Annotated in this window: 113 protein-coding genes, 1 tRNA gene, 1 other RNA gene and 3 pseudogenes (1 of these 118 running past the window's edge); 20 read left to right on the plus strand and 98 right to left on the minus strand. The window is 45.2% G+C overall.

Annotation, left to right across the window (positions count from 1 at the left end):
• Positions 1-139: 139 nt before the first annotated feature.
• Complete coding sequence (locus HED67_RS08740) at positions 140-2,176, minus strand: molybdopterin-containing oxidoreductase family protein (protein ID WP_221718070.1); 2,037 nt, start codon at positions 2,174-2,176, stop codon at positions 140-142.
• Between the two features lie 27 nt (positions 2,177-2,203).
• On the minus strand, positions 2,204-2,677 hold the full coding sequence (locus tag HED67_RS08745; RefSeq protein ID WP_221718071.1) for a pyridoxamine 5'-phosphate oxidase family protein: 474 nt from the start codon (positions 2,675-2,677) through the stop codon (positions 2,204-2,206).
• A 175-nt stretch (positions 2,678-2,852) separates the two neighbouring features.
• Here HED67_RS08745 and HED67_RS08750 point away from each other — a divergent pair, with 175 nt between their 5' ends.
• Complete coding sequence (locus HED67_RS08750; RefSeq protein ID WP_221718072.1) at positions 2,853-4,211, plus strand: C-GCAxxG-C-C family (seleno)protein; 1,359 nt, start codon at positions 2,853-2,855, stop codon at positions 4,209-4,211.
• 125 nt (positions 4,212-4,336) lie between these two features.
• Positions 4,337-5,203 carry a hypothetical protein gene (locus HED67_RS08755; RefSeq protein ID WP_221718073.1) on the plus strand — a complete coding sequence of 289 codons (867 nt, stop codon included), beginning with the start codon at positions 4,337-4,339 and terminating at the stop codon, positions 5,201-5,203.
• A gap of 64 nt (positions 5,204-5,267) precedes the next feature.
• Here HED67_RS08755 and thiW read toward each other — a convergent pair whose 3' ends face one another.
• From thiW to HED67_RS08850, 19 genes are all read right to left on the minus strand, one after another.
• Positions 5,268-5,771, minus strand: a complete 504-nt coding sequence (thiW, locus tag HED67_RS08760; protein ID WP_221718074.1) for an energy coupling factor transporter S component ThiW — start codon at positions 5,769-5,771, stop codon at positions 5,268-5,270.
• Between the two features lie 269 nt (positions 5,772-6,040).
• Positions 6,041-6,535 carry a DUF3368 domain-containing protein gene (locus tag HED67_RS08765; protein ID WP_221718075.1) on the minus strand — a complete coding sequence of 165 codons (495 nt, stop codon included), beginning with the start codon at positions 6,533-6,535 and terminating at the stop codon, positions 6,041-6,043.
• Positions 6,532-6,822, minus strand: coding sequence for a UPF0175 family protein (locus HED67_RS08770; protein WP_221718076.1), 291 nt, complete (start codon positions 6,820-6,822; stop codon positions 6,532-6,534). Before HED67_RS08770 ends, HED67_RS08765 begins: the two co-directional genes overlap by 4 nt.
• 256 nt (positions 6,823-7,078) lie before the next feature.
• A tRNA-Thr gene (locus tag HED67_RS08775) sits at positions 7,079-7,151 on the minus strand.
• A 111-nt stretch (positions 7,152-7,262) separates the two neighbouring features.
• Positions 7,263-8,432 (minus strand): CapA family protein, encoded by a 1,170-nt coding sequence (locus HED67_RS08780; RefSeq protein WP_221718077.1) that lies wholly within the window; start codon positions 8,430-8,432, stop codon positions 7,263-7,265.
• A gap of 57 nt (positions 8,433-8,489) precedes the next feature.
• The gene (locus tag HED67_RS08785) at positions 8,490-9,032 is read right to left on the minus strand and encodes a hypothetical protein (RefSeq protein ID WP_221718078.1); all 543 of its coding nucleotides are present in this window, start codon (positions 9,030-9,032) and stop codon (positions 8,490-8,492) included.
• Between the two features lie 136 nt (positions 9,033-9,168).
• Entirely contained in the window at positions 9,169-10,245 is a 1,077-nt protein-coding gene (locus HED67_RS08790) for a transglutaminase domain-containing protein (RefSeq protein WP_221718079.1), read from the minus strand.
• 90 nt (positions 10,246-10,335) lie between these two features.
• On the minus strand, positions 10,336-11,154 hold the full coding sequence (locus HED67_RS08795; protein WP_221718080.1) for a hypothetical protein: 819 nt from the start codon (positions 11,152-11,154) through the stop codon (positions 10,336-10,338).
• Positions 11,155-11,246: 92 nt separating this feature from the next.
• A complete protein-coding gene (locus tag HED67_RS08800) occupies positions 11,247-11,528 on the minus strand; it encodes a hypothetical protein (RefSeq protein ID WP_221718081.1) in 282 nt (93 codons plus the stop codon).
• A gap of 35 nt (positions 11,529-11,563) precedes the next feature.
• Positions 11,564-11,839: a hypothetical protein gene (locus HED67_RS08805; RefSeq protein ID WP_221718082.1), complete on the minus strand. Its 276-nt coding sequence runs from the start codon at positions 11,837-11,839 to the stop codon at positions 11,564-11,566.
• 110 nt (positions 11,840-11,949) lie between these two features.
• Entirely contained in the window at positions 11,950-15,237 is a 3,288-nt protein-coding gene (locus HED67_RS08810) for an FtsK/SpoIIIE domain-containing protein (protein WP_221718083.1), read from the minus strand.
• Between the two features lie 111 nt (positions 15,238-15,348).
• On the minus strand, positions 15,349-15,525 hold the full coding sequence (locus HED67_RS08815) for a hypothetical protein (RefSeq protein ID WP_221718084.1): 177 nt from the start codon (positions 15,523-15,525) through the stop codon (positions 15,349-15,351).
• 119 nt (positions 15,526-15,644) lie between these two features.
• Positions 15,645-17,321 carry a recombinase family protein gene (locus tag HED67_RS08820; protein ID WP_002569190.1) on the minus strand — a complete coding sequence of 559 codons (1,677 nt, stop codon included), beginning with the start codon at positions 17,319-17,321 and terminating at the stop codon, positions 15,645-15,647.
• 100 nt (positions 17,322-17,421) lie between these two features.
• Positions 17,422-17,649 carry a transposon-encoded TnpW family protein gene (locus tag HED67_RS17235; protein WP_004613661.1) on the minus strand — a complete coding sequence of 76 codons (228 nt, stop codon included), beginning with the start codon at positions 17,647-17,649 and terminating at the stop codon, positions 17,422-17,424.
• 417 nt (positions 17,650-18,066) lie between these two features.
• The gene (locus HED67_RS08830) at positions 18,067-18,327 is read right to left on the minus strand and encodes a helix-turn-helix domain-containing protein (RefSeq protein WP_002569189.1); all 261 of its coding nucleotides are present in this window, start codon (positions 18,325-18,327) and stop codon (positions 18,067-18,069) included.
• The gene (locus tag HED67_RS08835; RefSeq protein ID WP_002569188.1) at positions 18,308-18,748 is read right to left on the minus strand and encodes an RNA polymerase sigma factor; all 441 of its coding nucleotides are present in this window, start codon (positions 18,746-18,748) and stop codon (positions 18,308-18,310) included. Before HED67_RS08835 ends, HED67_RS08830 begins: the two co-directional genes overlap by 20 nt.
• A 101-nt stretch (positions 18,749-18,849) precedes the next feature.
• Positions 18,850-19,035, minus strand: coding sequence for a hypothetical protein (locus HED67_RS08840; protein WP_009243795.1), 186 nt, complete (start codon positions 19,033-19,035; stop codon positions 18,850-18,852).
• A gap of 250 nt (positions 19,036-19,285) precedes the next feature.
• The gene (rlmN, locus tag HED67_RS08845) at positions 19,286-20,275 is read right to left on the minus strand and encodes a 23S rRNA (adenine(2503)-C(2))-methyltransferase RlmN (RefSeq protein ID WP_002569187.1); all 990 of its coding nucleotides are present in this window, start codon (positions 20,273-20,275) and stop codon (positions 19,286-19,288) included.
• Positions 20,276-20,298: 23 nt separating this feature from the next.
• On the minus strand, positions 20,299-20,478 hold the full coding sequence (locus tag HED67_RS08850; protein WP_002588768.1) for a cysteine-rich KTR domain-containing protein: 180 nt from the start codon (positions 20,476-20,478) through the stop codon (positions 20,299-20,301).
• Between the two features lie 384 nt (positions 20,479-20,862).
• On the opposite strand from HED67_RS08850, the gene HED67_RS08855 reads away from it, so the two are divergent.
• From HED67_RS08855 to HED67_RS08870, 4 genes are all read left to right on the plus strand, one after another.
• Positions 20,863-21,216, plus strand: a complete 354-nt coding sequence (locus HED67_RS08855; protein ID WP_002569186.1) for a helix-turn-helix transcriptional regulator — start codon at positions 20,863-20,865, stop codon at positions 21,214-21,216.
• 267 nt (positions 21,217-21,483) lie between these two features.
• Positions 21,484-21,813, plus strand: coding sequence for a plasmid mobilization protein (locus tag HED67_RS08860; RefSeq protein WP_002569185.1), 330 nt, complete (start codon positions 21,484-21,486; stop codon positions 21,811-21,813).
• Positions 21,774-23,120 carry a relaxase/mobilization nuclease domain-containing protein gene (locus tag HED67_RS08865; RefSeq protein WP_002569184.1) on the plus strand — a complete coding sequence of 449 codons (1,347 nt, stop codon included), beginning with the start codon at positions 21,774-21,776 and terminating at the stop codon, positions 23,118-23,120. Before HED67_RS08860 ends, HED67_RS08865 begins: the two co-directional genes overlap by 40 nt.
• Before the next feature lie 63 nt (positions 23,121-23,183).
• Positions 23,184-23,435, plus strand: a complete 252-nt coding sequence (locus HED67_RS08870; protein WP_002569183.1) for a helix-turn-helix domain-containing protein — start codon at positions 23,184-23,186, stop codon at positions 23,433-23,435.
• A 177-nt stretch (positions 23,436-23,612) separates the two neighbouring features.
• Here the strand turns inward: HED67_RS08870 and HED67_RS08875 are convergent, their stop codons facing one another.
• The 34 genes and pseudogenes from HED67_RS08875 to tadA form a co-directional block, all read right to left on the minus strand.
• Positions 23,613-23,978, minus strand: a complete 366-nt coding sequence (locus HED67_RS08875) for a cysteine-rich VLP domain-containing protein (RefSeq protein ID WP_002569182.1) — start codon at positions 23,976-23,978, stop codon at positions 23,613-23,615.
• Positions 23,975-24,187, minus strand: a complete 213-nt coding sequence (locus HED67_RS08880; RefSeq protein ID WP_004607965.1) for a transposon-transfer assisting family protein — start codon at positions 24,185-24,187, stop codon at positions 23,975-23,977. The genes HED67_RS08875 and HED67_RS08880 overlap by 4 nt, the downstream gene beginning before the upstream one ends.
• On the minus strand, positions 24,184-25,137 hold the full coding sequence (locus HED67_RS08885; RefSeq protein ID WP_002569180.1) for a hypothetical protein: 954 nt from the start codon (positions 25,135-25,137) through the stop codon (positions 24,184-24,186). The genes HED67_RS08880 and HED67_RS08885 overlap by 4 nt, the downstream gene beginning before the upstream one ends.
• 3 nt (positions 25,138-25,140) lie before the next feature.
• Complete coding sequence (locus HED67_RS08890) at positions 25,141-28,704, minus strand: YodL domain-containing protein (protein WP_002569179.1); 3,564 nt, start codon at positions 28,702-28,704, stop codon at positions 25,141-25,143.
• Positions 28,705-28,916: 212 nt separating this feature from the next.
• Positions 28,917-31,007 (minus strand): DNA topoisomerase 3, encoded by a 2,091-nt coding sequence (locus HED67_RS08895; RefSeq protein ID WP_002569178.1) that lies wholly within the window; start codon positions 31,005-31,007, stop codon positions 28,917-28,919.
• Between the two features lie 15 nt (positions 31,008-31,022).
• On the minus strand, positions 31,023-31,211 hold the full coding sequence (locus tag HED67_RS08900) for a hypothetical protein (protein ID WP_002569177.1): 189 nt from the start codon (positions 31,209-31,211) through the stop codon (positions 31,023-31,025).
• A complete protein-coding gene (locus HED67_RS08905; protein ID WP_002569176.1) occupies positions 31,208-31,909 on the minus strand; it encodes a DUF4366 domain-containing protein in 702 nt (233 codons plus the stop codon). The genes HED67_RS08900 and HED67_RS08905 overlap by 4 nt, the downstream gene beginning before the upstream one ends.
• Positions 31,902-32,180, minus strand: a complete 279-nt coding sequence (locus HED67_RS08910; RefSeq protein ID WP_002569175.1) for a DUF4315 family protein — start codon at positions 32,178-32,180, stop codon at positions 31,902-31,904. Before HED67_RS08910 ends, HED67_RS08905 begins: the two co-directional genes overlap by 8 nt.
• Positions 32,181-32,214: 34 nt before the next feature.
• The gene (locus HED67_RS08915) at positions 32,215-34,284 is read right to left on the minus strand and encodes a C40 family peptidase (protein WP_002569174.1); all 2,070 of its coding nucleotides are present in this window, start codon (positions 34,282-34,284) and stop codon (positions 32,215-32,217) included.
• 35 nt (positions 34,285-34,319) lie between these two features.
• Positions 34,320-35,279, minus strand: coding sequence for a DNA-methyltransferase (locus HED67_RS08920; RefSeq protein WP_002569173.1), 960 nt, complete (start codon positions 35,277-35,279; stop codon positions 34,320-34,322).
• Complete coding sequence (locus tag HED67_RS08925; protein WP_002569172.1) at positions 35,276-37,714, minus strand: VirB4-like conjugal transfer ATPase, CD1110 family; 2,439 nt, start codon at positions 37,712-37,714, stop codon at positions 35,276-35,278. The genes HED67_RS08920 and HED67_RS08925 overlap by 4 nt, the downstream gene beginning before the upstream one ends.
• Entirely contained in the window at positions 37,665-38,066 is a 402-nt protein-coding gene (locus HED67_RS08930; RefSeq protein WP_002569171.1) for a PrgI family protein, read from the minus strand. The genes HED67_RS08925 and HED67_RS08930 overlap by 50 nt, the downstream gene beginning before the upstream one ends.
• A gap of 177 nt (positions 38,067-38,243) precedes the next feature.
• Positions 38,244-39,113 (minus strand): VirB6/TrbL-like conjugal transfer protein, CD1112 family, encoded by an 870-nt coding sequence (locus HED67_RS08935; RefSeq protein ID WP_002595174.1) that lies wholly within the window; start codon positions 39,111-39,113, stop codon positions 38,244-38,246.
• 19 nt (positions 39,114-39,132) lie between these two features.
• On the minus strand, positions 39,133-39,348 hold the full coding sequence (locus HED67_RS08940; protein ID WP_002569168.1) for a Maff2 family mobile element protein: 216 nt from the start codon (positions 39,346-39,348) through the stop codon (positions 39,133-39,135).
• Positions 39,349-39,765: 417 nt separating this feature from the next.
• Entirely contained in the window at positions 39,766-39,936 is a 171-nt protein-coding gene (locus HED67_RS08945; protein WP_002569167.1) for a hypothetical protein, read from the minus strand.
• Positions 39,923-40,342, minus strand: a pseudogene (locus HED67_RS08950) (TraM recognition domain-containing protein); the annotation flags it as partial. The pseudogene HED67_RS08950 and the gene HED67_RS08945, both read right to left, overlap by 14 nt.
• A gap of 107 nt (positions 40,343-40,449) precedes the next feature.
• Entirely contained in the window at positions 40,450-42,267 is a 1,818-nt protein-coding gene (locus HED67_RS08955) for a reverse transcriptase/maturase family protein (protein ID WP_055057444.1), read from the minus strand.
• Positions 42,268-42,858: 591 nt separating this feature from the next.
• Positions 42,859-44,247: pseudogene (locus tag HED67_RS08960) on the minus strand (VirD4-like conjugal transfer protein, CD1115 family); the annotation flags it as partial.
• Complete coding sequence (locus HED67_RS08965) at positions 44,244-44,720, minus strand: PcfB family protein (RefSeq protein WP_002569165.1); 477 nt, start codon at positions 44,718-44,720, stop codon at positions 44,244-44,246. The gene HED67_RS08965 and the pseudogene HED67_RS08960, both read right to left, overlap by 4 nt.
• A gap of 41 nt (positions 44,721-44,761) precedes the next feature.
• Positions 44,762-44,983 carry a DUF5348 domain-containing protein gene (locus HED67_RS08970; RefSeq protein ID WP_002569164.1) on the minus strand — a complete coding sequence of 74 codons (222 nt, stop codon included), beginning with the start codon at positions 44,981-44,983 and terminating at the stop codon, positions 44,762-44,764.
• A gap of 23 nt (positions 44,984-45,006) precedes the next feature.
• On the minus strand, positions 45,007-45,990 hold the full coding sequence (locus tag HED67_RS08975; protein WP_002569163.1) for a DUF6017 domain-containing protein: 984 nt from the start codon (positions 45,988-45,990) through the stop codon (positions 45,007-45,009).
• Between the two features lie 359 nt (positions 45,991-46,349).
• Positions 46,350-47,546, minus strand: a complete 1,197-nt coding sequence (locus HED67_RS08980) for a PP2C family serine/threonine-protein phosphatase (RefSeq protein ID WP_221718085.1) — start codon at positions 47,544-47,546, stop codon at positions 46,350-46,352.
• Between the two features lie 17 nt (positions 47,547-47,563).
• Positions 47,564-48,385, minus strand: a complete 822-nt coding sequence (locus HED67_RS08985; RefSeq protein WP_221718086.1) for a vWA domain-containing protein — start codon at positions 48,383-48,385, stop codon at positions 47,564-47,566.
• Between the two features lie 83 nt (positions 48,386-48,468).
• Positions 48,469-49,776, minus strand: coding sequence for a serine/threonine protein kinase (locus tag HED67_RS08990; protein WP_215631917.1), 1,308 nt, complete (start codon positions 49,774-49,776; stop codon positions 48,469-48,471).
• Positions 49,777-50,086: 310 nt separating this feature from the next.
• Entirely contained in the window at positions 50,087-51,343 is a 1,257-nt protein-coding gene (locus HED67_RS08995; RefSeq protein WP_221718087.1) for a DUF4349 domain-containing protein, read from the minus strand.
• Positions 51,340-51,879, minus strand: a complete 540-nt coding sequence (locus HED67_RS09000) for an RNA polymerase sigma factor (protein ID WP_221718088.1) — start codon at positions 51,877-51,879, stop codon at positions 51,340-51,342. The genes HED67_RS08995 and HED67_RS09000 overlap by 4 nt, the downstream gene beginning before the upstream one ends.
• 250 nt (positions 51,880-52,129) lie before the next feature.
• Positions 52,130-52,393: signal recognition particle sRNA large type (ffs, locus tag HED67_RS09005), an RNA gene on the minus strand.
• A 1,256-nt stretch (positions 52,394-53,649) separates the two neighbouring features.
• On the minus strand, positions 53,650-53,817 hold the full coding sequence (locus HED67_RS09010) for a hypothetical protein (RefSeq protein ID WP_221718089.1): 168 nt from the start codon (positions 53,815-53,817) through the stop codon (positions 53,650-53,652).
• Positions 53,818-54,116: 299 nt separating this feature from the next.
• Positions 54,117-54,293, minus strand: coding sequence for a hypothetical protein (locus tag HED67_RS09015; protein ID WP_221718090.1), 177 nt, complete (start codon positions 54,291-54,293; stop codon positions 54,117-54,119).
• Between the two features lie 124 nt (positions 54,294-54,417).
• On the minus strand, positions 54,418-55,266 hold the full coding sequence (locus HED67_RS09020) for a DegV family protein (protein ID WP_221718091.1): 849 nt from the start codon (positions 55,264-55,266) through the stop codon (positions 54,418-54,420).
• A gap of 159 nt (positions 55,267-55,425) precedes the next feature.
• A complete protein-coding gene (locus HED67_RS09025; protein ID WP_221718092.1) occupies positions 55,426-56,205 on the minus strand; it encodes an inositol monophosphatase family protein in 780 nt (259 codons plus the stop codon).
• A gap of 207 nt (positions 56,206-56,412) precedes the next feature.
• Positions 56,413-57,636 (minus strand): LL-diaminopimelate aminotransferase, encoded by a 1,224-nt coding sequence (locus tag HED67_RS09030; RefSeq protein ID WP_221718093.1) that lies wholly within the window; start codon positions 57,634-57,636, stop codon positions 56,413-56,415.
• Between the two features lie 230 nt (positions 57,637-57,866).
• Positions 57,867-58,709, minus strand: coding sequence for a histidinol-phosphatase HisJ family protein (locus HED67_RS09035; protein ID WP_221718094.1), 843 nt, complete (start codon positions 58,707-58,709; stop codon positions 57,867-57,869).
• Positions 58,700-59,182 (minus strand): tRNA adenosine(34) deaminase TadA, encoded by a 483-nt coding sequence (tadA, locus tag HED67_RS09040; protein WP_221718095.1) that lies wholly within the window; start codon positions 59,180-59,182, stop codon positions 58,700-58,702. Before tadA ends, HED67_RS09035 begins: the two co-directional genes overlap by 10 nt.
• Positions 59,183-59,773: 591 nt before the next feature.
• On the opposite strand from tadA, the gene HED67_RS09045 reads away from it, so the two are divergent.
• Positions 59,774-60,358 carry a DJ-1/PfpI family protein gene (locus tag HED67_RS09045; RefSeq protein ID WP_178439997.1) on the plus strand — a complete coding sequence of 195 codons (585 nt, stop codon included), beginning with the start codon at positions 59,774-59,776 and terminating at the stop codon, positions 60,356-60,358.
• A gap of 121 nt (positions 60,359-60,479) precedes the next feature.
• Here HED67_RS09045 and HED67_RS09050 read toward each other — a convergent pair whose 3' ends face one another.
• The 3 genes from HED67_RS09050 to HED67_RS09060 form a co-directional block, all read right to left on the minus strand.
• Positions 60,480-60,836, minus strand: coding sequence for a hypothetical protein (locus tag HED67_RS09050; protein WP_178439994.1), 357 nt, complete (start codon positions 60,834-60,836; stop codon positions 60,480-60,482).
• Between the two features lie 160 nt (positions 60,837-60,996).
• A complete protein-coding gene (locus tag HED67_RS09055) occupies positions 60,997-61,140 on the minus strand; it encodes a hypothetical protein (RefSeq protein WP_215631929.1) in 144 nt (47 codons plus the stop codon).
• Between the two features lie 3 nt (positions 61,141-61,143).
• A complete protein-coding gene (locus HED67_RS09060) occupies positions 61,144-61,926 on the minus strand; it encodes an alpha/beta hydrolase (RefSeq protein WP_221718096.1) in 783 nt (260 codons plus the stop codon).
• Between the two features lie 226 nt (positions 61,927-62,152).
• On the opposite strand from HED67_RS09060, the gene HED67_RS09065 reads away from it, so the two are divergent.
• Positions 62,153-62,413, plus strand: a complete 261-nt coding sequence (locus HED67_RS09065; protein ID WP_015513142.1) for a hypothetical protein — start codon at positions 62,153-62,155, stop codon at positions 62,411-62,413.
• A 54-nt stretch (positions 62,414-62,467) separates the two neighbouring features.
• Here the strand turns inward: HED67_RS09065 and HED67_RS09070 are convergent, their stop codons facing one another.
• The 9 genes from HED67_RS09070 to HED67_RS09110 form a co-directional block, all read right to left on the minus strand.
• Positions 62,468-63,061 (minus strand): hypothetical protein, encoded by a 594-nt coding sequence (locus HED67_RS09070; RefSeq protein WP_178439986.1) that lies wholly within the window; start codon positions 63,059-63,061, stop codon positions 62,468-62,470.
• Positions 63,062-63,763: a hypothetical protein gene (locus tag HED67_RS09075; RefSeq protein ID WP_178439983.1), complete on the minus strand. Its 702-nt coding sequence runs from the start codon at positions 63,761-63,763 to the stop codon at positions 63,062-63,064.
• Between the two features lie 151 nt (positions 63,764-63,914).
• Positions 63,915-64,481: a hypothetical protein gene (locus HED67_RS09080; protein WP_221718097.1), complete on the minus strand. Its 567-nt coding sequence runs from the start codon at positions 64,479-64,481 to the stop codon at positions 63,915-63,917.
• Between the two features lie 14 nt (positions 64,482-64,495).
• A complete protein-coding gene (locus HED67_RS09085; protein WP_221718098.1) occupies positions 64,496-65,947 on the minus strand; it encodes a L,D-transpeptidase family protein in 1,452 nt (483 codons plus the stop codon).
• 174 nt (positions 65,948-66,121) lie between these two features.
• Positions 66,122-67,462, minus strand: a complete 1,341-nt coding sequence (locus HED67_RS09090; protein ID WP_246612169.1) for a sensor histidine kinase — start codon at positions 67,460-67,462, stop codon at positions 66,122-66,124.
• A gap of 6 nt (positions 67,463-67,468) precedes the next feature.
• On the minus strand, positions 67,469-68,152 hold the full coding sequence (locus HED67_RS09095) for a response regulator transcription factor (RefSeq protein WP_178439973.1): 684 nt from the start codon (positions 68,150-68,152) through the stop codon (positions 67,469-67,471).
• Between the two features lie 11 nt (positions 68,153-68,163).
• Complete coding sequence (locus HED67_RS09100) at positions 68,164-69,954, minus strand: Na/Pi cotransporter family protein (protein ID WP_221718099.1); 1,791 nt, start codon at positions 69,952-69,954, stop codon at positions 68,164-68,166.
• A 258-nt stretch (positions 69,955-70,212) separates the two neighbouring features.
• The gene (locus HED67_RS09105) at positions 70,213-70,869 is read right to left on the minus strand and encodes a CatA-like O-acetyltransferase (protein WP_221718100.1); all 657 of its coding nucleotides are present in this window, start codon (positions 70,867-70,869) and stop codon (positions 70,213-70,215) included.
• Between the two features lie 14 nt (positions 70,870-70,883).
• Entirely contained in the window at positions 70,884-71,864 is a 981-nt protein-coding gene (locus tag HED67_RS09110) for an alpha/beta fold hydrolase (protein ID WP_221718101.1), read from the minus strand.
• A 330-nt stretch (positions 71,865-72,194) separates the two neighbouring features.
• On the opposite strand from HED67_RS09110, the gene HED67_RS09115 reads away from it, so the two are divergent.
• Positions 72,195-74,312 (plus strand): PTS transporter subunit IIABC, encoded by a 2,118-nt coding sequence (locus HED67_RS09115; RefSeq protein WP_221718102.1) that lies wholly within the window; start codon positions 72,195-72,197, stop codon positions 74,310-74,312.
• 75 nt (positions 74,313-74,387) lie between these two features.
• Here the strand turns inward: HED67_RS09115 and larE are convergent.
• From larE to HED67_RS09130, 3 genes and pseudogenes are all read right to left on the minus strand, one after another.
• A pseudogene (gene larE / locus HED67_RS09120) lies at positions 74,388-74,798 on the minus strand (ATP-dependent sacrificial sulfur transferase LarE); the annotation flags it as partial.
• A gap of 18 nt (positions 74,799-74,816) precedes the next feature.
• Complete coding sequence (locus HED67_RS09125; RefSeq protein WP_221718103.1) at positions 74,817-76,685, minus strand: heavy metal translocating P-type ATPase; 1,869 nt, start codon at positions 76,683-76,685, stop codon at positions 74,817-74,819.
• Positions 76,686-76,866: 181 nt separating this feature from the next.
• Positions 76,867-77,085: a cation transporter gene (locus HED67_RS09130; protein WP_178440579.1), complete on the minus strand. Its 219-nt coding sequence runs from the start codon at positions 77,083-77,085 to the stop codon at positions 76,867-76,869.
• Positions 77,086-77,293: 208 nt separating this feature from the next.
• Between HED67_RS09130 and HED67_RS09135 the strand changes: the two genes are divergently transcribed.
• Positions 77,294-79,303, plus strand: coding sequence for a bifunctional metallophosphatase/5'-nucleotidase (locus HED67_RS09135; protein WP_221718104.1), 2,010 nt, complete (start codon positions 77,294-77,296; stop codon positions 79,301-79,303).
• A gap of 61 nt (positions 79,304-79,364) precedes the next feature.
• Here the strand turns inward: HED67_RS09135 and HED67_RS09140 are convergent, their stop codons facing one another.
• The 7 genes from HED67_RS09140 to HED67_RS09170 form a co-directional block, all read right to left on the minus strand.
• Positions 79,365-79,898 carry an NUDIX hydrolase gene (locus tag HED67_RS09140; RefSeq protein ID WP_221718105.1) on the minus strand — a complete coding sequence of 178 codons (534 nt, stop codon included), beginning with the start codon at positions 79,896-79,898 and terminating at the stop codon, positions 79,365-79,367.
• 235 nt (positions 79,899-80,133) lie between these two features.
• Positions 80,134-81,114 (minus strand): ABC transporter ATP-binding protein, encoded by a 981-nt coding sequence (locus tag HED67_RS09145; RefSeq protein ID WP_221718106.1) that lies wholly within the window; start codon positions 81,112-81,114, stop codon positions 80,134-80,136.
• Positions 81,098-82,141: an ABC transporter ATP-binding protein gene (locus tag HED67_RS09150; RefSeq protein ID WP_221718107.1), complete on the minus strand. Its 1,044-nt coding sequence runs from the start codon at positions 82,139-82,141 to the stop codon at positions 81,098-81,100. The genes HED67_RS09145 and HED67_RS09150 overlap by 17 nt, the downstream gene beginning before the upstream one ends.
• A gap of 11 nt (positions 82,142-82,152) precedes the next feature.
• Entirely contained in the window at positions 82,153-83,025 is an 873-nt protein-coding gene (locus HED67_RS09155; RefSeq protein ID WP_015514897.1) for an ABC transporter permease, read from the minus strand.
• A gap of 5 nt (positions 83,026-83,030) precedes the next feature.
• Positions 83,031-83,984, minus strand: a complete 954-nt coding sequence (locus HED67_RS09160) for an ABC transporter permease (RefSeq protein WP_117540547.1) — start codon at positions 83,982-83,984, stop codon at positions 83,031-83,033.
• A gap of 140 nt (positions 83,985-84,124) precedes the next feature.
• Positions 84,125-85,744 carry an ABC transporter substrate-binding protein gene (locus HED67_RS09165; RefSeq protein WP_221718108.1) on the minus strand — a complete coding sequence of 540 codons (1,620 nt, stop codon included), beginning with the start codon at positions 85,742-85,744 and terminating at the stop codon, positions 84,125-84,127.
• Between the two features lie 166 nt (positions 85,745-85,910).
• A complete protein-coding gene (locus HED67_RS09170; protein ID WP_221718128.1) occupies positions 85,911-87,191 on the minus strand; it encodes an L-cysteine desulfidase family protein in 1,281 nt (426 codons plus the stop codon).
• 152 nt (positions 87,192-87,343) lie between these two features.
• On the opposite strand from HED67_RS09170, the gene HED67_RS09175 reads away from it, so the two are divergent.
• Positions 87,344-87,973 carry a GntR family transcriptional regulator gene (locus HED67_RS09175; protein WP_221718109.1) on the plus strand — a complete coding sequence of 210 codons (630 nt, stop codon included), beginning with the start codon at positions 87,344-87,346 and terminating at the stop codon, positions 87,971-87,973.
• Positions 87,974-88,034: 61 nt separating this feature from the next.
• On the opposite strand, the gene HED67_RS09180 is transcribed toward HED67_RS09175, so the two are convergent.
• From HED67_RS09180 to HED67_RS09195, 4 genes are all read right to left on the minus strand, one after another.
• Positions 88,035-88,544, minus strand: a complete 510-nt coding sequence (locus HED67_RS09180; protein ID WP_215631946.1) for a hypothetical protein — start codon at positions 88,542-88,544, stop codon at positions 88,035-88,037.
• Positions 88,545-88,637: 93 nt separating this feature from the next.
• Entirely contained in the window at positions 88,638-89,375 is a 738-nt protein-coding gene (locus tag HED67_RS09185) for a YoaK family protein (RefSeq protein ID WP_246612171.1), read from the minus strand.
• Between the two features lie 251 nt (positions 89,376-89,626).
• Positions 89,627-90,406: an MBL fold metallo-hydrolase gene (locus HED67_RS09190; protein ID WP_221718110.1), complete on the minus strand. Its 780-nt coding sequence runs from the start codon at positions 90,404-90,406 to the stop codon at positions 89,627-89,629.
• 191 nt (positions 90,407-90,597) lie between these two features.
• Positions 90,598-94,116, minus strand: coding sequence for an ABC transporter ATP-binding protein/permease (locus HED67_RS09195; protein WP_221718111.1), 3,519 nt, complete (start codon positions 94,114-94,116; stop codon positions 90,598-90,600).
• A gap of 257 nt (positions 94,117-94,373) precedes the next feature.
• Here HED67_RS09195 and HED67_RS09200 point away from each other — a divergent pair, with 257 nt between their 5' ends.
• The gene (locus tag HED67_RS09200) at positions 94,374-94,847 is read left to right on the plus strand and encodes a sigma-70 family RNA polymerase sigma factor (RefSeq protein WP_117526453.1); all 474 of its coding nucleotides are present in this window, start codon (positions 94,374-94,376) and stop codon (positions 94,845-94,847) included.
• A complete protein-coding gene (locus tag HED67_RS09205; protein ID WP_221718112.1) occupies positions 94,844-96,046 on the plus strand; it encodes a DUF4179 domain-containing protein in 1,203 nt (400 codons plus the stop codon). Before HED67_RS09200 ends, HED67_RS09205 begins: the two co-directional genes overlap by 4 nt.
• A 99-nt stretch (positions 96,047-96,145) precedes the next feature.
• Here HED67_RS09205 and HED67_RS09210 read toward each other — a convergent pair whose 3' ends face one another.
• Together HED67_RS09210 and HED67_RS09215 are read right to left on the minus strand one after the other, a co-directional pair.
• Positions 96,146-97,396 carry a hypothetical protein gene (locus tag HED67_RS09210; RefSeq protein ID WP_221718113.1) on the minus strand — a complete coding sequence of 417 codons (1,251 nt, stop codon included), beginning with the start codon at positions 97,394-97,396 and terminating at the stop codon, positions 96,146-96,148.
• Complete coding sequence (locus tag HED67_RS09215) at positions 97,393-97,866, minus strand: RNA polymerase sigma factor (protein WP_178440619.1); 474 nt, start codon at positions 97,864-97,866, stop codon at positions 97,393-97,395. The genes HED67_RS09210 and HED67_RS09215 overlap by 4 nt, the downstream gene beginning before the upstream one ends.
• Positions 97,867-98,133: 267 nt before the next feature.
• On the opposite strand from HED67_RS09215, the gene HED67_RS09220 reads away from it, so the two are divergent.
• Positions 98,134-98,505 carry a metal-dependent transcriptional regulator gene (locus HED67_RS09220; protein WP_117526591.1) on the plus strand — a complete coding sequence of 124 codons (372 nt, stop codon included), beginning with the start codon at positions 98,134-98,136 and terminating at the stop codon, positions 98,503-98,505.
• A gap of 229 nt (positions 98,506-98,734) precedes the next feature.
• On the opposite strand, the gene HED67_RS09225 is transcribed toward HED67_RS09220, so the two are convergent.
• The 3 genes from HED67_RS09225 to HED67_RS09235 all read right to left on the minus strand — a co-directional run bounded on the left by HED67_RS09225 (position 98,735) and on the right by HED67_RS09235 (position 100,229).
• Positions 98,735-99,016 (minus strand): DUF2325 domain-containing protein, encoded by a 282-nt coding sequence (locus HED67_RS09225; protein WP_015514886.1) that lies wholly within the window; start codon positions 99,014-99,016, stop codon positions 98,735-98,737.
• Positions 99,017-99,134: 118 nt separating this feature from the next.
• The gene (locus HED67_RS09230; RefSeq protein WP_015514885.1) at positions 99,135-99,566 is read right to left on the minus strand and encodes a flavodoxin; all 432 of its coding nucleotides are present in this window, start codon (positions 99,564-99,566) and stop codon (positions 99,135-99,137) included.
• A 75-nt stretch (positions 99,567-99,641) separates the two neighbouring features.
• The gene (locus tag HED67_RS09235; protein ID WP_178440621.1) at positions 99,642-100,229 is read right to left on the minus strand and encodes a DUF3793 family protein; all 588 of its coding nucleotides are present in this window, start codon (positions 100,227-100,229) and stop codon (positions 99,642-99,644) included.
• Between the two features lie 215 nt (positions 100,230-100,444).
• Between HED67_RS09235 and HED67_RS09240 the strand changes: the two genes are divergently transcribed.
• From HED67_RS09240 to HED67_RS09250, 3 genes are all read left to right on the plus strand, one after another.
• Positions 100,445-101,929 carry a sigma-54 interaction domain-containing protein gene (locus HED67_RS09240; protein ID WP_221718114.1) on the plus strand — a complete coding sequence of 495 codons (1,485 nt, stop codon included), beginning with the start codon at positions 100,445-100,447 and terminating at the stop codon, positions 101,927-101,929.
• 239 nt (positions 101,930-102,168) lie between these two features.
• Positions 102,169-103,620: a 4-hydroxyphenylacetate 3-hydroxylase family protein gene (locus HED67_RS09245; RefSeq protein ID WP_178440625.1), complete on the plus strand. Its 1,452-nt coding sequence runs from the start codon at positions 102,169-102,171 to the stop codon at positions 103,618-103,620.
• A gap of 18 nt (positions 103,621-103,638) precedes the next feature.
• Positions 103,639-103,923: a NifU family protein gene (locus HED67_RS09250; RefSeq protein WP_227081353.1), complete on the plus strand. Its 285-nt coding sequence runs from the start codon at positions 103,639-103,641 to the stop codon at positions 103,921-103,923.
• Positions 103,924-104,016: 93 nt separating this feature from the next.
• Here HED67_RS09250 and HED67_RS09255 read toward each other — a convergent pair whose 3' ends face one another.
• From HED67_RS09255 to HED67_RS09275, 5 genes are all read right to left on the minus strand, one after another.
• The gene (locus tag HED67_RS09255; RefSeq protein ID WP_117526482.1) at positions 104,017-104,505 is read right to left on the minus strand and encodes a Fur family transcriptional regulator; all 489 of its coding nucleotides are present in this window, start codon (positions 104,503-104,505) and stop codon (positions 104,017-104,019) included.
• A complete protein-coding gene (locus HED67_RS17390; protein ID WP_117526484.1) occupies positions 104,435-104,584 on the minus strand; it encodes a FeoB-associated Cys-rich membrane protein in 150 nt (49 codons plus the stop codon). The genes HED67_RS09255 and HED67_RS17390 overlap by 71 nt, the downstream gene beginning before the upstream one ends.
• Positions 104,585-104,613: 29 nt before the next feature.
• Complete coding sequence (gene feoB / locus HED67_RS09265; protein ID WP_221718115.1) at positions 104,614-107,106, minus strand: ferrous iron transport protein B; 2,493 nt, start codon at positions 107,104-107,106, stop codon at positions 104,614-104,616.
• Between the two features lie 94 nt (positions 107,107-107,200).
• Positions 107,201-107,419 carry a FeoA family protein gene (locus HED67_RS09270; protein ID WP_015514881.1) on the minus strand — a complete coding sequence of 73 codons (219 nt, stop codon included), beginning with the start codon at positions 107,417-107,419 and terminating at the stop codon, positions 107,201-107,203.
• A gap of 57 nt (positions 107,420-107,476) precedes the next feature.
• Positions 107,477-107,695: a FeoA family protein gene (locus HED67_RS09275; protein ID WP_227081356.1), complete on the minus strand. Its 219-nt coding sequence runs from the start codon at positions 107,693-107,695 to the stop codon at positions 107,477-107,479.
• A 331-nt stretch (positions 107,696-108,026) separates the two neighbouring features.
• On the opposite strand from HED67_RS09275, the gene HED67_RS09280 reads away from it, so the two are divergent.
• A complete protein-coding gene (locus tag HED67_RS09280; protein ID WP_221718116.1) occupies positions 108,027-108,722 on the plus strand; it encodes a hypothetical protein in 696 nt (231 codons plus the stop codon).
• A 90-nt stretch (positions 108,723-108,812) separates the two neighbouring features.
• On the opposite strand, the gene HED67_RS09285 is transcribed toward HED67_RS09280, so the two are convergent.
• Positions 108,813-109,814 carry a DnaJ C-terminal domain-containing protein gene (locus HED67_RS09285; protein WP_221718117.1) on the minus strand — a complete coding sequence of 334 codons (1,002 nt, stop codon included), beginning with the start codon at positions 109,812-109,814 and terminating at the stop codon, positions 108,813-108,815.
• Between the two features lie 442 nt (positions 109,815-110,256).
• Entirely contained in the window at positions 110,257-110,817 is a 561-nt protein-coding gene (locus HED67_RS09290) for a class I SAM-dependent methyltransferase (RefSeq protein ID WP_246612172.1), read from the minus strand.
• Positions 110,818-111,080: 263 nt separating this feature from the next.
• Between HED67_RS09290 and HED67_RS09295 the strand changes: the two genes are divergently transcribed.
• Positions 111,081-111,221 (plus strand): hypothetical protein, encoded by a 141-nt coding sequence (locus HED67_RS09295; protein WP_178440639.1) that lies wholly within the window; start codon positions 111,081-111,083, stop codon positions 111,219-111,221.
• Between the two features lie 68 nt (positions 111,222-111,289).
• On the opposite strand, the gene HED67_RS09300 is transcribed toward HED67_RS09295, so the two are convergent.
• The 3 genes from HED67_RS09300 to HED67_RS09310 form a co-directional block, all read right to left on the minus strand.
• Entirely contained in the window at positions 111,290-111,700 is a 411-nt protein-coding gene (locus tag HED67_RS09300; RefSeq protein ID WP_221718118.1) for a peptide deformylase, read from the minus strand.
• Positions 111,693-112,046: an arsenate reductase family protein gene (locus tag HED67_RS09305; RefSeq protein WP_208728736.1), complete on the minus strand. Its 354-nt coding sequence runs from the start codon at positions 112,044-112,046 to the stop codon at positions 111,693-111,695. Before HED67_RS09305 ends, HED67_RS09300 begins: the two co-directional genes overlap by 8 nt.
• 126 nt (positions 112,047-112,172) lie before the next feature.
• On the minus strand, positions 112,173-112,373 hold the full coding sequence (locus HED67_RS09310; protein ID WP_221718119.1) for a ferredoxin thioredoxin reductase catalytic beta chain: 201 nt from the start codon (positions 112,371-112,373) through the stop codon (positions 112,173-112,175).
• Positions 112,374-112,898: 525 nt separating this feature from the next.
• On the opposite strand from HED67_RS09310, the gene HED67_RS09315 reads away from it, so the two are divergent.
• Complete coding sequence (locus HED67_RS09315; protein WP_178440645.1) at positions 112,899-113,039, plus strand: hypothetical protein; 141 nt, start codon at positions 112,899-112,901, stop codon at positions 113,037-113,039.
• Between the two features lie 75 nt (positions 113,040-113,114).
• On the opposite strand, the gene HED67_RS09320 is transcribed toward HED67_RS09315, so the two are convergent.
• Positions 113,115-115,163, minus strand: a complete 2,049-nt coding sequence (locus tag HED67_RS09320; RefSeq protein ID WP_221718120.1) for an oleate hydratase — start codon at positions 115,161-115,163, stop codon at positions 113,115-113,117.
• 169 nt (positions 115,164-115,332) lie between these two features.
• Positions 115,333-115,343, minus strand: the 3' end of a protein-coding gene (locus tag HED67_RS09325) for a TetR/AcrR family transcriptional regulator (RefSeq protein ID WP_178440690.1). 559 nt of this gene lie beyond the right edge of the window; the window shows 11 of its 570 coding nt (coding positions 560-570); its start codon lies beyond the right edge, outside the window; the stop codon is at positions 115,333-115,335.

Below are 115,343 nucleotides of genomic sequence, written 5' to 3' on the forward strand. Positions count from 1 at the left end.
TACATTTTTCTTCCAGACATAGAAATAACCCCTTTCATTAGACTTACATTTTTGTCTAACAAAAGGGGTTCACTTCAATCACCGGCTGCGGTGTTTTTCACTTTTATTCATATCGTATTGCTGTTTCAGGGCATATCATTTATCTGCTATCTTCAATTGACAACGGACGAATATCAATCCGATTATCGTTCATTGTCGTTGCCGCACCAATATCGGACAAACGCCCATGGGTCAATGTGTTAAATCCACAGCCATTTTGTGTCTGATGGCTGGCAAACACACCTTCCGACACAGCATTTCCGATAGCTACACGCTGATCTATACAAGCCGTAAACTGCACTTCCCCCAACTCATTAAATGCGATGACAGACATACCATCCTCAATCTTCCTTACTTTTGCATCTTCCGGATTCAGCCAGAGTGTCATGCCTTTCCTGGATGTCATCAGCTGTTCCCTGTCAAGGAAGGTTGAATTAAGACTCCACACACTTGGGGCAGCCACCAGATGCAGCGGATAGTCCTGACATTTTCCGCTGTAACCTGCGGTATAATGCGGCATCGGTTCTGCCAGTTTCTCATTGACAATCATCATTTTGCCGGTTTCAGTGCCAAAGCCCAAATGATCTGAAAATGGCAGCACAACAGAACCGCCCTGTCGGAGCGTTTCCTTCGCCTCATCGGAAGTCTCTGCAATCGCCCTGGTCGGATGACTCAGCAAAACCTCCAGCAGCTCATCCTCTGACCGGTCAAAATAATCATCCTCATACCCCATTCCTTTTGCCAGAAGGCAGAATGTATCCCAGTTGCTCCTGCATTCTCCCGGTGCATCCACCAGTTTACGGCCTGTACTCAGGGTACAATACCCATAAGCCCGATAAATATCCGTCTGTTCCACGGAAAATGTGGCCGGCAGTACAATATCCGCATATCTGGCAGTATCTGTCATAAAGCGTTCATGCACAACGGTAAATAAATCTTCCCGTTCAAGTCCTCGGATAATCAGCTGCTGATCACTGACTGTATTGGCAGGATTGCATCCATACACATAAAATCCCCTAACTGCCTCTTTTCCTTCCATGGCAAGGGCCTGCCCGATCTGATTGATATTGATCTTTCTTGCCGGCTTCTTTCGGAAGTCCGGACGGGTGATCAGCGATTTATTCACATAATCCGTATCAATCGGCGTACAGCCACATAACCCGCCGCCAGGATGCTGCCATGCCCCGGTCAGCGCGGATAAAATCGTAATCAGACGCACCGTCATACCGCCATTGCCATGGCGGGAATTACCGCTTCCCAGTATAATGGCCGGTGCCTTGGCCTGACCAAATTCTCTGGCCAGCTGCCGGATCACTTCTGCCGGAATACCGGTTTCACTCTCAGCCCATTCCGGGGTATAGACATCCAGTGTCTCTGCAAATGCCGGATATCCACTGGTATACTTCTCCACAAAAGATTTATCCACCAAATGTTCATTCTTAAGCACATGCATCATGGATAAAGCCAGTGCCCCGTCTGTTCCCGCCTTGATGGTGATCACCTGGTCACAGTACGCTGCCGTCGGATTCGGATACACATCGATCAATATTTTCTTCTTATGTCTGTTGACCGGTTTCTGCAGATCCACCAGAGTCTGAAGTCTTGTGGCTGCCATATTACAGCTCCAAATCAGATACAGATCACTGTCATTTAACTCTGTCGGCTCAAGACATCCTGTTTTCCCCACAACCGCATCATAGCCGGCACCTTTTGCCGATGAACACAGTGTTTTGACAAGCTCCGACGCACCCATACGGTTAAAAAAGGCATCCCCGCAGTTACGCTGAATATCGCTCATGACGCCAGAATAGACACAGGGTAAAATCGCCTCGGCACCCCATTTCGCTATGATTGCTTTAAACTGATCTGTAATCTCCCTTACTGCCTCGTCCCAACTGATCGGCTCAAACTTTGCTTCACCCTTTCTGCCCACACGACGCAGAGGTGTCCTCAGCCTGTCTGCTGAATAAATATCCTGCTCATAGTGCTGCATCTTGCGGCAAATGCCGTTCTTGGACACTGGATGTGTCTTATCATTCTTCACTTTGATCAATCTGCCGTCTTCAATCTCTGCCTCAAGTCCACAGGTGGAAGGGCAGTCATACGGGCAGGACATTTTATGAATTGTTGTCGCCATCTTATATCCGTCCTTTATCATCTATATCTATTTCTTAAAACGTCTCTTGCCGGTAAATTCTTCAACAGTAATCTTCAGAACTTCAACCGCCAGTGTATGCTTCACTTCCATCACAAAATCTTCCCCTGTCTGGTGCTTCATCAGCAGTTCCAAGGCTTTAATCTTCTCATCCACATCCGTAATGATCTCACAATGTCCCCGGCCCACAACACTTGCATACCGAAAATTGTAAGCACAGGCATACTTTGCCGGGATCATTTCATGATCATAATCCATTTCAAAGCAAACATGATCGTCCTTCCGAAGCAGATCCAGTTTCTTTCCTTCTTTGGCACTGTGAAGATAAATCACCAACTGACCATTTTCATAGCTGTATGCAAAATTCATAGCCACAATATACGGCCACTCGCCGTCCACCAACGCAATATGACACACTCTGCAGTGGTCGATAATATCGATCATCCCACCCACATCTGTTACTTCTCTGTCAGCTCTTCTCATCGCACATTTCCTCCGAATCCTTTTATATTTATTTAATCATACCATAACTGGCATTCTTCATTGCCCCTTATAAATTTAATAGTAGCACGAAGTCCTGTTAATTGCAAAACAATTAAAGACATTATGAAATGTCTATAGTATAATTAAATTATGCGAACACTCGAGGAGGTATTATATGCTACGTAAAATTGCAAATGATTTTTATATGAATCAGAATTATAACTGCGGGGAATGCATCCTGCGCGCTGCCAACAAGGCCTATGATCTCGGTCTTGATGAACGCGCATTAAAGCTGGCTTCCGGATTCGGCGCTGGTATGGGCTGCGGCAATACGTGCGGTGCGCTTTCAGCTGCCATGTCTGTGCTCAGCCTGCTTTTCTGCGGTGACAAGGCCCATGAAACAGAAGGCTTCAAGGAACTCTGTGCAGAATATGTTGACACTTTCAAGGCTTCCCTCGGCAGTGACAACTGTGAGGAATTGAAGGCGCGCTATCGTTATCCAGAGGGTGATGACCGTCGCTGCCTGATCACAGTTGAAAAGGCCGCTGATGTTCTGGAGGCATTTATTGCCTCCCATCAGAGTGAACCTGCTTCCGATGCACCGTCTGAGACACCTGTCAGTGCGGATGAGATTAAACGGCTGAAAGGCCTTGGCTTTTTAAATAATAAAGGAACAAACAGATTCAACGCCCGTGTCGTTACCGGCAACGGACGGATCACAACTGCCCAGGCGAGATGTATTGCCGATGCTGCAGCCCTTTACGGCAGCGGCCAGATCACGATGACAACCCGACTCTCACAAGAAGTCATCGGCGTCGAATACGACAAGATTCCTGATTTTATCGCTTATCTTGCCAAAGAAGGACTTGAAACCGGCGGTACAGGTGCCAAAATCCGTCCTGTAGTTTCCTGTAAAGGTACCACCTGTCAGTACGGACTGATTGATACATATGCTTTATCTGAGAAAATCCATCATCTTTTCTACAAAGGTTATCACGGATTAACACTTCCGCACAAGTTCAAGATTGCCGTTGGCGGATGTCCGAACAACTGTGTCAAGCCATCCCTGAACGACTTTGGTATCTACGGTCAGCGTGTTCCTCAGCCAAACACAGATCTCTGCAAGGGCTGTAAGAAATGTCAGATTGAAGCTGCCTGTCCGATCAGTCTGCCGAAAGTCGTTGACGGCAAGGTATTTATTGACCCTGACAAATGCAACCGCTGCGGACGCTGTCTCCATAAGTGTCCATTCCATGTGAATGAAGATTATATCGCCGGTTATTCCATCGTCATCGGCGGACGCTGGGGCAAGAAAGTAGCTATGGGCCAGCGGATTCCTAAGATTTTTACCACAGAGGAAGAAGTTCTGGCCACCCTTGAGAAGACCATCCTCTTCTTTGCAGAACAGGGCCAGAAAGGGGAACGTCTCTCCGATACCATCCATCGCATCGGTTTTGAGAAAGTGACCAAAGAGCTGCTCAGTGATGATATCCTCAGCAGAAAGGACGCCATTGTGGGCAATGCACTGAAATAAATCTCTACATCAGCCTTTCTGCTGTATATGAATAATGATTTGACAAGAACAAGAAAGACTCCTTTTCATATGATATATCAGGAAATGTGATTTTCCAGTACACTCATTTGAAAGGAGTCTTATTTATGCCTACTTTTTCCAATCAGGCACAACTTTCCTATAATGGCATCACAGCCAATTCCAATATCGCTTACGGTCAGATTCTGGAAGTGTTAGCTGCATCGAAAACAGCACTTTCTGACACTTATGCCTCCGGCGACCGTATCACTTATATTTTCAGTATTGTCAATTCCGGCACAACAGCCTTTAGCGATTTGACCGTCAATGACAATCTCGGTGCTTACAGCTTTACAACGGATACCCCGGAAACTATCACCCTGTACCCACTCACTTACATTCCGAATTCCATGCAGCTGCTTATTAACGGCACTTTGCAGCCTGCACCAACCGTCACCGCCGCAGATGGCATCACAATAACCGGTGTCTCTATTCCGTCCGGCGGCAATGCTGCATTTATCTACCAGGCTGATATCAATGATTATGCGCCCCTTGCTGCAGCGGGCAACGTGATAAACACTGTCCGTGTCACCGGCGCCCAACTGGCTGCACCGCTGACAGCCACACACACAATTTCAACAGCCACTGTGCCTAATCTGTCCATTGTCAAAGGCATCTGTCCTGCTCAAGTTGCTGAAAACGGCCGCATCACTTATACTTTTGGTATTCAGAATTATGGCAATACCGCCACCACCGATGATGATCTGGTTCAGATTACAGACACATTTACACCGATTCTTTCGGATATCTCCGTCACCTACAATGGAACAGTTCTGCCGACATCAAACTACAGCTACAATCAGGCAACCGGTGTTTTCTCCACCAACGCAGGTGTCATCAATATACCGGCCGCCACATATGTACAAAACCAGACAACCGGCGCCTATACACTGACCCCAGGCACAGCGACGGTAACTGTGACCGGAAATATTTAAAATACATCACTAACCCTTATTAATCTACAGATTCAGAGGCTGGGTCTTTCCCAGTCTCTGACATTTAGCTGTTGATCTGCTGCTGAATCCTGGCCAGCACCTTTGTTTGCTTCATTGTCATTGTGATCACAGTGGCCATGATCGTGCCGCCAACAGTACTGATCAGAAATGGTACAACAAAGGTGAATAAAGCTGCCGTCTGATTGCCCATCAGCACTGCGGCAATCGGATAAGACAGCATGCCGCCGATAATACCTGTACCGACCACTTCGCCGATATAAGCTGCCGGCAGCTTTTTCATCCACTTGTACAACAGACCGGATAATAGAGCTCCGCACATGCTTCCCGGAAAGGCCAGAAGTGTTCCAAGTCCCAGAATATTACGAATCAATGCTGCCAGAAAGGCTGCCGCCAGTCCATACCATGGGCCTAATAAAATGGCACACATTACATTCACCAGATGCTGAATCGGTGAACATCTCGACCCCAGAACAGGAAATGAAAATAAGCTGCCTGCAACAGCGATGGCCGCAAAAAAGGCAGTTAGTGTCAATTTTTTGATATTCATAACGCTTTTCCTCTCTTTTGCACACTAAAAATAGCTGTCCTGACATCCGTCGACAGCTATTTCTATAAAACAACCGGATTTCCTGTATATTATACCTTTGCCGCAATCGTTTGTAAATAAAGCAGCAAAATTTTCCCAGGTTCCAGATCAAAAAGCTATGTATCGATTATTCTCTACTTTTTGTCACAGATTGCTTCCATTGTCATTGCATATCTGTATCCATTTTCAAGTTTTTAATCAATCTCTTTCGGACTCCATCTGAGTCATACTTAATCTTGTAATCTATCCAAAAGCATTTGATAATGTCGCTGCCCTATATGACGTCCGGCACGCTGTAATCCATTAATACATGCTCGTACTTCATCTGATGTCAATTCATCCTCTTCATACGCAGCCATAAGAATTCCTATTGTCCCCATAATTTTAAGCCCCATCTGTGCAGACACACTTCTCTCTTTTGCTTCATCCATCAATAATAAATCTGCTTCTAGTTCATCTGTCCGAACAATCGCTTCACTCTCACCCTGGTCAAGCCCCGTTGCTCTTTTTAATACACTTGCGGACTCCTGATTATTAACAGGTTTAACTACAATAAATGATTTTTGTCGAATCTGATCTGCTTCCGTCCTAAAACGTTTATCAACTGTTAATTCATCAAATACTGCTGTAGGAATCATAACATCACCAAACAGTCTTTCCAACAGCTCTAACCTATTAATTTTGAGCAGTGATATCAATGGTGTTGTATCAGATACAACAATCATACCAATTCCTCCGCTTTTTTGAGCTGCCTAAAAGTTTCCAATTCCTCATCCAAATCATCCATTGTCATATCAAAATATGAATAGCCCAGTTTATCATACAAATCAATCAACTCTGCTTTTCTAATTCCAAGAATTTCTGCTGCTCGACCATGTGATATTGTCTGATTTAATATATACGGATACAGCAACAATGCATTTCTGGTAAGTTCTGTTTCCGGATTCCTAGTTACCAAATACTTTGACATACCAACCGGAACTTTAATTGTTACAGATTCTGTTGTCACCATAATATCCCATCCTTTCCTTAGAAACTCAACTCTACATAATCATTACCTATATCATTTAATATATGCATATTTTAAATATTGTCTGTTTCTTTTATTATATCTGTTATTAAAGGTTTTCACAACCCAATTTTTGTATCCCATTTCACGCGTAGTAGACAAATAGTAGACAAACCTCAAAAAAAGCCCCCTTTTTTACACATTTTTCAAAACGCAAAAAAAGCCGGAAACCCTCAATTCTCCAGAGTTTCCGGCTTGAAGCTAACAGCGGGAATCGAACCCGCGACCTACGCATTACGAGTGCGTCGCTCTACCGACTGAGCCATGTTAGCCTACCTGTTCCATTATATCATTTATTCTGAAAATGGCAACAGTTATTTTTTAATTGTTTCCATAATGTCCCCGCAATTATTCAGAACCGGATATAATTTTTGTATCATGTTTTACATCTGTTCCAAAATATATGCTTTGACAGCTTCCAACTTACACTCTTTCCATGCACCTTTGGCCTCTTCCTGGGCAATCGGATAGATAATCTGGAAATCCAGAGCCTCACCCGGTACACGGCCACTGCGCTTTTCTTCATAGAAATGGTCTTTCCACTGTGCTTCTGTAGCATTCTTGAATTTATCCGGATATAAGAACAGCTGCTGACGCTTTGTTGCAGCTAAGAACATTTTCGCTGCCAATGGTTCAAGCTTATTATAATCATCCTCCTGAATATCAGCAAAAATCTTCGGAAGCGGTGCCGTCTCTATATGTTCATTCTCACGGTTGATCTTCAGTCCCAGTGCTTCAAAGGAATATTTTGTCTCTGTAAAATGCAGTTTCAGCAGAATGCCTTTTTCAGTATTGAACTGTGCACGCTGATAATCTGTATCAAAGATAAAATTGCCCAATGAGTAAAAAATCATCTTATCTCCAACGGTTTCATAATTCATCGGCACATGAGGATGATGACAGACAACAAGATCTGCTCCCATCTCAAGATAAGCATGATACCGTTCCCTTGTATACGGAGATGGAATCGCTGTAAACTCTTCGCCGCCATGAGCTACCACCACACACCAGCGGCATTTGGCCTTGATTTCCTGAATGACGCTGCGAATGACCTCCATCTCACTCCAGCTGAGGCAGCCGCCTTTATCTTCTCCGGCCGGTTTGCAGCCGCGCTGATAGCCAACAGCAAAGATTCCGATACCTCCAGCTTCATCAAGAATTAATGGTTTCGCTGCATCCGTCATATTCATGCCGACACCGATGGGCTTCGCACCAAACTTCTCTGCCTCCTGAAGGGTCATGGCCAGACCGTCCTGTCCGGCATCCATGATATGATTGTTGCAGAGGTTCCAGATATCTGCATGAATATCCTTCAAAACTCTCTCAGCTGCCGGATTGATGGTGTGCATCAGGCGCATCTCGGCTGCCTGCATCAGTGTCGCCGTATTGTCCACCAACGGGCCTTCCACATTGGCCACTACATGGTCTGCACTGGTCAGAAATTCCAGAATTCCCGGTGCCAGAAGGGCATCATCCTCCCATTTTTTGTCCATATATTTATCAAAACCGATATCTCCTGTAAAGGCGATTGTTGTACTTTCTTTCAATTCCATTACCTCTGTTTGTTATCATTATCTAATATTCAAAAAACACCGCAGCCCTGCATACATTTATTCCAGTCCACAGGTATCGATCATCTTCCCAAGATTACCGACGCGGTGTGCATCTTCCGTATTCATATAACAAATTTTAAAATCACATTTTTTCTTCAGATCATTAAAACTTCTGGTCAGTATCTCCATAGACTGGCTATTGCCTTCCGGCGCATAATCGCTAATAATCACCAGTCTGTACATCTCGCTGTTCAGGCCTGCCGCCTCCATCTGCTCTTCCTCCCCGGGCATAAAATCGTTCAGCAGTTCGTAACAGCGAAGTAATGTCCCGCTGATGCTGTATGTGGTTGCAAACTCTTCCGGTGTTTCTCTGAATCCTTCTTCATAAACAGTAAAAGGACGGACAACGACCTCTCTGCTGCCATAAACAAAGGCCTGCCCAAACATCAGGGCCTCCATTTTCTCATAAAATGCCTGAGCATCCCACAATGCTTCCGTTACTTTCCGAAGCCGTTCAGTCTGGTGCTTGCCCGGATGCATTTCCCTCAACATACAGTAGCATACATATACGTTATCCGTCTCTGATTTTCCTATTTTCATGAAAGCCTCCTACTGAGTGAAATCTTCTCCTGTCTCTTTCTTTCACTCTGATCTGTGCTCATCTGCTTCTCTATTATCATCGTATATCCAAAAGCAAATGTCAATGCATTTTTATACGAAAAGACAAATAATAATATCACATTTTGTACAGATTCATTGTTCCCAGCCTTTCATTGAAATAATAACTGTATCGATAAAACAGCTTTCTATTCCTTTGAACCTCCTGCAGCGCATCCAATATCAGTTTTTTAGGATCTCCTGACAACAAGTACTTCTGTTTCAAACCTTTCAGGCCGGCTGCACGTTTCTGGCAATCAATACGAATTCGGATCCGGTCACTGTCAATCTGCTGATCAATAATACGCCGCATATCCTCATAGTCTTCTGCATATTTTCCTGTACGGTAAAAATAGTTGTCCTTATGTGCTGTGCAGGACGGAATCACATCTTTTGGCCGATGATCAACTGATATATCCGCTGTAGTCAGATTAAAGTAATCAAACTTAAAATGGCGTTCCTTATGTACTCCATCACTTCCTGTTAAATCCATCACATCCCATGTCGGATCCACATGATACCACTGACCGCAGACCTTCACAAGATTCCACGCATGAAGCGTATTTTCAGTAAACTCCCCCTTGTTATCCGCATATCCGACAACAACAATGCAGGGAAGCCCAACCGAATCGCAAAGTAGCTTAAATGCTTTGGCAATCCCCTCACAAACTGCTTTTTTATCAAGAAATGCGCCAACGATAGAATGTGCTCTATGATAATTTTTTATTTTTAAAGACTCATAATCATAAGCCACGCTTTTCACCACTGAATTGTGCAGAAACATTTCCATTTTAAATGGATCCTCCCGATACTCAAGAGCTTTATAAAGCACTTTATCCACTGTATTGTGCATCTCAGCAATCATTGTTTTTGCCTCATTCCCTGAATATAAATATTCAGGATAAAGTGTCCACTCACAATTTTGATGCGAATGACTTACATTGTATTGATTGACATAAAAAAATACAGGATGGTCATACAGCACTTTGTAATAAATATCAGATACACTTTTCATTCCCGGATAAAGCAAAACCCTAATGGCTGACTGGTGACAATGCAGACCATCACAGATGATTCTGTAGGCCAACTGCTCATTTTCATTCATTTGCTGATAATAATAGCTCTGTCTGTCCATTTTTTGTCTCGCTTTCTCCAAAACACCTCATTGATAGCTGCGGTTGATACCTTCATCCTCATCGTCCGTTTTAATACGCTCTCCGTACACCCTTTTCGAAATAACGATGTACTAGAAAATATCTTTCGGCGGTACATAGTTCGGATTGGCACCTCTGTAATGCATCGTCACTTCCGCATCATTATGAGACACCTCAATACGCATAGACTGTGCCGGATAAAGTTGCTTCATGCGCCGCAATGTCATTCTTGCCAGTGCAAAAGCCAGACCTTCACATTCTTCCGGAGAATGCAGGTCGCGAAATCTTTTTTTACTGAAATTGAAATCATCTATGGAATTGCTGTACCGACTGTCATGGTAAGTATAAGTAATCCCTGTATTTATCACGGTATAAACCAGATCCGCTTCCACAAAAGCCATATTGGAGCCATGATCAGCATGTGAAATCATTCGCTGAAACATCATCTCCTGATGATCAATCATCGGTGTGAAAAGATCCGCTTTTGCCATGGCACGGTCACAATACTTCCGAACCTCTGTATCATAAGCTGCTGCTTCTTTCTGAGTTTTCATATCCGCCTCTTTTTGGGCCTTTTTTTTATCTGCATTTCCTTTGGCCCGAATTTCCTTCATCCTTCTCTCAATATTTGCATTTGTATCATTTACTTTGCCGCATGCCGCTCCCCACATTCCAATCGGTATCAGAAAACCAACAACAAACCCAATCAACCCTCCTGTAAATGCACCAATTACCCATCCCAAAAGAACACCGCCAATGATGTATCCCGTTGCTTCCGGTTTTTTCTCTGGTTTCAGCGCATTGATTTCCCGCAAAACACGACTGTCAATCTCACTTGCTTTCCGATTTGCTTCTGCATTATTGTTCAAACGCATCTGCTCTTTCATCCTACTGTTATTAATTGGATCCATTGCCTGCTCCTTTGCGCAGGATGTTTAATCACATCCTGCGTCTTCCAAATGATATCTTCTCATGTAAATATTTCTGATATTTTGACTGCTGTTTACAGCCCCAGCGCCAAAAGCTCCGACACTTCGTCCGCCTGGCGCTCAATTTTTAAGGCCAGATAATTTAAGGCCTCTCTGCCTTTTTCCTGCTCTGCATTGACACTGTCAATGATTTCAATGATTTCATCTTCATATACTCCCAGTTCATCAGACACATCCGCCACTCTCTGTCTGAGAGCACGGCCTGCCTCCTCAAAATTATCATTGAAATGATGCAGATCAGAAGCCAGTTTCTGAAGGTTCTCTACCCCCTGCTGATTAATTCCGTATCCTGCCATGTGATTCTCCCCCTTTTCCCTTATTCGATACGGATTTAAAAAGATTCTCCTGACTCTTCAATTCTTCGTATCTTTGAAAGAATCTTTCCTCTCAATTCCTCTGCCTGAATAAGTACCTTTGATAAGGATACAATGCACTCTTCCACTTTGATAATGGCCTTTTGGCTATACACATCATGTGCCATGTTATCGCTGCAGTCAATAACCGCATCATGCATCTTCTCCAGATCATCATTGACTGCATTCATATACTCCGTCAAAGCTCTTGCCGCCGTACGCAGCGCATCTGTACTTACATTCCTGTCTGACATAAAATTTCCTCCCAAAAACTTAATCTATCTCCTTAACTTCATGCCTCTATTCTAACAAAATCTGCTTTTCCAACCTTTCCCGGTCTCAACAAAAATACGTCTTATCTGCCTCAGCCAAAAATATTGTGGTAAAAATGCGGCTTCATCATCCATGTATCTCTGCCATTGGTATACATAAAAGTATCCTTTGCCAGTTCCACCGCCTTTTTACTGCATCCAATCTCCGCCGCATCCGCTCTTGTCATATGGAATACCAGCTGATGATGAAAAACTTTCACATCCATTCGTGTATTCACGAAATCTTCTGCCTGTTCAAAACCGAATAAAAAATGGATATCATTCATTGAAATTCTTTTTAATACCCATTCCAAATCCTTCCTGACATCGCAAATACCTGCGTCATCCGACGAAGTTTTTCCCTTTTCGGAAACCGAAGCATTGTATTCCGCAATCAAACGTTTCTTCTCGTTGACATCCTGCGTATTTTTGATTTTTCTCAGAATATCTGCCTGCGATTCCTGCGGTTCTTTAAAACGGCCTGCTTTCAGGCTATCTGCATCGCCAAAAAGTGCCATCTCCTCTGCCATTCGCTCATAGCCCAATACAATGACCAGCTTTTTCTCCTTACCTTTATCCAGAATCTGCTGTTTTATTTTTTTGACGGATGCACAGACAGCCTCTGTTCCAAGGTGACACGGAAACCCTCTAAGCAGTGTTGTGCTGTACTTTTTATAAACCCGGCTGTCTGGATGTGCCCAAAACTCAACACCGCCTCCACAGCGTCTGTAGCTGTTAATCACCGATACAATGACACTCATTGCATATTCATATCCGCCGCCTGTCACCAACATATTTTCCGACGGACGATTTGTCAGGGCAAAAGGCCGTGCCAGCTGAAATCCTCTCGGTACGCCTGGATAAACCAGAACGTCCTCCGGATTAAGTTTCCCCGACACCTTAGCCTCAGTCTCATACCTTTTGTAAAAAGGTACCTGACTCTTAAAAGTCTGAAGTTTACTGCCGTCAATCATTACCGGATGTTTATCACGATAAAATCTGTCCGGACCTAAAGCACTGTTTTCTGCCGCCTGCATATGCTGATTCAGCATGTCAATCATATGCTCAACTTCATTCTCCCTTGTATACATATTTTTCAGATGTAAGACACGGATTTCACCACTGCTGTCTCTCCATTTAAACAGAGATTCAAAAACCGGCAATGAACAAATTTCATTCTGCAAAGCTTCCGTCATCATGGAGGAAGACAATCCCAGCGTCTCCTTGATCTCCTGCGGCGTATTATAGAGGGCAAAACGCTGCTGAATCTGCTTTCTGGCCGGTTCTGTCAGACCTTCAACACCGTCTGAATAGGTCTGACTGGCAAAAATAAATTTAAAGCCGAAAGCAGCACCTTCTCGGAGAAGATTTTCCAATTTTAATGTGTAATCCGCTTTATAGCCATCGCCCTTTGTCATCCTCAAAATCTGTGACATCTGTGCAAATTCATCAATTATAATAAAAATTGCAGGCATATCCACTTCCGGCGGTACATCTTCCAGTTTTTTCCACTGATTCTGTGAAAAAATACGCTTCCTTTCCTCAAGAATTTCCTGCAGGCGGTCAATGATATCAAATACCACTTCCTCTGACTTTTCAAGCAGCACATACTTTACATGAGGCGGTGTATGTGTCATATATCTGCTGAATTCCAGCATTTTGAAATCCAGCAGCCATAATTCCAATTCATCCGGATGATAATTCATAACCAGGCCGCTGATTATTGTATGAAGCAGTGTAGATTTACCGGAACGTGCAGCCCCCATCATATAAGCTGCAAACATTTCATTCTCAAAGCTGGCTCTGACCGGCTGATCCTCCTCATCCACCGCAAAGGCAATCTCAATCGGCTTTCTTTTTCCCTTTGAGCGCTTCGGCAATGTTACAGGAAAGCGATCAAAAAAAGCTGTTCCTTTTTCATTTGGCATCATATTTTTCTGAATTTCCGTTATAAAAGTATCCGGCAGATTTGCCGGTGCCTGCAGCCACCGAAACAATGTATTGCGCCCCTGTTCATCCTTCCAATAAAAACGGCCCATTGAATCACCGCGCACATACAGACAACGGCCGTCACTCCCCATTTCAGCTGATAAATCCTGTCTTCCAAAGGGATAACCGATTCCTTCCGCATCACTTTTCTTCACCAATTCAATGACAACAATTCCCAACCGCTCTGCATTATTCAGCAGATACATCCATTCCGATGATTGATATGTAGGATACTTCGCCGCCTCCCTGTTAATAACCAGCAGGCGATGCGGAATCTGATATGCCGGTTCGTGGGTCTGATTATACTGTTCCGCACTCTGTGCACCAAGCTTTGCCTCAGCCTTATGATAATATGCTGCAAGCATTTTCAGCTGCATTTCAATTTCTTTGCTGCTGCAGGGAACCGGATCAATCATCCCTTTTTTCACCCCCGCCAACTTCGACAGTTGTCCAAGCAGATAACCATTATAATAAATTGAATCCAACAGAGAGACCCTGATATTGGACACTGAAAAATGACGGATATAATTCAGCAAAATTGCCATTATTCCTGCTCTCAGCTCTTTTTCATTATAGTCTGTATACTCAACCAGCAGCCTCTCAGCTCCACTTACATGAAATCCAACCGGATAACAGATACAATTATTCTGCTCATCAAAATACCTTCCCAGACTGTTTTCTAATACCGGCTTTAAAACTCTCGGAATATCTGCTGCCTGTGCAGCAAATCCAAACAGAATTTTCTGCTGTCTATTTTTCTTCTCCTGCTGCCACTGCATAAAATACTGAGGTGTAATCTCATAATGTCTCTCAATGGCACTGAACTGCCGCATCATTTCCTGAAAATCATCACCCCGTAAATATTGTCCGCATCTGGCCAGTATCCGTTTTTTTGATTCATTGATTTGATTAGCTTCATATTCGAACTGCTGCTTCGCCTGCTGCAGTGCTTTGTTTTCTTCGCCTTCAATGACGCTCAGATATTGATCCACATAAGCGCAATAGGCACCTGCCATACAAATCACTTTCTCAGCCAACGGGTCATAGCGGCAACTGATATCCACTTGCTGTGCCATTCTGTTCAATGTCTCTATATCAGGTTTGACCGGCGTTCTTTTTTCACTCTGAAGCCCTGTATCCGAGCTTGTTCTAGCAATACGATAAAATGTCAGGATCTCTTCTCTCATATTCAGCCAGGATTCCTTTTCTGCCGCAAAACGCGCCTTAATTTGCTGCACATCGCCGGCATAAATCGTTTCCAGCTTCTGTCTCTTCTGGTCCATCCTGTCAAATTCTTCATGCCAGCGTTCAAACACATTATTTAACCGGCTAATCTGTTCCTGTACTGTCATTGCAGCTCCCTACTTTCCTTATTCATTCTGTATCATATTCATTTCTGTTTCCATGTTTTAAGTATATCAATTTCAGTGAGCTGCCATGATCCCAGAAAATCTAAAAACCAGCTATAATGAACACAACAGCAGTACTTCATCCGCCTGCTTATTTAAAAGTTCTGCCAGACGGACAATATCATCTCTTCCCGATTTCAGTCCCTGAACGTTCTTATCTACGATTTCCGTGATTTCATCTGAATAAATTCCCAAATCATTCTCCAACGAATGGATTTTCCTTTTCAGCATCTGATCCTGTTCAAGCATATCATTCGTACATTTTAATAAATCCCGGCCCAAATTTTGTTGAGGTAAGATAACGATACCTTTTTTGCAGAGGGTGTTATCTTACCTCTTTTTGATGTATGTTAGATAGCATAACTCTTTACGTCGGCTCCTATCTGTCTGAAATAGGAGATACTTTCGGTAGGCTTGTCACCTGTATCAACTCTGCCGACAAAGCTATAAAAGATTTCGATTTTGCGGGTGTTCGTTTCCTTATCCAGTTCGTGAATAAGAATACGGTCAATAAATTCATGGACGTTTTCGTAGGTCAGTTCTTCAATCGCTGTGTATCTGCGTACCAGTGCGACAAACCTTTTTACGTCCGCGCTGCGCTCGGTGGCGTTGTCGATTTCCTGTGACAGCTCCGCAATCCTCCGGGTCAGCGTCTTTTTTTCTTCATCATAGCCGGAAGTCAGAAAAGCAAATTGTTCATCTGAAAGTTTCCCTAAAGCGTTGTCCTCGTAGAGCTTGCGGAATAAGATGTTCAGCTCGTTAATACGGTTCTGCGCCTTGTCAAGCTCTTTCCGCTGCTGTGTCAGCGTCTTTTGTACTGCCTTTGCGCTGCACTCGTTGGCTGTTTCGATAAACTCCTGTTCATGCTCTTTCACATAAGACGTTACTCGCTGCAAGTCTGCAAGGACAAGTTCTTTCAATACGCTTTTGCGGATATAATGCGTAGTGCAGAGCATATCATTTCTTGCCCGGTTGCGGTAGTTGCCGCAAGTGTAGGCGTGTTTCCGTTCAAGCGTCCCGGCTCCGCGTACTGCATACATTTTGTAGCCGCAGTCCCCGCAAAAGAGCAGCCCGGAAAACAGGTCAATTTCATCAACCTTTGTCGGGCGTTGCCGGGTGGCAATCCGCTTCTGTGCAAGTTCAAAGGTTTCTTCATCAATCAAAGGTTCGTGAGTGTTGGGGAAGAAATACCTTTTTTCCTCCGGGTTCTTTTTCGTCTTTTTCGACTTATAAGATACCTTGTAGGTTTTCCCGGTTATGGTATGCCCTAAATATTCTTTCCTTGTCAGAATGTCGTACAGCGTCTTATCCGGCCAGTTGTACCATGCGTTGAGCTGTGGGCGGGGGTGGCGTTTGCTCCCTGTCCTGCGGTAGCGCAGTTCCCCGACGGTCAGTATTTCATTGTCCCGCAGCCAGTTCTGGATTTCACACATACGGTCGCCCCGTACATACATTGCAAAAATCTGTTTTACGACGTGCGCCGTTTCCGGGTCGGGTATCAGATGATTGCGGTTATCCGGGTCGATAAGGTAGCCGTAAGGAGCTTCGCCGTTGACGCGCTCGCCTTTCTGCGCCTTTGCCTGTTTGACAGCCCGGATTTTCTTTGAGGTGTCGCGGGCGTAAAACTCGTTGAACCAGTTCCGCAGAGGGGTAAACTCGTTATCTTCCCTTGCTGTGTCTACACCGTCGTTAATGGCAATGTAGCGCACTTCATATTCGGGAAAGACAATCTCTATCAGCTCCCCGGTTTTCAGATAATTACGTCCCAGACGGGAAAGGTCTTTTGTTATGACGGTCGCCACGTTCCCGGCTTCAACCTCATGCAGCATGGCTTGAAGCCCCTCACGCTCAAAGCTCACGCCGGAAAATCCGTCGTCTACGAAAAAGCGCGTGTTGAAAAAGTGGTGTTCGTCAGCATACTTTTGTAAAATCAGTTTTTGGTTCTGTATGCTCTCGCTTTCCCCGGCTTGCATATCTTCCTGGCTCAATCTGCAATATAAAGCGGTAATCTTGTCTGTCTGTAACATTTTGTCCTCCTTTCCGACGACAGACAAGCATGGTATTTGTACTGTCTATATTATACCACATACCGCTGCCTGTGTCATGTATAAAATGTGAAGAAACGCCCTATTTCCGGGCGTTTGCGGGGTTCAGTTCCATGTCTTTGCGAATGAGTTTTTTTATCTTTTTATCCAGTGTGTCCGTTGCGCGTTCACTTGCGGACGAACATACAAGGTAAGTAACTTTTCCTATTTTATGCTCCGTTGTGGTAACGGGCGTTTGGTTTTGCGTCAAAGAAAATCCCCCTTTCTTTCGCAAACATATAATATAGTCTATGAATAGCAGCAAGTCCACTATTCAATAAAACAAAGGCTTTAATCGGACGGTTATTAGCATAACCTCATGGGAATTTCACCCCGGCATGGTTCTCATGCCGCCCTACCCATTGCCTGCGACGCTCTTAACGCTCGGACTGTGGCTGTAAGGAAGTATCATTGTATATTCTGCGTGTCGTCGCCCGCAAGCCGCTACACTTGCTTTCCGGCGCGGTGTTGGTCGCTCGGCTGTCCGGGCGGGGATAACCTCACCCGGATAGCGTCATGGCGCACCCGCCGTATGGCTCGGCGCAAAAGGAACGTATCCGATTTGCCCTATGCTGCGCCGCCGTTATCTTGCGCCGCTTTCTTTGTCAAGGTTCAGAATGGCTTTGCTGCCGCGTCAGCAGCGGAACGGAAAAGGGGGAGAGAGAAAGCGTCCCGCCGCCGCTGCGGTTTATTCCTCTGCCTTAAAGGTGAGGACAGCCATCATCAGTTTTGCTTGCAGCCGTTCCCGAATGTCGTGGTCTACGCCAAAATAGACGTTCCCGCGCTCGTCGTACAGCTTCCGCATGGAGAGGCGGGCTATGTAGCCGCTGAAATGCTGCAAGACAATCTTCATGGCGTCCGGGTCGCCCTTTGTCGCTGCCACAATGACAGGATAAGGAACAAGGGCATTTTCCGGGTAGCCGGGTTCGTTACCATTCGTCCCATTCATCAGCATTTTCCTCCAGATATTTTCTTAATTTCTCAAAAGAGCTTGTCCGCCTGTACTGTATCGTGCTTCTCGACGTGTTGAACAGCTCCGCAATCTCGGTATCGTTCATTCCCTCGAAGTAATACAGCAATATGGCTTTGCGCTTTTCTTCCGGCAAAGTACGGATTGCTTCAAGAAGCAGCTTTGGCGTGATTTTCTTCCCGGCTTTCTCAAAGACGGTTTCGGCGGCTTCACGTTTGAAATATTCATCAAACGTATGAAGCTGCCGCGCTTCGTCTAAGGTCATGTCGGAAAAGGTCACTTCCTTTGCCTTGTGTCTGCGAAGTTCTCTATGGGTGTCGCAAGCTTCATTGTGCAATACCGTATTACAAAACTTCTGAAAAGCACACTGTTTGTAAAACTCCCTGCTATTAGGTTCCACATTCTCACCTCCTTTCTCGTTGGAAAGTTGGTGGTGCTTCCCCCCTTTTCGCGGGGCAATACGGCGTTTTTCAAAAACGCCGAAGATTTTTTGAAATTTCTTCAAAAATTTTTTGAACGTACAAAATGCGCCCGTCCGAAAAGCCCGGACGGGCGCATAGGCATTGTAAGCAGTATCCAGATGATTAGACAGTTCATATATATAAGCGTAGTTTCCCCCGGTGGTGGGCGGGCTTTTTTTGATAAGTCAATAACTGTCGGATTTTGTCGATATGCTTTTTGCTTCATGGCGGCTACCTCCTTTAGCCGCCGATTTCAACAGTGATACCGCGTCATTTCATTAGAAGATAAAAAGAAACGGCGGCTTTGATTTTTCAAAGCTGCTGCGGAAATCAAAGAACGACAAGCAACAGTTCTGATTTTGCTCCAATATGGTTATTAGGGGCACAAATTAAAATCAAAAAAGAGCCGATAACAGCAGTATTTCAAACTGCATATTATCGGCTCTGCGTCTGTGCGTCTGGCTCTTTTAATTAAATTATTTCTGTTGTTTTTTGGCTTTATTATATGTATTAGCTAACTGTCCACAAGCTGCTTTAATCTCTCTACCATGAGAAACTCTCATGGTAACTTCAAGTCCTGTTTGCTCTAATTGATGTTTGAACGCAACCATTTCTTGTTTTTGTGGTGCTCTAATTTTTGAATTACTCGTCGGGTTGTATTGCAGCACGTTAATCATAACATTTTTGCCCTTAAACCATTTTGCAAGTTGCCTTATATCTGAGGAACGGTCATTTATACCTGGTAAAAGCAAATACGCAAATACCACTTTTCGATTATGCCTTTGAGAATAGGACAATGCTTGCTTAACAACATCTTCAATAGCGTACATGTGCATATGAGGAATGATACAGTTTCTCGCAGCCTGTGTTGCTGCATGTAAAGATATTGTCAACTGAATTTTTAGATGTTCTTCGCGCAATTTTTTTAATTGATTAACTGGACCAACTGTTGATACGGTAATGCCGTCGGTTGGAAAGTTAAGTCCATTTCTATCTCGAAGAATATGGATTGCTGCAATCAAGTTGTCGTAATTGAATAAAGGTTCTCCCATTCCCATAAAAACGATACGATTTACTTTTTGACGTATCAATACAACCTGCTGCACAATTTCAGACGGTGTTAGATTACGAACAAAACCATTGCGTCCGGACTCACAAAAAATACAGCCAACAGAACAACCAACTTGCGTACTTACGCAAACAGTCCCACCATCTCGCCGTTTAATAAAAACCGTTTCAATATACCTGTTATCTTTCAATTCATAAACATACTTTTCAGTATCGCTACTTTTATAGACTTTTTTTGTTGATATTGATAGATTTTCTTTGTGAAATGGCTGTTTATACAATTCCGTATATAAGGCTCTTGCTTTATCCTCTCCAATTACTTCCGACATTTCTTTGTAAGTAAATCCGTATGGGTCATTCAATATTTCCGTAGGTGTACTTTTAGGTAAGTGTTTCATTTAAATATCCTTCCTTTTCAAAATTAAAAAGTTTGTTTTTCAGAGTTTTTGATTATGATTTCTAGTTTTTCAACATCAACGATATGCGTTAATTTACATTTAGGGCAGAAAAGAGGAAAATTTCTTAATACCGTATTATAAAATACTTGAACCCTCGTCTTTCCGTTACAAATTGGACATTTTATCCAATATTTTTCAAGCATAATATTTCTCCTTTTGCGCAAAAAAATGCAGGTCAATTCTCAACATGAGCATTGACCTGCATTTATACATATAATACTACAACAAAATTAAGGCATAGTTTTTATACTATGTCTATACGTCGTTAGTTTTGTTGTATAGCATACGCAAAATAAGCATGACAAAAAAGCCCATATTGAAAATGGGAAAAATCTTTTTTGATTTCAATGCTTATCGAATACGCATGCTATGTAACATAAACATTCCCCCCCTTTTATATAATATTATATACAAAAGCAGCTTGTTGTCAACATATATATATATGAATTATTTTGGCTAACTGATAGAACTACGTAGACATATCCAAGAAGAAAGGGGAACAGTAAAATGTAATAGGGTGAATAACTATGGCAAAAAGACCAGTACCACGATACGACTTTAAGGCTTTTGGGGCAGCGATAAAGGCAGCGCGTGAGGGATGCAAGGAGAGCCGCAAGAAAGTAGGCGACGAAATGTTTATCTCGCCGCGCTACCTTGCGAACATTGAGAACAAGGGGCAGCACCCAAGTTTACAGATATTCTTTGAGCTGATACAGCGTTACCATATATCCGTAGACCAATTCCTTTTAGAAACGCCGCCGGAGAAGAACACGCAGCGGCGGCAGCTTGACGCGCTTCTTGACGGTATGAGCGATACAGGCATACGGATTGTAACCGCAACGGCAAAGGAGATTTCCGAAGTCGAAAAAGAGGGCGAATAGGAATGTCCGACTTAAAACTGAACAGGATTTAGAAAGCGTTGTAATCTTTTTTGAGGTTGCAGCGTTTTTCTTTTGCGTAAGTTTGGCAAAATCGCTTTTTCTCCGTAGTAGGTGATAAGAGCCTAAAGGATAAAAACATTCGTAGCAAGCATAGGAAGCGGGTACCACTTCCGTATTTTCGCCCTCCCGCGCTGCGGCGCGTCGGTTGAAAATTGCTTGTTGGGAAGTGTCCCAAACCCTCGGAACGGAAAGGAAAGGAGCGAACACATGGACGGACGCAAAAGGACAGTGCAAATCAAATTCAGAGTGACGGAAGCGGAACGGGATTTAATACTGGAAAAAATGAAGCTCGTACCCACCCGGAACATGGCGGCGTATCTGCGGAAGATTGCCATTGACGGGTATATCATTCAGATAGACCACGCCGATATAAAGGCTATGACCGCAGAGATACAGAAAATCGGTGTCAACGTCAACCAGATAGCACGCCGCGTAAACGCGACGGGGAACGCATACCAAGAGGACATAGAGGAAATAAAGGGGGTGCTTGCGGAGATATGGCGGTTACAAAGATTAAGCCTATTAAAAGCACTCTAAGCAAAGCCCTTGACTATATCGAAAACCCGGACAAGACGGACGGGAAAATGCTTGTGTCCTCTTTCGGTTGCTCCTATGAAACGGCAGATATTGAGTTTGAATATACCCTGTCGCAAGCACTCCAAAAGGGGAACAATTTAGCCTTTCATCTGATACAGTCCTTTGAGCCGGGGGAAGTCGATTATCAGAAAGCCCATGAAATCGGAAAGCAGCTTGCCGACGCGGTAACAAAGGGGCAGCATGAGTATGTACTCACGACGCACATTGACAAAGGACACGTCCATAACCATATCATTTTTTGCGCGGTGAACTTTGTAGACCACCATAAATACAATTCCAACAAAAGGAGCTATTACGGCATACGGAACATGAGCGACAAGCTGTGCCGGGAAAATGGCTTGTCCGTTGTCGTCCCCGGCAAGGGCAGCAAGGGAAAGAGCTATGCGGAGTACCAGGCAGAAAAGACGGGTACAAGTTGGAAAGGCAAGCTGAAAACCACTGTTGACGCGCTTATCCCCCAAGTTTCCAGTTTTGAGGAATTGCTAACGCGGTTACAGGCGGCGGGCTATGAGATAAAGCCGGGGAAATATGTATCATGCCGCGCCCCCGGACAGGAACGCTTCACCCGCCTTAAAACCCTCGGCGCAGACTATACAGAGGAAGCCGTAAGGGAACGGATAGCGGGCAGACGGACAAAGGTGGCGAAAGCTCCCAGAGAGCAGCGCGGCGTGTCGCTGCTTATCGACATTGAGAACAGTATCAAGGCAGCGCAGAGTAAGGGCTATGAACAGTGGGCGAAAATCCACAATCTGAAACAGGCAGCTAAAACAATGAATTTCTTGACGGAACATAAGATTGAGCAGTACGCGGATTTAGTCAGCCGGATTGAGGAAATGGCAGCGGAAAGCGGACAGGCGGCAGACGCATTGAAGAACGCCGAAAAGCGGCTTGCGGAAATGGCGGTGCTTATCAAGAATGTTTCCACCTATCAAAAGACAAAGCCTGTCTATGACGCATACCGCAAGGCAAGGAACAGGGAGAAGTACCGCGCCGGACAGGAACAGGCAATTATCCTCCATGAAGCCGCCGTAAGGTCACTGAAAGCGGCGGGCATTGCGAAGCTCCCGAACCTCGCCGCGCTGCAATCGGAGTATGAAGCCCTCCAAGCGCAGAAAGAAGCCCTTTACGCCGACTATGGAAAATTGAAAAAGAAAGTCCGGGAATATGATATTATCAAGCAGAACATTGACAGCATTTTACAGGCAGACAGACAGCCGGAACGGGAAAAGGAAACAGAACGCGGATAAGGATAGCAAAATCCCCGCCGCTGTGCTATGATAGGGCTATCAAAAAGCAGAGGAGCGTTGAGCATGGAAAACCAGAAAATGCCGGAATATGAAACCATACGCGCCGCCGTTGCCGGGGAGAAATGGGCGGTGGAGAAAGTCGTGGATTGCTACAAGGACGAAATCGACAGGCTATCGACGGTAGCGGTCAGACAGCCAGACGGAAGCACGAAACAGGAAATCAACGAAGATATGCGCCAGTCTATCACAAAGAAGCTGATAGAAGCCCTCCCGCAGTTCCCGCTTGAAGAAATGGAAAAGGGAAATGTCAGATAGGCAAAAAAAGAACAGGGCGCGGAAGCCAGTATATGACTTCCGCGCCCTGTCTTTTTATGGGTGCTGTTTTCGTGAATGTTACGCAGTAGAACGCCATTTTCGGGGGTAAAGGTATAAAGTATCGCCTATCCGATTTTCACGCCCGGAAAGCCCTGTAAATCAAGGGATTTTCCGCACCTACTGCGTAACAGGGGTGCGTCTTTTCCTCATGCGCTCGGCAGCTTGTCTGCGGGTGATACGCTTCCGGCAGACGGGGCAGTATTTGACACTGTTAGAGGTTGACGCAAAGAACGCGCCGCACTCGGTACACTTCTTCTTGTCCCCTGTCTGGTAAAGCTCCGCATAGAGTAGCCTGTCGGCGGGAAGCACCGCAGCCCGGAACCACTTGCAGAGAAGCGAATAGGAAATGAGCTGCGGACAAACGCACTCGTCCCCGTCGTCCAGTAAGATACAGTTCCCGTTATCATAATTGCAGCACGTCCGGCGCACAAGGGCGTTGACTTTCCGGCTCTGGGGCGGCGTCAGCCGCTTAACCCCGTTCATACTTCATCAGCGGCGTAAATGGGAAGCTCTGCAAATTCCGCTTCGGTCAAAGCGTCCACTTTGGAAAGGGTGCGCTTTGCAAGCTCCCGCATATCCGCGTCCATGTAGGGCAGCGCGGCGTTGACATTCTCAATCAAAGCCCGCTTGCCGCCCTCGTTGTAAATGCTCAAAAGGTTTGTTTCTTCAACAGTCAGTCTAATCATGCTCATACCTCCATATCGTGATTTTTTGTTTTTGCCGCCGCCTTTTTCGGGGCGGTCTTTGCCTTGTCTGCTTTAAGCTGCGCCCGGATAGAGGGGCGGGGCTTCCTTATCTTCCTGTCCCGGTTCTCCCCCTTGTCAATCAGCGCATACGTCCCATGTCTGCCCTCGATTTTGGAAAAGGCAAGGGTCTTGTAGGGCAGCATGGAGAAAAGGCGGTCAGTGTCCTTTGTGGCTGCAAGCTGCATGAACGCCGGGGAAAGCTCTACCATGAAATGGGTCTTGTTGGGGCTGTTCGGCGTGTCGTGCCGCTTCATTTCCCGTACAATGCGCCGCGCTTCCGTTTCAATCAGCCCGTCCCGCAATGCGGCGATATGCGCCTTGAAATCCCCCGGCGGAAGCTGCTCCCGGCTGCGCCGTTCTTCCTGTAAGAGCGATTGCAGCGCGTCCGGGTCGTTGGGTACGGCTTCAAAGCGTTCAAACTTTCCAAGCTCATAATCGGGATTGCCGTTGAAAAACTGTCCGGCGGGTATCTCCCGTTCCCCATGCTCATAAATCAGCTTCACCGTATCGGCGGGCAGCTCCTTTTCCTTGACGCGCTCATAATGTTTAGCGTAGTCCAGTTCGTACAGATTGCCCTTGATTTTCCCGCGCTCCGTCCCCGTTAGCTCGATTGCATAGGCAAGGACGCGGTCGCTCGTCTGCTCCATGTAGAAACGCCATGTGTTGTGGGGCGCGGTGTCTTTGAGGAAAACGTCGCGCTCCCGGAAGCAATGCGTCCCGGACGGGCGGCAGAACCACAAAAGGGTCTTGTCCTCCTTGCGGGGGCTTGCCGCCGCCTTTGCGATAATCTCCTTGTCAATCTCCAAGTCGCTCTGGTAAAAGCCTGTGTTCTGCTTCATAACCGCATTGAGGGAAGCGAACAAATCCACGTTCTCAAATTTACTCTGTTTCGGCATGGGTCAGCTCCTTTCCAAATCCTGTAATTTCTGCTTTGCGTTTTTCTTCTGCGCCTTTTCCTTGTCAGCCCTAAGCTGCGCCCGGATAGAGGGCTTCTTTTCCGGCTTCGCTTCCTTGCCGCGCTCTTTGTCGGCTTTGACCGCGTTAGCCAGGTCAACAAGGGAAATTGTTTCTCCCGCCTTAACCTTTGCTTCCAGTTCGTCAACGGTAGGGGTGTTGTTGATGATACCGTCAAAGTTGTTGTCGTTCTGCTCTACGGTGTCCTCGATATGCTTCAAGGGGTTTGCCTTTTCCGGCTGCTCTGCGGCAACAGCAAACGCCCGCGTCCCGTTCCCCATAATCAGATACTTTCCGTCGTCCGACTGGTGGTGAAAGCCATATCCGGCGGCTTCTATCTGCTCCCGGCTCATGGCGGTCACATGGAAAGTCCCCCTCGGTGTCTGGATTGTTTCGCCCGTTGTCAGCTCGTCCGGGGTAAGCTGCTTCTGCTCCTGTAAAAACTCCGGCACTTGCCGGAAGCCTACGCTGTCAACGTAATGCGCGGTGTCCTGTCCGTTCTGATGAAGCACTACCACGTCCGAAACGGAAAGGCTGTGTCCCTTAAAATCTTTTGGGTGGTCGATATTGAAGCGGGTATAAATATCTTCAAGGGAAGTTTCCGGCGCAAGGGGCGCGGAATAGACAAGCTCATAGTTCGCTTTATCAACCACATTTCCCGCCGCCTGCAGGCGGTCGTAAGGCTCAAAGCGGAAGTCCCTTGTTTCGTCCCCGCCCTTTATCTGGTAAATGGAAAAGGTGTCCTTGTCCTGTCCGGTGGTCTGCGCCGTTTCCTGTGCCTTTGCGTAAAGCTGCTTTACGTCGCCCTCGGTCAGCTCGCCGCTTTTGAGCTGCCCCATAAGCTCGCGGCATTTCTCCGGCGTTCCCGTATAAAGCACGTCGCCCATTTTCGCCCGCCCGTTCTCCTGTGTCACATAGGCTTGCAAGAGGTGGCTGTTTTCCCGGCTGTCGCTGTAAGGGTTCCGGCGCACTCTGTAAATCGTTTCCGGGGTAAAGGCTTCTTTCGGGGCTGCTTCCGGCTTTTCTTTCCCGGCTGTATCTGCTTTTTTCGGGGCTTCCGGCTGTGGCGCGGCTTCTTGTCCCTCTCTGGTGGGCTGCTCCTGTCCGGCGGTCTGCTCCTTGTCCTGTGCCTTTTGCAGCTCCGCAAAATTCGCGTCTATGGAATTGATAATCTCGGCGGCTGCGCTGCGTATCGTTTCAAGGGAGCTTTTCAGCTCGGACAGCTCCCGCCCGCTGCTCCACCCGGCGACATAGCCGAAAGAATAGTCCGACGTGTCAAGCCCGTAATGTTGGCAGACGGTATAGGCGACGCTTTCCGCTTCGACTTCGCGGGTGCGGCGGTCAACGCGGGGTTGCTCGTCCTTTGGCGCGTTGAGGTCAATGTCGTGCAGCTTCGCATGGGCGATTTCGTGAATGGCGGTCTTTAAGGTCTGTAATTCGCTCATGCCCTCGTTGATAGCAATGCGCTTGTCCTCCAAGTGGTAGTAGCCATGAGAGCCGCCCTCGATATTCTCAAAGGCGATAGGAACGGGGGAAGTCTTTTCAAGGGCTGCGAAAAAGTCCTTATAGCGGTCAACGTCGCCTGTCAGTTCGTCAACGGCAATGTCCGGCAGTTCCTTTCCCTCGGTCTGGGAAACGTCAAAGACGGATACCACCTTGTAGGCGGGTATGGTGATTTCCTTTTCCTCGGTGACGGGCTTTCCGTCCTTGCCGATTATGGGCTTCTGCGTGTGCGGGTCGATTTTCTGCATTTCCTGTTTGATTTTATAGGGCGACGGGGCAATGATTTTAATTCCCTTTTGCCCTCTCATCACATTTCGCTCAAAGTTGTTCTTCCAAGCGGAAAAGCCCGCCAAAAGGGAAGCGTCCGGCTTCTGCATGGCGATAAGGACGGTGTTTCGGAAGCTGTAATTATGGAATTTTGACATGACTTTCAGATATTCCTTGTAACGCTCGCTGTCAAAGAGTTCCGTAATGCCCTGTTCCAGACGGTCGGTAATCTCTTTTAATTTCTCGGCGGGCTTCCCGGCTGTCAGCACGATAGGGATAACCGGGTGCGGCTCCTGTGGCTGCTCTGCGGCGGTTCGGGCGGTCTGCTCTGTGGCGGCTGCGTCCATAAAGGTCTTGTCCTGTCCGCCGCGTTCCGGCTGTGGGAAGCTCATAACGCGGTATTCTTTGGGTATCTCGTTTTCCGTTCCCCGATACCATTCGGTAAAGGTGTTCTGATTGTTATAGATATAGCCCTGTTCGGTAAACTGCCCCTTATCCTTGCTAACTGCGTCCCGCCCGTATTCTTCATACTTGAAATATTTCTTTGCTTCTTCGGGAAGCTCCAGCTCGTCCAGTTCGTCGATAAGATAATAACCGTAATCTTCTTCGCTGCGGACAGTGGGATAGAGCCAGTAACAGTCAAGGTTTTGTGCAAGGTTGATAAGGTCTTTCATGCTTCCGGCATACTCGCCATGTGTAACCGCCGCCGCAAATTTATCCTTGTCCCCGTCACTCTGCATTTCCAGAAGTTTTCCAAAATAATTCAGCTCGTCCATGCTTGCGCTTTGGATAACGGAAAGCGGCAAGTCAAAGGGGCAGTCCTCCGTAGAAGAATACCCGTTGATGAAAAAATCCTGCGGATTGTCTGCGGTAATGCCGACGCTTTCCATAGCCGCATGAAGCTGCTCTGTTGTGGTCGGCATGGGAAGCCACACGCCGCCCGGTTTGCCTGTTTCAAAGCGGCTGCGGCTGTCGATAAGAATTGAAAACTGCTCGTTTATGGTTTCACGCTCCTTTCTCTGTTCGGTGTCCTGTGGCGGCTCTGCTGTGGTGGGGGCTGCTTTTTCAGCGGTAGGCTGCGCCCGTTCCTCGCCCTCGATAGCATAGCCCGGTAAAAGCTGCCCGTTTACTTTGAAATGCTCTGCATACTCTGGCGGGATAGGCGGCGATACCTCGGTGAATAAATGCTGATAGGCTTTGATACGCCCATTCAGATATTTTTCCATAGCTGCCTTGTCTGCAAAGACTTTCCTTTCCTGTCCGGCGATTTTTGCCTGTCCGTAATTGTGGGGGCTGTTGGTGTAAATACTCCATGAAAGCGTCCACGAATAGGGAATGGATTTCTCTTTTTCCCTGTCATACCGGGTATTCTCGGATATGTGGTAGCGCATTTGGTAGACGCGGTTGCTGATGTGCTTCCCGTAGTCCGTAGCTTCCCACTGGTTCGCGGTATGCGTAGCTTCGGGTGTCCTCACATACTCAATGGCTTTGTCAATGGCAAGGGTCTTTCCCGCCTGTTCGTCCCATGCCGCCGCCTGTTCTTGCAAGGCTTCAAAAGCTGCCTGTTCAGCCGCCGCGTATTCTTCCCGCAATGCCTGTAACTGTTCTAAGGGCAGGGCGGTAAGCCCGGAAAGGTCAGCGGTCTGTTCCTCAAAATAAATATTTCGCTCTATCCGCATACTGTCAGCCGGGTCTAACTTGTCACGCTCAAACATGGAGTAACCTTTTTTCTTTTCCATTCATTCGCTCCTTTCTGAAATGGCGGCGCACCGCCGCGCTTTTGGGGTTCGCCCCGTACTACGGTGGGCTGTGCGTTATGCCAACAATTTTTTCATTTTTTTAGAGGGTTTGGGAAACTTCCCAACAAGCAAAATCCCCGTCCGGCGCGTCAGCGGCAGGACAGGGATTTACGGAAGTGGGTACCCGCTTCCTATGCTTGCTATTCAAGTTTTTAGTTCTTCTGTACTTCGATACGGTAGTTGACGTATTTCCCGCCAGTGTCAGCCAGAACGATAGTTCCGTCATAGGTCTTGCCTGTTTTCGGGGAATAGAGCTTCTTCACATTCACTTTGCCGGATTTAAGGAGCGCGGCGGCAATCTTCGCGGAAAAAGCGGTCTTGCGTTCCTCGAAAAAGCGGTCATTCTTCCACATGACAAAGGCACATTCTTTGTTGCTGCAATAATAGTTTTTCTTCCCCTCATGGACGGGGGAACCGCAACGGGGGCATTTGCCGACAGAGGGCTTTTCCTCCCGGAACAAATCCTTTTTCCCGTCCAGTGCTGCGGCGTGTGTCTGCACAAGCTCCCGCGCCATAGCTTCAATGCCGGACAGAAATTCGCCGGGGTCTGCGGCTCCCTTTGCTATCTGCGTCAGATTGTTTTCCCATTCTGCGGTAAGCTGCGGGGAAGTGAGCATATCCGGCAAGACTGATATAAGGGCGGCTCCGTTCTGCGTGGGGATAAGCTGCTTCCCCTTGCGCTCTGCAAAGCCGCCCTTTACCAGTTTTTCAATGACGGCGGCGCGGGTGGCGGGAGTGCCAAGCCCCCGGCGTTCCGCGTCCGGGTCGGTGTCCCCGTTCCCGGCTCGCTCCATAGCAGAGAGAAGCGACGCTTCGCTGTGGGGCTTCGGCGGCGTTGTGGTATGCTCCGTTACTTTTGCGGCGGGGTTAGGAAAGTTCTGTCCCTCGGAAAGCTCCGGCAGCGTCACGCCCTCATTTTCCCCGTCCTCTGCTTCGGGCTTATCTTTCAGCGTCGCCCGGTATCTGCGTTCAAGCTCTTTCCAACCCTCCGCAAGTACGGTCTTTCCCCTTGCGGTGAAGTCTGTCCCGGCGCATGAGAAAACCGCCGTAACCGCTTCATAAATATGCGGCTCGGCGGTGGCAAAAAGCAGACGCGCCCCCGCAAGGGTAAGGATATTCTTCTCGCTTTCCGGCAGCGCGTCCGGGTCAGCCTTTGCAAGCTCCATAGTGGGAATGATTGCGTGGTGGTCTGATACTTTCTTGCTGTCTAATACCTTTGCAATCTCCGGCGTGAAGTCCGCGCCCGCCATAAAGGGGAGCTTTTCGCAAAGCAGCGCGATAATGTCCGCTGCGGTGCCGCCCATGTCGTCAGTAAGAAAGCTGCTGTCCGTCCTCGGATAAGTAAGGAGCCGCTTTTCATAAAGGGATTGTGCAAGGTCAAGGGTCTGCTTTGCGGTGTAACCGAAAATGCGGTTCGTTTCCCGCTGCAAAGAGGTAAGGTCAAAGAGCTTTGGCGGGGCTGCGGTTTTCTTCTCTCTGGTAAGGGAAACGCATACCGCCTTTCCCGCTTCGCAAGCCCCTTTCAGCGCGTCGGCTTCTGCCTTGTCCGAAATCCTTTCGCTTGCCGCGTCCGCGCCGGATAAATCAAGGCGAACATGATAATATTTTTCTTTCTGGAAATGGGAGATAGCCGCGTCCCGGTCGGTGAGCATTTTTAAGGTCGGGGTCTGGACGCGCCCCACGTTCAAGGTCTTTCCATACAGGCAGGAGAAAAGCCGGGTGGCGTTAATGCCGATAAGCCAGTCAGCCTTTGCGCGGCAGAGGGCGGACGCAAAGAGCGCGCCATAGTCCCGCCCGTCTTTGAGGGAAGCAAAGCCCGCCTTAATCGCCCCGTCCTCCATTGAAGAAATCCACAAGCGGCGCATGGGCTTCTTGCAGCCCGCCACTTCGTAGACAAAGCGGAAAATCAATTCACCCTCGCGCCCCGCGTCACACGCATTTACCACTTCGGAAACGTCGGCGCGGTGCATAAGCTCTTTAATGGTTTTGAATTGCTTCCCCTTGTCCGGGTCAACGGCGTACTGCCATTCCTCCGGCAGAATGGGTAAGCTGTCAAAACTCCATTTTTTATATTGCTCCCCGTAGGCGGCAGCTTCCGCAAGCTGTACCAAATGCCCGACGCACCATGAAATGAGGTAGCCGCCGCCCTCGATATACCCGTCCTGTTTCCCCTTAATGCCAAGCGCGGCGGCGATAGTCTGCGCCACGCTCGGCTTTTCTGCAATCACAAGTCTAAATGCCATGAAAAAATCCTCCTTTCAGCGTTCCGGCGCGGTGTGCTTCTTCTCCTGTGCCTGTTTCAGACAATAGCCGATACAGGGGGATTGCGCCTTATAAGGGCAACGCATACACGCCGGGGATTTTGGAACGGGCGGCGCACTGTCACGCCGCCCGGTGGGTCTTTGTACCATCATTTTTTCTAAAGGGTTTTCGGTAAAAAGCGTCATGCTTCCTCGTCCTCCTGTTCTTCATCAGAAAGCCCGTCCCCCTCGTCCTCGTCGTAATCGTCAAAATCGAAATCTTCAAGGTCGGTGTCGCCCTTGACGTTCTGCTTTGGCTTCATAAACTTAAAATAATAGAACGCGCCCCCGCCGCCAAGAAGTGCCACGACAAGGAAAAGCACAAGCCCGCCTGTATTGCCTTTCTCTTTGGGCTGCTCTGTTGGTTTCTCGGTTTCCGGCTCCGCTTCCTTGCCGCTGCAAGCGGTCATGTTGTCCTTGCAGACAGGGCAGCTCACATTTACCTTTCCGGCTTCGCATTTATCGGTGCAACTGCAAACGGCGGGCGGGGCTGCTTCGGTGCTTCCGTCCTCCATGAGTGCCATAAGGTCGGCTTCGTCCACTTGATTAAGGAAATGTACGGTGTCCTCGCCCTCGTCGTCCCGGTCGATAAGGATATAAAAGTAATTGCCGTTTTTGGTCGTCACTGTGATAAGCTGCTTGTTGCCGCCGAAATCGTCTACAAGGGTCGCGTTCCCGTCCGGGGTAAGGGGTTCTTCCTTTTCGGGTTCCTCATAGACAACGCCGCTGTCGTCGGTCGCGTCCTGTCCCTCCGGGGTCTGTGCAAAGGCGGTGACGGAAAAGCCGCCCGTCAGCATGAGGGCGGCGCAGAGTGCGGTCAAGGTTCTAAGGATTTTCTTATTCATTCTCGGTGTCCTCCATTTCTTCGGTGTCGTGGTCTGCGGGTTCTGCGGGGTAGCCCGGCGCGGCTTCCATGCCCGGAATACCGCCGCCGGAAAGCATAGCGGAAAGCTCATGCGGGGAAAGGCGCATGGAGCGCACAAGCTGTACGATTTGCAGGTTTTCCGCTTCGGTTTTCTGCGCTTCAAGCCCCCTTAATCTGTTCTGGTACTCGGTGATTTTCTCGCGGGTCTTTGCAATCTCTTTGTCGATACGTTCAATTTTGTTCATAGCCATCAATAAATTTCTCCTTTCTTTGCTCAAAAATATGTTAATTCCAGTTCATCAGCCCATAGCCTTTGATACAGGAGTAATTGACGGGGTAGCTCTTTATCTTGCAGGCGTCGCCGGAATTGCCCTCGACGGTATAGACGCGCTCCCCGTCCGTTCCGATAACAAGCCCCACATGGTCTGCGCTCCCGTCCCCGTCCCAGTCGAAAAAGATAGCGTCGCCGGGGGCGATATTCTCATAGCCCCTCGCGCCCCATTGCCCGCGTGACTGGAACCAGGGTACGCCCTGTGACTGGCACCCGGCAAAGCGCGGCTCGCTCTTTCCGGCTTGATTGTAGCACCATGAAACGAAACAGGCGCACCATTCCACGCGGCTGTTAAATCCGTACCAGCTCCAAAAGGGTCGCCCGCCCACGTTGCCGACTTGCCGCTTCGCAAGGTCTACAACGGCGGTGTTGCCGGGGCGTGTGCCGTTTACAAGCTGTACGCCGCTTAAATCCTCGGACGCGCCCATATCGGGGGAGCCGCCGCCGAAAATCAGCGGTTTGTTTCCGCTTGTTTCCAGATAGACGCGGTACATTTCAAGCTGCTGTGGCGTTAGAAGTTCCTCCGCAATCTCGGAAATGGGCTTGTTCGTCAGCTTCACGTTGAGGATATGGTACTCGTAGGGTACTTCCTCGGTGGTCGTTTCCCCTGTTTCCGGGTCTGTGCTTGTTTCTGTGCGGTAGCGGATTTCCGTTTCTTCTGTCAGCGTCAAAGTGTACTGCATGGCAAAGACGCGATTTAGCTCTGCCTGTGCGCTCTGCGGGGTGTAGGTCTGTAAAAGGGCGGTGAGGTAGGACGCTAACTCATGGGGGTTATGCCCGATACTGTCAAGGTCATAGCGGTATTCGTCATAGCCGGGGTGGGTGCTTTCGATATTGTCAATCTGCTGCTGAAGCTCGTTTTCCTTTGCGGCGTAATTGTTCTCCGTCGCCACAAGGTCGCTGTCCTCCGACGTGTAGGAAGTCCCAAGTATGCCGTTCATCAAGCCGGAGAACATGGAACCGCAAGAGGAAAGCCCCGCCGATACCATGATGAATAAGAGTAGCGCGGCAACGGCGATACATACGCCCGCCGGGTGCCGCCCTACAAAAGCGATTGCCTTTTTTGTTTCCTCGGCGGTCTTTTTTGCCGCCTTGCGGGTGTTCTCTGCGGCTTTCTGCGCCGTTTTTGCGCCGCCTTTCCTTGCCGACTTTGCATACTGCCGCTTGATTTGCTGCTTCTGCATGAAGCGGGAAAGGGGATTGCCCGCAATCTGCGGATTGTCATGCAGGGCTTTATGGTACTGAAAATCCACATTCGCCTTGAACGCCGCTTTCTCTGCCTTTGCCGCCGCCCGGTAGGGTTTGAGCTTGTGGCTGTGGTAGCCCTCCTTGACTTTCCGCGCCCCGTACTTTGCGCCGCGCTCTGCCAGTTCTTCGGATTTGTGCGCCCCCTCAACGCCGGAATTGTCCTTTTCAACGGAATGTATCTTGTTGTGGACGAAAATACCCGCTTCCTGTGCGGGGCGGGATAGCGGGTTATTGTGGGGCTTATTCTTTCCTATGGGCTTTTCCTGTTCCTCAAAATGTAGGCGGGTCTTGCCTTTCCCGGTGGCTTCATCAAAGGTGCGCTCCCGTACAAGTTTCTTTTCTTTGGGGATAGCCGCCTTTGCCGCGTCCAGACGGTCGGCTGCTTTGTCCGATTTTCGGATATACCTTTCAAGCTCCGGCGTTGCCCGTTCCTCGTCGGTAAACTGCAAGCGGGAAGATTTTTCTTTTGCTGTGGCTTCTGCCTGTGCTTTCCTCGCCGCCTTTTTGCTCGCCTTTCTGGTACGCGCCCCGTCGATACGTTCCAAGACGCGCTCGGCTGCTGCGGTGTCCTGTTCCCGTTCTGCCCCCGGCGCATGGGGAAGCGGCGGCGTGTCGGTTAAGGGCGGGGAAGTTGCGCCGCCCGGTAGGGGCTGCGCTGCCTGTTCCGGCTGCGGTGGGGCTTCGGTCTTTGCAAAGTCCGCGTCCCTTATCCGCTTGCTGATACGTTTCTTTTTCCCGGTAGCGGCGTTTACCTCGACAGCCCCCTCGCGGGTCATTTTCTGCGTGACTTTTTCACGCGCCTTATATTGTTTTATGTGTCTGTCCCTCCAATCCGCGCCCTTGCAAGGGCGCAATACTCGGCGTTTATCTCAATGCCTATATAATGCCTGTCAAGCTGCTTTGCGGCTGCCCCCGTCGTGCCGCTGCCGAAAAAGGGGTCAAGCACAACGCCGCCTTTCGGACAGCCCGCCTTGATACAGGTTTCGGCAAGTTTTGGCGGGAACGCGGCGAAATGCCCGCCCTTGTAGGGAACGGTATTGATAAGCCACACGTCCCGCCTGTTCCGCATGGTCGGCATGAGGGCTTCGTCGTAGTAGCTGCCGCTTCGCGCCCGGTTAAGCCCCTGTACGTTCCCCTGTCCGGGTACTTCGTCCGCATATTTCTGTCCCGCGCTGCGCCCGGTGCGGTACCGCGCCGCCGTTGTGGGGGCTAACGGCTCGGCTATGGCGGCTGCGTCATAAAAATACTTCTTTGACTTCGTAAGCAGAAAGATATGTTCATAGCAGCGGGTAGGGCGGTCTTTCACGCTCTCCGGCATGGGGTTTTCTTTCTGCCAGATAATGTCGCTCCGTAAATACCACCCGTCAGCGCGTAGGGCAAAGGCTAAAAGCCAAGGGATACCGATTAAGTCCTTTTGTTTGCAGCCGGAAACGCGGTTGTTTCTTGCAATCTGCTGTCCGTTTCTGCCTTTCGGGTTCTTCGGGTCTGCATGGTAGCCTTTATTTCCTGTGCCGCAGTAGGTGTCCGCGATATTCAGCCAGAGCGTACCGTCAGAACGCAGTACCCGGCGCAGCTCGCGGAAAACCTCGGTCAGCCTGTCAATGTACTGCTCCGGCGTGTCCTCCCGCCCAATCTGCATATCAAGCCCGTAATCCCTAAGCGCATAGTAGGGCGGGCTTGTGACGCAACAGTGTACGCTTTCCTCTGGAAGCTCCCGCAAGGCATAGAGCGCGTCCCGGTTGATGATTGTGTCAGTTTTCAGCCCGTTCATGCTTCGCCCACTTCCTCCGGCTTCGTCGTCATTACCCGGTAAAGCTCGGTGTCTTTCGGGAAGCGGTCTACAAAGGGCAGCACCACGTTCCCGTAGAAGATAAGCCCCTCGCCCGCTTCGGTGTGGGTGACATACTTCATCTGCTGCGGGGAGATGTTGAGCTGCTTTGCAAGGATAGCCCGGTCGCCCGCCGCCTGATTGAGCATGAGGACAAAATCAGAGTTTTCAAAGATATTCTCCACTTCGCGGGAAGCAAGCAAATCTTTGACGTTCTGCGTGATTGCTGTGGGTATGCCGCCCCATTTTCTGAAACGCTTCCAGATTTCAACGGAATAGGCGGCGGTCTGTTCCTCTTTCAAGAGAAGATGAAATTCGTCCATAAAATACCGGGTGGATTTCCTTTCTGCCCGGTTGACGGTGACGCGGTTCCATACCTGGTCCTGCACAATGAGCATACCTAATTTTTTGAGCTGCTTCCCAAGCTGCTTGATGTCAAAGCAGACAAGGCGGTTTGAAAGCTCTACATTCGTCCTGTGGTTAAAGACGTTAAGGCTCCCGGAAACATAAAGCTCCAACGCCGCCGCGATACGCGCCGCTTCCGGCTCCGGCTGCTTCAAAAGCTCGTTGTAGAGGTCGCCCAAGATAGGCATTTTCTCCGGGTCGGGGTCTGCAAGGAAAGGGCGGTACACGTTCCTAACAGCGCGGTCAATGACGGTCTTATCGACGGGCTGCAAGCCCTCCTTGCCGCCTATGACAAGCTCGCAGAGGGAGAGGATAAAGTCGGATTTCAGCGCAAGGGGGCTGTCGTCCTCGCTGTAATTGAGGTTAATATCCATAGGGTTCACATACTGGGGCTTCCCGTCAATGCCCTTGCCCGTAGGCGATAACCGTATCACTTGCCCGTCAAGCCGCTGCACAAGGGAAAAATACTCTGCTTCCGGGTCGCAGATAATTATGTCGTCGTCGGTAATGAGGAAAGCGTTTGTCATTTCCCGTTTGGCGGCAAAGGATTTCCCGCTTCCCGGCGTACCCAAGATTAAGCCGTTGGGGTTCTTTAGCTGCTTGCGGTCGCAGAGTATCATGTTGTTAGACAGGGCGTTTAAGCCGTAATACAAAGCCGCGCCCGTCTGAAAAAGCTCCTGCGTGATAAAGGGGATAAAGATAGCGGTGCTTGACGTGGTAAGCCCTCTTTGAATGGGGATAAGGTTCTCCCCAAGCGGTACAGAGGACATAAGCCCCGCTTCCTGTTGGTAGTCAAGGCGGGTTAAGGCGCAGTTGTTCTTCTGTGCAATGCCCGCCGCCGCGAATACGTCATTTTCCAGTTTCCTTTTTGTGTCTGCCATGTTCACCACAAGGAACGTCAAGAGGAACATTCTTTCATTCCGGCTCTGCAAGTCCTGTAAGAGGTTCTTCGCTTCGCTGCCGAAAGTGGCAAGGTCGGACGGGATTATATCCATGTCGTAGCCGCTGCGTACCGCTTTTTTCTGTTCTTCGATTTTCATTTTGTCAAGGTCGGTGATTTTCCGCTTGATTGTCTTTATGGCTTCGGTCTGGTCGATACTGTGGATATGCAGATTGACGATAACGCCCGTTTCCAAGTCCAGAATGTCAGATAAGATACGGTCGTTTAATTCCGGCGCAAGGATTTCAAGGAATGAAACCGCGCCGATTTTGCGCCCCATGCGGAAATACCGCCCCTCGCCAAAACGGAAAGAGGACGGGGCGATAAAGTCCTTTGTGGAAAGCCCGGACGGGGCAAGCCATGAAAAATCAAAGGCAAACTGCCCGCCCTCCGGGTGGAAAATGCCATGCAGCATTTTAAGGCGTTCATAGCCTGTCATGGGGCGGGCAGACACGCCCAAGAGCTTAAAGTTGTTGAGTACGTCCGTTTCGATACGGGCAAGGCGGGATTTCGCCGCGCCCAGACTGTCGGCTTCAATGGCAAAGGTGATATATTTTGCTTTGACAAGCCCGTTGTTGCCCTTTGCAAGCTGGTTTTTCAGCATATCCCGGTATTCTGTGCGGATAGAATTGAAAGCGTCCTCCTGTGCCGGGATATTGACCGCCTTTTCCGCTTCGCCGCGCTGCGTCCCCTGATTGATGAAAGAGAGCTGCACCGAAACGGAAGCGTCAAAGTAGTTGAGGAAGTCGCACCAGTTCTCAAAAATGGCGGTCTTGTCGTCTGCCTGTGCAAGCTGATAGTTAATATCTTCAAAGGCGACGGTCTTTGAGTATTTCCGTCCCGTAACCTTGCAGATACCGTCCGGGTACATCTGGATATAAGGGATTGTCTGCTGCGCGGTGTGCGCTTTCCCGTCGCCCTTTGCCTGTCTGATGATTTCCGCAATCTGCTTTTTCTCGGCGCGGGTGAGCTTGCGGGGCGGGTTAGGCTTTGCGCTTCCCGCCGCGCTGTTTCTTCGTGTTTCCTTTTGCAATCGCTGATACCTCCTTTTCAAGTTTTCTCTGCCGTTCTAAGACGGAATAAAAGTTGTCTGTCCTGTATGGTCGTTCTTTGGGGGCTATGAATTTCGTCTGAATGATGTTCTTCACCACCACTTCAAGGGGCTGTCCATGCTTCTCATACATGGCAAAGAGGAAACAGGGCAGCATGACGGCAATCATAGCCATAGACGCAAGGCTTGTGCCTGTGCTGTCTTTGAGCAGAAAGAAAAGCGGCAAGCCGAACAGGAGAGCCGCCGCAAAACATACAATCTGCCGTTTGGTAAGGTTGAACGCTACTTTTGTCTTGACTTTGGATAAGTCTTTGGGTACGGGTACATACGCCAAGTGAAAACCTCCTTTCTCTGGGTTTGGTGTTGCTGTAACTTCCCATAAGGGTAATCAAGGCAAAGGTCAATCTATGCCCTTTGCCCGCCCGTATTATATGGGGGTTATCCGCGTCAAGGTCGGGTCGTATTTTCGCCGCTTCGCTCTGAAAATCTCCACCCTGCCCTTGACACGCCGCTAATGCGCGGAGAATATCGACTTCGCCAGTGCGCCGGATTTGAACAGGGAGAAACAGAGGATAACGGTATAGGCTGCAAGGGAGAATATCGCGCTGTGCAGATTGTCCGCTATTATCATGTTGTTTACCAGAACCGCGTAAATGCCGACGCATATCATAATGAGGAAGCCTTGAAAACCGATAGCGAACAGGGATTTGAGGTAGTTGTTTCCTATCTGCCCCCATTCCCGGTTCGTCATTGTTGCAAACGGGATAGGCGATACCGAACAGTAAAGGTAAATCTCTATCATGCGCCCGTAGAGGATAACGGTTATCAGTACGGACATGATTTTCATGCACAAGCTCACAAGGCTTGTTTCCATGACAAGTAAGAGCAGTTCGGGGATTTCCATAGCGTCAAGCCCGTCCTGCATGGAAGCAAGGGCGGCGGCAACATCAATCTCTGTGCTGCCGCCGATTACCCCCGCCGCGCCGGAAACAACGTGCTGCGCCATATCGAACACCGCCATAGTGATGTCAAAGGTGTGCGTCACAAGGTAGACTGCCACAAACGCCTTGAACACCCACTTGAAGAACATGGAAGTGTCAACGTCGTGCATATTGTTCTTTTCCGTTACCATGCTGATAAGCTCATAGCATAGGACGTAGGTAATGACAAGCCCCGCAATGGGTACGATTACATTCTCACTAAGGGTCTGTATCATGGAGAATATATTTGCGTTCCACCCTTGCGGGGTCTGCCCTACCTCTGCGGCGATAGTGCCGACTTTCTCGTTTACGTCCCCGAACATAGTTGACAGATTACCGTTTATGGCTCCTATGAGGATTTCCTTTATCCATTCGTTAATCGCGTCAAGTATGCTCTGCATAAGCCTTTACCCGCGCTTCTTAACCGAACAAGCCGGAAAGCAGCGGTACAAGGGTCATGCCGATAAGGGCAACGCCGCCGCCCGCCATAAGCTGCTTCATGCCCTGGCTCTTCGCGCCCGGATTGTCGTTGCCGTAGCCCTCCATGAGATTGATAACGCCCCAGATACCAAGCCCGGCTCCAAGTGCTACAACAAGGGTCTGCAAAACGTCTACTGCGCTATTGAAAAATGCCATAAATAAATCCTTTCTGCCGCGTCTGCGGCTGTCCGGCAAGCGGACAAAAGGCGGTCAGCGTATGCCGCCGCATAAAAAAACCGCCCTCTGGTAAAGGCGGCTGTCCCCGCGCTGCGTAAGTTCTGCGGCGCGGCGGTATTCAGTTGTAGGGGGGTGCGGCTCCTGCCGCTGTGTGCTGCGCCGGAAAGTAGGGGCGCGTATCATGTAGCCGATATTGATATATGTGATTGCTTCGATTCCTCCTTTCGGTGTCCCGCTGTGCTGCCGGACGGGTATTATTCAGACTTGCGGGAAGTGAATAGCTTGCATAGCAAGGTGTTCGCTTCCCGCAAGTTCACAAAGGGGTAGCTGCCGCAAGGCAGCGTAGGGGAAGTGTAGCTTCCCCTGTCCCCCCCTCCCCGGCGGTCTGCCATGCTGTCACTGTTGAGGGATAAGCCCCCGGCGCGTGACATACTCCGTTGCAAAACGGCGGTGTTCCGCTTCCTTTTCCCGCCAATACTCCCATAATGCAGCGTCGGCGGCTTCCGCAACATTCATTAAAAACCGTTCAAGCTGCTTTTGTTTTTCCTCTGCGCTACGTTTCCTCATGGTCTGCGTCCTCCTGTAAGTCTGCTGCGTCAATCTCGTAATAGTCAAAAACCTCGTCGGGCTTGACAATGGCGGGGCGGCGTTTAAGGTGCTTTTCCATGTCAAAGGCGTTCTTCGGGTCTGCGTCGGATAGGTACTTGTATTTCGGGTGTTTCGTTATGTCGAATTTGTCCGAAAAGAACGGGCGCACCCCGCGTAGCTGCAAGATACATTTCCCTCCGTCCATGACTGCGATTTCATCTTCCGTCATAAGCTGCTTTCCCAATTTCTGATAGTTCAGCCCATGCGAAAGCTCCCGCCCCCTTGTTTCGGAAGTGTTGAAGCTGTCTATCGTTTCCTTGCCTAAAATCTCCGATATTTCTTTGAGCGTGGTTTTTTCCTTGCCGCCCAAGAAAAGCGTGGTGTCATGAGGTAAGGTTCAGCTCATCCTTTGCAGGACTTGCGTCCCCTCCCTCCCAAACCGCACGTACACCTCTCGATGTATACGGCTTTCCGCTTATTATATTTACGGTATTAAGAATGAATCAGTTTATGACATTCAGGGCATACCACAAGAGTTTTCCGTCTCCTTTTGCGCATAAGGAGTACCCACTCCGCATTGCCCTTTAAGTCTTTTAGTTTCTTTACTTGATGGATTTCCAGATTTCTGCAATCCTTTCCACAAAGTTCACAGGTATGGCGTTCCACTCTCTGTTTCAGAGTGTTGGTTTTAGCGTATTTTGAGAACTGCGGAAGTTCGCTCACATTGTCAAACTTCGTAGCTGATTCTTTTCGCTTAAACCCGTCTCTGTAAAAGGTCGTGATTTTCCTTCCTGCTCTGGTATCGTATGCGATTGTAAACAGACCTCCAACACAATATCTGCGCTTGATTTCGTGAACATTTGTTTTATACTTACAGGCAAATGTCTTGTACATACTGTACTTCATAAGATTGGCAAATCTGCCTATCTTGAAGGAATCATTTGCTATGGCATAATAGTTGTAAAGTCCACGAACTTCCGCATTATATCTTGCCAGAATCTCTATATCGCTTTGATTTACCAGTTTTCCTCTGTGTAGGGCTACAAATCTTTCTTTTCCGTTTTCGTTAATCTTGATTTTGATTGCATGATATTCCAGTAACTTTCCCACCCATTTTTCTCTGGGTACAAGTAATTTCACCACTCCTGCATTGCTTCTGATTTTGTATCCTCCTGCGGATTTCTTTAAATCCTGACTTCTGGATACCGTAATGTCATAGCCTAAAAATCTGGCTCTGTCTCCTGTATGCGTAACTTTGGTTTTGGTTTCGGACATTTCCAAATCCAGTTCTTCCCTGAGAAATCTGCCGACGTCAGCTTTCATCTGTTCTGCGTCCGCTTTGCTCCCAATTACTCCAATGATGAAATCATCAGCGTATCGGGTGTACTGAATCCGTTTATACGTCTCATCCAAAGGTTCGGTCGGAGTTAGCTGTCGTGTTTGCTTTTCAAGCATTTTCAAATGTTTATTGCGTTCCCAGCGTTCTTCTGGAGATAAATCCGCCCACTTCTTTTTGCCCATACATCTATAATAGGATGCCTTTTTGACAACTTTCTTGTAGTCGGAGTTCATTTGTTTCTTCTTTCCTCGGTTATATTTCTGTGCATATTCCTCCATAAATTTATCTAATTCGTGAAGGTACACATTTGCAAGCACTGGACTGACACCTGAACCCTGCGGTACTCCGCTGTATGTCCGATTGTACGTCCATTGCTCCATATAGCCTGCTTTTAGAAATTTCCAGATGAGTTGTAGAAACATTTCATCATCAATACGTTTTCTCAGCAATCTGATGATTGTGTGGTGATTAAAACTGTCGAAGCAGGCGTGTATATCGCCCTCAACAAACCAGTTCGTTCCCGTAAAGGTTTTCTGTATCTGGTATAATGCTGTCTGACAGCTTTTGTTTGGTCTGAACCCATGAGATGTTTTCTTAAACACAGGCTCATAAATGCTTTCTAAAATCATCTTCACTACTTCCTGCACCAGTTTGTCATTGCCCGACTGGATTCCCAACGGACGCTTTTTATTACTGTTTTTCTTAGCAATATATTCCCTGCGTGCAGGTTTTGGCAGGTAACTTTTATCTCGCATGGATTCAATAATCCTTTGGATTCTTTCGTCACTCATGCCATCAATAGTAGTTCCATCTGCACCGGCAGTCATACTGCCTGTGTTTGCATATATGTTTTTATATGCAAGCCAATAGAACTCTGGATTGTACAGATTCCGATATAATCTTTGAAACCTGTAAGATTCATTCTTTGACTTTTCCGTCAAACTACTTAATACTTGGATTGGATTTCTCAATGCCTCTCGCACCGTCCTTTCATATCGTATTAGTAAATAAGCTGCTCCCCTTCGCCATGTGAACGTCATTAACGTCTCAGACTACTATGGGAGCTGTGTGACCATGCCCGTTACCAGGTTTAGGTCATCCCCAGTTAGTATTTATGGAATTAGCGTTTCGTGTTGTCGGCACCGACTTTCGCCATTTACCCGCTGTCTTGCGGTTGTCCTTCCATGAGTATCGCTTGCTTTCATAACTGCGAAATGAAACCAACATGGAATAGCATACGTTTCAATCCTTTTCGTATGCGGAGTGCGGATTCCCCCACTCTGGCTATCGTTCAGGCAGTTTAGCTTTGTACCTCATACACGAATTTTTATTCTTGAATTTTCAGATACACAGGATTAGTACCTTATCATTCAGGCTTTTATCCATTGACAAAAGCGACAACATGCTACACTCCCCTTCGGGTTTCCCCTCTCGGATAAGTTGTAGAATAATAGGCTGTGATTTTTCATCACTTGATACTTTTACCTACTGCTTGCTAAAGGCAGTATTCCATAAATACCACGCCGCCGAATTTATAATGCGCTGGCGACTTCTGGGCGCACGCAGTTGCCGACTATGGTATCGGCGTTGTCCTTGTAGATTGCCTTTAGCTGTGACTGGCTCTGCAAGATGATTGACGCGGAGATTTCCCGGCTCCGTATGGTTGCGATTAGTTTCTCAAATTTGGGGATTTGCCCGATATTCGCAAATTCATCAAGTAAGCACCGTACATGGACGGGAAGCCGCCCGCCGTATTCATCATCTGCTTTGTCGCACAAGAGGTTGAATAGCTGTGTGTAGAGAATACTCACGACAAAGTTAAAGGTGTCGTCGGTGTCGCTGATAATCACGAAAAGGGCGGTCTTTCTGTCACCTATGGTGTCAAGCTCCATTTCGTCGGTTTCCATAAGCTCCCGCAGCTCCTTAATGTCGAATGGGGCTAACCTCGCGCCGCATGAGATAAGTATGCTTTTTGCGGTCTTGCCCGCCGCCAGTTTGTATTTTTTGTACTGCTTGACTGCAAAATGTTCCGGGTCTTTTTCTTCCAGACGTTCAAACATGAGGTCAACCGGGTTCTGGAAATCCTCGTCGTCCTCGCGGGCTTCCGACGCATTTATCATTTCAAGCAGCGTCGTGAAGTTCTTCTCGTCCTCTGGGGCTTCATACCAGATATAGCCGATTAGTGCGGTGTAGTAGAGCTTTTCCGCTTTCACCCAGAAATCCTCGCCGGATTTTTCCCCGTCGCCTTTGGTGTTGGCGATAATGGTATTGACTAATTTCAAAATGTCCTTTTCGCTCCGCAGATAGGCAAAGGGATTGTATTTCATGGATTTTTTGAAGTTAATCGTATTTAGCACTTTGATACGGTATTTGTACCGCTGCAACATTTTCCCGGTTTCCAAAATCAGTGTTCCTTTCGGGTCAGTGACGATATACGACGTTGGAAAATCCTTTGACGTACATTGCATGAGCGACGGTTTCACAAAGAACCGGGTCTTGCCGCTGCCGGAACCGCCGATTACAAGAATATTTTTGTTTCTTGCGTATTTCGGCTGCTTCGGGCGGCTGTTCATGGTGAGCCGTTCCGTCTGCGTTAAGGGGATATTGTTCTCAAATACCGGGTCTGTGTACGGCTTTATGTCGTCAGCCCCGCCCCAACGCGCCGAACCGTATTCTGTCCCGCGGCGGTATTTCTTCGCGTTCTTGCCTTTGGTGTAGATAATCAGCCGGACAATGACCGCCCCCGCAATGCCGATAAGTAAGTCTGCCGGGTGGAAGCTCGGCGCGATACTGGAAAAGGCGGTGGTAAAACCGTCCCCAAGATGTAGCAGCTTTGCGCTTGCGTCCGCGCCGGGGGATAGACGGACAGCCGCGCCCACTTTATCAAAGAGCCAGACAAAGAGCAGATACGGGAGATTTAGGATAAGCAGCTTCTTGATTTCCGGCTTCATAGCGATACCTCCCTGTCCTTGTTCTTGACCTTTGCCCGTTCCGCGTTCTTGCCCTGTGCGGCTTCTTTGAGCGTAGAGAGCAGCTTTCGGATAGAGGGCTTTTTCTCCTGTGTCAGCTTCTTTGCGGAAAACTCCTTAAAGGCTGCGGTCAGCACGTCCGCGTCCCGCCCCTTGAAAAAAACCAGATAGCGGGGCGGGCTTTCCGTTGCGTCCTTTTTCAGCGCAAAGTCGATACCGTACTTTTTCGCCGTACTCTCAAAGGCTTTGATATTGCCCTCGGTAATCTCAATGTTGGAAACGCCCGCGTTCTGCTTCATAAGCTGCTTTAAGCTCTGCTTTCCCTGTGGCGGTTTTGCAAGCTGCTTTTTGCCCTTTGACAGTATGGCTTTCATTGCCTTTTGGAGCGTCTGGGCGGTCAGCTTCCCGGTCTTGATGTAAAGGGCTATGGTCTTTTCGTTTACTTCGTCCTGCAATTCCTCGCGTCCTCCTTTCGCGTTTCTTTATGGGGCGGCGGTCAGATACGCACCCGCAGCCCGTTCAAGTCCTCGGCTCTGATACCCACAAGATACCAGTTGTCGCCGTACTCAATCCGGGTCGGCTTCCACTTGCCCCGCACGAATACGTCAAAGCACTCACCGCAATGCAAGCCCCCGTAGTAGCTGTTTAAGTCAAAGCGAATGTCGTAACGGTCGGTGCGCTCGTCAAATACCAATGCTCCTGTCATTTTCTGTGCCATAATAAAATCCTCCTTTTGTTGTTTTACAGGCTTTCGCCCGGTTTGAATGAATAATAGTCCGGGTCGCCGTACTGCGGCTTCTTCGGTGACAGTGCGCCGCTTGCCATGTCATGGGCGACAAGGGAAGTGTAATAATTGCCGATAGTGGACGGGGCGTTGAAAAGGGCTGCTTTCAGATATTGCTTGATGTTGCGGATTTTCGTTGTGTTCTCCCGCATACAGTCAAGCACAAAGCGGATATGCTCGCCGTCCAGTTTCATAAACTTAGATTTCACAAGCTCTGCCGGGTAGTCGTCCCCCGCAATCCGTACCCGCTTTCTGGCGGTGCATACGGTTTCAAGCATGAGGTCTACAATCTCGTCCAGCCTGTCCCCGTCAAACTTCATGTCCTGTTTGAGAATGTGGTAGTCGATATTGTCCTTGATGATTTCCCGGTATATATCAACTGCGCTCTGTGCTGCCGCTTCCGTTCCTTTCCGTTCCGGCGGCGTAGCCGCTTCTCTGCAAGGAGAGGGGTTAGGGGAAAGGATAGGAATGGAATGGGTACTTGATAAATCTGTATTTGATTTTTCTTTTTTTGGTAAGTCAGTTCTTTGTATATCTTTATTTAATTGCGTTGGATTTTCCAACGTAGGTTTTTCCAATGTTGGTTTTTCCTGCGTTGGATTATCCAATGTTGGATTTTCCAATGTAGGTAAATCCGGCGTAGGCGGCTGCGGCTGCTCGAATATCACATAGTCCGCGCCCCGCAAGCGTCCTTTCTCGTCGCGCTCCCTTGACCGAACGATATACCCGGCGCGTTCAAGCTCCTTAATGGCTTCGCGGATAGCGTCTATCTTCTCCCGGTTGATAAGGGATAAGCCTTTCAAGGTGTAGTCCCAATCTTCGGGGAGTGACAGCATTTGCGACAACAGCCCTTTTGCCTTTAAGGAAAGCTCCTTGTTGCGTAGGTGGTGGTTGCTCATTACGGTGTAGCCCTTGTTCCGTTCCACTCTGAAAACTGCCATAGTAAATCACTCCTTTTGCTGTGGATTTGTTACGCAGTAGAAGCGCGGTTTCGGGGGATAAGGTATAAATCCCTTGCCGCGCCAGATACGCGCCCGCAAAATCGCTTGTAGCAAGGCTTTTTCTGCCCCTACTGCGTAACAAAGGGCATAAAAAAGCGGCGTTCCTGTTCTCCCATGTAGAGAGTAAGAAACGCCGCTTCTGCGTCGTATTCAGTTTTTAGTACAATACCCTGCTTGTCCGTCGCTCGAAAAACCTTGATTTTCCAGTGTTTTCAAAAGTATCGTTATCTAACGTCAGCTTTCTAAGTGCCTCTGCTCCTTTCGGCGTAATGTCATACCTCGCCATATTTGCCCTCCTTTTACAGGTAATAAGAAATAAAGCGTTCCAAATAATAGAAAAGATTCTTTTTCTCTCCATCAGCATCGTCCGGATTCACTTCGACAGCATTCAAAAGAATTCTGGCCCCACATTGGCAAAAGCGCTGTCCCGGCACCAGTTTAGCTCCGCACATACAGCAAAATCTCGGCTGCTGCCTGCTCTCATAATTTTCTTCTTTCCTGGTCTCTGCAGTCTCTATCTCTTCTTCTGCTTTTTTACCTTCTTCGGCCTCGTTTCCCTCTTCCGATTTCTCGTTCTCTATTGTCTCTTTCTCTTCTTCCGTCTTCTTGTTTTCTTCGGGTTCTTCTGCTTCTTCACCCTCCGCCTTAATTTTATCAACAACAGACTTCAATGCATCCATATCCATCCAGGCTGCAATGGAGACATCATCTGCACTGCCTTCCTTTGAAAGGCGCGGCAAATATGCCTTCAGTTCATCTACTGCCTGGGTATAATCCGAAATTGAGAAAGCATAAAGAATTGTTTTATAAAAATCATACATATCTTCTTCATTTTTAAATGAATCATCAATGCCATCTGACCCCATAAAAACAGCTGTCGGAATTTTCTCCGAATAGAAATGCCGAAAATCCCGAAGCGCATCTGAACCGCAAATTGACGTTGTTTTGTTCAGGAAACATTTTTCATCCCATGGAATAGGCTGCGTACAAATACCTGCCTCATCGAATGCTGCACATTTGCCATCCCCAATCTGAATACCAAACCAATAATCCCTTGTCACCGCCGCTGCAATGAGTGTCGCCCCATAAGCCCGTTCAATTCGATGTCCTGAACGGTAAGATGCACCGGCTTTCTCCGAGACGCAATCCAGTTCTTCCTCCGTAAAAGGATTCGCTTCATAATGGCTCCTGACAGACTCATTCCAGTCATTGATAATGGCCGCCTCCAATTGTATCAGCATCATATCCGGTTCCGCCAGAAACGCTTCAGGGCTGATATTTTCAAATAACCGACGAATATTTTTGACTGCCGCTTCACAGGCCATAGCTGAACCAATCTGGCTGCGGACATAATCGCAGCCGCCGTGGCCGTCGCTGACAACGGCCACTGTGCCACATTCGTCAGAAAAACTTGCGGAACTGTCCTGACAAACTCTGCCATCATGAAGATGGCCCTCTCCTCTTTCTGACATATGAAAAGCTTTAAAATTCATCATAGTGTTCTCCTTTATTTTTACCAGTCAATATAGTCACTTCCACCTGGACCCGGTCCCGGCTTCGGCGGCTCCGGTACTGGTTCCGGCTCCGGCTTCGGCGGATTCGGTACTGGTCCCGGCTTCGGTTTCGGTGTTGGCTGAGGCTTCGGGTACGCTCTTCTTTTTCTCTTACCGATTTCGTTTCTCGTCTCCTCATTTTTATTTTTATCGCTTGTACCTGTTGAGCTGCTGCCAATCTGCGATGACGTTACTGTCACAAACTGAATCCATTTCTTCAGCTCTTCCGGTGTATGTACTTCAATGACAGACTCATCCGAACCTGTAAATTCTGCCAGCATACTCTTATTTGCATCATTACCAATACCAATAGCCACTTTAATCGCTGCTTTGAACCAGTTGTTGCGCTTCAGCACTTCAATACCGCTTCTGTAATCATCTGTCGGCTCACCATCTGACATAAGGAACAGTACCGGCGCATAGGAACCGCTGACTTCCTTCATAAAGGTTTTTGTTGAAAGTGCTTCATTCAGCTCCCGGCATGCATCGCCAAGGGCTGTCGTACCGCCTGCTTCAACATATTCCCATCTGTATGCTTCATCTTCTACTGAAACCGGCGCTGCAGTCACCCATTTTGCCTTTGTAGCAAAATTAAGGACACACACCTTAATCTCAGCATCTGCATTCTCTCTGGAGATTTCCTTAATCTTCGGAAGAATACCTTCAATTGCTGTATTTACCTGCCCAATCTTGGCACCTCTCATAGAACCGGATGTGTCAATGATAAAAAATAATACCATTGTACGTCTTCCAACTTTTACTGTTTCGTCATATAATCCCATGTTCTTTTCCTCCTAAAACTTTCCTTAAGTGATTTTGTAATTACAGTATACACTTTTCTTCTCTGCCTTTCGTTCCCAGTCCTTTAAAAAATCGTCCCTTCACACGTGCCGCCAAAATTGATGCAAATTCCTCGTCCAATCTGCATACTCCGTCCATTCTCAATGATTCTTTCCGTGCCATTCGGCAACATCACTCGCCATGAACGTCCACTGATATTATGAAGCCCCCAGATAGATGGATTCTGCGGATTTCTTACCACATCAGCCGTAATGGTAAAACAGTCCGCATTATCTTCCATGGTATGGCAGGCATACAGTTTCTTGCCCGGTACAAGAACAACTTTGCTCTTTTTCAAATGTAAAAAATAAGGTCTGGAAAGTTTTTTGCCGCAATTCATACAGATACATTCTGCAGCATCCGGATCAATAAATGTCTCATCTCCGCAGCTGCATCGTGCCAGACAATCTCTTAATGCCACGAAGACTTCTCTCCACTCCTGTTCCGTCATTCTATGTCTGATATCTGTGCCTACCAGACGTGCCTGACTGAAGGCGTCCGCAAACGCTTTGTGTACAAATTCCGGATAATATGGCCACAGTTTTATCGCATTCGTATGGACTCCGCGCACAGGCCTGTTGCATGAGTCCATCGGATCCCATGTAAAAATCGGATGAATGCCATAACATTCGACTTCGTAGTCTTCACGCATACACGGATACTTGGAAACAGTTCTTTTCCCTTCCAATGGATGCTCAACAAAGAGCATTTTATACAGCACAACAGCCAGAGAGAAACGGTCTGTATGAATGCTCGGCTTTGCCTCATGCCGAACCACTTCCGGTGCCATATAACGGCATTTACCGGCAATGCCTGAGTTATCACCGTATTCCGACACATTATCATTGTCACAGATCAGCACATCACCCGTCTCCGGATGAATACTGAAATTGCCGTCATTCAGATCCTGATAACTGAATCCGGCATTATGCAGCTTTTCAAATCCATCAATCAACCCCAGCGCCGCATTAATCAGGGCTTTAATACCTGAGAAATGAACATCTGCCAACAGGTAATGTTTGAATTCTGCGTATCCGTCCGGAATTAAATCCATCAGATAACCAAATCCGCCGTCAATAGGCACTGTCAGTTCCACAGGCCACACAAAAGCCTTTGTCGGTGCACCCTTTTTGATGTTGTTCTGAAGATTACGGTAAAACTTGCCTTTATCTGCAATTTTATCCATCTTGTACCACTTCAGTGCCATGTCTTTTCCTTCATAGCGAACTTTATAAATATAACCCTGTCCACCTTCTCCAAGCTCCTTCAACACCCTGCATTCTTTGCCTGATGTCATCTTAATAACCTGTCCTTTTGTTAATCTCTCCATCATCTATACCCCTTTCATTCGTAAAATATTCCTTATGTCCTTTGGTAATATCAGAATACCATAGTAAGACTGATTGCTATTTCCCGGAAATCATAATTTTGGCCGTTAAGTACTAAATATCTCTTCCCCCCTGCTCGAAAACTGCCAAAAAATCGAAACGATAAACTTGATGCCCGCTTAAAAAGGGGAATTCTGTTTACAAAAGATAAAACAGCCGACAGGCACTTAAACTTTCATCGTTCAAATGTCTGCCGGCTGCTGCCGCTTCGGATCCATCATTTTTAGTTCTGGACTTTCTCACATATCACTTATTTTATTTCTTTTTGCGTATCTTCTTAATAATACTAACCACCACAAATATCACCGCAAACAGAATCACAAAGTACGGAATACTGGCCACAAACCAGATGCACAGATTCTTTGCACTCTCCGCAATGGCTCTCAGACTGTTTTCAAGACCATTCAGCATCTTCTGTCCGATAGAAAGCTCACCGGTCGGTGTCTCATTCTTCACTTCCTGAATGCTGATATTCACGGTGTCGTAATCCACCTGATTATCATAAACTTTCAGCTGAGACATATAGGATTCCAGCTCATAACGCACATCCGTCAAACGGGACTGGATACTCATGGTATCCTCCACTGTCTTCGCCTGCTCCATCAACTTCATCAGCTGCTCCTGCTCTGCCTGAAGTGCTTCCACATGACTCTTCAAATCTGTATAAGTCAGCGTTACATCCTCCGCATTCTCCGATTTACTTGTCACATTGGCCATTTCTCCAACCGTTCCGAGAAAATCATCAGTTTTATCCTTTGGAATCCGCAGTGTCAGAGAAGCATATCGACTGTTCTCTGTATAATAGCTATTGCCATTGACATAAGAACTCTCCACATATCCGCCAAGATTCTGTGTCTCCTGCTGCAGCTGTGTCACCAGATTGTCAAAATCTGTTGTCTCCGCGTCAAGATTAAATGTACGAATCAGCTTCCGGCTGCTTTGACCATTTTTTGTATCTGCACTGTTTGCCGTTTCTTTGCTATTTTCTGCCGTCCCCGCTTCATCCGCTGATGCTTCTGCAGCCTCAGTTCCTACCGCTGCAGAAGCCGCATTCTCACTCAATACGACAGCTCCGCCTGATGAATCGGCATCCGCTCCGGTACCCGCTGCAGCGGCCGCATAATTCATGCCGTTATAGTCAGCCGGTGCAGCTTCTGCACCATCGGCCTCTGCTGAATACTCCTCTGCCCCGCCTGCCGAATAGGCATCCATGGCGTAACTGCTTTTTGATGTTGCTGAAGCCGTCTCATAGGAGCTGCCTGCTCTGAACATGCCGCCTGCTCCCTGAGCTGTACCTAATACAATGATACAAACTGCACACACTGCTGCCGATGTCTTCCATGTACTGCCGCCGGAAAAGATCTTCCCAAGTTTTGCAAAAAAACCTGTCCTTACTTTCTTCTCAGTCCGCACTTCCTTCTCAGGAAGATTACTCTCAATCTTTGCCCACAGGTCCGGTGCATCGGATTCTGTCATTTTCTTGTAAGCTTTTTCAACTTCTTTCTCTGTCATACGCCGACCCTCCTTAACTTCTCCAGACTGTTTTGATACTTCCATGTGACTGTTCCCATCGGAATGCCTAAAACCTCCGCAATTTCCTTAAATGTCATCTGTCCTGCCAGCTTCATTGTCATAATCTGCCGCTCTGTCTCCGGCAGTTTTTCTACCGTCTCTCTGAAATTCATCCGACCGACCACTTCATTTTCCATAGAATCAGCTATTCCCGCGGCTGTATCAGCAGCTGATACCTCCGGTACTTCTTCTGTCAGCTGTTCCCGTCCGGCTTTTCTCATAAAGTCAATGGCCATATTTCTGGCAATCACAGTCATCCATGTCTTATGCCCACTCCCAACCTTATACTGATCTGCCATATTCCACAGCTTAATAAAAAATTCCGCTGTCAGGTCCTCAGCATTCTCCTTATTCTTCACAACACCCCTGATTACTGCATATATATACGAAATATACGCTTCGTAGATTTCTTTCAAACCCGTTTTGTCACCCTTTTGCATACGTCGCATACACCGGTCAAATTCCCGATTATTCACACGGCCACCTCACCTTCATAAATTCTATCTGGTTCATTCCATACTTTTAAGCCCGTCATATTCACTTTATTTCTTAATACTTTCTATAGGATATACGATCCTTTCCTGTTTTTTTATGGCGATTTTAAAAATTTTCTCCAGGAGAAATGATTTTATTGCCCAAAACTTCATTTTTCTGTAAAAAAACAAAAAGCTGCAAACAATTTAATGTCTGCAGCTTTCAACTGTCTTATCATATATAATTTTAAATCCGTGCGTTTAGCTTCGAATCCGACCCATAAACGTTACCGCTGCAGTTGGCTCAGCCCAGGCGCCCTCACGGCACACGGAAGGTCCAGCTTAGTGCTGCTCCATTCCTGACCTGACACGGTTCACTGGTTCCCGTTGCGCGAGACCCAGACGTCAACGCTACTTACAGCGGGCTGCTCTACAAATCAAAGACCCTCGGCTGAAACATCACCCCTGCTGTAGCGGATTGCAGGTACAGGGCACCGCTATCTCCCCGGCTGCACGGAAGCTTTATAACATATTTCAGCACATGGTCAGCCCATGTTTGTTCATTATACCCCGAAAAAGGGCTCTCTGTCAAGCGAAACCTTCCCTGTTTTCATCTGCTTGCATCGCCTGTTTCAACTGCCGTTTTCCATCCGGCTTCGTCTATCAGTTTTCATCCAGCAATGCCATCACTTCCTTCGACAATTGACCATAGGTACAGCGTCCATCCTTGTCCAGCAGATCAGTTGGTCTGTGGATCACCCGATAGTTTTTTCTTTTCCTCCCTTCCGGCGAGAATGGGCTCGGGCAAAGCCCGATAATGGGTCAAGGGACTGGTTCCTTGTAGGTTCTTAGGGCAACACCCTAAGCCCTCGGAGAGCTTATTGGAATTAATATCTGCAATTTTCAAGGTTCATCAGAGCCCTTTTCTTTGACTCTGTTTTTTCATAAATCATTTGACACTATCTCCATACTTTTCATGCGTTATTGCGTTAAAATATACTAGCTTCAGTATACCATACATACTAATAGCAGGTCATTTGTCTTTCTTTACGTATATTATCTGTTGTCAGATGGAATTTTCCTCATAAATTTCGTATAAAAACAAAAAAGAACCTTTCTCTTCCTCTTCGGACTTTCATTCGATGGATAAAAAATCTTCTTTCGAATGTTACTCCGAATTTACAGCTATCCTCGTTGTTCAGAATAGCAATGTCTACTAATTTAACGATTGATTGTATCGCACGCTTTTTCTCATCAGATGACATATTATCATTGATTCTAATAGATGGGCTAATCAACATTACACCCCTTTCATCTTCCATAAACTACATCGGTAATTAAATTACTGTTAATTTCTGAATAAGTCTTTTTACCGGATATCCTCTTTAACTTTCTCTGATAATGCCTGATGCTGCTATCATAACACATCTCTTTTTGATAGCTGTTACCACGGTGGCATATTTTTGCAATTAGTCCACATCATGTAAATTGTATAAATGCAATGCCTTACAAAAAAAGAAAAGCTCCAGTCATCACATATCCTATAAAACTGAAGCCTCTTTTGAATATCTCAATCACACCCACGATCCGGCCTTCGCCGTACATCCATGTCCTTCACCTATATTCTGCCACCAGGAAGATAAGTCTGAGCTTCGGGGAGCGACCCCTCACTTCTTACCCCGGCTTACGCCCAAGCCTGCACAGGAATGGCTACCTGCAAATTTCACCGTCCATTCAGATTTTTCTACGCCTATTTCTGCCATACGGCTACTTTCACCGGCTACTTCCGTTATAGGCGGATTTCTCCGCCGTCAAAGCAGAGTGCATTGTTGGCTTTACCTCTGTCATACTGGCTGCCACACCGATACCCCTTAGGCTTATTCCTGCACCGCAGGCGTCTATTGCTGCACCCGGAAGTTCCGTGCAATTAAGTGCGAACATCTCTGCGATATGCGTTTTCGTTGACGCTTTCCGTCTCCCCGGGATTCATCACTGAATTCCAGCGGCCTCCCTGAGCAGGTATCCTTGCTCAGATCAACCGGACATCCTCACCATTTCGGCTCTTGGAAATTACCGCACACCTCGAAGTACTGGCGTACTTTATTCATCGAGTTGATCGCAGGCATGATTCAAATATTCAAATCTCAAATATGAAGTTTTCATCAGGCTGAAGCTTCTGACCTTTTCGAATTAGTCTCTCCCGCCGACAAAGGTTATTATATAGGATGACTACGCATTTGTCATTCAACCAGCAGTTTAAAATAATAGTAACTGTTCAGAGCTAACATCCAAAATGCTACGCATTTCGTCGGTGTGGCGTATCCGCCGTACCACCGACAGGCTCTCTGTCCTCCTGATGCTGCTATCATAGCATACTCACTTTGTGAATCTGTTACCGTAATTGTAAATTTTATCATTTAGTTCACATTGTGTAAATAATATATGTTTAAAATTTCTTGCCTTGACTATCTCAAATCAACCATTAAAAAACGGACACGTGAATTTCTGAAGGATCACCTCAAATCTTCACGCATCCGTTTTTTATTCATACATATAAAGGATTCCCAATGTTCCCGGACCGCAATGACAGGAAATCGTTCCTCCTGCGCGGGTCACATAAATGTGCTCTACTCCCGGCTGCCACTGTCTGATCTTATCCTGAACCAGTTGGATAATGTCCTCATCAATACCTGAATGGGTAATAAATATCCGGTTCTGCCGGATGTTGTCTTTCCCTTTCAGCAGATCATCCGCGTAAGCCGCAAAACACTTTGCCGTCTTGCCACGATACTTCTTTGTAGACAGCATCTTGCCGTTCTGCACATCAATGCGCGGTTTCAATTTCAGAAGATTGGCTCCGATAGCCGCCACTGAACTGCATCTGCCGCCTTTCCAGAGATACTCGATCACATCCACCAGAAAGCTGGCCTGACATTTTGCAGAGTCTTCACGAACCCTTGCCGCGATTTCTTCTGCAGCAAAGCCCTGATCCCTGAGATCACAGGCTTCCAGTACAAGCAGACCGATTCCCGTTGACAGTGACCTGGAATCCACCGGATACACATGTCCCGTTTCTTCTGCGGCAAGCACCGCCTGATTATATGCCGTTGACATCTCTGAACTGATGGTAAAATGGACAATTTCATAGCCCTCATCCAGCCATGGCCGCCAAAACTGTTCATAATCATAGACATTCGGTGCTGATGTCGTGCACAATCTTCCCGTCCTCTCATAATGGGCGTAAATATCATCCGGTGTAATACTTACATTGTCCTGCAGCAACTCCCCATCCCTGACAATAGGATGCGGAAGAACTGCAATATCATACTGTATCAGCAATTCCTCTGACAAATCGCAGGTACTGTCACTTATAATCTTTACTTTACTCATGCTCTGATCCTTTCAGTTTTCTTGTAAACAATATCGGTCATCCAACTGCCTACGCTTCCACCTATTCATCCTACATTCAGCATTCAAAATTCAGCATCAACCACTAGATCCTAATGGCAAATTACTTAATTACTTCTATCTCCAAACTGCTCCGATTCTTTATGCCAACTCCATATGACCTTCCATTTCGAAGTAATCTTCCCATGCTGCGGGTCCGCCGGCCAGTACCGAACACCCCTTATCAAGGGAGATTCCCGTACCATCCATACGGCTGATACGGCCGCCGGCTTCCTGCACGATCAATGAACCGGCCGCATAATCCCAAGGCGACAGACGGCATTCAAAGAATAATTCACAGCGTCCACTGGCAATATCACACAGATCCAATGCTGCGGAACCGCTTCGTCTCACATCCAGACTTGCCTTATGCAGTGTTTTCACCAAATCAAAGGTCTGATCAATTAATTCCGCATAATAAGGAGATGTCCCGAAACATACAAGTCCTTCTTCCAGTCGGTTAGAAGATACATGCAGCGGTTGACCATTTAAAAAGGCTCCCTTTCCTCGCTGCGCATAAAACATCTCATTATTGTATGGGTTATAAACAACGCCGATTTCCATAGTTCCATGAAGTGCCAGTCCCACAGACACGCAGCTTCTGTGATAATTTTTGATAAAATTGGTTGTTCCATCGATAGGGTCCACAATAAATGCATAACCTTCACCAATTGCTTTGCTGTGTTCTCCTTCCTCACCGATAAATACCGCCTCCGGCAGAATTTTCAGCAATTCCTCCTCCAGATAAGCCTGAACCGCCACATCATACTTTGTCACAAAATTTGCCCGACCCTCTTTGGAACTGACATTCCGTTCGGTGCCGTCTGCAAACAATATAATATCGCCGCATTTTTTGACCACTGCCACTATTTCATCAAGCATCTTCTAATTCCCCTTTATATTCCCGCATTTCAAGACCTGCCTGAAACATCCGCCGGTATTTTCTTTCATCTTTATCAGCTAACACAGCGGTTTAGAGATAATCTCCAAACCGCTCTATAGTCATTCATATTCAAGACTCATCTGCGAGTCCCGGTACGAAATTTGGATCTGCTGTGCAGACATACTTTCTAACCGAATTTCTGCGTATTACTTCAATTTCTTAATACGTTCAACCGCTTCAAGTGTGTTCTCATAGGAACCGAAGGATGTCAGACGGAAATAACCTTCACCGCTTGGTCCGAAGCCTGAACCAGGTGTTCCCACAACGTTCGCTTTATCAAGCAGATAATCAAAGAATTCCCATGAGGTCATCTTATCCGGTGTCTTCAACCAAATATATGGCGCATTCACACCGCCTGAAGCAGAAAATCCTGCTGCTGCAAGGCCTTCTCTGATAATCTTCGCATTATTCATATAGTAAGCAATCTGTTCCTGTGTCTGAGCCTGACCTTCCGGTGTATAAACAGCTGCACCGGCCTGCTGAATGATGTAAGGTGCACCGTTGAACTTTGTGCCGTGGCGTCTTGCCCACAGGCTGTTCAATGTTACATCGCCGCACTTAAGTGCTTTAGGAATAACCGTGAAGCCAAGACGTGTGCCTGTAAAGCCTGCGTTCTTGGAAAAGCTTCGAAGCTCGATGGCACATCTGTCCGCACCATCACATTCATAAATCGTATGCGCTACATTATCTTCTGAAATATAGGCTTCATAAGCAGCATCATAGATGATCACTGCACCCTTTTCAAGAGCATAATCCACCCATTTCTGAAGCTCTGTCTTCGGAATTGTCGCACCTGTCGGATTATTCGGGAAACAAAGATAGATGATATCCGGTGTTTCTTCAGGTAATTCAGGAGCGAATCCATTCTCCTCTGTACAAGGCATGTAGATTACATTAGAAAATCTCTCTGTGGCCTGATTATAATCACCTGCTCTGCCTGCCATAACGTTGGTATCAACATAAACAGGATAAACCGGATCACATACCGCAATACGGTTATCAACTGAGAAAATATCTCCGATATTACCGGAATCGCTCTTGGCGCCATCACTGATAAAGATTTCATCAATGGCAATATCAACGCCGCGGGTCTTGTAATCATGCTGCGCAATTGCGCTTCTCAGGAATTCATAACCCAGGTCAGGCGCATAGCCCTTAAATGTCTCCTTAACAGCCATTTCATCAACTGCACTGTGCAGTCTTGAAATGACAGCCGGTGCCAATGGCAATGTCACATCGCCGATACCAAGACTGATGATCTGGTCTTTCTTCTCCGGATTAGCTTCCTTATATGCAGCTACTTTCTTCGCGATTGTTGAAAACAGGTAGCTGCCTGGTAATTTAAGATAATTATCATTGATTTTAAACATCTTCGTGTCCTCCTCATCTTATCCGCTCGCATTCTTAGTGTTTGCTAACGAACTTACGGTTCTGTTCACCATTGTAACTCATGAAAGCATTTCATGCAATAGTTTTCATTCGACTCTCTTTGCCTAATATTCGCGCCATCACTCCGGAACGCATTCAGAAATATACTGTAGTTTAATATTTCGGCATATCTGCCTATCCTATTCGGATTTTACGATCTTACAGCAGCGTCCTACAATTTTATAAACTCTGGCTTTCTGTGATCAAAAACTGTCAGATATCTGAACCCGGCCTCCTGAAGCATCTCATGGGCTTCCTTCTGATAAAAGCCGATATATTCTGCTTTGTGGGCGTCACTGCCGATAGTAATGATCTCACCGCTGCATTCCCGGTATAACTTCAAAATCGACATCGGCGGCATGGCATCCTGCATGGCCTTATAATATCCGGAGACATTAAGCTCAATACCCCTGCCCTTCTCCGTCAGATTCTTAAAAAGCTGACGGAATTTATCTTCATAAGGCTTCAGGTCAAGACGCAGATGATTGCGTTCAAACATATAGCGCAGCGGATAGGTCAGATGCCCCATTACATCAAAATCGCCCATTTCCGACAATTTCAGCAGCCAGTCCACATAATGCTCATACATTTTCGCCACATCAATCTTGGTAAAGTCATAGTAATAGACGTCCAGATCTTTTTCCATATTGTGGATAGATCCGATGACAAAATCCAGCACATCTCCATAATCTTTCATAAAAAGTTCTGCAGCCTCCGGATTAACCTGAGGCTGTCCAAGCTCCGCTCCAATCCGCACTTTCAATTGACCGGCATATTTTTCCTTCATATTGCAAAGTTCTTTGTAAAGTCCAACGGCATCCATATGATGCTGTTCACCGCCGGACACATCAAAATTCATCTGTTCATCGTAAGGCAGTCCCGTATAAATATCCATATGATCTGTAATCGCGATTTCTGACAGACCTCTCCGGATCGCCGTCTGACAGATTGTATCCAGTTCTTCCGAACCATCAAAAGAATATTTCGAATGCATATGATAATCTGCTAAATACATTTCTCTTTTTCCTTCTTTCTTCTCTCCCGCAGTTCACGGAAAAATCCACTGAGCATGGATGAACACTCATCATGGAGCACATCCTTCGTCATCTCCACCTGATGATTGAAACGTTTCTCCTGCAATACATTCAACACAGAGCCCGCACAACCTGCCTTTGCATTCATGCTGCCGATCACCACTCTGTCCACACGGGCCTGAACAATCGCTCCGGCACACATCGGACACGGCTCCAGTGTAATATACATAGTACACCCCTCCAGGCGCCAGTCTCCCAAGTATTTACTGGCTTTCCGGATGGCATTCATCTCTGCATGGGACAATGTATTCTTCTCCTTATTGCGCTTATTATATCCACGGGCAATAATCTTTCCCTCATAGACGATCACACAGCCAATCGGCACTTCATCAATCGCCGCTGCCTTCTTCGCCTGCACCAGTGCAGCCTTCATAAATTTCTCATCTTCTGTCATCCTGTATCACTTCCTCCAAATTTTTTAGATGTAATTTTCTAAAATCTCAGAAATACTTTATACTTTATTAATAATTATCTATTGTATTTTTAGAACTATAGTGTATAGTATTGGCATAAGGTTGAGAAAGCCTTATAGCCAGAAAACAATTAGAACATAACAATCCTCTCTCTTAAGAAAAAGGCATCCGAACGGCAGGATGTCTTTTTTTATTATACCATAAGTCACAAAAAATTTTTAATACCTTATTTCGTAAAATCCTAGAAATACTTTAGACTTTGTTAATAAACATCTATTGTATTTTTAGAACTATAGTGTATAGTATTGGCATAAGGTTGAGAAAGCCTTATAGCCAGAAAACAATATAGAACATAACAATCCTCTCTCTTAAGAAAAAGGCATCCGAACGGCAGGATGCCTTTTTCTTATATTCGCACAATATTTTTATAAATATTTAATCATTTATAATGCAATAATATGATATAATAAATTTCAGATACATAATTGTATGACATTTCAGTTTTTATCTCTGAACAGTTACAACATTTTATGTATAAACATAACTCAACAGATGTTGAAGGAGGTTTCTTTATGGCTAAGAAAATTTTAATGCTTTGTGGTGATTTTACAGAAGATTATGAGACAATGGTTCCTTTCCAGGCACTGTCTATGCTCGGCTATCAGGTTGATGCTGTTTGCCCGGACAAGAAAGCCGGAGAAGTTGTCAAGACAGCTGTTCACGATTTCCTTGGTGATCAGACTTACACCGAAAAGCCGGGACACAATTTTGCATTAACTGCTGATTTCGACGCAGTAAATACTGCTGACTATGTTGGTCTCTTTATCACAGGCGGACGTGCTCCTGAGTATATTCGTCTGAATCCAAGAGTGATCGAAATCGTTCAGGAATTTTTCGCAGCTAAGAAACCTGTTGCTTCCATTTGTCATGGTCCGCAGATCCTGACTGCTGCCGGTGTTCTTAAAGGTGTGAAAGCGACTGCTTATCCGGCTGTTGGTCCTGACATTACCCTTGCCGGCGGTACATATGTAGAAGTTCCTGCTGATCAGGCTGTTGTTGATGAGGCCGCACAGCTCGTTACAGCACCTGCTTGGCCTGGCGATACAGCTATCTTAGCTGAGTTCGTCAAACTGCTGGGAGCAAAAATTGAAATCTGATAACTCCTCATTCTAAACATGGGATGTCGGGTATTTTGCCCGGCATCCCATAATATATCCAACCAGATAGCAAAGGGGCTGTCGGGGGATTTCTGATATGCTCCCTTGAGTTTTTATCCTTCTATGCAGCATATTCTGCAAAGCAAGGATGTTCTTTTAATATCTCTATTTTATTGATTTCTACGCCTGCAGCATTCACTTCGCCCCAGACGCGCACCCAGCCTTCCGGCAGTTCCATCAAAATTGCCGGTGCAAGATACATAAATGCGTGCTTTCTTTTTGCTTTGCCTTTGGCAACACGAATCTGTATACTTTCTTCCGTGCATGCCTTACCGGCTTTTCTGCAGCGGGTAAAAAAACGTTCTACCGCATAAGCAATCGTGTCTCTTTCATAATCGCACAAACCGTGCTTAAGAAGCATGTAGTCAGGGTCAACTGAAACTTCACATACAAATGAACCATAATTTATTTTTTTCATAGAGCAATACCTCCAAAAAACATGTGTGCTATTCACTAACTGCTTACACTACTTATATCTTTTTGAAGATATGATTTTACTCGGTTTTTTGAAAAAAATTTTTGCACGTAATGTGACCTGCACATTACAGTGCCTGCATCCGCCGCTTGCGCCATCTACATTACAGCAGCATCACGAATATCGGAATCGTAATAATACATAGCAGCGTTGTAATAAATATAAATTTCGACGCCAGCACCACATCATTACCGTATTCTCCCGCAAAAATCGCACAGAAACCCGCCACCGTAAAAATTGCACTCATTCCTTATTCCATTCCATCTTCAAATACACCGTTCCACAGAAATGGCATATAGATTGCATTCTGTTTCTCCCAGTCGGCCTCACAATGGCCGCCAAAGGCCTGAAGATACGGATACGTCACGGCACCGCGTTCCACCAGCAGGTGACTGAATTCCAGATTCGTACAGGTATATTTGACAAGACCCGGCTTTCGTCCCGATTCTTTACTTCCCCAGCTCATATAAACCCTTGTATCCGGAAGCAACGGTCCTGCAGCCATCAGCTCTTCCCTCATGGCATCATAACAGAAGCCCACCGCACTTGAGAGGCAGGCCGCCTTTGAGAAAACGTCATTATGGGCCACAACAGTATAATAGGCCATCAGTCCGCCCATGGAACTGCCCCCGATACCGGTATACTCCCGCTCCGGCTTTGTCCTGAAATGAGAATCAATCAGCGGCTTCAGCTCATCTACCACCCACTGCATAAAAACCTTGCCTGTTCCATGAATCCTTTGTCCGTCAAAATCCCTGAAATCATAGGGTGAAAACTCCTCCAGGCGCTTGTTGCCCTCATGATTGCATTCAATACCAACAATGATCAGCTGGTTCTCCCACTGCCTCATAAATTCCTGCAGTCCCCAGGATTTACCGTAGGTAGCGTCCTCATTATAAAAAAGATTGTGCCCATCATACATATACATGACCGGGTACCGCGCTTCACTTTCCTCGTAATCATCCGGAAGGTAGATATGCAGCATCCTTTCCAAATGATATGGGGTAATATGTACCATTTCTTTAATAACCATTTTCATCCTCCGACTATATGCTCTGTTTTTATATCTAAAATCATCTGCTTTCAAACTACATTCTTCATCATACCATATAATATCTGTTATCGAAAGATTTTTCAAAAAAATACAAATATATCTTTCATTATCAGAATATTCATATTAAAATAGATATGTATATTGATAAACATTTAAAGTGCCATGCATTTTGAATATGGAATCTATAAAATAGGGGGATTACATAATGGATCTGATGAAAGATATTTATAAAAAAGAACTTCGTACACGTATTGCTGCATGGGAAGGCAAGAAAACAGACGATTTTCAGTATGAACCGGAACGCGCCGAATTAAAAGCCCAGATGAAAGACTGGCTGGCTGAGAAACTCGGCGTCGATGATGAGAAGAAGCTGCTTATCGCCAATCGTAAGTATTTCGCTACTTGCATGGCCGAGCTGGTTTATGAAGAAACTGTCCGTCCGAACATGAAAGATTTTATTCATTAAAAAAAGAAGGGGATGTGAAAAAACTCAATCGAGTTTTTTCACATCCCCTTCTTTTTATTTTATCATTAATCGTAAATTATTCACCTGCAATTCAACTTCTGCCAATTTGGCCTTATCCTGCAGAAGATTCATGATATAGGCTTTATTAACACTCATACTCTTCGCAATAAGAAATTGTGCTTTTTTATAATCCTGTGCCTTAATATAGGACTGTACGGATGCAAGATCCGTTGGGCCGCTGTAATCTTCACCCAAAAAAGCGGGAGCTGTGACTTCTGCGTAATAATATGGAAGAATATGGTCTGCCACATAACCGCAGTCATAGCCTGCAAATTCCACCGTCAGTGTCACTTCATCCACATCCCGTTTTCCTCCGCACTGAATATCAAAGTTCTTCAGCTGAATCGGGCCGGTAATCGGGGCTAACAGCTGCTCTATCTGCGGTTCAACTTTGCCCTTATTACTGTTTAAAGCCTGGGCCACCATTTCATTCTTCTTGCGTGCCGGAAGCATTTTAAGCATCTGCCCTGTAAAAGGAGGCAGTTTCACACCACCCATCTGTTCAGGATGCTGCTTCGCCATCTCCAACATGTTATTCAGCAATTTATCGTAATTAATGTGGCCAATGGCCAGTATCATCTTGATCATTTAACTCATCTCCAGTTTCAGCTCTGTTTTATCAAGACTGTCAACGCCTGTCACCGGTGCAATCTCTATTGCAGGAATCAGAGACTGTTCCGCTGCCGCTTCTTCAGAATCATTTTCTTTTTCTGCCTGAACCGGAGGATTCAGTTTAGAAGGGCTTGTCACATACCATACAACATCCACATCTTCCAGTTCAATGATAGCATCTGAAGCAGGTACTCTTGCCTGTGCACAGCCTTCCGCCGGATCACTGCAGTAAAATGTATCTGTCTCCTCATCATAATCCGTCAATGCAATGGCATGGGGCTTATTGGAATCGTAAGCAACAATGCCCTCCGGATGTTCCTTCAGTAATTTTTTCAAATCCTCCACAGAGGAAACATAATCATGTGTCATCGTCACACCATCATAAGTAAATGTCCAGGAAATTCCTACGCCTTCCCGCCAAGCCACACTGCCTACGCTGCTCTCCGTAATGTCTTCCCAGTCCTCATAACCTGCCAGCATCGCTGCTCTTCGCATAATCATGGCCGATGAAGCTAACGTACAGGTTCCTCTTCTTGACTGCTTGATAAATACATTCTCATCATTAAGTTCTTCAAAAGTAATATCTTTAGTGGCTGTTTTCTCTGCCGCCTGAGCCTGACCGCAATTTACAATGACGATCATCAGTACCAGACTCAGCAAAAGCATCCATTTCTTCATTCATTAAAACCCCCGCAAAATTATTTCAGATTTCTTTATGAATCTTGCCGTCTTTACACGGCGCTTCGTTAAGTGTAATATATCTGTAATAATTTCGCAATAGATTTTAGGGTTTTTTAAGATTTTTTAATAACATTTTATTAACATTTTTCTACATAATATTTCTGAAATTCAATTCATAACTGAAAATTCGGATAGAATTTTCCTTTTCTGCAGCCAACTTCAATGTTTCAGACAATGTTGTCACACACACAATGGCGTAAACCTTTCTGTCCGCTGCGTTCTTCTGAATACGCTTTCTCTGGACTGTCATGTCATCCAGAACCTGCAGATACAATTCTTCGTATTCCGGCCGCTGGACTGTTTCAATTACATAAATATTATCTTCACGATCCATGGCAATCAATTCACCATCATCAGCTTCTTCACATAAGGTCAGAGGCAAGCCAAAAATATTTTTCTTTTGTCGGAGATCATCTGCGATCATCTCTGTCAACGTAGGCCCTGAAAAATGACAATTCAAAGCACTACCCCCGCCTTTTCCCAAAGTCCGGTCCGTCTCTTTGACAGGTTCCGACTGTACAGCACCTGATTTTGCCGGTACAGTCTCCAAAATATCCGTCTGTTCATCCGCTTTCTTTTTTTCCTTTATATGGTCATAAAGCATATTGCCGTAAACAAGCACAACAATGACACCAAGACCAATTAAAAAATACATATCATTTCCTCCTGTTAATTGCTGCTGTATGAATACGCATTGGATACTTTTGCATTATTGGATGTCAGCTTCACATTGTCTCTGTAGTAAGCCACAACCGGCGTTCCAAGTTCTACATTCTTATAGATTGTATCCGCCGCATCGTATGGCAGATTAATGCATCCATGGGAACCGCTGTTCTTATAAATACTGCCGCCAAAATTACTTCTCCAGCTGGCATCATGAAGCCCCACATTGTACGCAAACGGCATAAAATATGTCACATCCGACTCATAATCTTCCCCCACCAATGTGGCCGGACTCTGTCTGCTGATAATCTTGAAGACACCATCCGGCGAACCATTGCCATTGTTGAGATTGCCGGAAACAAGATCCGAATCCATCAAAAGGGAACCATCTTTGTAATACCAGAGATGCTGGTTCGTATAATCAATTTCTATATATGTATTGCCGATATCATCCGCACCTTCCACAAAAGCCCTCTGCTCATACTCCGGCTCTCTTGTAACTGATTCGCCTTTTTCGATATCCTCAATAATCCGGGCTGCCTCACCCTTCTTGTCAATGACCCATCCGTAATCTCCGCCGCCGATCTTGATAGTATCACCATTTGTTGTCACAAATGAACGCGTCGCCGCATAGGTATTGTACTTGGATGCCAGCTGCTGTGCATAGGAAGCCGCCATATCCGGATCTACTGTCACAGACAAGTCATCATTGATGGTCAGCCAGGACAATATCGTCTGTCCATCCAACACCTGTTCTGAGCCCTCAATCTCATAAGTAATGGACATATTCTTGTATTTCTCTGTTACCTGAAGCTTTTCCTGAAGCTTTGGATCCTCTGAAGTCACTGCCGGCTGCATATAATCCGAGTCATTTAACTTAAGCACTGCCTGACGTTCCTCAATGACTGCCTTCACATCCAACATGATCTGCTCTTCCAGGGGTTGATTGCCCTTCTTCTCAGGTACAATCTCATAACCATTATCCGTATATTTCAGATAAGCATCCTCAGGCTTCTCAATGTTCTCTTCCTTGAAACAGTCCATCCCCTCTACCAGCTTCACCAGCTTCGACTCATCATATGTCAGCTTTACATTAACCGTATGCGAATGATCTTTACTGATGTATAATGGCCATAACATACTGTTCTGCTTATCCATCACTTTCTGAATGCTGCCATCAGACTCATAGTGATAATCAATATCTTTACCGCTGATATAAGTTACCCTGTCTTCTCTGTCATGAATTGCCAACAGATAATCTTCCGCATCTTCCTTAATCTTCTCTTCTGCTGTATCTGCTGTTCCCAGGGAAAAATTCGTCTCATTGATCACTGTCCCCGGGTAGAAGTGATCATGAAAATAATAACCAACACCTGCATAAGCTGCCGCCAGCAGCACAGCAACAGAGCTGATTCCGATAATCAGGCCCTTTTTCACTGACTTTTTATTCTTTGCCATATTTCTTCCTCCAAAATTTATATCAAATCACATATTAATAATTACGCATATATCACTTCCATATCATACCATATTTTCTTTAAAATAATCTGACTTTTTTATAAACAAATGTGAATTCTAGTCCTTTTTAATGAAACTGGCTTGTTTTTCTATAAAACCAGAAAAGGCCGCATACTATGCAGCCTTATCAAAGTAAATCTTTATTTCTGTTCCTTTGCCGACCTCGCTGGTCAGCTCCATCCGTGCACCGTTTCTGGCCACGATATGCTTGACAATAGCAAGTCCCAACCCGGTTCCACCGGTGGACTTGGAACGGCTTTTATCTACACGATAGAAACGTTCAAAAATGCGTTCCTGATGCTCTTTGGAAATGCCAATACCGGTATCTTTGACCGACAGTACAATCTGATTGTCCACCGGCATGACAGAAATGGTCACGCTTCCGCCCTTATTATTATAACGAATGGCATTGTCACACAGATTATAAATAACTTCATCTGCCATTCCCTTTTCTGTCCGGATCTTGCATGGAACACCTTCCAATTTCAGTGTCACATCATGTTTCTGAGCACTTATCTCCAGCGTATCCATACAGTTCTCTGCAGCCTGATACAAGTCCACTGTCTCCAAAACCACATCCTGTGTTGTGGCATCCAGCTCCGAAAGTCGAATGGTATCATTGATCAGTGTCAGCAGACGATCCGCACTTTTATGAATTTCCCCGCCAAAACGGGCAATATCCTTTTCTGATACCATTCCATTCTCTATCAATTCAGAATAACCGGATATTGCAGCCAAGGGGGTCTTCAGTTCATGAGATACATTGGCTGTAAAGTCCTGACGCATACTGGCATTTTTCAGGATATCTTCATGCTGTCTTCGAATGGTGTCAATAAAAGGTTCCATTTCCTGATAAACGGAAATTTCATTGACATAATCCATGTTTTTGGCCATCTGCTCAATCGGTCTCAGAAGACTGTCTGTCAGTAAACGCCCAAGAAATGTACAGATGACAAACAGAATGATCACCATCACTGCAACGATCGGCAGCATTCCCTGCACGATACTGAGGACACTGCCTGTCTCTGTAGCCACACGCAGCACATTGCCGTCATTCATGCGCACAGCATAATAAAATGTAGATTTTGCCACTGTTTTAGATTGACGAACAGCCTGCCCTTCGCCTGTTTCAAATGCCGCCTTGATTTCCTCACGGTTGCTGTGGTTTTCCATGCCACCGATATCCGCATTGGTATCCAAAAGGACTTTGCCTTCTTTGTCGATAATCGTGACACGAAGGTTATCCAACTGATGCACTTCCTGAATCAGCGTTGCTTCATCATATGTATCCACACTGGTCAAAACATAGGCGTATGTTCTCACATCACTAAAAACCTGTGCTTTAAAACGCTGATAAAACAGTGCCGTCACAATGGTTGTTGTGACAAGAATGGCCAGAGCTGCAATCAAACAAAACTGCAGATATATTTTGTGCTTCATCTTTTTTCCGCGCATGGCCTTTTAATTCTCCTTATCCGACATAATATAGCCGACATTTCGAACCGTCTTGATCATAGAACCGGCCTCACCGAGTTTTTTACGTAAGGTCTTGATATGCATATCCAAAGTTCTGGATTCACCTTCGAAATCAATGCCCCAGATACGCTCCATGATTGTATCTCTTGCTGTTACAATTCCCGCATTGCTCATCAATAATTTTAAAAGTTCATACTCTTTATATGTAAGCTCACAAACCTGATCATTCACATAAACCGCATGTTTCTCATCATCCATAAACACGCTTCCCAGTGTCAAAAACTTCTTTTCTTCCACATAGGCACTTCTTCGAAGCAGCGCCTTGACCCTGGAAATCAGCTCCATGATACCAAAAGGCTTTGTGATATAGTCATCTGCGCCGACATCCAGTCCTTTGACCTTATCAATCTCTGATGTTTTGGCTGTCACAAGAATAATCGGCAGTTTCTTTGTCTCCGGCATGGACCGGAGCTTTCTCAGTACATCCAGTCCATCGGCATCCGGAAGCATAATATCAAGCAGAAGAAGACTCGGTACCCGCTCTGAAACTTTTTTGAAAAAGTCTCTGGCATTATCAAACCCTTCTGTCTGATATCCGCTGTTCTTCAGGGCATAAGCCTCTATTTCCTGAATATTCAGATCATCCTCAAGAATATATATTGTCGCCATCTTTATCCTCCTTATGACTGAGGCAATGCATAATCTGCCTTGTCTTTCTGATATGCTTCACGGAATGCTGCATCTTTATTTTCCTTCAAACCTTCCAGATATTCATGGACATCAAATACATTCTCATGGATCCTTAAAAGGTCAACCGCCAGGTTGGAACAATGGTCTGCCACTCTTTCATAATTGATCGTGATGTCTGACAAAACAAATCCCAGTTCCACAGAACATTCGCCGCTGCGAAGTCGTCTGACATGACGCTGCTTCAACTCATCATTCAGGTAGTCGATCACTTCCTCAAGCGGTTCCACCTGACGTGCCAGATGAATATCATCATTCTTAAATGCCTCAATAGACATATTCATAATATCTCTCACTGCTCTGGAATATACTTCCAGTTCCTGAGCACCTTTATCCGAAAATGTAAGCTGCTTCTCATTCATTTCCTGAGCTTTTTCCATAATATTCACCGCATGATCGGAAATTCGCTCTAAATCCCCGATGCAGTGCAGCAGCATAGACAGGCTCTTGCTGTCTTTTTCCGACAGATCCCGACTGCTGAGTCGAATCAGATACGTACCCAGACGGTCCTCATAATGATCAACTTTATTCTCCAGTTTCAGAACATTCTCTGCTTTTGTCTCATCATATTTCTGCAGAAGCTCCATGGCAATAAACAATGCCTGCCTAGAAAGCTCGGCCATATGAGATGTAACGGAATAACAATTCTCCATGGCAAAACCCGGTTTCTCAATAAAACGATCATCCAGCAGAAGCAGCATATCCTGTCCTTCCTCTTCAGGCTGTACAGACTGCTTCTCATCTTCATCAGATGTTCTGACAGTAAGAATTGCCAGTTTCTCAAGTCCTCTGTGGAAAGGCAGTAAAATAGCTGTTGCAAAAATATTAAACACACTGTGGATCACAGCAATACCTGCCGGATTTGCAATACTGTCAATAAAACTAAAATGCAGTACTGCATTCAGCACATAAAAGATGATCATAAAGATTGCTGTACCGATAATATTGAAATACAAATGGACAAATGCTGTACGCTTTGCATTCTTGGATGCACCGATACTGGACAACAGCGCTGTCACACATGTACCGATATTCTGTCCCATAATAATAGGGATAGCTGCACCATAGCTGACTGCCCCTGTCACACATAAGGACTGCAGAATACCGACCGACGCCGATGAACTCTGGATCACTGCCGTCAGAACAAGTCCTGCCAGCATACCCAGCAGCGGGTTCTTGAACATCAGCAGAATATTCGCAAATTCAGGCACATCCGCCAGTGGTTTCACCGCATCACTCATGGTTTCCATACCAAACATCAGCACGGTAAAACCAATCATAATGGTACCAATATCTTTTTTCTTCTCATTCTTGGAAAACATCAGAAATCCGACGCCGATTACGGCCAGAATCGGTGAAAAAGAGGACGGCTTCATCAATGTCAGAATAAAATTGTCCCCCTGAATACCTGTCAAACTCAAAAGCCATGATGTCACAGTTGTACCGATATTGGCACCCATAATAACACCCACAGCCTGAGACAGCTTCATAATACCGGAATTAACAAAGCCAACAACCATGACCGTTGTGGCTGAGGATGACTGAATAACTGCTGTTACACCGGCGCCTAACAGTACAGCCTTGAAAATATTGTCTGTCATCTTCTCCAGAATACGTTCCATACGTCCGCCGGACGCCTTTGACAGACCATTGCCCATAACTTCCATACCATACAGGAAGAGGGCAAGGCCGCCAATCATCGTTAAAATATCAAATACACTCATAAATTTCTCCTTTACGTTTCTTCATAACATCCATCTGTTCATGAATAGTTTCCCTATTCATTCCAGATTATACGATGACTATGTAAAGGATAAAGGCATTTCATGTAAAATCAATGTAAAATTTCATTTACATTCGGGTGTATTTTGGACTTTTTTAGCTTTATTTAGGTAAATTCTGTGTAAACCCATAATCTTGCCCGCATTTCCGCACAGCACCTGACAGATGAGGGACAATTCCCATCTGCCAGTTCTTCTCTATTATTTCTTCAGCCACTTCTTGCAATGACTGCACTGCTCCTGTATGTCATGGATCAGCATAGACGTATGATAACCATCCGCAGCGGCATGATTAACCATGATACTGAAAGGCAGCATCCATCGGTCATGTACTTTATGATAACGCCCGAACACAATGATCGGAAAATACATCTGCCGCGGTCCCGGTGTGTCATGTCCCACAGCTGTGAAAGAAACCCACGGTACACAGGATACCGGTGTAAAGGCATCCGGACGATCCGGCTTGGCTTTAATTCCCTTAATATCCTCGTACTGCTTCATATCCCTGCAGACATCTTTGTAAAATACAGCAAAATCCTCATTCCACTCTGTCCAGATATCCGAAAATGTCTCATCATCTTTGTGAAAAATCGTATAAGACGGATGGCATACATCATATACGCCCAGCTTACCATCTTCGTCCACAGCCATTCTGAAATTCTCATGATGGTTGATCTCATACATAATGGCATACATCATCGCCGGATAAAAATGAATCCCCTTTTTCCGGCAGCGTTTCCTCAACTTCGTCACATCCAACTCCACATTCATCTCATAACTGGTGCAAATCTGTTCGCTATAATATCGATAATGCTCCCGCCGCGGCCATTGTTCCATGTCTATACGTTCAAATGCCATTTCTGTTCCTCCTGTTAAACACCCAGCGCTTGAAGACGCCTCTCTATAAAGGAAAGTATGTCCATCTGTACCTGTTCATAATCAAGTTCATTGAGTATTTCATGTCTGTCGCCGGGATAAATCTTCATTTCGACAGTTTTCACGCCTGTTTCCCGGTATGTCCTGCAAATCTCCGGCACGTCCTTACCGAAATGTCCAACAGGATCTTCACTTCCTGCCACAAATAAAAGCGGCACTTCTTTCGGCAGTTTACCGATATGGGCCGGCTCCTGAATAAAACTCAGCACATCAAATAAAACTTTATAGCCGTTCAATGTAAACATAAAACCGCAATAAGGATCTGCAAGATACGTATCCACATTCGCTTCATTCCGGGACAGCCAGTCATACTCCGTCCTGACGGATGGATACTGTTTATTATATGAGCCAAATGCCATTTTCATCATCAGCTGACTTCGGTGATGTTCACCTCTGACAATACTCAGACTGTTGGCCGTTGTCTTTGCCGCACTCAGCAGTGCCGGAGGCTGTGAGCCGGTACCCATCAATATCGCGCCATCCAACTGCCTGCCATAAGTCATCAGGTATCGCCTTGCCATAAAAGAGCCCATACTGTGCCCTAAAAGGAAATACGGCAATCTCGGATACTGTGCCCGAATCGATGTCGTTACCTTATATAAATCATCCACCACCGTCTCCGAACCATTCACCCCAGGAAAATATCCCAGCTCATCTTCATCTCTGGCAGTCTCCCCATGTCCCAGATGATCATTGCCAATCACCATGATGCCATGCTGCGCCAGAAAAGTAGCCAGCCTGTCATATCGGTCCACATATTCACACATACCATGGGAGATTTGGACAATCGCCCTGATCTCATCCAACGGATGCCACGAAATCACATGAAGCTTATTCACCCCATTCGTTGAATTCAAATAAAACTCTTCCTTTTCTACCATACCTGCGCCCCCAGTTCGTTTCTCATCATACATCATCAATTCACATCCCGACTCCACCCTTCCCCACTTGAAGCCGATTATTTTATAACATCTATTATACCCGAATATCGCATAAAACACCAGAAATACACACAAACTGCCAACAACTTTTTATCCCTATTATCCAAATGTGTGTTATCATAAATATAGAAAAAATAATTTATCAAATATAACATCTACATTATCGCTATCACTCACGGATGTTTTTACATAAACTATTTTTACAAACAATACCTCTGACATTCACAGACAGGTGGGATAGAACATTCTGTCTATTCCCTTGGATTAAGCTGAATATTCAATCCCACCGTCCCGAAAGGATTTTTTATGAAAAAACACATCTTCAGTCTTTTGCAGCGTATCGGTCAGTCTTTTATGCTGCCCATCGCTCTTCTGCCTATCGCCGGTATTTTTCTCGGCATCGGCAGTTCTCTGACAAATACAAACATGCTGGCCGCCTATCACCTGAAAGGGCTCATGGGGCCCGGAACAGCTCCTTACATCCTATTTTCACTGCTTAACAGTGCCGGATCCATCATTTTTGACAATCTGCCGATTCTTTTTGCTGTCGGTGTTGCTATCGGTATGGCCCGGACCGAAAAAGCCACAGCCGCACTTTCAAGTATTGTTGCTTTCTTTGTTATGCACAGTACCATCGGAAGTCTGATAACTTATACGGGCCGAAGCCATTCTTTTCTCACCGGTGCAACCACCGAAATTGTTGGCATTACGTCCCTGCAGATGGGTGTTTTCGGCGGCATCATTGTCGGGCTTGGCGTTGCCGCATTGCATAACCGTTTTTACAAAATTGAACTGCCCAGGGTTTTTTCGTTTTTTGGCGGAACACATTTTATCCCGATCATCAGCGCAATCACTTATGTCGGCATCGGTATTCTTATGTTCTATATCTGGCCGCCGATCCAGATTCTGATCAACGATGCAGGCAAACTGGTGCTGATGTCCGGATACGGCGGCACTTTTGTCTACGGGCTTCTGGAACGCGCCCTGATTCCTTTTGGGCTCCACCATGTTTTCTATATGCCTTTCTGGCAAACCGCTGTCGGCGGTCGTGAACTTGTAAACGGCCAGCTCATTGAAGGTGCCCAGAATATCTTTTTTGCAGAACTTGCCAGCCCTGATACTTCACATTTCAGTGTCGCAGCCACACGTTTTATGAGCGGTAAATTTCCGTTGATGATGTTCGGTCTTCCCGGCGCTGCCCTGGCTATGTATACCTGTGCCCGCCCTGAAAATAAAAAAGCTGTAGGAAGCCTTTTGCTGTCCGCAGCCATCTCCTCCGCTGTCACTGGAATTACAGAGCCCCTGGAATTTGCCTTTTTATTCGTCGCTCCGCCGCTATATGTCATTCACTGTGCATTTGCCGGCCTCTCCTATATGCTCATGCATATGCTGAATGTTGGTATCGGCATGACATTTTCCGGCGGTTTCCTGGATTTCTTCCTGTTCGGCATTCTCCAGGGCAATACCAAAACCAGCTGGCTGCATGTCATTCCTGTAGGTATCCTTTATTTCATTGTCTATTTTACCATTTTCCGGGTAATGATTTTGAAATTTAACTATCAGACACCGGGACATGAAAAGGACAATGCCGCCCCTGTCAATAACGCTGACAACAAAAATCAACAGATTCTTGACGGTCTGGGCGGTCTTGAGAACATTTCCGATTTAAGCTGCTGTGCGACGCGCCTGCGTGTCACTTTACATCGGCCCTCAAAGCTCAACAAAGAAAAGCTTCTCGCCACAGGCGCTGCTGCTGTTGTGGCCAATGGTGACGGCGTCCAGGTTGTCTACGGCCCGGAAGTCACGGTTATCCATGCCCGTCTGCAGGATTATATCACTCAGATCATTCCTGCTTCATCATCGACAACGGATAATTCCGCCGCAGTTCCAACAACTTCAGCAGAAATCTCAAATCCTGCTGTTTCCGCAGAGGCAAAGGATTCTGACAATTTATCAGTTGCCGACACCATCATTGATATTGTCTATGCTCCTTGCAACGGTACGGTAATAACCCTTAAAGAAGTGGCTGACGGCGTTTTCTCTGAAGGCTATATCGGCGATGGATTCGCCATCGAACCTGTTGACGGCAGTTTCTATGCACCATTTGACTGCACGGTTGCCATGGTTTTTGACACACATCATGCCATCGCACTGCACACTGCCAATGGCACAGAGCTGATCCTTCATGTCGGTTTGGATACCGTCAAATTAAACGGCCAGCATCTGGAAGTATTCGTCCAAGAAGGCCAGAAAATCCAAAAAGGGGATCTGATCCTGCGAGCTGACCTGGAAGGTATTCAATCAGCCGGTTGCAGAACCGTCACCCCTGTTGTCATCACCGGTGCCGGCGGCGCTGAATCCGTCGAACTTCTTAAAACAGGACCGGTTCACATCGGAGACGCTGTTCTTAAAGTCCATTATTAATGTTCATCCGGATCGCAAATTCTATCTGTGTACCTTGACTAAAAAACGGAGCTGCAATGCAGCCCCGTTTTTCGTCTAATGAAGTGTTTCGTTCATACTGCCTGTGCGGTAACCGCCCAGATCCAGTGTTACATATGTAAAACCAAGTTCTTTGAAATAGTTGTAAACTTTTTCACGGATCCCCTCAGCCAACAGTTTTTCAAACTCTGACGGCAGAATTTCGATTCTTGCCATTTTGTCATGGATTCTTACACGCACTTGATAGAATCCCAGATCAAGCAGGAGCTGTTCAGCTTTCTCCACCATACCAAGCTTTTCTTCATTAATGGTTTCTCCATAAACAAAACGCGAAGACAGGCAGGCAAAGGACTGCTTATTCCATGTGGAAAGTCCCAATTCCTTTGATAACTCACGAATCTCCTGTTTGTTCAGTTCTGCTGCACGAAGGGGACTGCTGACCCCCAGCTCTTTGACAGCCACAAGTCCCGCTGCAAGACAGATTGCTTACAAATTCTTCACATACAATGTACGAATCGCATTCAGCACGGCAATAACCATCACACCTACATCCGCAAAAATCGCAACCCACATATTGGCAATGCCCAGGGCACCGAGAATCAGACAAATGACTTTAACACCGATGGCAAAATAAATATTCTCATAAACAATTCTCAGACACTTGCGGGCAATTCTGATGGCCTTGGCAATCTTCAGTGGATCATCATCCATCAAAACAATATCCGCTGCTTCAATGGCTGCATCAGATCCCATAGCACCCATCGCAATACCGATATCTGCTCTTGAAAGTACCGGCGCATCATTAATACCGTCACCCACAAAAGCCAGTTTCTCTTTCTCATTCTTCTGTGACAGCAGTTTTTCTACCATAGCAACCTTATCACCCGGGAGTAATTCACTGTATACTTCATCAATCCCCAGATCCGCCGCCACTTTGTCCGCGACACGTTTGGCATCTCCTGTCAGCATAACGGTCTTCCTGATGCCAGCCGCTTTCAAGGCTCTGATGGCCTCTTCTGCATGCGGTTTCAGCAAATCAGCGATCAGAATATGACCGACATATTCCCCGTCTACTGCCAGATGGACAATTGTACCGACACTGTGACACTCCTGATAAGGAATTCCTTTCATCTCCATCAACTTGGCATTGCCGGCAGCAACGGTTCTGCCGTCTACCTTTGCGATGACACCTTTACCGCTGACTTCCTGCACATCCGTTACTCTGCTCTGATCAATGGCCTTGCCATACGCTTTCTGAAGGCTGCGGCTGATCGGATGGGATGAAAAACTCTCTGCCAATGCGGCATACTCAAGGATTTCATCCATCGGCAATGTATTGTGATGCACACCTGTTACTTCAAATACACCTTGTGTCATTGTACCTGTCTTGTCAAATACGACATATTTCGTTCCGGCCAGTGTCTCCAGATAATTAGAACCCTTTACAAGGACACCTGCGTTGCTGGCTCCGCCGATACCGGCGAAAAAGCTAAGAGGAATGCTGATAACAAGGGCACATGGGCAGCTGATGACAAGGAATGTCAACGCTCGCATGATCCAGTCTCCCCATTCCGGCGAGAGACCCATAAATATCATCCTCACAACCGGCGGAAGCACTGCCAATGCTAATGCGCCATAACATACAGCCGGTGTGTAATACTTGGCAAACTTGGAAATAAAGTTCTCTGAACGGGACTTTCTGGAGCTGGCATTCTCTACCATATCCAGAATCTTGGAAACCGTAGACTCACCAAATTCCTTTGTTGTCTTAATTCTGAGAACACCCGTCATATTGATGCAACCGCTGATCACTTCATCACCTTCCGATGCATCTCTCGGCACACTCTCTCCTGTTAGTGCGCTTGTATTCAATGTGGTAGTTCCCTCAATGATCACGCCGTCAATAGGCACTTTCTCACCCGGCTTGACAACGATGATACTGCCAATCTCAACTTCATCCGGGTCTACTTCCTCAATCTCACCGTCACGCTCGATATTCGCATAATCCGGACGAATATCCATCAAATCACTGATATTCCTTCTGCTCTTGCCCACAGCATAGCTCTGGAACAGCTCGCCAATCTGGTAAAACAGCATAACAGCAACACCTTCACGATAATCACCAAGGGCAATCGCGCCTACGGTTGCTACCGCCATAAGAAAATTCTCGTCAAACACCTGATGATTCTTAATACCCTTGCCGGCCTTGATCAGAATATCATATCCAATGACAAGATACGGAATCATAAATAAAACAAACGCCGTATAGCCCTCAACCGGAAGAAAAGAAAAAGCAATCATCAAAACAGCTGCTATAATAATTCTTGTCAAAACCTTTTTCTGCTTCTTATTCATACATCTCACACTCCTTCAGCCTCCATATCAATGGTCCAAAATTCCATATCTATGACAGGATACCAGGGTCAGACGCATCCAATCCTGGTATCGTAAAACTTAATTTAACTCAATTGACTACGTTCAACCTGACAATGTACAACAGATGGGCAATCAATACCCATCTGTCATTCACTATCTCTTAAAGGAAAATTTCACAATCGTCTTCAACCTTCTTGCAATTCTTCAGCACTTCCTGCATTACTTCCTTCGGAGCAGCCCCTTCTTCAAATTCAACGTTCATCTTCAAAGTCATAAAGTTCACAACAGCATTCTTCACACCGGCTGTCTTGTTGGCAGCTTCTTCCATCTTGTTGGCACAATTTGCACAATCTACATCAATCTTATAAGTCTTCTTCATGATAAACTCTCCTTCTTAAAGTTAAAGTCTATGTCGTTTATTGTTTTTGGTTATTCATATGCTCATTTATTCATATGTTAATTTAAGTATATCATACATCCACCTGATGTCAATAGAATCTACTTTTTTTTCGAAACTTTTACTCCTTTTGGTTTTTCTATAGTCTTAATCCATATCCAATGATATAATGTACAAAAGGAGGCTTTTTATGAATCGAATAAAACAAAGACTACTAACTTTTATGATTAGCGCTGCACTGGTTATTGGTATATTTCCAGCCATTCCAGCCATAGCTGACACAGATGACAGCACTTCATCAGGAGAAAGCGTCTATGTTCTTTATACCAATGATATTCATTGCGAAGTCAGCGGCTACCCTGCCCTTGCGGCCTACCGTGCACAATTGCTTGAAAACGGAGAAAATGTTGTAACGGTCGATGCCGGAGATGCCATTCAAGGTGAAGCCATCGGTGCTCAGACAAAGGGCTCTGCCATTATTGATATCATGAACACTGTCGGTTATGATTATGCAATTCCTGGCAATCACGAATTTGACTATTCATTATCCACTTTTCTGGATTTGACCAAAAACGCTGATTTTACTTATCTTTCAGCCAATTTTGTTGATCTTCAGACCGGCAGTACCGTCTTCACACCATATGCTGTCAAAGATTTCGACGGCAAAAAAGCTGCTTTTATCGGTATATGCACGCCAGAAACTTACACTAAGTCAACACCGGTTTATTTCCAGGATGAGAACGGAAACTATCTTTACAGTTTTTCTGAAAATACATTTTATGAAACAATACAGAATACGATTGATCAGGCCCGGGAAGATGGTGCGGATATCGTTATAGCTGTAGGTCATCTCGGTATCAATGGAACAGCAAGCGGTTGGAAATCCACAGATGTTATCGCCAATACGACAGGTATTGATGTCTTCATCGATGGACATTCTCACGAAACCATTGCCAACAACATTTACCAGAACAAAGATGGCGAAGATGTCCCACTGACATCTACAGGCACCAAATTTGATAATTTCGGCATTATGAAAATCCAAATGGATGCATCGGATGCATCCAATGATATTTCTATTACGGCTCAGCTGCTTCATCCATCAGAAGTCACTTACGACAGTTCCGAAGCTGCTTCTGAAGCTTATCATTCTGTTCAGAACAAAATTGATCATTACAACCAGGAGCTCTCTTATCTCTATGAAGTATTGGGAACTGCTGAAACAGAATTGACAATTAATAATGCCGAGGGTGTTCGGCGCATCCGCAGTGGCGAAACCAATCTTGGCGACTTTGTTGCAGATGCTTACCGCTCCATCTGTCAGGCAGATATTGCACTTGTCAACGGCGGCGGCATCCGTGCCTCTGTCAGTGCGGGCGATGTCACACGAAAATCACTGATGGATGTAAACCCCTGGAGCAACGCAATGTGCGTTATTGAAGCATCAGGTCAGCAGATCCTTGATGCTTTAGAGCATGGTGCTCGAAACCTTCCTGAAGAAAACGGCGGCTTTCTCCAGGTTTCAGGTCTCACCTACGATATTGACACATGGAAAGAAAGCCCGGTTATCATGGATGAACAGGGCACGTTCCAGAGTATAGACCCGGCAAAGGAACGCCGCATAACGAATGTCAAAGTTAACGGCCAGGCATTGGAGCCTGATAAAATGTACACTGTCTGCGGCAGTGTCTATACACTGCAGAATTCCGGTGATGGATTTACAATGTTTAAAAATGACAAAGTTGTTGCTCAGGATAATCTGCCAACTGACGCTACCATGCTGATTTCTTATTTTACAGATGTCTTAAATGGCAGAATCACCGCCGGACAATATGGCAATATCGCCGGTGAAGGCAGAATTATCATCCACACGGATGCTTCCCAGCACCCTGAGGATGATAAGAAAGAGGATTCCGGCAAAGAAACCGAAGTACCGGAAACACAAAAGCCAGAGTCTGAGACAACACCCGAAACTGAATCGGAATCCGAGACAAAGGAAACTGAAAAGGTCACACCTTCAGACCAAAACAATAAAAAACCAACTCCAACAACATCAAAGAAAACGGCCTCCTCAGCGAAAACAGCTAAGAAAGCCGTTAAGACAGGCGATTCAACACCAGTTGAACCATTGGCCGTTACAGCCCTTGCCTCTGTAGCTGTTATCATTATCATCACGGCTAAAAAGAAAAAGCGACTGTAACATCATCATTTAAAAACAAAGACTCTGAAGTGCAATACTAACTGCTCTTCAGAGTCTCTTTTTATATGCTTTTATATGTCTCCAGAAATTCCTGATACATATTTTGTCCCACATAGTTTTGTCTGTGGTAAACACCATTCAATGCATAGGAGACCAGTTCGTCCCCTACATATTCCAGACGCAGAGAGAAGAACGGTGCATCATGCTGCATAAGCCAGAAGAAAATCTTATCTCCCTCCCAGACTTTCAGGTTAAATACCTCTTTCTTTTCCAACCACTCCAGGTTTCCCTCATTACACTCAATCATCTCACCTTCCCATCCATCTGCTGTATAGAGGTGCATAAATTCTGTCTCATAACGATCCGTCACAAAGGTAATAATACCCCTGAACTTCCATGACGTCAATGTAAGTCCAGTTTCTTCACAAACTTCCCGAAGCAAACAATCCTCAGGACTTTCCTTGTCTTCAAATTTGCCACCCACGCCAATCCATTTATCTTTATTAATATCATGCTCTTTTTTGACACGATGCAGCATCAGATATTGATTGCCTTTTTCCATATAACATAATGTTGTTAAAAGCATTCGTTTCATATCTCTCTATCCATTCCTTTCGATCATTCACTTCATTTGTTTTGTCCATTCACAGCTGTCATTTATCAGATTTATCATACACCATTTAACCAAAAAAGTGTACTTTCAAACGAAAGAAAAACATTTCTCTTCATTAATGAAAGTACACTTTTATCTTCATTTTAAAACACACTCAGATTCCATATATGTAAGTAAACACCATGGAATTCACTACATGCGTTCTATGAATACAGCATTATCGAATATGGCAGGCCACAAAATGCCCCGGCGTCCGCTCGACCAGCGGCGGTTCCATCTGACTGCACTCCGGTTTGGCATACGGACATCTTGTATGGAAACGACACCCGCCTGGGACATCCATCGGACTTGGAAGATCGCCTTTGATAATCTTGCGCTTAGAACTTCTTGCAAGCTTCGGGTCTGCTACAGGAATGGCTGAAAGCAGCGCTTCCGTATATGGATGAAACGGACGGTCATATAATTCATCACTCTCGGCGATCTCTACGACCTTTCCCAGATACATAACCCCGATACGTGTAGAAATATGTCGAACCATTGATAAATCATGGGCTACAAACAGATAAGTCAGTCCCAGTTCTTCCTGAAGATCTTCCAGCATATTGACAACCTGTGCCTGAATAGACACATCCAGCGCTGAAATCGGTTCATCACAAAGCAAAAACTCCGGTTTCACTGCCAAAGCACGGGCTATACCGATTCTCTGTCGCTGACCGCCGGAAAATTCATAGGCATACTTGTACATATCATCCGCTTTCATGCCTACCTTCTTCAGCAGCTCAACAATCTGTTCATCAATATCGCTCTTGGATGCATTCGTATAAAGGGACATAGGTTCACGGATAATTTCTTCCACATTATGATGTGGATCCAGGGCTGAATACGGATCCTGGAAAATAATCTGCATGCGCTTATGATAAGGCTGCAGTTTGGCGCCTTCAAGCTTTGTGATATCTTCGCCGTCAAAGATAATCTGTCCACCTGTCGGCTCATACATACGGATCAGTGTTCTGCCCAGAGTGGATTTTCCGCAGCCGGACTCGCCCACAAGACCGAATGTCTCACCTTTTCTAATCTGGAATGTAATGCCGTCTACTGCCTTGACTGCCTGCTTCTTACGGCCGAAGAAATCCTTAATCGGGAAATGCTTCTGCAGGTCTTTTGTCTCCAACAGGATCTGATTATTCTGTTCTGCCATCAGCTTTTCCCTCCTTATCCATTGCATTTAACTCTTCTTCCGTAAATACGCACATGGCACGCTGCGTCTTTGTATACTGGCGATAAGCCGGAATCGCTGCTTCACATTTCTCACAGGCATATTTACAGCGTTCCGCAAACGGGCATCCCGCCGGCGGATTGGTCAATGACGGAGCCATACCCGGAATTGCTTCCAATCGTTCTTTCACACCGGTTGTCGGCTGCGGAATCGCATGAAGCAGTGCTCTCGTATACGGATGCTTCGGTGCATAGAAAATCTCGTCCGTCAATCCTTCTTCCATGATCAGACCGCCATACATAACGGAAATACGGTTGCTGAGGCTGGCCACCACACCCAGGTCATGGGTAATGAGCACAACGCTCATCTTTTCTTCATCTCTTAACTGTTTTAATAATTCAAGTATCTGTGCCTGAATGGTCACATCCAGCGCCGTTGTCGGCTCATCGGCAATGAGCAGCTTCGGTTTGCAGCACAATGCCATGGCAATCAGTACACGCTGACGCATGCCCCCTGAAAATTCATGGGGATACTGATCCAGACGCTTCTCAGGGGAAGGAATGCCGACTTTGCGGAGGGCCTCAATAGCTTCCTCGCGTGCCTGTTTCTTGTTCAGCTTGCGGTAACGCATCAGCACTTCTGTCAGATGAGCACCGATCTTCTTCAGCGGGTTAAGGGCTGTCATCGGATCCTGGAAAATCATGGCAAATTCTTTGCCTCGCATTTTTCTTCGCTGGTCTGCAGAAAGCTCCAGCAGATTACGCCCCATATAAACCAGACTGTCTGCTGTTGTCTGAGCATTCTCCGGAAGCAGTCCCATAATGGATTTCATCAGGACACTCTTGCCGCTGCCGGATTCTCCTACCACAGCCAGAATATCTCCGTCATCCACATGGATACTGGCTCCGCGCACAGCTTCAACCTTTGTCTTGTGGATCATAAAGGTGGTCTTCAGATTATCCACGGTCAGAAGACGCTCACCTGCCTGTGTCATCTTATTCTCGTCCATCCTCAAACCTCCTAATCTTTCTCACCGGACATTACTCGCGGTTCCACAAAAATACGGAGGAGATTGCCCAGCTTATTAAATGCAAAAATTGTCAGCACAATCAAAAGGCCCGGCAGAATCGCCATATAAATCGCATTCTGCATATAACTCTGGGCATTCTGAAGAAGACTTCCCCAGGAAGACATCGGCTGCTGAATACCAAGGCCCAGGAAACTCAAGGAAGACTCTGTCATGATCGCATTGGCAATGCCTGTAGATGCCGCAATAATAATTGTCGGAAGCACGGAAGGAATAATATGCTTCAGAATAATCACATATCCCGGAATACCGACGAATTTGGCATACATCACATATTCACGCTCTTTCAGCGACAGTGTCTCCGCTCGCACCAGACGGGCGATTTCCATCCACGTAAAGAAGCCGATAACAATGATAATGGATTTGAGACCACGCTTCAGGAAAAGGCTAATCACAGTAACAAGTACCATCCATGGAATGGATGACATGATATCCACGATACGCATCAGGATACTGTCAATCCATCCGCCGCAATAACCGGAAACCGTACCCACTAATACACCGACACAGACACAGGTTATCATAGCAAGAAAACCTACTAACAATGATACACGACCGCCATAGATTACTCGTGACAAATAGTCACGGCCGATATCATCGGTACCAAACCAATGCTCCGGTGAAGGCGGCTGAAACATATTGCGCACATCGGTGGTATTCGGGTCCAAGGGCAGGATTGGTGCCAGAAGTGCCAGCGCGATAATAATCACAAGGAATACAAGGGAGGCAATTGCCAGCTTATCATGCTTTAATGCACTTAAAACATTTTCAATTCTTCTTTTCTGATCACTTTTATTCTTCGCCATCACTATCACCCCAAATCCTTAATTCTCGGGTCCGTCAAACAATACAGGATATCTGACAGCAGGTTGCCCAGGATAACCAATGTTGAAGACAACACAAGAATGACCATAACGATCGGATAATCCATACCCTGAATCGCTTTTACGAAATACGGACCAACACCCGGCCATCCGAAAATTGTCTCTGTAATGATTGCACCTGTTACAAGCATCGGCAATGCCATGCCGAGTTTTGTAATGATCGGCAGAAGAACATTCTTGCAGACATGCTTAAACATAATCTCTGCCTTTGACGCACCAAAAGCCTGCTGTACCATGACATAATCTTCAGAATACTGCGTAATCGTTGAGGAACGCACATAACGTGTCGCATCCGGCAGAAAGCTTAAGAAAAGCGCAATAAACGGCATCAGAAAATGTCTCAGATAATCAATCATGGAATTCTCCTGTCCAATGGTATGCATACCCACGATAGGAAGCACATTCAACTTGTAACCCAGGAAATATATTAAAAGCATCGATACCCAGAAAGTAGGCAGTGCGATACCAATGGCGCAGATACCGTCAATGAGTTTGTCTACCCATTTATTCTTATGAGAACCGGCGATCAGCCCCAGCACAATTGCCAGTGCATAGGCCAGCAGATAAGCCGGAAGGATCAATTTGATCGTATTCGGAATACGGATTGCGAGATCCGCTGAAATGCTCTGATGGGTAACGATGGAATAACCGAAATTGCCGTTGATCAGGCCATCGAGCCATCGGATATACTGAATATATACCGGCTGGTCATATCCATATTTTGCCTTGATCAATGCGACCGTCTCCGGTGACATATTCGGCGTCGTCATTGCGTCGATCGCATCATAAGGTGCCAGATTCATCAAAGCAAAACATATAACCGTAATGATCAGAACCATAGGAATGGCTGCCAGTATTCTTTTAATGATGTACTTTGCCATATCATTTTACTCCTTGTCGTAAATATACGAAATTTACTTTGCTATATAATAAGCGGCTGCAAAATTCAGTCCTGCAGCCGCCCAATATGCGCTTCACGCCAATCAATTCAAAGCAGACATAAAGGATCCGCCTAAGGCGCTTATTCGCTCAGTGTCAGTTTAGATGTATCCTCGAATGTGTAAACAGGTACAAGCTTGGCATCTTCAACACCGCCGACACGTTTGTTGACAACAAGGATACGCTTGTTGGAAACTAATGGATAGAAGCAGGCTTCATCCTGAAGTGTCTGCTGAAGTTTCTCATAGATGGCTTTACGCTCTGCTTCATCGGATGTTTCACGACCCTGTTTGAACAGATCATCGATTTCTGTGAAATCATAGTGCATATAGTTATAACCACCATCTGTACCAAACAGAGGATAGAATGTATCCGGATCAATACCCATAATATAACCATTCAGGTACATCTGAATTGTTGTGTCTTCCTTTGCAAGCTGATCGATCATGGCTGTACTGTCCATACCGTTTAATGAACATGTAATACCAACTGCAGCCAACTGTTCCTGAATCATGGCAGCCTGTGTTGCCTGTGCAGCATCAGAACCACTGTAAGTCAGTTCAACCTTCAGACCTTCTGCGCCAGCTTCTTTCAGAAGTGCTTTGGCTTTCTCAATATTCTGATCATACTTCTCAACATTGTCTGTATAGAATTCACTTGTAGGTGGCAGGAAGCTTGTCGGAATATCATAATACTCATCGCTCAGGAAAACAGCATCATCAATATCCTTTGTATTCAATGCGTAGAAGATGGCCTGACGTACCTTCTGATCCGGAATCTGCTTCACATTGATGGCCATGTAACCAACACGACCTTCGCTGTAAGCGTAAGTTGTCAGGTTGTTCGCTTCGAGATTCATCTGACCGATTTCTGAAGGTGTTGCCACCCACGCATCCACTTCACCGCTCTGAATAGCCATCATCGCTGTGTTGGAATTCTCGATAATTCTGTAAACGATTGTACCAATGCTTGGCTTGCCAAGGAAATATGTGTCATTGGCAGAGAACTTCACATAAGAACCTGCAGAATACTCAGACATCACATATGGGCCTGTACCGACAGGTTTTGTATTGAATTCATTGTTCTCGAAATCTGTCACATCTTTGTAGATATGCTCAGGCATGATAAAGATGTTGCACAGCATTTCCAGAGAAGCTGCACTTGCAAAAGGCATTGTGAACTTCACTGTGTAATCATCAATCTTCTCGATCTTTGTTGCGCCCTGATCATAAACAAGCTGTGAATAAGCCCAGCCTGCATTATCCGGATTCTCCATGGCTTCGTAAGTGAAGACAACGTCATCTGCTGTAAATGGCTCGCCATCAGACCACTTAACATCATCACGCAGATGGAATGTATACTCTGTGTTGTCATCGGATGTATCAACACTTGTTGCCAGGAACCAGTTGATACCGTCTGCATTGTACATGCAGAGTGGTGAATAGATCATCTTGACCGTCATCAGACCAAAACGGTCACTTGTTGTGATAACATTCACGTTGGCACCCGGATCACCGCCGATGGCATACGTAAATGTGTCTGCAATACCTGTTGTGCCTGTTGCTTCACTTCCGGCTGCTGCTGTTTCACCAGATGCAGATGTATCTGCCACAGGATCCTTGCCACCGCAGCCTGTCAGAACGCCTGCTGCCATGGTCATTGCCAATGCCATAGCCAGAACCTTTTTAAATGTTTCTTTCATAATCTCTCCTCCATTATCATTGAGAAAACTTATAATTATATTTGCCGTTTTAATACTTAATCCAACAGCTGAATAATATTATACCTTAAAACCTTTCTGCCGTAAACAAAATTTTTGGTATATCCGCTATTTTAGCCATTTCCTACTATTTTGATCAGCTTTTGTCTTAATCAACCTTAACCTGATCGATCATAATGTTCAGGATCTGCTTGTCTGTATCTTTCATACCGACACGGCCGATATAGCCCATACTCTTAATCGTACCTTCCACATCCTTCTGAATAATACCTTCCCCAGGCTGGAACCAGTGATGCTTCCTTCCGAGGAAATGTCCAAGAATCGCTGCATCTACTGCGGATGCAATTTTGGCAGCGCAGGAAGATTTCGCCCCATCACAGACAATACCGCCGACATTGCCAATGGTATTAACAATCGTCGCTGAAATATCTTCATAAGTTCCCCCATAAAGATAAGTGATGGCGGCACCGCTTCCGCATGCTGCACTGACAGCGCCGCAGTATGCGGACAGGCTGCCGATATACTTCTTCTGATGGATTGCCACCAGATTGCTCACAACCAACGCACGATACAGCTGTTCTTCTGTACAAAATAAAGACTTGGCAAATTCAATCACCGGCAAAGAAACCGTCATCCCCTGATTACCACTTCCGGAATTGATGACAACCGGCATGGAACAGCCACCCATTCTGGCATCAGAACCGGCTGCCGCCCTCGCTTTGGCACGAATCTTGACATCGTCACCATACACTTGCAGCAATGTCCGCCCAATCTGTGCGCCGTAAGGGTGCATCAATCCCTCATCCGCAATGGCCGAATTCATCTCGATCTGCCGTTTCAGAACTTCTCTTACATCATCTATATTCACTGTATTCGCAAACTCAAGAATATCTTTCACATTTAATAAAGACTTGTCCACATAATTGCTGGATTCTTCACTGACTGCCGCCTCAAAAAGGACCACATCATCTTTCACGATTCTTGTAATATATGTATGTCGGTTGATAATCGTCACTTCCGCATAATGGCTGCCTTTACACACTCTGGCCACAATATAAAGATTCGCCACATCCTCCTGCAGTGTACATGTACAATATCCTGCCGCCGCCAGTTCTCTTGTCTTCTCCACATCTTCAGGTTTCACGGATTCCAATACTTCCAATTCTCTGGATGCGTCGCCGCCTACGATACCAAGGATCGCTGCAACATCAATACCTCTCTGGCCATCCGAATTCGGTACTGTAACCCCCTTGACATTCTTAATGATATTGCCGCTACAGCGCATCTCCACATGATCCGGGAATTCACCCAGAACTTCTCTTGCTTTGGCCGCTGCATAAGCAATGGCGATGGGTTCTGTACAGCCCAGTGCCGGCACCAGTTCATTCTTCAGTATCTTCACATAATTGTTATATAACTTTTTATCCACGTTCATTCTTTCCTCTCTTTTGTTCACATTACTAATCATATCATTGATATGATTAGTAATCAAGATATAAAACAACACCATCAGACTTGCGATTGTCTTTATTAATTCACTGTGTTACAATATGATGTAGTAAATTAAAAGGATAAAAAACTATGGCAAAAACAAAAGAAAGTCTCAAAACTCAGATATACAATGCAATTCTCGATCATATTTTTTCCGGAGAATTCAAACCCGGGCAGATTTTAAACGAAAAAGAACTGGTAGAAAAGTTTGGCTGCAGCAAAGCACCGGTCCGGGAAGCGTTGATTGCTCTCTGCAGCGACAATGTTCTGCGCAGTTTTCCTCGATACGGTTATGAAATCATCCGCCTTACCAGTGAAGAAATTGAAGAAATCCAGAACTACCGTCTGATCCTGGAAACCGGCTATCTGCGCAATTGTTACCACAATCTCACCAAACTTCAGCTCAGTGAACTGACCCGCATTGCCGATCGCTGTCTTTCACCGGAAAGCACTGTATGGGAGCACTGGGAAGCCAACACAGAGTTTCATCTGACACTTCTCTCCTTTGCCCATAACCGATATGCTAGCGAACAGTTAGCACGCTCCATGGCTATCTTGAAACGCGCCTATGCCCAGTTTTACTGGCATACATGGAACCAGTCTGTTCCATCTATCGATGTTCAGCACCATTATCCGATCATTGAAAGCCTTGAGAAAAAAGACATCGAAAGAGCTATTCAACTGCTGAAAGAAGATCTCAGCGACTTCTGCTTATATTAGGATACAAAAAGGCTGCTGTTTTGCTGATAAAACTCAGTAAAACAGTAGCCTTTATATTGTTCTATCGTCCCCACTGATACATCAGCAGCTGATAACCCACAGCAAGTCCGAGACCGCCAAGGAAAGCAGCCAATGTATACATCATCTGAAGCTTCTTGTCATCATTGTCATCAAGAATAACCGCAATCGGTTCCTGCGTATTCGGTGATGTGAAACAGCGGATATTCACTTCTGTTCCCTTCGGATACTTCGCACGCATCTCTTCACGGGTATCATATGTCTGTCTTGTACAGCAATATAATCGTTTACCGGCCTTCTGCTCACGATACATCAGGCGATAACACCATACAACATCACAATTCTTACCTTCCGCAGGATGGCAGTAACCATCAACCACCGCTTTTATCTTCTTGCCACGGATATATGGTGCCCAAAAACTGTAACAGATGATCAGCACAATAATCAGAATCAATAAATTGGTGGTATTAAATACCATAGAAAACATTTTCTTTTCCCCTTTCATCACAGATGGGGGATTATCGCCCGCCACTGCTGCAAATTTATGTCTCACCACCTGCACCCTGCTAAAATGTGCGAGACATCTCCCATCTATTATATCCTGTGGTGAAAAGACCGTCAACGGATAATGTCATATTTTGGCACTTTACTTTGGCAGCTCCTCTTCGAGAAGAACCGCTTCTTCTGCTTCCTCTGTTGCTTCCCTTGCCAGTTCCGCCGGTGTCTCATCCTGTGCAGATCTCTCTCCGACAGCAATCAGTATACGTGCAGCTGCAAGCGGAACAAATGCAATATATGCACCTCGAACATTAAAAGTATAAACAGACCATGCACCAAGACATGCACCACCAAAAAAGGAAAGTACTGTAAATGTATAAACAATCGCTTTTCTTAAAAATTCTTTATCTTTCGTCAGTATGTACTGTGTCCATCCCAAAAGTGCCTGCTTATAATTATTCGTTGTAAAAATTGAAGCACTTTTAAATCCGCCTGCCGCCGAATAAACACCCCATTGAAATGAAGCACAGAAAAAGACAGGATAAAGTCCCGGCAATACCGGATCAAGCGGAAGCAATGAAGCCAGTGTCAAACCGGCTGCATCCACCCACAATGCCAGTTTTCTCATATTCAATTCAGTATAATTTGTCAGAAGATACGCTACAACAACACCACATCCAAAAATAATAAATGCGATCATGCGAAGCAGTACTTTCTGCCATTCCATGGAAACCAGCTCTGCCGCCATTTCCATTACATTGCCCGTCTGCGCTGAACCAAAATTACCGGCATGCAGCAAAACCGCATACACACCCATAAAACCGCCCACCAGCGTAAGCAGCCAATGCATCATGACTTCCCATTGATTATCTGTTAATTTTCCCATTGATTGAAACGCCTTTCTCATTATATATTTCGAAACTCTGTTGTATACAGAAAATCACCGCTAATTTTACCGCTAATTATTTTAAGGCATGCATAGATGTTTTTCAAGGGAAGAATTATTATTTTTGCTGTTATTACAATTTCTCTATTATTAGGACGCACTTTTCTATGCAGCGGGACAAAACAGGCTTCAAAATAAGCCTGCTATTGCTTATTTGAAGCCTGTCTTATTCAAATCTAGTTATACTTCCGTTATGCCTCTATCACTGTTCCTGTCATCAACGGATAGATTTCTCTCAATTCCCGTGTCAGGATCGCCAACGCTTTATCACCGGTACAATGTCCTGTATAGTAAACTGCATCCGGCAGATTCGCAGCCAGATCCATAATAACCGGTTCTGGCAGGCACTCACCTGTTCTTGGGCTGTAAAGATGAAAACCGCCGATTACAATATCCGGCGCAGCCGGACACTGTCCGATAATATTCAGGACACCTTTATGTCCGCATCCCATCAAAAGGACATTCTTGCTTCCTTGAATAAGCAAATGCTGTTCATGGACAAAATCATCCCTTGTCTTATCCTCTTTCAGCAGATTTTTATTTGTCTCATAAATCTCGCCCACAACGTGGCTGTAAATCTGCAGTTCATCGTCAATAACATAACTGCCGTCCAACAGTTTTACCTGCGGATGATGTTTTAGATTCTGATTCAGACCAATATACTCAGGCCCCGTCTTTTTAGCCGTATAATGATCGTTAAATGCCTTCTCCTGCAAATAAATCACAGCATGGTCATTGATTGCCAGAAAGGCATCCAGACCACCGCCATGATCATTGTGTCCATGGGAAATAACAACAGTATCAACCTGAGAAAGATCTATGCCCAATGCTTTTGCATTTTTGATAAACAGATCCGTCGTTCCCACATCGAACAGCAGCTTATGTTTCTCCGTCTCCGCATAAATACTGAGCCCGTGCTCTGCCCCCAGCTCACACTTCGTTGTGTCTTCCACCAATGTTACAAACTTCATGATAAATACCCCCATCCATTTACATGATCCATGTTTAAAATCTCAACAGACCTGCCTGTTAGACACAAACAGCTTCCGACATCGCAATTGCAACATCAGAAGCTGTCCACTGCTTAATCATAGTATATCACACTTTATTTAAAATGTCATATGCCATTTACTTTTCAGTTACTCTTATTTAGCTGAGTTCTTTAATCCGTACGGAGTGCTGTTACAGGGTCACTCTTTGAAGCCTTATTAGCTGGAATCAGCCCTCCCAGAAGTGTCAGTACAACACTTAATACAATCAGTACAAAGGCCGCTCCGATCGGCAATGCTGCATTAACATCCGTATTACCGGATACAGTATGAATAATATAATTCGTCGGAAAGATCGCAATGATGGTTATGGCAATACCGATCACACCTGCCAGCAGACCAATGATGAAGGTTTCAGCATTAAAGACAGCACCGACATTTCCTTTGCTGGCACCGATCGCACGCAGAATACCAATTTCTTTACGTCTCTCCAATACACTTATATAGGTAATAACGCCGATCATGATTGATGAAACTACCAGTGAAATCGCCACAAATGCAATCAGTACATAAGAAATCATATTCACTATAGAAGTAACAGATGACATCATTACGCCTACCAAATCTGTATAAGAAATAACTTTATCATCCTGACCGCTGTTCGTCATATCATCGTTGTAGTCCTGAAAAATCTGATCAACAACCTGTTTGCTGTCAAAATCCACCGGATAAATAGAAATTGTCTGCGGATCTGCTTCATCTGCATATCCCATCTTATTCAAATTATCTTCATAAGAAGCACTGCCCTTTGTCATTAGGGAGGTCATCAATTCCTGAAGATCCTCTTCCGACATATTCATCTGAATGGCTTTGGCAAAAGCATCCGGGTCAATTGAAAAGATATCCTGCATATTGTCCATCATCGACGTCATGGCAGCCCCCATAGACTTCTGCAGGCTGGAACTGATCTGACCCATCACTTTACCCATGGCGTTGCTGATCTGATCTGTCAATTCATCTGAAAAATCGCCCATAACATCAGCCATCTTCTTCTGAAGATTTGCCTGCAGTGTCTTCGTATCAACAATCTGTCCCGCATACTGAAGAAGCACCTTCTGTCCACTATCAGAAGAAACATACTTCAGAAAAGCGTCCAGAATCTTGTCCGGCTGTGCCAGATTATTTTTCTTCGCATAATCTTCATAGCCATTTGCCAAATCTGTCATAATTTCCTTCAGCTGATCATCTGTAATCTCTACGGATGACAACTTATCTTTCAGACTGACTAACTCTTCCGAGAGAATACGATCCACCGCATCTGTTTCCAGATAGGCTCTGAAATTGGTTTCAAAATCATTCGGATCTTCCTGCTGGGAAGCAAATTCCTGATAATCCTCCATGACACGCATCATAAAGTCTTTCAGCAAATCCTTTGTCAGCACTTCGTCCAGTTCAGGTCCGAGGATTTCTTTCAGCTTTTTTGATAAATAAGCAATTGTATCGTCAGATGTCAGAAACTGCTTCAGACCATCCGTCAGTCCTGTAATATCTGTTTCCGGGTTATCACCCACAGATTTCTTATAACCATCCAAAAGGGTATTAAATAATTCTGCCAACGAATTCTGTGTCAGATTCACCGATACGCCTTTCAGAATATCCTGAAAATCTTTCTCCGAAAAAGACGGCATGGCATCTGCCAACGCATCTCCGTCTACCAAATCACTTAAATCCACATCACTGAAGTCCATATCCGAAAATACCGACGAGTCCATATTCATCTTTGATGTATCCACTTTAAAAGCATTCTTGAAGGCCTCCTCATCCACCTTAAAGAAGTCTTCCATATTTAAACCGTTTTCGTCATCTGGATCATCAAAGGCTTTGCCATTAAAAACATTCTTTTTCTTATCCTGGATCTGTGCTTTTACAATCTTGCTCTTGGAAGCTTCCTCAATCACATGATTCACCAGTGATGCCGGATAACTGACACCCGCAGTCAGCATAGTAATATCTTCGCCGTCTTTTGGCTGTACAACGCCAACCACCTCCAAATCTTCTCCATCTTTGACCAAATTTTTAATATATTTATCGTTATCCGATTTATCCTTCCACACTGAAAAATCATTATCATACACATAATAATCACTGGCATTGACCAATTTCAGTTTAATACCAAGAAAATCATCATAATCAAAAGTTTCAAGCTTATCACTGGTCTCTACTGTCTTGTCATCCGCAACAGCATCCAGAAGCTTATCCAGCTCTTCACCAGATTTCAATCCAAGAGAATATAACGTCATATCATATAGACGACCGTCCTTGGTCAATACAACGACACATTGATGATCATTTTCAGGCCAATGTCCTGCCTTTACATCATATTGGTCTTTGTAAAGTGCATCATTCTCAGGCAAGGCATGAAACTGCTCCATACCACTGCTTCCCATCATGGCCAGCATCATCGATGAGGATCCACTTAAAGAAGACAACGTCTGGTCCGGGCACACCTGCCGCACATCCCCATCATCTTCCTGGAGATAAATCTGCGGTGTAATGCCATAGTCATATTCAATCGCCTTTGTCTGATTCTTAATGTCCGATTGCCCACTTTCAAGATACGTTTTCAAAGATTTCAGATCATTATACTCTGTACCGGACACCATCTGTGTCAGAATCTGCATTTCCCTGACTTTATTATCTGTACTTGTTGCCTTCTTGGAGCTCATCATGTCTTCACTCATTGACATCATATTTGTCGTTGTCTTGGTAATCTGCAGCGGATATTCTGACATGGTCTTTTCTTCCATATCTTCAATATACTGATTCACACCATGAGACAGAGACAAAATCATGGCAATGCCGATAATGCCAATGGAGCCCGCAAATGACACCAAAATCGTCCTTGCCTTCTTAGTCTTTAAATTATTAAAGCTCAGTGACAAAGCTGTCAGGAAAGACATAGAGGACTTACCCATATTCTTATGCACTGGCACCGGGGCTTCACCTTCAGGAATCTCATAAGGATCTGAATCCTCCAGAAGCTTTCCGTCCTTCACTTTTACGATTCGTGTGGCATACTGATAGGCCAGCTCCGGATTATGGGTAACCATGACAACCAGTCTGTCTTTGGCCACTTCTTTCAGCAAATCCATTACCTGAATACTTGTCTCACTGTCCAGGGCTCCTGTCGGTTCATCCGCCAGAAGAATATCCGGATTATTCACCAGGGCGCGGGCCAGAGATACACGCTGCATCTGACCGCCGGACATCTGATTCGGCTTCTTATGGAGCTGATCTCCCAAACCTACTTCTTCCAGTGCCTTGATGGCGCGCTCCCGACGTTCCTTTCCTGAAATACCGGAAATCGTCAGCGCCAGCTCCACATTCGCCAATACTGTCTGATGCGGGATAAGATTGTAACTCTGAAACACAAAACCAACCGTATGGTTTCGATAGGAATCCCAGTCTCTGTCCTTATATTTCTTTGTTGAAATGCCATTGATAATCAAATCACCGCTGTCGTATCGGTCCAAACCACCGATAATATTCAGCAGCGTCGTTTTGCCGGAACCGCTGGGTCCCAGAATGGCCACAAACTCATTGTCCCTGAGATTCAGACTAACATCATCCAGTGCCCGCTGAACAAGATTACCTGTCTTGTATGTCTTGCTTATATTTTTAATTTGCAGCATAGTCTCTCCTTAAACAAAGCATAAACTGAAGGTTACATAAAATAGTGCCTTTCTTTATGCCACATTATACTCCATAATTGTCCCTATAGGCAAGTTGAAAACTGTTTAAAAAGAAACTATCTTTAAAAAATATTTTATTCCACCTATTGTGCAACCTTTTGCCTGGATTTTTTATCTAATAGATGTAATAACTTAAAGCCGGCTTTGAACAGTTACAGAAATAATGATAAAATCCATGATAAGGAAGTGATGAACCATTGACAAAAGAAGATTTAGGACACTTAATTATTGCCTCAACTGATAGTCTTTACAGAATTTCAAAGTCAATTCTAAAAAATGAAACAGACTGTGAAGATGCCGTTTCGGAGGCCATTGTAAAGAGTTTCGACAAAATAAACACTTTACAACATGCATCCTATGCCAAAACATGGCTGGTTCGTATTTTAATCAATGAATGTTACCGCATTTACCGCCAAAAGCAATTTGCGCCGTCAAATGATTTTACATTCAAAGAAAACCTATCCGATGAAGCGGATTATTCTGAATTATATCATGCAATGATGCAGTTGGACGATAAGTATAGAATCCCTGTCGAATTATATTATATTGAGGGCTACAAGATCCATGAAATTACAGATATTCTCAACCGCAGCGAAGGCACCATCAAAAGCCAATTAGCCCGCGGCAGACAGCAATTAAGAAAATATCTTGAATCGGAGGCAGCACAATGAATAACAATGATTATTTAAAAACACCTGAACATTTTAAGATGTTAGTAGAATCAAAAGTCAATGAACAATTAAATACTCCAATATCAGATAAGAAAAAACCGACAACATCCATACAGACGAAAAAAGAAAAATCCGGATACCATTTTAAAAAAATCGCAGCTGCGGCTGCTGTCATCGCCATTATTACCACGACTTCGGTTTTTGCAGCTAAACATTTCCGACTTAGCGACTATTTTGAAAGCAGCACAGAAACATACAACGAAAGCTATATGGAAACCATTGATAACCGCGACATATCTGTCAAAAACGGTTTTCCTGAACAAATGAAGCAATTTGAGCAAAATACAAATAAAGTTTTTGACGAACCACTTTTTACATTAACAGAAGCCTATTATGACGGCAACTACCTCTATATTTATGCCCAAGCAACGGATGCCGGACAGGAATATGATGCTATTACCAGTCGAATATTCATTAATGGCACTCAATATATCGGTGATTTCGGACGGCTTCTCGGTCAAACCGAAACGAACGGTTTCAATCAGGATGAGTATGTCGGAACATTTGCACTTGATGGATTAGAATCAGATAATTTTACTGTAGAAATGCCATTAAGCATTTATCTAGCATCAGAAGAAACTTCTGTCACAGAAACCTCTGCTGTGGTCGAAAACGATTCTGCAGACAACACTGTAACGCCCGCACTCATCCGCCAAGGACAGCAAACTGTATCATTCAAGGTGACCGCCGCAGACAGAGTACTCGGCTATACTGATCAGCAGATTACAGTCAATTCAGATGTCACAGCGGACATATCCGATTTAAAACGCACTGAGTTAGGCATTCGTCTGAATTTGACCTGGCATCTGGATGCATCCGCGGCCGAAAGATATCTGTATGATTTTGAATATACAGATGAAGAAAACGATAATCTAAGCGGCTATGCCAAACCGGATTATCAGGTCACAGACGATAAAGGAACAAATTACGGTAATGACCAGATACACATTAATCAAATTCAAGCCACCTCGGAAGATGTCGACCCTGTATTAGTCATTAGAAACGAAGACGGCAGCGCAGACTGCATCAGCAAAATCTTTATCTCGAATGTGCCAGAAGATGCAAAACAGCTAACTCTTCAGTTAAAACACAACGGGCAGACCATTGATGAAATGACGGTTGAATTTTCGCTGAAATAGCTCCTTCATAACATTTAAACAGATAATTTTCAAGGAGAATGCAGCTCACTTTAAATTGCATTCTCCTTGTTTTTGAATTGTCTGTTCAAAGACAATTCTTTATTCATCATATTCGACAGTAAACGCCGCAAAATCAAGGTTTGTATACGTATGCTCTTCTCCGTCTTCTACGCCTGTTCTCACATAAGGTGTTACTGTCAGAGATGTGACATCCTGATTCATGCCTTCGATAATTCCAAACATTTCCCGATAATATTTGCCGTCGGCTTCATAGGATTTTCTCTGTTCCGCACCGGACCAGTCATCTCCATCTACAGTGAACACAATTGTCTGTCTCGTATCCATATTGTCTTCTGTTGTAAAATGATTGCCGTTGTTGTCATCCAGTGCCATAAATACCACCTGGTTACCTCCACCCTCGCTTGACATCTTATCGTAAAGCTCTTTCTGGCTTTCATCGAATTCCCAGGTCACATGGATATACGTACCTGATTCTGCAATTTTTAACACATCCACGGTAGCTACCACACCATCCTCTGTTATCACAGTCTGTGCCGGCTTAATGATGGCATTTTTATCCAATTTGGCATCAAAGGATATGGTCTGAGTCCCCAGAGAACCGGCATCCACTATCAAAGATGCTGTAAAAGAATCCGGCACATCCCTTCCTCCCAGCTGAACGGTGCCCTTATAATCACCCTTTTTAACACCGAAGCCTTCATTCTCCTTAACTTTCTCATCTGAAAGCTTGTCAAAATGAATCATATACACCGCATCTCCGATAGCCAATCGGTCTGAATTTAACTGATGCCTTTTTCCTTTACCTGTCGGGCGTGCATAAAATGCCAGACTCAGACCATCATAATACACCTGGGTAATATCTAGCAGCGGCTCACTGACACCTTTTACCTCAGCAGCATTATCCTCACCTCTGATATCCACCATAATCTGCGGCCATCCCGGCGTTACGGTCTGATTAAAAGCGCTGGCATCTGTTGTCAAATAAGCTTCCGCACCTGTCTCATCCACTTCTCGACCTACCAGTGATGATGCACCGGATTTTGTCACAGCATAGACTCCTCCGCCAAGAATGCCTGCCAGAACCAAAGCAGCAACAGCTATTTTAACCACTCTCCACCTTCGATTTGAAACATTTACACTGCTTCGTCTATCTTTCATATACTTCGTATTTCGTTTATTAATTTTTCCTTTTGCATGGTTTGTTCCGTCATTCACTTTTACCTCAATTTCATCATCCGCTATTTCTTTTTCCACCATCTCTTTTAAAGCCATTCTAAAACTTTCCGGTGTTTCCGGGAAATCCTTGTCCCAACTATTTTTCTCACTCATACCGCATCCTCCTGTTCATACATACGCCGCATCATTTTTCTGGCCCGGCTCAGACGCATTTTTACTGCACTGTCCCCCAAGTCCAGCATCTGACCGATTTCCTTGATTGTATATTGATTCAGATAATACAATACCAGCGGCACCCTATATTCGATTTCCAGTGACATGATTTTCTGATACAAATCTGAATATTGATGCTGCCTAATCTCTTCTCCGGAAATCTGTTCATGATAAGCTGCCTCACGTTTCCTTTGCCGCAGCATACGATAACATTCATTCAGCAAAATTCGTATAAACCAGGTTTTGGCATATTTCTTCTCACGCAACGTATCAATCTTTGCGAAAGCCTTACTCACTGCTTCCTGAACAGCATCCTGGCAATCCGCATCTTCTTTGAGAATCGACTTTGCCACACGATAAAAATCATCCGTGCCGTCGATAATCAACGCCCCTAACTCTTTCTTGTTCATCCTCTTCACTTCCTCCTTTGATGTATACACCATTTATTTATTCGAGCTCGCATACAACTATCTGTTATATCTATTAGATGCAAAAATACTGACCCTCGTCACAACTTTTTCTTATATTTTATCATTTTACTGCTATTTTTCGAAAAAAATAACAAAGCATCTATTCGCCTTGGTAACGCCCTGGATTTCAGCAATATTTCTTTGATATTTTAACCAAAATATGATATAATAAATGAACAATTTTTAGAAGAAAGGACGGTGTGTCCATTGAAAATGCAGGAATCTCCAGAAGACTACCTGGAAACCATTTATATGCTCTCACTTCACAGCTCAGAAGTGCGTTCCATCGATGTAGCCAGACATCTTGGTTACTCCAAGCCAAGCGTCAGTGTTGCCATGAAGCGACTCCGCGAAAACGGATACGTCAATATGGACGACAACAATCTTCTCACGTTGACAGAATCCGGTCTGGCCATCGCCCGAAGCATTTACGAACGTCATCAGGTTATCTCCGGTTATCTGATGTCCATTGGAGTCAGCGAGGAAACTGCGTTGAAAGACGCCTGCCGTATTGAGCATGTTCTTAGCGAAGAAACATTCCATAAGATAAAGGAAATATTCTATCAGTCACGCAAGTAATAAAAGCATTGTACTGCTAAATAATAAACGGACTGCACGCCACAGGCAATAGAAATGGACGCCTGAATAAATAGTTCAATATAACTCTGAAGCATTTGTATTTGAACAGATTTATTCGGGCGTCCATTCTTTCATCTTCTGCCTGTATTCCATCTATTTTAATTTAATGTAAAAAAGTCCCATGCCAAACCATTAAAATGTTGAACACGGAACTTATCTTCCATTCGTCTTATACGGCATGTTCAAGAAGAATACCTTCCAGTGCCGATCCGCTGCTTGTATGGCAGCGAACAATTTTAAATTTCTTTTTCTCAGCCTCATCTACGGCACATCGTACCATTTTGTGAGAAACGGTATTTGTAAACAAAATGCATAAATCAGGATCACCAATCTGCTTGTCCAAATCGGCAGACATCTGAGTGAATACCTTTGCTTTACATTTATGAGATTTACAAATTTTCTTATACTGACAGACCATTCTGTCATGACCACCGATGATGACAACGCTCATGGCTCTCCTCCTTCTTAGGAACCTCTGCCGAAACATTTCCTTGCTCCGGCAAAGCGTTCCCACATATTTAATAAATACCTTCAGTAAAAATGAGTTTGTGTAAGTGGAAAAATAAATTTTATAATGCTGCTAATTCTTTGCCGAGTGCTTCAAGTTTTGCTTCAGCTTCTGAATCAGGTTCATTCATGCAGATCGCATCTTCGCCGCCGTAGACCTGAGCACCAGCTTCTTCCATACGTGCAACCCAGTTGCGCATCCATTCGCCATCGCCCCATCCGTAAGAACCAAACAAACCGATTTTCTTACCTGATGCAAAGCTTTCAACTTCTGTTACGAAATCTTCCATCACTGTTTCTTCAAGTGTTTCATTTCCCATGGATGGGCAGCCGAGTGCGAATACCGGATAATCTTTGAGGTCATCTGCTTTGATGTCTTCAACAGAAACAACTTTTGCTGTTGCTCCGCCATCCTGAATGCCTTTGCCTAAGATTGTTGCCATAGCTGCTGTGTTGCCTGTACCGCTCCAGTATGCGACCATAATTTCCTTCATTGTTGAAATTCCTCCTATAAATGTGATCTTGTTGATCATTTTCTATTAGATCAAAGACGGTGAATACCGCTCTGATTAAACAAACTGATACTGTTCCGCCATTCCAAATCCCATGCCCTGCTTGACCATATCCATGGCAATTTGTTTTACTCTGGCATACAATCGAAATGTCTCACGGGCCTTTTCTTCATTCTCATATACTTTCCAATATCCACTGCACAAGCAGTTACGACCATGATGTTCAATAAATCCTTTGACATCACCGAGAGGATATCCCAGCAAAATTCCCATCTCGTGTGGGAATCCCGCTTCACCGCGCTTATATTCTCTGAAGCGCTTTGCTGCATATGCCAGTATTTCATCCATTGTCATATTTTCAGTATACCCAAATTGTTTCATAAAAGACATGTTGTCGGGATCCGCCAGTTGTCTGTAAAGGGGTTCCTCCCGAAACATAAACCAGACCTGTTTCTCTGCCCGATGTTCAAAACAGCGAACTTTCAGACCTGTTGTTTCTACCAGAGATTTCAATGCCTTCGCATAACACTGATCGATAATCAGCAAATTAGAAGGCTTGATGTCGAAAATAACCGGTGCACACTGCTCTGCAGCCTTTTCTTGTATTCCTCTTATTATCTCATACGTCTGCCTGTATGCAACCATCTTACTTCTCTCCTTTACTTGGTTAGATATACCTAACCACCTGGTATCATTATCATATCAGCTTCGTAGGAAAAACGCAATACTTTTTATTGAGAATGAATCTCATTACCATGTTTATTGTCATTTTTCGTCCAATAAAGTGTTAAAAGGTACTTGTTTATGCTATACTAAAAGCAATTTTTTATTAAATATAAGGATTACGGGAGGGAAAAATATTGAATACACCACCTGATTTCAGTAAATACACCAAACAACTTAACATAGAGCAGCTAAAAAAACAAGGTACACAGGCTCTGGCTGATGAACTTTCCTATACACGACAGCTTTATGAATCTCTGGACACAATTTTTCAAGATTCTCTGGACGGTTTCTTTATCACAGATGGCGAAGGTAATGTTTTAAAAGTCAACAAGTCCTATGAAGAAATGTCCGGCATCACCAGTGAAGAGATTATCGGTCAGAATATGCATGACCTTGAATCTACGCTAATCAATTATTCTGCTTCATTGATTGTTCTGAAAACAAGGCAAACCGCAACCATTGAGCAAAACTTTCTCCGAACAGGGCGCAGAGCTTACATTACCAGTACACCTGTATTTTCACCCGAAGGCAAAATTATCATGGTCATCAGCAATACCCGTGATTTCAAAATGATCGAAGAACTCCGTCAGCAGCTCAGTGAACAGATGGTTCAGGTGTCCGAATACAAAGAGAAAATCCGTGCGCTGACACAGCAAAATATTGACCGTTCCCAGTTTCTGGTCAATGATCCTAAAATGTACGAAATTCTTTACAGTGCCACCAAAGTAGCTGACAAAGATACCACTGTACTCATTCAGGGTGAAACAGGAACCGGCAAGGAACTTCTGGCTCACTTTATCCATCAGAACAGCTCCCGCAGGGATAATCCGATGCTGAGCGTCAACTGTGGTGCCATTGCCAAGGATCTCATCGAAAGTGAATTATTCGGTTATGAAGGCGGCGCTTTTACAGGGGCCCTCTCCAAAGGCCGCCCCGGCTATTTTGAAGTTGCCAACGGCGGTACATTATTTCTTGACGAAATCGGTGAAATGCCTATGAATGTCCAAATGAAGCTTTTGCGCGCTCTTCAGGAAAATGAAATCATGCGTCTCGGTTCCAGTCAGCCCCGCAAAATCGATGTTCGCGTCATTGCCGCCACTAACCGCGACCTGAAAGAAATGATTGATGCCAATGAATTCCGTTCCGACCTTTATTATCGCCTGAATGTCGTCAATCTGGAAATTCCTCCTCTTCGCGAGCGCCAAAAAGACATCATCCCTCTGGCTCAGCATTTTCTTAATCAATTTAATACCAAGTTTAAAACACATAAAACACTGAGTCCTTACTCCTGTAAAACGCTGGAAGAATATAACTGGCCGGGAAATGTCCGGGAACTCAAGAACACCATTGAGAAGATGGTTATTCTCAGTGATGAAGATATTATTTCATCTGCTGAATTATGGAGCAGCGAATCCAGCCTGATCAAAGATAATGTCCAGCTTGGCAATATTCAGCTGAAAACCATTCTTGAGCAGATCGAACTGAAATATATCCGGGAGTACTGCAGTTTATACGGCACCCTTGAAAAAACAGCTGAAAAACTGAATATGAATTTGAAAACTCTGTCCCGAAGGAAAAAGCATCTTGAAGAAAAATATCCCCGTTCTGAAACCCTGTAGTTCTTATTTTTGAGAAGTTTCTCATTTTTGAGATTTCATTTTTCCGTTTTTTCTCATTTTTGAGATACGCATAGAACAGTCCTGCCACAATTACCACAAAACAGGGCTGTTTTTCCTTTGTCAAAGTTGGCACACATCTTGCTTATAACTAAGAATATCAAGTACTATTGATACATTTAATCAATGGATACATGATTCTAAACTATTTACACATTTTAAATTTTTGGGAGGAATTTATTATGCCATTAATGACAGGAGACGAATACGTAAGAAGTCTGCAGAAAATCAAAATGAGAATCTTTCTTTTCGGTGAAGAGATTGACAACCCGGTAGGTAATCCGATTCTTCAACCGGCTGTTAATTCAGTCAAAGCAACTTATGACCTTGCACAAAATCCTGAATATGCTGATCTGATGACAGCGACTTCAAACCTTACAGGTGAGAAAATCAACCGTTTTACGCATATTCACCAGAGTCCTGATGATCTTGTTAAGAAAGTTAAAATGCAGCGTTTGCTTGGTCAGAAGACCGCAGCCTGTTTCCAGCGTTGTGTCGGCATGGATTCTTTCAATTCCGTGTACAGCACAACATATGAAGTAGATAAAAAATACGGCACACACTATCATGATAATTTTGTTAAATTCGCAACTTATGTTCAGCAAAACGACCTGACAGTTGATGGCGCCATGACAGATACTAAAGGTGACAGAAGCCTCTCTCCATCCAAACAGGCAGACCCTGATCTTTTCCTGCATGTTGTTGAACGCCGTCCGGACGGTATTGTTGTCCGCGGTGCAAAAGCGCATCAGACAGGTATTCTGAATTCTCACGAAGTGATTGTTATGCCTACCATCGCTATGGGACCTGATGACAAGGATTATGCCGTTTCTTTTGCTGTTCCTCTGGACACAGAAGGTTTAATGATGATTGTCGGCCGTCAGAGCTGTGATACAAGAAAGACTGAAGGATGCCAGCTTGACCTCGGCAATTCTACATACGGCGGTATGGAAGCACTGACAGTCTTCGATAATGTTTTTGTCCCTAATGATCGTATTTTCCTGAATGGGGAAACAGAATTTGCAGGTATGCTCGTTGAACGTTTTGCAGGTTATCACAGACAGAGCTATGGCGGATGTAAAGTCGGTGTCGGCGATGTCCTCATTGGTGCTACAGCCCTTGCTTCAGAGTATAACGGCGTTGAAAAAGCTTCTCATATCAAAGATAAACTGATTGAAATGGTTCATCTGAATGAAACTCTTTACTGCTGCGGTATTGCCTGTTCAGCCGAAGGTCAGCCAACAGAATCCGGCAACTACCTTATTGATCTGATGCTGGCCAATGTCTGCAAACAGAATGTTACCCGTTTTCCATATGAAATTGCACGTCTTGCACAGGATATCGCAGGCGGCCTGATGGTTACACTGCCTTCCGAAAAGGATATGGCTCATCCTGTAGTCGGTCCTGTTATCCGCAAATACCTTGCAGGCCCTGCAAAAGTAGATGTTATGGATCGTTTCAAGATTATGCGTCTTATCGAAAATCTGACCCTTGGTACCGCTGCTGTCGGTTATCTGACAGAATCTATGCATGGTGCAGGCAGCCCACAGGCTCAGAGAATTATGATTTCCAGACAGAGCAATATGTCTGCTAAAAAAGCAATGGCAAAGCACATTGCTCACATTAAAGATTGATGATCGGAGGTCCTCCCTTTGAATACACTGAACAAGATTCAGCAAGTTGTATCCGATCGTATCCGCCCTGCCCTTCAGGGGCATGGCGGTGATATGACCATTACATCTTTCTCAAATGGAATTCTCAAATTTAAATTTACCGGCATGTGTTCTAATTGTCCTTCAGCATGGATTACAACAGAGGAACTAGTGAAAAACGAAATTCTTTCTAATGTTCCTGAGGTAAAGGACGTCCAAATGGAATTTGCTGTCAGTGATGAACTGATTGACATGGCCAAAAAGCTCCTCAATCATGAAACATGATAAACATGATAAAGTATAAAAAGGAACTTCCGATTTAAACCATAAACCGGAAGTTCCTTTTTGTGTACGAATCAATATTTATTTTTATTAGGACTACTGTATAGTCACTTCAACAATTTCATCTGCCGCATTTGAATTATAACCTTTACGGCGCAGTACATTTTGAAGTACTTCTGTCCATTCCGTCTGATTAAGGACGATTTTATTTTGATTTTTCAAGAGAATCTGGCATCCGCTTCCTGAACCTAAAGCGGTCTGGGGTTTCAGTGTTGCCACCTTTAACACCCCGATATCCGTCAGTGTATTGACCATACGGTATACCGTTGCCATACCGATACCCGGATCATGCTGAATGGCTTGATAATAAATCTCTTTACAGCTGGCACATTCATGCTCGAACACGATATCCAGTATCAGCTCTCTTTGCTTTGTCACGCGAAAACCACGTTTTCTCAGTAAATAGAGAATTTCTTCCTTCTCTCTGCTGACACGATGATATTGTTCCGTGTCTCTATTTGCAACAGCTGCTGCCGCCACCGCATCCACCTCCACAATGACTGCAATCACCACAGCCCTTGCCATTTTTCTTATCTTTAATCATCGAGCGAACAATCGCTGCGACAATGACTATCAGTATAACGCCTACTATAAGAGTTCCCATTAAGCACTCGCCCGACCTTTCAAATCAATTTAAGCTACTGCTTTGCCTTTTACTTCTAATGTGTTGCTTTCCTTATATGGACGGAACAGCAGATAGAAGAATCCAATGATTACCAGGATAGCGACAACTGTGAAGATACCAAATGTGTGATTTGCAACAAGGTTACCAATCTGGTTGATAACGAGGGCTACAAGATAAGCGAAACCGCACTGATAACCAACTGCAATCCAGAACCATTTTGCATTGTTCATCTCACGCTTGATAGCACCCATTGCTGCGAAGCATGGTGCACACAGCAGGTTGAATGCCATGAATGCATAACCAGAAACAAGTGTGAAGGAAGCTGCCATTACCTGATATACTGTACCATCGCCGCCACCATAAAGGATACCCAGTGTACCAACGATGTTTTCCTTTGCTACAAGACCTGTAACAGATGCTACAGTTGCCTGCCAGTTACCAAATCCAAGTGGTGCAAAGATCCATGCAATTGCATGACCTACTCTTGCAAGAATACTGCTGTCTAACTGGTCTTCCGCAAGCATTGTAAATGCACCATCTACCCAACCGAAATAGGACAGGAACCAAACAAGGATTGTTGATAATGTAATAATTGTACCAGCTTTCTTAATGAAAGACCAGCCACGTTCCCATGTTGCTCTGAGTACAGCACCCGGAGTCGGAATATGGTATGCCGGAAGCTCCATAACGAAAGGAGCCGGATCTCCGGCGAAGATCTTTGTCTTCTTCAGGATAATACCTGAACAGATAATTGCTGCCATACCAAGGAAGTATGCACTTGTTGCAACCCATGCAGCACCGCCGAATACAGCACCTGCGATCATCGCAATGAAAGGTGTCTTCGCACCGCAAGGGATAAATGTTGTTGTCATGATGGTCATACGACGGTCACGTTCATTCTCAATTGTTCTGGAAGCCATGATACCTGGGATACCACAACCTGTACCAACAAGAATAGGAATGAAGGATTTACCTGAAAGACCGAATTTACGGAAAATTCTATCCATGATGAAGGCGATACGTGCCATGTAACCGCAGGACTCAAGAATAGCCAGCAGGAAGAACAGGACAAGCATCTGAGGTACGAAACCAAGGACAGCACCAACACCGGCGATAATACCATCTACGATCAGACCCTGAAGCCATTCAGCACAGTTTGCCTTTTCAAGCATGCCGCTGACTGCATCAGGAATACTGCTGATGAATGTGCCATATGCTGCCGGATCCGGAGCTTCATAACCAGCTTCTGATAAAGCAGCGACAGCATCTGTCAGATCTGCATAAGAAGCAGTTGTTTCTTCTGTTGCAAGTGTTTCTTCATCTTCTACAAGATATGTTGCCTCTGTAGATGGATCTACCTGGGCAACAAATGTATTCACTGCTGCTGCAGCTGCCGCAGGATCATAATCATCTGCTTCAGAATCAATGGCTGCTTCAACAGCGCTTGTATCCATACCCTGACCTGCTTCGTAACTGATGAATCCGTTTACAACTTCCAGAGCACCTGCATAAGCTTCGTCAGCATCGCCATAACCGCCGTCGCTGCCGATAAAGAAGCCATCACCGAACAGATTATCATTTGTCCAGCCTGTTGCTGCAGCACCGATTGTTGTCATGGAAATATAGTAAACAAGGAACATGATCACTGCGAAGATTGGCAGAGCCAGAATACGGTTTGTAACGATTCGGTCAATCTTATCAGAAATTGTATCTGCGCCTGCATGTTTTTTCTTCAGGCAGCCGCCGATAATACTTGCGATATATTCATATCTTTCATTTGTGATGATACTTTCTGAGTCATCATCCATTTCCTTTTCGGCTTTGGAAATGATTGCTTCTACATTTGGTGCGCTCTTCATCTGAGCTGCAATCTTATCATCACGTTCAAATAATTTAATTGCATAAAATCTCTTCTGAGCATCAGCGACATCTGAGCCAAGAAGTGTTTCGATCTCATTCAGGTAGCCTTCGACTTTGCTGTTAAACTTATGTACAGTGCCCTGAACAGCTTTGGCCTGAGCAGCCCTAACAACGGCATCAGATGCTTCCTTGATACCTGTATTCTTCAGGGCAGAAATTTCGTAAACCGGACAACCGCATGCTTCACTCAGCTTCTGAATGTTGATGTTATCACCATTCTTCTGGACAAGGTCCATCATGTTGATGGCCATGATAACCGGAATACCAAGTTCCATAAGCTGTGTTGTCAGATAAAGGTTACGCTCAAGGTTCGTACCATCAACGATGTTGAGGATCGCATCCGGCTTCTCATTCAAAATATAATTTCTTGCTACAACTTCCTCAAGTGTATATGGAGAAAGTGAATAAATACCCGGAAGGTCAGTGATAATAACGTCTTTATGACCTTTTAATTTACCTTCCTTTTTCTCAACTGTTACGCCAGGCCAGTTACCAACGAACTGGTTAGAACCCGTTAATGCGTTGAACAATGTTGTTTTACCGCAGTTTGGGTTGCCGGCAAGTGCAATTCTGATTGCCATTTTTTTACCTCCAGATTTTCAACAATTAGAACAGTTAAAACAAATGATAAGGTTTGATTAAGCTAACCTTATGTTCTTAAAAAAGGTTCAATATTTACTGAACCTCAATCAGCTCTGCGTCAGCTTTACGCAAAGATAATTCATATCCTCTGACTGTTACTTCTATCGGATCACCAAGCGGTGCCACTTTACGAACATAGACGGATGTGCCCTTTGTCAGACCCATATCCATGATACGTCTTTTAATAGCGCCTACACCTGTAATCTTTGAAACTGTGACAGTCTGGCCGACTCCTACATTTCTAAGTGTCATGGCTTTGTCTCCTCTCTTATCTGAATGCGCATGCATTCTATCTATACAGACATCCGATTAACGATTCACCGTAATCTTGGATGCCATGCCACGATTCAAGGCTACTCTTGAACCTTTGACAGCAATAATCATGCCGGCATCTGTATTGCCGACAACTTCAACATCTGTTCCGGCAGCAAATCCCAGATTATGCAGATGATGGATAACATCTTCCTTGCCACGGATATCTGTGATCGTACCCGACTCTCCTACACCTAATAAAGCTAAAGGCATCATGTTTCCTCCTTTAATTCAGGTCCATGTATGCAGAACCTGGTGCATTTATTGATAACGGCTATCATTTACATTGCTATTATACGCATTCACAAGGTTAGTGTCAACTATCTTTTTTAGTTTTATTGAAAAATATTCTCATTTTCATCTATTTCAATGCAATTTTGTAAGTTCTTACTGAAAAATCCTTTCAATATTAGCCACTCATTGAAAAAATTTACCTATATCACACTTAAACCTTACTGAGATTACAGATAAGCCTTTGATAGACTGGCCCAATATATGCTATACTCTTTTTATATCTATTACGAACCTCTACAAAAGGAGTATTATCATGCCAAGTGTTATTTTTCATTTAACCGAAGCCAAGCTCATCACTCAACACCTGCGCAAGGCATCTGCTGATTACCCGTTTACCCATATACACGGATGGCAGAACGATTTCACCATCGGAAGTATCCTGCCCGATGCCATTCCTCGGCCATTAAAATATAAGACCCATTTCTGGCATCCGTCTGATTTCTCCCATGTGGTGATCGCACCAGATCTTAATTTATGGCAGAAAACATATCCGAATACCCTGAAAGAACCGATGCTGATCGGCTATCTTGCCCATCTTCATCTGGATTATCTGTATTTCACCGAGTATCTGCCATCTATTGTCCGCTTTTTAAATGAACAGGGACTGGATGAAACAGAATCTTTAAAGGCAGTCTCTGTCCAAATCCGTCAAACAGGGGAACAGATGCCTGTGATGACCTTTTTCTCCAAAGATTATTTTTACGGTGACTATATCCGGATGAGTCCGCATCTTATTGAGAAATATCATCTTTCCATGCCTGCTTCACCAATCCATCCATGGCCGGTGAATGAGACAGATTTTGCCGCCTATCGCCAGTTCTGCAAACTGGCTTTTGCCGATCTGTCACTGGACATAAAAAAAGAGCCGGTCAGGATATTCGACCCGACCGACTTCGAAAACTTTGTAAATAAAGCTGCTGAAACATTTATTCAACAGTTTATCCGATAGTTTTTATAATCGTTTACTCTGTTTGCACTACGATTTACCGTTTCAATCTGCAGCACACCGTATTATTTGCTGTCTATCACTTCAAGCATTTTATGCCGCAACAATTTTCTCAAACTCACGAAGTTTCTGCTTTGCTTCCGGACTCAGATTACGCGGAACCTGAATCTGAACAGCTGCATACATATCACCATGAACAGACGGATCCTTCATGGAAACAATGCCTTTGCCACGGAGTCTGATCTTGCTGCCGGACTGAATACCGGCAGGAATCTTGCATTTCACACTGCCCTTCAGAGTATTCACAATGGCCTCACCGCCAAAAACAGCCGTTGTAAACGGAACAGAAATTGTTGTATAGACATCCATGCCCTTTCGTTCATATCCCGGCTTCTCATCTACATGGATCTTCAGAAGCAGATCGCCTGCTTCGCCGCCATTCATACCCAGACCGCCTTTGCCGCGAAGACGGATACTCTTGCCATCCTCAATGCCTGCCGGTACACGCACCTTCAGGCTCTGAGCCGGAGCACCCTGCCCACTGCTTAAATTAATCACTTTCTCACAGCCAAAGGCTGCATCTTCAAAGCTGACTCGGATCTCGGCATGAAGATCCTGTCCTTTGCTCTTGAAACTTCTACCGCCAAAGCCGCTGCCGTAGCTCTGCTTGAATCCCTGACCGCCGAAACCGCTGCTTCTGCCGTGGAACATATCCCCGAAAATATCTCCAAAGATATCATCCATATTACCATTCTGGCCACCCTTAAAATGGAACTCCTGATAACCGCCATTGCCGCCGAAACCGCCCTGGAAACCGCCAAAGCCGCTGCCTGCACCTGCACCGCCGTAAGCGCCGCCTGCTGCACCTTCTTCAAAGGCTGCAAACCCATACTGATCATACAGTTTTCTCTTCTTCTCATCACCGAGAACATTATAGGCTTCTGTGACTTCCTTAAACTTCTGCTCTGCCTGCTTATCCCCCGGATTCGTATCCGGATGATACTTCTTCGCCAGTTTTCTATATGCACGCTTAATCGCCTTGTCGTCTGCTTTTTTATCTATACCAAGAACTTCATAATAATCTCTCTTAGCCATCACTGTCCACCTCCGTCTTTATAAGACCTTTCTGAACTTCTTCTATTCTGAACGCATCATGTTAATAGAGGACACGGCCATAGTCGTATCCTCTTCAACGCTTTTTGTTCTATTTGTACTATAACATTCATTTCTTATAATGTCAATAGACTTCACAAAAAATCTTCTGTATAAGTCTATCTTACAACTAAGTATACTTTCATTATACAAAGTATGGCTTCACTTAGTTGTTCCGATGCTATTAATTTTATCTCAGTCGAGAAGACTCCCACCTCTTTCAGGTGGTAAGTAACAGCAAATTTGTCTCCGTGGGAGTCCAATCTCCGACTGAGATAAACGCTCCGCGAGGATGCGCAGTGATTCTGTAAAGAATATGTCAGCTTACGCTGAACAGAATCACGCGCCAAGTCTCGCGGCCGCTCGACTTGAATTCAATAGCTCCTTAATATGCGAACACCATAATCCTCTCCCTTGGGTTCTCCCCATCAAACAAGTCCCGGCAGTCTATCTCATCCACAAAGGAAAGCATATCCACTGTCATCAGTTCACTGATATACTCATCTGACGGATAATAGAAGAACAACTGTATCTCACGGGGATTTTCATAGTAGGAATCTTCAATTTTTGCCAGAACTTTTCGAAGAATCTCTACTGAAAAAGGATTGAAGAAAAATACTCTGTCCACCTCTGCAGGTACAACGTAGTTCTCAGCATTCCCCATGACGAATTCCGTCCGGCTGCCTGATACGGCATGGCGTTTGTTTTCGCAGACTGTTTCATATATTCTGCTATCATATTCCACACCGACGGAACGACATCTTGTCTGGTAGGACAGAAAAAAGTCCACACGCCCTTTTCCGCACCCATAATCCAGCAGGCAATTACTTTTCCGTATATAGCCGTTGCCTGCCAATCGCTCCAGTACCGAATACGGCGTCGGCTCATAAGGGTATCGGTACTGATCCGAACGTGAATCATCGCGTCCCGAAGTTTTTATTTTCAACAATTTATCCCATTGTGTCTCATTCGTATCTATATTATCTCACCTGTGCTTTCATAATAAATGATTCGATCACCGAAACTACTTTTCTTTTTCATTCAGTCGTACTTTTCCCATATCTCTATTGATCCTCCATCTCGTAATTGCAGTTTTTGCTCACTCCGGGACTCGCCCCAAAAAAGCTTCTGGTATACTGATTATATCAAAACGAAGCAATCCAAAAATGATTGCAAAAATATGATTTTAATTAAATGGAGGAATTTATTATGGAAAACTATGGAAGATGTAAAAATTGTGAATACGGTGAACCTTCTGGTTGCAGCTGGAAATGGAGCTGTACATGGTATCACACACTGGAAGACCCGGATAAACTCAGAGATTGTAATCGCTATAAAGAACGCGATTAAGACAATCTCTCACAAAAGGCTGCCACCGGGCAGCCTTTTCTTCTGTAAGCAAATATCTTTAGTACTATTTAAATAATAATTCCTTTTAAATGATCCATCTCATGCTGACAGATTTGTGCCGTCCAACCACTGAGTTTCTGGCGGCGCACTGTCCAGCTCATATCTCTGTACTCCACTTCGATTTCTCTGTATCTTGTCGTCTTCCTCACACCTGTCAATGACAAACAGCCCTCTTCCGTCTCATAAGGACCACTTTTCTTCAATAATACCGGATTAAACATCACCAAATCAACAATTCCCATATTCACAATAATGACATTCTTTTTTATCCCTATCATGTTTGCTGCCATGCCAACACATTCCGCACGATGGGATTTTAATGTGTCCTGCAAATCACGGCCGATCTGAATATCAGCCTCTGTCGCCGGTTCTGATTTCTGGCCCAGGAAAAATATATCCTTTGTAATTTTTCTAACCATTGATTTTGTCTTCCCACTCTTTCTCTTTGAATCCCGTCAGTACGAAATCGTCCCCAATGACCAGCGGCCGCTTCACCAGCATACCATCTGTTGCCAGAAGCTTCAGCTGTTCATCCTCAGACATTTCTTTCAGCTTGTCCTTCAGATTCATTTGTTTGTACAATATCCCGCTGGTATTAAAGAATTTTTTCAGCGGCAGGCCACTCATTTCATACCAGGCTTTCAATTCCTCGTAAGACGGATTCTCCTCTTTAATTGGCCTTTCATCAAAAACAACCTGATTGACCTCAAGCCATTTCAAAGCTTTCAGACATGTACTGCATTTTCTATAAACTAAAACTTTCAAAGTTTTACCTCCTTTTGGGGTTAAATTATAAGGCGGTGTCTGTCATGGATTTTCTTACATCCTTAACTGTTGCCGTTCTGGCAAGTGTTATTTGCCATCTTATCTGCAAATGACTCACGGTGACAATTATTTCTCTTTATAATAAAGCTGACAATGACAATAGCCCTCAAAATCCGGATCCTGAATCTGTGCTTTGAATTCATCACAAATACACTTATACTCCGGTTTGACCTCCAGTCTGCACGGGCAGTAACCTTCTTTCCGTTTCAGACCTTCCTTGACTCTCGCAACGATTTCACGATCTTCGTTCAAACGCACTTTACCCATCTGCAACGCCCCTTTTCTTAATAGTATCCTCCCACTTTGTATTTCGTGATCGCTATTATTTTAGCATACTAAACATGTCTATTCAATTATGTTCCCATTAAGATTTGCTGATAAAAAGCACCTCCCGTAAAGGCGTCTCCTTCTCCAAATGCTGACTGCGATTTTTTCACCATCCGGGCACAACTCCCTTAAAGGCCTCTGATATACTGATTACATCAAAAGAAAACAGGCAACAGGCTTTACAACACCGGAAGCTGTCAAGCGAGAAATGCTTTGCCAGTTTAACTGGTCGAATATCTCAACCAATATCACAGAGCTGAATGTGTTTGATCATGGTGATTTCACCCATACACCAATGGTCACATTCCGCTTTGAAGCCCAGTACAGAGACTAAATTTAACCCCGATTTTTTCACGGTTCGGGAACACCTCTCAAAAGAACTTCTGATATACTTAAATCATCAAAACAAAGCAATCCCAAATGATTGCAAGAAAATATTATTTTAATCAAATGGAGGTATTTATTATGGAAAACTACGGAAGATGTAAAGATTGTGAATACGGTGAACCTTCTGGTTGCAGCTGGAAATGGAGCTGTACATGGTATCATACACTGGAAGACCCGGATAAACTCAGAGATTGCAATCGCTATAGAGAACGCGATTAAGCAATCTCCTACAAAAAAGGCTATCGCTTAACGATTGAAACCGTTAAGCGATAGCCTTTTTTATTACATCATTCACTATTTCCGAATAATATCATAATCTTCCAGTACTTTCTCAACCACCGTTCCATGAATCATCTTCAAAAGAGGCTTCTTCACCAGATTCAGCGGTCCAGGAAGTTCAATATCCAATGGCGATTTGCCGTCCATGAGTTTCACGGTGCTGTCGAGTAGTTCTCTGATATCATAAACACTACCCCAGACCTCCGGTACACCTCTATCTACACCCAGCAGACCATACACGGCTTCCATCGCTGTACGTACGGAATATTCTGTGGTGAAAACCGTATCTCTCGGTGTTTCTGCAAACTGTCCAAGGAATGCAAAGTTCACGCAGCCATCCGGGATAACATCCGGTCTGTCACCTTTTGCTCTCGGCATGAAGAATGCAGTGATATAAGGCATCATGGTCGGAACGCAAATCGCACTGTTTTCTGCCAGATCCATAATCTGATCTTCCGGAACGCCCAGATGATACAGCCATTCTGCTGTGATTTCCCTACCTGTACAATCCTTCATCGGTTTCTTAATAAAATCACCCGGTACATCTGTAAACAGGCCATACACCCATACGCAGACTTTATCTTTGTCCTGCTCTTTAAACTGTCCCTGTCTGTTAATGGTCCAGCTCAGAAGCCAACTGGAATCCTGACAGCTGACGATGCCTCCTGTAACGACATTGCCTGTTCTCGGATCACGTTTGCAGATGTTGGTAATATAAGGAATAATCTTATCATCCAGTGTTGTGACAGTTGCGGACTCCCAGTTTGTCTTGGCCACATCTGAGCAGAATTTCTCCGGATGTCCGAAGGACGGGTCCTGTCTGGCAATATTTTTCCAGAGGCTCCAGACACCGCTTGTTCTGACTTCCGCATCACCATTCGGCGCATGATTCTGATCGCCGTAAATCGTTCCCTCTGTACAGCTGCCGTTTGTAACAAATACAAGGTCGTTTTCTGTCAGCATAATGCCGTTTTCCTTGCCATTGACTTTGCACTCGATCAGAGACGCAATCTTCTTTCCATTCTCAAACTTGAAGACAACATTCGTCACTTCTGTATTAAACTGGAAATCAACCCCGGCATCTTCAAGATATTTCTGCATTGGCAGGATCAGAGATTCATACTGATTGTATCTTGTGAATTTCAAAGCACTGAAATCCGGCAGACCGGCAATATGATGAATAAATCTCTGGAAATACAGCTTCATTTCCAGTGCGCTATGCCAGTTTTCGAAAGCAAACATGGTGCGCCAGTACATCCAGAATGTTGAATTGAAGACTTCATCATCGAAAACATCTTCAATGGTTTTATCGTAAAGGTCTTCATCCTTCATCATGAACAACTTCATGATTTCCATGCAACCCTTCTGGCTGAGATTAAATTTGCCATCTGTATGGGCATCTTTGCCCCGATTCACCGTTGCTCTGCAAAGCGAATAGTTCGGATCATGCTTATTCAGCCAATAAAATTCATCCAGTACAGATGCTCCCGGAATTTCAAGGGATGGAATACTGTGGAACAAATCCCATAAACATTCGAAATGATTCTCCATTTCACGACCGCCACGCATGATATAGCCACGGCTCGGGTCGAAGATACCGTCACAGGCCCCGCCTGCAATATCCATAGCTTCAAGAATATGAATATGCTCTCCCGGCATCTGTCCGTCACGAACAAGAAAACATGCCGCTGCCAGAGAAGCAAGACCACTGCCTACGATATAGGCATGCTTTTCCTCCACACCCTCCGGCTTTTCCGGTCTGGCAAAAGCTTCATAATTACCATTGGTATAATAAATGCCCTTGCTGTTTTTCTCATATTTGCCGCGCTCTGTATTGCGGTAACTATTGTTGACTGCTGAATTCCTGTCGTCTTTCTTATTAAATGTCCAACCTGAATTTATTTTATGCTGTGTCAATGACCAACCAGAATTTGCCTTATCCCGGATGTCGTTCTGTGATGTACCGTTCTGATTCTTCTTATCCTGAGACTTCTTCGCCACATAAACCGCTGTGCCTGCTACCGCAGCCGCTGCCATACCTAATGTTAATTTCTTTTTAGCCATATAGATAACCACCTTTCTTCAAATAGCTGCACATTGACACTCTGTTGCGTTTGGTACAGTGTACAACCGATATTGGATGTCTTTCATCTGTTATTAAGTGATGCCTATATAGTATGACCGATTTTGTCTTTTTTCAATTTACAAAAAAAGAGAAATGATAAAAAACTTATCATTCCTCCG

The organism is Pseudocoprococcus catus (genome assembly GCF_019734885.1).
Lineage (GTDB): Bacteria > Bacillota > Clostridia > Lachnospirales > Lachnospiraceae > Coprococcus_A > Coprococcus_A catus.

What these genes read in the sequence shown, in the direction of transcription:
- HED67_RS08740 (WP_221718070.1), bottom strand. Translation starts at nt 2,176, where the DNA reads ATGGCGACAACAATTCATAAAATGTCCTGCCCGTATGACTGCCCTTCC.
- HED67_RS08745 (WP_221718071.1), bottom strand. Translation starts at nt 2,677, where the DNA reads ATGAGAAGAGCTGACAGAGAAGTAACAGATGTGGGTGGGATGATCGAT.
- HED67_RS08750 (WP_221718072.1), top strand. Translation starts at nt 2,853, where the DNA reads ATGCTACGTAAAATTGCAAATGATTTTTATATGAATCAGAATTATAAC.
- HED67_RS08755 (WP_221718073.1), top strand. Translation starts at nt 4,337, where the DNA reads ATGCCTACTTTTTCCAATCAGGCACAACTTTCCTATAATGGCATCACA.
- thiW (WP_221718074.1), bottom strand. Translation starts at nt 5,771, where the DNA reads ATGAATATCAAAAAATTGACACTAACTGCCTTTTTTGCGGCCATCGCT.
- HED67_RS08765 (WP_221718075.1), bottom strand. Translation starts at nt 6,535, where the DNA reads ATGATTGTTGTATCTGATACAACACCATTGATATCACTGCTCAAAATT.
- HED67_RS08770 (WP_221718076.1), bottom strand. Translation starts at nt 6,822, where the DNA reads ATGGTGACAACAGAATCTGTAACAATTAAAGTTCCGGTTGGTATGTCA.
- HED67_RS08780 (WP_221718077.1), bottom strand. Translation starts at nt 8,432, where the DNA reads ATGGAATTGAAAGAAAGTACAACAATCGCCTTTACAGGAGATATCGGT.
- HED67_RS08785 (WP_221718078.1), bottom strand. Translation starts at nt 9,032, where the DNA reads ATGAAAATAGGAAAATCAGAGACGGATAACGTATATGTATGCTACTGT.
- HED67_RS08795 (WP_221718080.1), bottom strand. Translation starts at nt 11,154, where the DNA reads ATGGATCCAATTAATAACAGTAGGATGAAAGAGCAGATGCGTTTGAAC.
- HED67_RS08800 (WP_221718081.1), bottom strand. Translation starts at nt 11,528, where the DNA reads ATGGCAGGATACGGAATTAATCAGCAGGGGGTAGAGAACCTTCAGAAA.
- HED67_RS08805 (WP_221718082.1), bottom strand. Translation starts at nt 11,839, where the DNA reads ATGTCAGACAGGAATGTAAGTACAGATGCGCTGCGTACGGCGGCAAGA.
- HED67_RS08810 (WP_221718083.1), bottom strand. Translation starts at nt 15,237, where the DNA reads ATGACAGTACAGGAACAGATTAGCCGGTTAAATAATGTGTTTGAACGC.
- HED67_RS08815 (WP_221718084.1), bottom strand. Translation starts at nt 15,525, where the DNA reads ATGCTGAAAAGGAAAATCCATTCGTTGGAGAATGATTTGGGAATTTAT.
- HED67_RS08820 (WP_002569190.1), bottom strand. Translation starts at nt 17,321, where the DNA reads ATGTTACAGACAGACAAGATTACCGCTTTATATTGCAGATTGAGCCAG.
- HED67_RS08830 (WP_002569189.1), bottom strand. Translation starts at nt 18,327, where the DNA reads ATGAATGGGACGAATGGTAACGAACCCGGCTACCCGGAAAATGCCCTT.
- HED67_RS08840 (WP_009243795.1), bottom strand. Translation starts at nt 19,035, where the DNA reads ATGAAGCAAAAAGCATATCGACAAAATCCGACAGTTATTGACTTATCA.
- rlmN (WP_002569187.1), bottom strand. Translation starts at nt 20,275, where the DNA reads ATGAAACACTTACCTAAAAGTACACCTACGGAAATATTGAATGACCCA.
- HED67_RS08850 (WP_002588768.1), bottom strand. Translation starts at nt 20,478, where the DNA reads ATGCTTGAAAAATATTGGATAAAATGTCCAATTTGTAACGGAAAGACG.
- HED67_RS08855 (WP_002569186.1), top strand. Translation starts at nt 20,863, where the DNA reads ATGGCAAAAAGACCAGTACCACGATACGACTTTAAGGCTTTTGGGGCA.
- HED67_RS08860 (WP_002569185.1), top strand. Translation starts at nt 21,484, where the DNA reads ATGGACGGACGCAAAAGGACAGTGCAAATCAAATTCAGAGTGACGGAA.
- HED67_RS08865 (WP_002569184.1), top strand. Translation starts at nt 21,774, where the DNA reads ATGGCGGTTACAAAGATTAAGCCTATTAAAAGCACTCTAAGCAAAGCC.
- HED67_RS08870 (WP_002569183.1), top strand. Translation starts at nt 23,184, where the DNA reads ATGGAAAACCAGAAAATGCCGGAATATGAAACCATACGCGCCGCCGTT.
- HED67_RS08875 (WP_002569182.1), bottom strand. Translation starts at nt 23,978, where the DNA reads ATGAACGGGGTTAAGCGGCTGACGCCGCCCCAGAGCCGGAAAGTCAAC.
- HED67_RS08880 (WP_004607965.1), bottom strand. Translation starts at nt 24,187, where the DNA reads ATGAGCATGATTAGACTGACTGTTGAAGAAACAAACCTTTTGAGCATT.
- HED67_RS08885 (WP_002569180.1), bottom strand. Translation starts at nt 25,137, where the DNA reads ATGCCGAAACAGAGTAAATTTGAGAACGTGGATTTGTTCGCTTCCCTC.
- HED67_RS08890 (WP_002569179.1), bottom strand. Translation starts at nt 28,704, where the DNA reads ATGGAAAAGAAAAAAGGTTACTCCATGTTTGAGCGTGACAAGTTAGAC.
- HED67_RS08895 (WP_002569178.1), bottom strand. Translation starts at nt 31,007, where the DNA reads ATGGCATTTAGACTTGTGATTGCAGAAAAGCCGAGCGTGGCGCAGACT.
- HED67_RS08900 (WP_002569177.1), bottom strand. Translation starts at nt 31,211, where the DNA reads ATGACGCTTTTTACCGAAAACCCTTTAGAAAAAATGATGGTACAAAGA.
- HED67_RS08905 (WP_002569176.1), bottom strand. Translation starts at nt 31,909, where the DNA reads ATGAATAAGAAAATCCTTAGAACCTTGACCGCACTCTGCGCCGCCCTC.
- HED67_RS08910 (WP_002569175.1), bottom strand. Translation starts at nt 32,180, where the DNA reads ATGGCTATGAACAAAATTGAACGTATCGACAAAGAGATTGCAAAGACC.
- HED67_RS08915 (WP_002569174.1), bottom strand. Translation starts at nt 34,284, where the DNA reads ATGACCCGCGAGGGGGCTGTCGAGGTAAACGCCGCTACCGGGAAAAAG.
- HED67_RS08920 (WP_002569173.1), bottom strand. Translation starts at nt 35,279, where the DNA reads ATGAACGGGCTGAAAACTGACACAATCATCAACCGGGACGCGCTCTAT.
- HED67_RS08935 (WP_002595174.1), bottom strand. Translation starts at nt 39,113, where the DNA reads ATGCAGAGCATACTTGACGCGATTAACGAATGGATAAAGGAAATCCTC.
- HED67_RS08940 (WP_002569168.1), bottom strand. Translation starts at nt 39,348, where the DNA reads ATGGCATTTTTCAATAGCGCAGTAGACGTTTTGCAGACCCTTGTTGTA.
- HED67_RS08945 (WP_002569167.1), bottom strand. Translation starts at nt 39,936, where the DNA reads ATGAGGAAACGTAGCGCAGAGGAAAAACAAAAGCAGCTTGAACGGTTT.
- HED67_RS08970 (WP_002569164.1), bottom strand. Translation starts at nt 44,983, where the DNA reads ATGGCACAGAAAATGACAGGAGCATTGGTATTTGACGAGCGCACCGAC.
- HED67_RS08975 (WP_002569163.1), bottom strand. Translation starts at nt 45,990, where the DNA reads ATGGCAGTTTTCAGAGTGGAACGGAACAAGGGCTACACCGTAATGAGC.
- HED67_RS08980 (WP_221718085.1), bottom strand. Translation starts at nt 47,546, where the DNA reads ATGATGAATTTTAAAGCTTTTCATATGTCAGAAAGAGGAGAGGGCCAT.
- HED67_RS08985 (WP_221718086.1), bottom strand. Translation starts at nt 48,385, where the DNA reads ATGGGATTATATGACGAAACAGTAAAAGTTGGAAGACGTACAATGGTA.
- HED67_RS08990 (WP_215631917.1), bottom strand. Translation starts at nt 49,776, where the DNA reads ATGATGGAGAGATTAACAAAAGGACAGGTTATTAAGATGACATCAGGC.
- HED67_RS08995 (WP_221718087.1), bottom strand. Translation starts at nt 51,343, where the DNA reads ATGACAGAGAAAGAAGTTGAAAAAGCTTACAAGAAAATGACAGAATCC.
- HED67_RS09010 (WP_221718089.1), bottom strand. Translation starts at nt 53,817, where the DNA reads ATGTTCGCACTTAATTGCACGGAACTTCCGGGTGCAGCAATAGACGCC.
- HED67_RS09015 (WP_221718090.1), bottom strand. Translation starts at nt 54,293, where the DNA reads ATGATAAAATTTACAATTACGGTAACAGATTCACAAAGTGAGTATGCT.
- HED67_RS09020 (WP_221718091.1), bottom strand. Translation starts at nt 55,266, where the DNA reads ATGAGTAAAGTAAAGATTATAAGTGACAGTACCTGCGATTTGTCAGAG.
- HED67_RS09025 (WP_221718092.1), bottom strand. Translation starts at nt 56,205, where the DNA reads ATGCTTGATGAAATAGTGGCAGTGGTCAAAAAATGCGGCGATATTATA.
- HED67_RS09030 (WP_221718093.1), bottom strand. Translation starts at nt 57,636, where the DNA reads ATGTTTAAAATCAATGATAATTATCTTAAATTACCAGGCAGCTACCTG.
- HED67_RS09035 (WP_221718094.1), bottom strand. Translation starts at nt 58,709, where the DNA reads ATGTATTTAGCAGATTATCATATGCATTCGAAATATTCTTTTGATGGT.
- tadA (WP_221718095.1), bottom strand. Translation starts at nt 59,182, where the DNA reads ATGACAGAAGATGAGAAATTTATGAAGGCTGCACTGGTGCAGGCGAAG.
- HED67_RS09045 (WP_178439997.1), top strand. Translation starts at nt 59,774, where the DNA reads ATGGCTAAGAAAATTTTAATGCTTTGTGGTGATTTTACAGAAGATTAT.
- HED67_RS09050 (WP_178439994.1), bottom strand. Translation starts at nt 60,836, where the DNA reads ATGAAAAAAATAAATTATGGTTCATTTGTATGTGAAGTTTCAGTTGAC.
- HED67_RS09055 (WP_215631929.1), bottom strand. Translation starts at nt 61,140, where the DNA reads ATGAGTGCAATTTTTACGGTGGCGGGTTTCTGTGCGATTTTTGCGGGA.
- HED67_RS09060 (WP_221718096.1), bottom strand. Translation starts at nt 61,926, where the DNA reads ATGGTTATTAAAGAAATGGTACATATTACCCCATATCATTTGGAAAGG.
- HED67_RS09065 (WP_015513142.1), top strand. Translation starts at nt 62,153, where the DNA reads ATGGATCTGATGAAAGATATTTATAAAAAAGAACTTCGTACACGTATT.
- HED67_RS09070 (WP_178439986.1), bottom strand. Translation starts at nt 63,061, where the DNA reads ATGATCAAGATGATACTGGCCATTGGCCACATTAATTACGATAAATTG.
- HED67_RS09075 (WP_178439983.1), bottom strand. Translation starts at nt 63,763, where the DNA reads ATGAAGAAATGGATGCTTTTGCTGAGTCTGGTACTGATGATCGTCATT.
- HED67_RS09080 (WP_221718097.1), bottom strand. Translation starts at nt 64,481, where the DNA reads ATGTATTTTTTAATTGGTCTTGGTGTCATTGTTGTGCTTGTTTACGGC.
- HED67_RS09085 (WP_221718098.1), bottom strand. Translation starts at nt 65,947, where the DNA reads ATGGCAAAGAATAAAAAGTCAGTGAAAAAGGGCCTGATTATCGGAATC.
- HED67_RS09090 (WP_246612169.1), bottom strand. Translation starts at nt 67,462, where the DNA reads ATGCGCGGAAAAAAGATGAAGCACAAAATATATCTGCAGTTTTGTTTG.
- HED67_RS09095 (WP_178439973.1), bottom strand. Translation starts at nt 68,152, where the DNA reads ATGGCGACAATATATATTCTTGAGGATGATCTGAATATTCAGGAAATA.
- HED67_RS09100 (WP_221718099.1), bottom strand. Translation starts at nt 69,954, where the DNA reads ATGAGTGTATTTGATATTTTAACGATGATTGGCGGCCTTGCCCTCTTC.
- HED67_RS09105 (WP_221718100.1), bottom strand. Translation starts at nt 70,869, where the DNA reads ATGGCATTTGAACGTATAGACATGGAACAATGGCCGCGGCGGGAGCAT.
- HED67_RS09110 (WP_221718101.1), bottom strand. Translation starts at nt 71,864, where the DNA reads ATGATGTATGATGAGAAACGAACTGGGGGCGCAGGTATGGTAGAAAAG.
- HED67_RS09115 (WP_221718102.1), top strand. Translation starts at nt 72,195, where the DNA reads ATGAAAAAACACATCTTCAGTCTTTTGCAGCGTATCGGTCAGTCTTTT.
- HED67_RS09125 (WP_221718103.1), bottom strand. Translation starts at nt 76,685, where the DNA reads ATGAATAAGAAGCAGAAAAAGGTTTTGACAAGAATTATTATAGCAGCT.
- HED67_RS09130 (WP_178440579.1), bottom strand. Translation starts at nt 77,085, where the DNA reads ATGAAGAAGACTTATAAGATTGATGTAGATTGTGCAAATTGTGCCAAC.
- HED67_RS09135 (WP_221718104.1), top strand. Translation starts at nt 77,294, where the DNA reads ATGAATCGAATAAAACAAAGACTACTAACTTTTATGATTAGCGCTGCA.
- HED67_RS09140 (WP_221718105.1), bottom strand. Translation starts at nt 79,898, where the DNA reads ATGAAACGAATGCTTTTAACAACATTATGTTATATGGAAAAAGGCAAT.
- HED67_RS09145 (WP_221718106.1), bottom strand. Translation starts at nt 81,114, where the DNA reads ATGGCAGAACAGAATAATCAGATCCTGTTGGAGACAAAAGACCTGCAG.
- HED67_RS09150 (WP_221718107.1), bottom strand. Translation starts at nt 82,141, where the DNA reads ATGGACGAGAATAAGATGACACAGGCAGGTGAGCGTCTTCTGACCGTG.
- HED67_RS09155 (WP_015514897.1), bottom strand. Translation starts at nt 83,025, where the DNA reads ATGGCGAAGAATAAAAGTGATCAGAAAAGAAGAATTGAAAATGTTTTA.
- HED67_RS09160 (WP_117540547.1), bottom strand. Translation starts at nt 83,984, where the DNA reads ATGGCAAAGTACATCATTAAAAGAATACTGGCAGCCATTCCTATGGTT.
- HED67_RS09165 (WP_221718108.1), bottom strand. Translation starts at nt 85,744, where the DNA reads ATGAAAGAAACATTTAAAAAGGTTCTGGCTATGGCATTGGCAATGACC.
- HED67_RS09175 (WP_221718109.1), top strand. Translation starts at nt 87,344, where the DNA reads ATGGCAAAAACAAAAGAAAGTCTCAAAACTCAGATATACAATGCAATT.
- HED67_RS09185 (WP_246612171.1), bottom strand. Translation starts at nt 89,375, where the DNA reads ATGGGAAAATTAACAGATAATCAATGGGAAGTCATGATGCATTGGCTG.
- HED67_RS09190 (WP_221718110.1), bottom strand. Translation starts at nt 90,406, where the DNA reads ATGAAGTTTGTAACATTGGTGGAAGACACAACGAAGTGTGAGCTGGGG.
- HED67_RS09195 (WP_221718111.1), bottom strand. Translation starts at nt 94,116, where the DNA reads ATGCTGCAAATTAAAAATATAAGCAAGACATACAAGACAGGTAATCTT.
- HED67_RS09205 (WP_221718112.1), top strand. Translation starts at nt 94,844, where the DNA reads ATGAATAACAATGATTATTTAAAAACACCTGAACATTTTAAGATGTTA.
- HED67_RS09210 (WP_221718113.1), bottom strand. Translation starts at nt 97,396, where the DNA reads ATGAGTGAGAAAAATAGTTGGGACAAGGATTTCCCGGAAACACCGGAA.
- HED67_RS09215 (WP_178440619.1), bottom strand. Translation starts at nt 97,866, where the DNA reads ATGAACAAGAAAGAGTTAGGGGCGTTGATTATCGACGGCACGGATGAT.
- HED67_RS09225 (WP_015514886.1), bottom strand. Translation starts at nt 99,016, where the DNA reads ATGAGCGTTGTCATCATCGGTGGTCATGACAGAATGGTCTGTCAGTAT.
- HED67_RS09230 (WP_015514885.1), bottom strand. Translation starts at nt 99,566, where the DNA reads ATGAAGGAAATTATGGTCGCATACTGGAGCGGTACAGGCAACACAGCA.
- HED67_RS09235 (WP_178440621.1), bottom strand. Translation starts at nt 100,229, where the DNA reads ATGGTTGCATACAGGCAGACGTATGAGATAATAAGAGGAATACAAGAA.
- HED67_RS09245 (WP_178440625.1), top strand. Translation starts at nt 102,169, where the DNA reads ATGCCATTAATGACAGGAGACGAATACGTAAGAAGTCTGCAGAAAATC.
- HED67_RS09255 (WP_117526482.1), bottom strand. Translation starts at nt 104,505, where the DNA reads ATGGCAAGGGCTGTGGTGATTGCAGTCATTGTGGAGGTGGATGCGGTG.
- HED67_RS17390 (WP_117526484.1), bottom strand. Translation starts at nt 104,584, where the DNA reads ATGGGAACTCTTATAGTAGGCGTTATACTGATAGTCATTGTCGCAGCG.
- feoB (WP_221718115.1), bottom strand. Translation starts at nt 107,106, where the DNA reads ATGGCAATCAGAATTGCACTTGCCGGCAACCCAAACTGCGGTAAAACA.
- HED67_RS09270 (WP_015514881.1), bottom strand. Translation starts at nt 107,419, where the DNA reads ATGACACTTAGAAATGTAGGAGTCGGCCAGACTGTCACAGTTTCAAAG.
- HED67_RS09275 (WP_227081356.1), bottom strand. Translation starts at nt 107,695, where the DNA reads ATGATGCCTTTAGCTTTATTAGGTGTAGGAGAGTCGGGTACGATCACA.
- HED67_RS09280 (WP_221718116.1), top strand. Translation starts at nt 108,027, where the DNA reads ATGCCAAGTGTTATTTTTCATTTAACCGAAGCCAAGCTCATCACTCAA.
- HED67_RS09285 (WP_221718117.1), bottom strand. Translation starts at nt 109,814, where the DNA reads ATGGCTAAGAGAGATTATTATGAAGTTCTTGGTATAGATAAAAAAGCA.
- HED67_RS09295 (WP_178440639.1), top strand. Translation starts at nt 111,081, where the DNA reads ATGGAAAACTATGGAAGATGTAAAAATTGTGAATACGGTGAACCTTCT.
- HED67_RS09300 (WP_221718118.1), bottom strand. Translation starts at nt 111,700, where the DNA reads ATGGTTAGAAAAATTACAAAGGATATATTTTTCCTGGGCCAGAAATCA.
- HED67_RS09310 (WP_221718119.1), bottom strand. Translation starts at nt 112,373, where the DNA reads ATGGGTAAAGTGCGTTTGAACGAAGATCGTGAAATCGTTGCGAGAGTC.
- HED67_RS09315 (WP_178440645.1), top strand. Translation starts at nt 112,899, where the DNA reads ATGGAAAACTACGGAAGATGTAAAGATTGTGAATACGGTGAACCTTCT.
- HED67_RS09320 (WP_221718120.1), bottom strand. Translation starts at nt 115,163, where the DNA reads ATGGCTAAAAAGAAATTAACATTAGGTATGGCAGCGGCTGCGGTAGCA.